The following is a 115,343-nucleotide window of genomic DNA, read 5'->3' on the forward strand; positions in this document are numbered from 1 at the left end:
GTCGACCTGGCGGTGCTGCGAGTGGGCGTCTACGAGCTGCTGTGGGCCGCCGACGTGCCGGACCCGGTCGCGATCGACGAGGCGGTCGGCCTGGCCAGGGAGCTGTCCACCGACGACTCGCCACGGTTCGTCAACGGCGTGCTGGGCCGGATCGGCACGATCGCCGACCGCATCCGGGCCGTGCTGTAGGAACTCGGCAGAAGAGCCCGGCGCGCGGAGATCGCGCCGGGCTTTTCGCTGGTCAGGGGCCTTCTCAGTCCTCCTTGGCGGGTCGCGCCTCGGGCGGCAGGACGCCCCAGTCGATGAGCTGCTCGGTCAGCTCGCCGGGGGTCATGTCGTAGATGATGGCCAGCGACCGCAGGTCCTCGGTGCGGATGGACAGCACCTTGCCGTTGTAGTCGCCGCGCTGGCTCTGGATGGTGGCGGCGTAGCGGGCGAGCGGTCCGACCTTCTCGGCCGGCAGCTGCTGGAGCCGCTCCAGGTTGATGACGATCTTGGTGGCGGGTTCGGCCCCGGACGGCACCCGGCCCTCGGGCAGCAGCTCGACCACCGGTACGCCGTAGAAGTCGGCCAGCTCGGCCAGCTTCTGGACCGTCACGGCGCGGTCGCCACGCTCGTAGGAACCGACCACGACGGCCTTCCAACGTCCGCCGGACTTCTGCTCGACCCCGTGCAGGGACAGACCCTGCTGCTGGCGGATCCCGCGGAGCTTCGCCCCGAGCGCCTTGGCGTAATCGCCCATCTGGTGGTTCTCCGTTTCCTCGCCCAGTCGGTCTCATGGGCCGCCGGGGGACTGCCGAGTTGAACACTCAGAGTAATGGTTACGCATTGTCGTCACCAGGTCAAGAACGGGATGCACCTGCCACCACCCGGATGGCTGAACGACACCGCCTGTTAGCATCGGGTGGATTTCCTCGGCAAGCAGGAGATCGACGTCCTTTAAGGACCCGTCCGGTGAGGCGGGGAAGGAGTCTGCTGTGGCGTCACGCCCTCGTGACGCGGCAGCACCAGGTGGCGAGCGCGAGTTGCTCTCCGCCGGTGATGTCGCGCGCACCATCGCCCGGATGGCCCATCAGGTCATCGAGAAGACCGCCCTCGGCGGCGGCCCGGGCGCACCTCCCGTTCTCCTGGGCATCCCGACCCGGGGCACCTCGCTGGCCACCCGTCTGGCCGAGCGGATCGCCGAGTTCGCCGGCGTCGAGCCCCCCACGGGAGCCCTGGACATCACCCTGTACCGCGACGACCTGCGGCGACGCCCGACGCGGCCGCTCGCGGACACCACCCTGCCGGAAGCCGGCATCGACGACCGCGTGGTGATCCTGGTCGACGACGTGCTGTTCTCCGGCCGGACCGTGCGCGCGGCGCTGGACGCCCTGCGCGACCACGGCCGGCCCCGCGCCGTGCAGCTGGCCGTCCTGGTCGACCGCGGGCACCGCGAGTTCCCGATCCGCGCCGACTACGTGGGCAAGAACATCCCGACCGCACGCGCCGAAGACGTCGCCGTCCTGCTGTCCGAAGTGGATGGGCGCGACGCGGTGCTGCTGCGCGAGGGGGAAGCGAAGGCATGAAGCACCTGCTGGCCACCGACGGCCTCGACCCCGACCTGGCGACCGCGGTGCTGGACACCGCCGACGGACTCAAGCGGACCCTGCTCGGCCGCGAGGTCCGCAAGCTGCCGACGCTGCGCGGCCGCACGGTCATCACGATGTTCTACGAGAACTCCACCCGCACCCGGGTCTCGTTCGAGATCGCCGGGAAGTGGATGAGCGCCGACGTGGTGAACGTCTCGGCGGGCGGCTCGTCCGTCGGCAAGGGTGAGTCGCTGCGGGACACCGCGCTGACCCTGTCCGCCGCGGGCGCCGACTGCGTCATCGTCCGGCACCCGGCCTCGGGCGCCGCCCAGCGCCTGGCCGGCTGGCTGGAGGGCACCGGCACCTCGGTCGTCAACGCCGGTGACGGCATGCACGAGCACCCCACGCAGGCGCTGCTCGACGCGGCCACCCTGCGGGAACGGCTCGGCGGCATCAAGGACCGCCGCATCGGCATCGTCGGCGACGTCCTGCACAGCCGGGTCGCGCGCTCCAACATCCACCTGCTGTCCGCGCTGGGCGCCGAGGTCGTGCTCGTCGCCCCGCCGACGTTGCTGCCCGCCGGGGTCGGCGCGCTGCCGGTGACCGTGTCACACGACCTGGACGCGGAGCTGCCCGCCCTGGACGCGGTGATGATGCTGCGGGTCCAGGCCGAACGCATGCACGGCGGGTTCTTCCCGTCGGCGCGCGAATACTCGATCGCCTACGGCCTCAACGAGGCGCGGCTGCGGCTGCTGCCCGAGCACGCGGTGGTGCTGCACCCGGGCCCGATGCTGCGCGGCATGGAAATCGCCTCCGCCGTCGCGGACGCGCCGTCCGCGGCGATCACCGAACAGGTCCGCAACGGGGTGCACGTGCGGATGGCCGTTCTCTACCACCTGCTCGCCGGAGAGGAAGACGCGAAGTGACCCAGGTTCTGATCAAGGGCGCCCGGCTCTACGGCGAAGGCGACCCGGTGGACGTCCTGGTCACCGGCGGCACCATCGCCGAAATCGGCGAACTCCAGGCACCCGGGGGCGCCGAGGTGATCGAGGCCGGCGGCCAGGTGCTGCTGCCCGGCTTCGTCGACCTGCACACCCACCTGCGGGAACCCGGACGCGAGGACACGGAGACCATCGAGACCGGCTCGGCCGCGGCGGCACTGGGCGGCTACACCGCGGTCTTCGCGATGGCCAACACCGAGCCGGTCGCCGACAACGCGGTGATCGTCGAGCACGTGTGGCGCCGCGGCCGCGAGGTCGGCCTGGTCGACGTGCACCCGGTCGGGGCCGTGACCGTCGGGCTGACGGGGGAGCGGCTCGCCGAGCTGGGCACGATGGCGAAGTCGGCCGCCGGCGTGCGGATGTTCTCCGACGACGGCCACTGCGTGCACGACCCGCTGATCATGCGCCGGGCGCTGGAGTACTCGACGGCCCTGGACGTGGTGATCGCTCAGCACGCCGAGGAGCCGCGGCTGACCGTCGGCGCCCAGGCCCACGAGGGCGAGCAGGCCGCGCGCCTGGGCTACGCGGGCTGGCCCGCCTCGGCCGAGGAGTCGATCGTCGCGCGGGACTGCCTGCTCGCCGAGCACGCCGGCGCCCGCATGCACGTGTGCCACGTGTCCACCTCCGGCACCGCCGACGTGCTGCGCTGGGCGAAGGACCGGGGGACCCGGGTGTCCGCCGAGGTCACCCCGCACCACCTGCTGCTCACCGACGAGCGCCTGGCCACCTACGACCCGGTGAACAAGGTCAACCCGCCGCTGCGGACCAACCGCGACGTCGACGCGCTGCGCGCGGCACTGGCCGAGGGTGTCATCGACTGCGTCGCCACCGACCACGCCCCGCACGCGCCGCAGGACAAGGACTGCGAGTGGTCCGCGGCCCGGCCCGGCATGCTCGGCCTGCAGACCGCGCTGTCCGTGGTCGCCGCCACCATGGTCGAGACCGGCCTGCTGGACTGGCGCGGCGTGGCGAAGGTCATGAGCGAGCGCCCCGCGGAGATCGCCGGCCTGCCTGACCAGGGACGACCGCTCGCCGTGGGCGAACCCGCCAACCTCGCGCTGGTCGACCCGGGCGCACAATGGACCGTGCGGGGGGCGGAGCTGGCCAGCCTCGCCGCCAACACCCCGTACGAGGGAATGCGGTTGCCGGCCGTGGTGACCGCGACGATGCTGCGCGGGCGCGTGACGGCCCGCGAAGGGAAGATCTGCTGATGGACCGGTTGCTGCTCACCCTGCTGGTGTTCGCGTTCTTCCTGCTCGCGCTGTGGGCCATGCGACGAAGCTGGCGGCGCCGCGCCCGGTCGCAGAGCGCCCAGCTGCCGCCGTTCCCGCAGACCCCGGACGACCCGGGGGAGGAGCTGCTGCCGGAGGCCAAGGGCCTCTACGTGAGCACCACCACCGCCGGCAACTGGCAGGACCGCATCGTCACCCGCGGGGTCGGGATGCGCGGGCGCGCGGTGCTGCGCCGGTACGCGGGCGGCGTGGAGATCGACCGCGCCGGCGCGCCCGGGTTCTTCATCCCCCGGGACTCCATTGTGGAGGTCAAGCGCGCGAGCGCCATCGCCGGGAAGGTGATGGGCACCGACAGCCTGATCGTCATCACCTGGCGCCTGGGCGAGCGGGAGCTGGACACCGGCTTCCGCGGCGACGACCTCGACGTCTATCCACAGTGGATCGAAAGTTTGTCCGAACGAGAGATCAAGGGAGGGGCCCAGTGACCGTGGGCACCAGGACACCGGCCGCATTGGTGCTGGAGGACGGGCGGGTGTTCCGCGGATCGGCCTACGGCGCCCAGGGCCGCACACTGGGCGAGGCCGTGTTCTGCACCGGCATGACCGGCTACCAGGAGACGCTGACCGATCCGTCCTACCACCGCCAGATCGTGGTGCAGACCGCGCCGCAGATCGGCAACACCGGCTGGAACGACGAGGACGACGAGTCCGCCCGCATCTGGGTGTCCGGCTACGTCGTGCGCGACCCGGCCCGCACCCCGTCGAACTGGCGGTCGCGCCGCACGCTGGACGACGAGCTGGCCCGCCAGGGCGTCGTCGGCATCAGCGGCGTCGACACCCGGACCCTGACCCGCCACCTGCGTGAGCAGGGCGCCATGCGCGCCGGGGTGTTCTCCGGCGACGCGCTGGACACCGAGGAGGCGATGGTCGCGCAGGTGCTCGCGAGCCCGCCGATGAAGGGCTCCGACCTGGCCGGTGAGGTCACCACGAAGGAGCCCTACGTCGTCGCGGCGGAGGGCGAGCGCCGCTTCCGCGTCGCCGCGCTGGACCTGGGCATCAAGTCCAACACCCCGCGCCAGATGAGCCGCCGCGGCATCGAGCTGCACGTGCTGCCCTCGACCAGCTCGCTGGAGGAGGTGCTGGCCGTCGAGCCGGACGGGGTGTTCCTGTCCAACGGCCCGGGCGACCCGGCCACCCAGGACCACGCGGTCGCGCTGACCGAAGAGGTCCTGCGCCGCGAGATCCCGCTGTTCGGCATCTGCTTCGGCAACCAGATCCTCGGCCGCGCGCTGGGGCTGGGCACCTACAAGATGCGCTACGGCCACCGGGGCATCAACATCCCGGTGATCGACGTGGAGACCGGGCGGGTGGCGATCACCGCGCAGAACCACGGCTTCGCCCTGGAGGGCGAGCCCGGGCAGCGGTTCGACTCGCCCTTCGGCGCCGCGCAGGTCAGCCACTACTGCCCGAACGACGACACGGTCGAGGGCGTGCGCTGCGCGGACGTGCCGGCCTTCTCGGTGCAGTACCACCCGGAGGCGGCCGCCGGCCCGCACGACGCCGCGCCGCTGTTCGACGAGTTCGTGACCCTGATGGAGAAGAAGAGCCGCTGATGCCGAAACGTACAGACATCGAGCACGTGCTCGTCATCGGATCCGGCCCGATCGTGATCGGCCAGGCCGCCGAGTTCGACTACTCGGGCACGCAGGCCTGCCGGGTGCTGCGCGAGGAGGGCCTGCGGGTCTCGCTCGTGAACTCCAACCCGGCCACGATCATGACCGACCCCGAGTTCGCCGACTCGACCTACATCGAGCCGGTGACCCCGGACTTCGTGGAGAAGGTCATCGCGGCCGAGCGCCCGGACGCCCTGCTCGCCACCCTGGGCGGGCAGACCGCGCTGAACACCGCCGTCGCCCTGCACGAGCGCGGCGTGCTGGAGAAGTACGGCGTCGAGCTGATCGGCGCCGACATCGACGCCATCCAGCGCGGCGAGGACCGGCAGAAGTTCAAGGACATCGTCCGCACCATCGGTGGCGACGTCCCCCGCAGCCGGGTCTGCCACTCCATGGAGGAGGTCCGCGAGACCGTCGCCGAGCTGGGCCTGCCGGTCGTCATCCGGCCCTCGTTCACGATGGGCGGTCTCGGCTCGGGTATGGCGCACACCGACGAGGAGCTGGAGCGGCTGGCCTCGATCGGGCTGGCCGAGTCGCCGGTCACCGAGGTGCTCATCGAGGAGAGCGTGCTCGGGTGGAAGGAGTACGAGCTCGAGCTGATGCGCGACCGCCACGACAACGTGGTGGTGATCTGCTCGATCGAGAACATCGACGCGATGGGCGTGCACACCGGTGACTCGGTCACCGTCGCCCCGGCGATGACCCTGACCGACCGCGAGTACCAGCACATGCGCGACGTGGGCATCGCGGTGCTGCGCGAGGTCGGCGTCGACACCGGTGGCTGCAACATCCAGTTCGCGATCAACCCGCGCGACGGCCGCATGGTCGTCATCGAGATGAACCCGCGCGTGTCCCGCTCCAGCGCGCTGGCGTCGAAGGCCACCGGCTTCCCGATCGCCAAGATCGCCGCGAAGCTCGCCATCGGCTACACGCTGGACGAGATCCGCAACGACATCACCGGCGAGACCCCGGCCTCGTTCGAGCCGGCCCTGGACTACGTCGTGGTCAAGGTGCCGCGGTTCGCGTTCGAGAAGTTCCCCGGCGCCGACCCGGCGCTGACCACCACGATGAAGAGCGTCGGCGAGGCGATGGCCCTGGGCCGCAGCTTCCCGGAGGCCCTGGGCAAGGCGCTGCGCTCGATCGACACCAAGGCGGCCGGGTTCTGGACCACGCCGGACCCCGAGGGCGCCACCCTGGAGAACACCCTCGAAGCGCTGCGCACGCCGCACGACGGCCGGCTCTACGCGGTCGAGCGGGCGCTGCGCCTGGGCGCCACCGTGCAGCAGGTGCACGAGGCCAGCGGCATCGACCCGTGGTTCATCGACCAGATCGCCCTGATCGGCGAGATCGGCGCCGAGGTGCGCGACGCCCCGGTGCTGGACGCGCCGCTTTTGCGCGAGGCCAAGCGCGTCGGCCTGTCCGACCAGCAGATCGCCGCGCTGCGGCCGGAGCTGGCCGGTGAGGACGGCGTGCGCGCGCTGCGCCACCGCCTCGGCGTGCGGCCGGTGTACAAGACGGTGGACACCTGCGCGGCCGAGTTCGCCGCCAAGACGCCGTACCACTACTCGGCCTACGAGTCCGACCCCGCGGCGGAATCCGAGGTCACCCCGCAGCCGGACAAGCCCAAGGTGCTCATCCTGGGCTCCGGGCCGAACCGCATCGGCCAGGGCATCGAGTTCGACTACTCGTGCGTGCACGCCGCGCTCGCGCTGCGCGAGGCCGGGTTCGAGGCCGTCATGGTCAACTGCAACCCGGAGACCGTGTCGACCGACTACGACACCTCCGACCGCCTCTACTTCGAGCCGCTGACCTTCGAGGACGTGCTCGAGGTCGTCTACGCCGAGCAGCGCTCGGGCACCGTGGCCGGCGTGATCGTCCAGCTCGGCGGCCAGACCCCGCTCAAGCTGGCGCAGCGCCTGGCCGACGCGGGCGTGCCGATCGTGGGCACCTCGCCCGAGGCGATCAACCTGGCCGAGGACCGCGGCGCGTTCGGCGATGTGCTGGCCGGCGCGGGCCTGCCCGCCCCGAAGTACGGCACCGCGACCTCGTTCGAGGGCGCCAAGCGGATCGCCGACGAGATCGGCTACCCGGTCCTGGTCCGGCCCTCCTACGTGCTGGGCGGCCGCGGCATGGAGATCGTCTACGACGAGGCCTCGCTGGCCGGCTACATCCAGCGCGCCACCGAGGTCACGCCGGAGCACCCGGTGCTGGTCGACCGGTTCCTCGACGACGCGATCGAGATCGACGTCGACGCCCTGTTCGACGGCGAGGAGCTGTACCTGGGCGGGGTCATGGAGCACATCGAGGAGGCCGGCATCCACTCCGGCGACTCCTCGTGCGCGCTGCCGCCGATCACGCTCGGCCGCCAGGACGTCGAGGCGGTGCGCGCCTCGACCGAGGCGATCGCCCGCGGCGTCGGCGTGCGCGGCCTGCTCAACGTGCAGTACGCGCTCAAGGACGACGTGCTCTACGTCCTGGAGGCCAACCCGCGCGCCAGCCGCACCGTGCCGTTCGTGTCCAAGGCGACCGGCGTGCAGCTGGCCAAGGCGGCGTCGCTGATCATGACCGGCTCCTCGGTCAAGGACCTGCGCACCCGCGGCATCCTGCCCGCCGAGGGCGACGGCGGGCACCTGCCGGTCGACGCGCCGGTCGCGGTCAAGGAGGCGGTCCTGCCCTTCCACCGCTTCCGCACCCCGGAGGGCAAGGGCGTGGACTCGCTGCTCGGGCCGGAGATGAAGTCCACCGGCGAGGTCATGGGCGTGGACACCTCCTTCGGTGAGGCGTTCGCGAAGTCCCAGGCCGGCGCCTACGGGTCGCTGCCCACCTCGGGCAAGGTGTTCGTCTCGGTCGCCAACCGCGACAAGCGGGCACTGGTGTTCCCGGTCAAGCGGCTGGCCGACCTCGGGTTCGAGATCCTCGCGACCTCCGGCACCGCCGAGGTGCTGCGCCGCAACGGCGTGCCCAGCACGGTCGTGCGCAAGTACTCCGAAGGGAGCACACCGGACGAGCCGAACGTGGTCGAGGTGATCACCTCGGGCGGGGTGGACATGGTGATCAACACCCCGTACGGCAACAGCGGCCCGCGCATCGACGGCTACGAGATCCGCACCGCGGCGGTGTCGCGGGACATCCCCTGCATCACCACCGTGCAGGGCGCCGCGGCGGCCGTGCACGGCATCGAGGCGCTCATCCGGGGCGACATCGGCGTCCGGTCGCTGCAGGACCTGCAGGCGGCGCTCAGGTCCAGGTCGTGAGGGGAGCGACGGCGTGACGGGCTTCGGTGCCCGGCTGGTGGAGGCGATCGCCGCGCGCGGGAACCTGTGCGCGGGGATCGACCCCCACCCCGGCCTGCTCGACGCGTGGGGGCTGGACCGTACTCCGGACGGCCTGGAGAAGTTCGCCCTGACGGCGGTTGACGTCCTGGCGCCGGAGGTTGCAGTCGTCAAGCCGCAGTCGGCGTTCTTCGAGGCGTTCGGGCCGCCCGGCGTGGCGGTCCTGGCCCGCGTGGTCGAGCACGCCCGCGACCGCGGCGCGCTGGTCCTGCTGGACGTCAAGCGGGGCGACATCGGGTCGACCATGGCCGCCTACACCGCGGCCTACCTGGGCGAGGCCGCCCCGATCCGGGCCGACGCGATCACCGTCTCGCCCTACCTCGGGTTCGGCTCGCTGGCGCCCGCCCAGGGCACCGGCGAGGGGCTGTTCGTGCTCGCCCGCACCTCCAACCCGGAGGCGACCGCGCTGCAGAACGCCTTGCTGGACAACGGGAAGACCGTCGCCCAGTCGATTGTGGACGAGGCGGCCCGGTGCAACGCCGGCGCCGGCACCCTCGGCGACGTCGGCGTGGTCGTGGGCGCTACCACCGGCGCGGGCGAGCTGGACCTGGCCGGGCTCAACGGCCCCGTCCTGGCGCCCGGTTTCGGGGCCCAGGGAGCCACCGTGGACGATCTTCGCCGCCTGTTCGGACCCGACCTGCCCGGGGTGCTGCCCGCGTCGTCCAGGGACGTTCTCAGGCACGGTCCGGACCCGCTCGCGCTGCGCGAGGCGGTGCGCCGCACCCAGGCGAGCCTGACCGGATAGCGCCAATATCAGGTCCCTGTCCTGGAACCGAGCGACCACCCCCCGCATTGTGGCCGGTGGCGCGGGGTGGGTACCGTCGCGTCACCCACCCAGAATTTTGAGTACTACGGAGGAAAACGTGGCACTTCCCCAGCTGACCGAGGAACAGCGCAAGGCGGCGCTGGAGAAGGCCGCTGCCGCTCGTCGTGCCCGTGCTGAGCTGAAGGAGCGCCTCAAGCGAGGTGGCACCACGCTCACCGACGTGCTGAAGCAGGCCGACGAGGACGAGGTCCTCGGCAAGATGAAGGTCTCCGCCCTGCTCGAAGCCCTTCCCGGCGTCGGCAAGGTGCGCGCTCAGCAGACCATGGAGCGCCTGGAGATCGCACCGAGCCGTCGACTGCGCGGCCTTGGTGACCGGCAGCGCAAGGCGCTGCTGGCCGAGTTCAGCGGCGAGTGAGCGACACCGGCAGCGACCGCGTCACCGGGGCCGGCGGGCATGCCGGCCCGGCGGCGCACCGTGAGCCGGCTCCGGACCAGGCACGACCGGGGTCCCGGAGCCGGCTCACGGTCGTCTCCGGCCCGTCCGGGGTCGGCAAGTCCAGCGTCGTCGGCGCCCTGCGCCGGCTGGACCCGGACATCTACTTCAGCGTCTCGGTGACCACCCGGGCGCCGCGTCCGGGCGAGGTCGACGGGGAGCACTACCACTTCATCGACCGGGCGATGTTCGACAAGATGGTCGCCGCGGGGGAGCTGCTCGAGCACGCCGAGTTCACCGGCAACTGCTACGGCACGCCGCGCGAGCCGGTCGAGCGGGCGCTGGCCGAGGGCAGGCCCGCGGTGCTGGAGATCGAGCTGCAGGGTGCGCGGCAGGTGCGCGCGGCCATGCCGGACGCCCGGCTGGTCATGCTCATGCCGCCGTCCTGGGAAGAGCTGGTCGGCCGTCTGACCGGTCGCGGCACCGAGGAGGAGGCCGCCGTGCGGGCCCGCCTCGCCGAGGCGGAGCGCGAACTGGCGGCCGCGGGTGAATTCGACGTGCGGTTGGTGAACGCCGACGTCGGGGAAGCCGCGCGGCAGTTGTTAGACTTGCTGCGGGGAGACCACCGACTTCACGAAGAGAACTCAGGAGCATAAGCGCGTGACCGCATCGCTCGGCATCTACGGCGAGGAACTCGAGGGCATCACCAACCCGCCGATCGACGACCTGCTCGCCAAGGTCAGCTCGAAGTACGCACTGGTGATCTACGCCGCGAAGCGCGCTCGTCAGATCAACGACTACTACGCCCAGCTCGGCGAGGGCCTGCTCGAGTACGTCGGCCCGCTCGTGGAGCCGGGCCCGCGCGAGAAGCCGCTGTCGATCGCGCTGCGCGAGATCCACGCCGGCCTGCTCGAGCACACCGAGGGTGAGTAAACCTCGCGTCGTGCTCGGTGTGGGCGGCGGTATCGCCGCCTACAAGGCCTGTGAGGTGCTGCGCGGGCTGACCGAGTCCGGTCACGACGTCCGCGTGGTGCCCACGGAGGCCGCGCTGAAGTTCGTCGGCGCGGCCACCTTCGAGGCGCTGTCCGGCCACCCGGTGCACACCGGCGTGTTCACCGAGGTGGACCAGGTGCAGCACGTCCGCATCGGCAAGGAAGCGGACCTCGTGCTGGTCGTCCCGGCGACGGCGGACCTGCTGGCCCGTGCGGCCCAGGGCCGCGCCGACGACCTGCTCACCGGCACACTGCTCACCGCGCGCTGCCCGGTCGTGTTCTTCCCGGCCATGCACACCGAGATGTGGGAGCACCCGGCCACCCGCGACAACGTGGCGCTGCTGCGCCACCGCGGAGCCGTGGTGACCGAACCCGCCGCGGGCCGGCTCACCGGCGCCGACACCGGCAAGGGGCGGCTGGCCGACCCGGCGGAGATCGTCGACCTGGCCCGGCTGCTGCTGGCCGCGCCCTCGGCGCTGCCGCGCGACCTCGAGGGCAAGCGCGTCGTCGTGTCCGCCGGTGGCACCCGCGAGGCGCTGGACCCCGTCCGCTACCTCGGCAACCGCTCGTCCGGCAAGCAGGGCTACGCGCTGGCCCGCGTGGCCGCGCAGCGCGGTGCGGAGGTCACGCTCGTGGCCGGCCACACCGTGGAGCTGCCCGAGCCCGCCGGTGCGGTGCTGCGCCGGGTGTCCAGCGCCGAGGAGATGCGCGACGCGGTGCGCGAGGCCGCGAAGGAGGCGGACATCGTCGTGATGGCCGCCGCGGTCGCTGATTTTCGTCCCGCGAGCCGGTCGGGTCACAAAATCAAGAAAACCGACGACGCGCCCGATCCGGTCATCACGCTTTCCCGAAATCCGGACATCCTCGCGGAACTGGTAACGAATCGATTGCCGGGACAGGTCATTGTCGGTTTCGCTGCGGAAACCGGCGACGAGCGCGGTAGCGTACTCGACCACGGCCGTGCCAAACTGCGGCGCAAGGGCTGTGACCTGCTGGTTTTGAACGCGGTCGGGGATGGCAGGGCGTTCGAGGTCGAGGAGAACGCGGGCTGGCTGCTGGCCGCCGACGGCACCGAGCGGCCTATCCCACTGGGCTCCAAAGCGCAACTGGCCGCCGCGGTCTGGGATGCCGTCGGGGAATTCATCAGGCACTGACCGGCCCGCCCTAGCCTGGCGGCCGGAGGGACAAAAGAGTTGATGGGATGTGAGCGTGGTGACCGCGTCTAATCGCAGGCTGTTCACTTCGGAGTCGGTGACCGAGGGGCACCCCGACAAGATCTGTGACGCCATCAGCGACTCGATCCTGGACGCCCTCCTGGCCAAGGACCCGCGCTCCCGCGTCGCGGTGGAGACGATGATCACCACCGGCCAGGTGCACGTCGCCGGTGAGGTGACCACCGAGGCCTACGCCGACATCCCGACGATCGTGCGCGAGCGGATCCTCGAGATCGGCTACGACTCCTCCGCCAAGGGCTTCGACGGCAACTCCTGCGGCGTGAACGTCGCCATCGGATCGCAGTCGCCGGACATCGCCCAGGGCGTGGACACCGCGTACGAGTCGCGCGTGGAGAACGCGATCGACGAGATCGACCGGCAGGGCGCCGGCGACCAGGGCCTGATGTTCGGCTACGCCTGCTCCGACACGCCCGAGCTGATGCCGCTGCCCATCGCGCTGGCCCACCGCCTGTCCCGCCGGCTGGCCCGCGTGCGCAAGGACGGCGTCCTGCCCTACCTGCGGCCGGACGGCAAGACCCAGGTCACCATCGAGTACGCCGGCGACCAGCCGGTGCGGCTGGACACCGTCGTGGTGTCCACCCAGCACGCCGACGGAATCGACCTGGACACGATGCTCGGCGTCGACGTGCGCGAGCAGGTCGTGATGCCCGAGGTGAACGAGCTCGACCTCGACCACACCGACGTGAAACTGCTGGTCAACCCGACCGGCCGGTTCGTCATCGGCGGCCCGATGGGCGACGCGGGCCTGACCGGCCGCAAGATCATCGTCGACACCTACGGCGGCATGGCCCGCCACGGCGGTGGCGCGTTCTCCGGCAAGGACCCGTCGAAGGTGGACCGCTCCGCCGCGTACGCGATGCGCTGGGTCGCCAAGAACGTCGTCGCCGCGGGCCTGGCCGGGCGGATCGAGGTGCAGGTCGCCTACGCGATCGGCAAGGCCTCGCCGGTCGGCCTGTTCGTGGAGACCTTCGGCACCGAGACCGTCGACCCGGCCAAGATCCAGGCCGCGATCACCGAGGTGTTCGACCTGCGCCCGGCCGCGATCATCCGCGACCTGGACCTGCTGCATCCGATCTACGCCGCGACCGCCGCGTACGGCCACTTCGGCCGCACCGACGTCAAGCTGCCCTGGGAGAACACCGACCGCGCCGACGCGCTGCGGTCCCTCGCCGGGGCCTGAGCCGTCCCGCGCGCGTCTGGTAGAGAAAGCAAGCGTGACCTCTTCCGACGCGCTCTGGGACCTGCCCGCCGCCGCGCCTCCCCGGCGCGCCGCGGCGAAGCGGCCCGTGTCCCGGAAGGGGCAGCAGAAGCCGGCCGAGCGCGACCCGATCGCGCGCATCGTCGTGGACGTGCCGCTGGCGCACCTGGACCGCACCTTCGACTACCAGGTGCCGGACAAGCTCGACGCCGACGCGGTGCCCGGCTGCCGGGTGCGGGTGCGGTTCGCCGGGCAGCTCGTCGACGGGTTCCTCGTCGAGCGCGCCGCCACCACCGAGCACAAGGGGCGCCTGGCGTTCCTGGAACGGGTCACCTCGCCCGAGCCGGTGCTGTCGCCGACCCTGCACGCGCTCGCCCGGCGCGTGGCCGACCACTACGGCGGCACGCTGATGGACGTGCTGCGGCTGGCGATCCCGCCGCGGCACGCGAAGGCCGAGTCCGAGCCGCCGCGCGATCCGGTGCGGGTGAGCCAGGCGCCGCCGGCGCAGGCGTGGCAGCGCTACCAGTTCGGCGGGTCGTTCACCGACGCGGTGCGGGCCGGGCGGCAGGCGCACGCCGTGTGGCAGGCGCTGCCGGGGGAGGACTGGCCGGCGCGGCTGGCCGAGCTGGCCGGGCTCGCGGCGGCGTCCGGCCGGGGTGCCCTGCTGGTGGTGCCGGACCACCGTGACCTGACTCGGCTGCACGACGCTTGCGCCCGGGTGGCGGGCGCCGACGCCGTGGTCGCGTTGTCCGCCGACACCGGGCCGGCCGAACGGTACCGGCGCTGGCTGGCGGTGTCACGCGGCTCGGTGCCGATCGTGGTCGGGACACGTGCGGCGATGTTCGCGCCGGTGGCCGACCCCGGGCTGTTCGTGGTGTGGGACGACGGCGACGACCTGCACGTCGACCCGCACATGCCCTACCCGCAGGTGCGGGACGTGCTGGCGTTGCGCGCGCACGCGCAGGGCGCGTCGTTCGTGGCCGGCGGTTTCGCCCGGTCGGCGGAGGCGCAGCTGCTGGTCGAGACGCGGTGGGCGCACCCGGTCACCGGGTCGCGGGACGAGCTGCGGAAGGCGGCGCCGCGGGTGACGCCGGTCGGCGAGGACTTCGACGTGGCGCGCGACGAGGCGGCGCGTGTGGCGCGGTTGCCGTCGGTGGCGTTCGAGGCCGCGCGGCAGTCCCTCGCGGCCGGGGCGCCGGTGCTGGTTCAGGTGCCGCGACGCGGTTACGTGCCCGCGCTGGCGTGTGCCCGGTGCCGGACCCCCGCCCACTGCCGCCGGTGCGCCGGGCCGCTGGGGTTGCCGGGCGGGGCGGGTGCCGACGTGGCCCATCCGCCGAGCTGCCGCTGGTGCGGGACGCCCGAGGCGCACTTCCGGTGCCCGGCCTGTGGTTCGGCGCGGCTGCGGGCGGTCGTCGTCGGCGCGAAGCGGACGGCGGAGGAGCTGGGCCGGGCCTTCCCGGGGACGCCGGTGCGCACCTCGGGCGCCCGCGAAGTGCTGGCGACCGTGCCCGGGCGGCCGGCGCTGGTCGTCTCGACACCGGGAGCCGAGCCGGTCGCCGAGGGCGGGTACGGCGCGGCGCTGCTGCTGGACGGCTGGGCGTTGCTGGGCAGGCAGGACCTGCGCGCGGCCGAGGAGACGCTGCGCCGGTGGATGACGGCGGCGGCGCTGGTGCGGCCCGCCTCGGCCGGCGGGCGGGTGATCGTGGGCGCGGAGGCTCCGCTGGCGCCGGTGCAGGCACTGGTCCGGTGGGACCCGGCCTGGCACGCCGAACGGGAGCTGTCCGAGCGGCGCGAGCTGGGGTTCCCGCCGGCGGTGCGGATGGCCAGCGTCGAAGGGTCGCCGGAGGCGGTGGCGGCGCTGCTGGAGGAGGCGGACCTGCCCGGGTCTGCGGAGGTCCTGGGCCCGGTGCCGCTGACCGAGCCCGACGAGGAGGGCCGGTCCGAACGGGAGCGGTCGCTGATCCGCGTGCCGCGCGGTGACGGCCGTGCCCTGGCCACCTGCCTCGCCGCCGCCCAGGCGACGCGGGCGGCGCGCAAGGAACAGGACGCCGTGCGGATCCAGCTGGACCCGCTGGCGTTGATCTGAGCTCAGCGGCGCAGCGTGTACAACGCCGCGGCGAACAGCGCGACCCCGGACAGCACGCCGGACACCAGACCGATCACCGCGGCGCCCGCGCCGGACGCCCGGAGCGCGAACCCCGCCACGCCGAGCGCGGTCTGCGTCCAGCCGAGCGTCCGGAACCGCCCGAGCCGGAACGCCCAGCCCATCGCCACGAAGTGCACGCCCACCACCACGGCGATCCACGCGACGCCGACCTCGCCGTGCCCGAGCACGCCGTTGATGACGTACAGCCCGGCGAACAGCGCCACCACCTCGGCGGCGACGATCACCCAGAACCGGTTGCGGTCGAAGAAGGTCGTACCCGCGCCGCCCTCGGGTTTCCCGCGTCGCAGCAGCAGCACGAGCAGCACCGCCGCCACCACCGCTCCGGCGATCCGCACCACGAGGGGCCACGGCGCGGCCAGGCCGCCGCTGTTGACGAAGACGAACACGAGCCCGAACACGATGGCGATGAGGGAGCCGATCGCCTCGCCAGCGCTGATCCTGGTCACGGTGATCATCCTGCCCGGTTCGGGTTGAGGGCGTGGGCGGAACGCGGAAGACTCCGGGAAATGCGGACTCTGCGTGGCGTTCCGGTTCTCCTGAGTGCTCTCCTGCTCGTCCCCGGCGTGGCGCAGGCGGACCAGGCACCGCCGAAACAGCCCGTCGCGACCGGGTTCGGCGGAGCGGTCGCCAGCATCGACGCCGACGCCACCGCGATCGGCACCCAGGTCCTGCGCGAGGGCGGCAACGCCGTCGACGCGGCCGTAGCCACCGCCGCGGCGCTCGGCGTCACCGACCCGTTCTCCGCGGGCATCGGCGGCGGCGGGTTCTTCGTCTACTTCGACGCCCGCACCGGCCGGGTCCACACCCTCGACGGCCGCGAGACCGCGCCCGCGTCGGCGGACGAAAACCTCTTCGTCGAGAACGGGCAGGCCCTCCCGTTCGACGAGGCCGTCACCAGCGGGCTGTCCGTCGGTGTCCCCGGCACGCCCGCGACGTGGCAGGACGCGCTGCGCGCGTGGGGCACCCGCTCGCTGAGCCAGATGCTGCGCCCCGCGGCGCGCCTGGCCCGGGACGGGTTCACGGTGGACCAGACCTTCGCCGACCAGATCACCGGCAACGCTGAGCGGTTCTCGGCGTTCCCCAGCACCCGGTCGCTGTACCTGCCCGGCGGCGCGCCGCCCGCGGTGGGCAGCACGTTCACCAACCCGGACCTGGCCGACACCTACGACACGCTCGCGAACCAGGGCGCCGGCGCGCTCTACCGCGGCCCGATCGCGGACGAGATCGCCGCCTACCGCACGATCGAGCGCGAACCCACGCACACCCGGCACCGCGGCCTGGACGTCTACGGCATGCCGGCGCCGTCCTCCGGCGGGCTCACCGTCGGCGAGGCGCTCAACATCCTGGAGGACTTCGACGTCTCGCACTTCAGCGAGGCCGACTACCTGCACCACTTCCTGGAGGCGAGCCGTCTCGCCTTCGCCGACCGCAACCGGTGGATCGGCGACCCGGCGTTCGTGGACGTGCCGTCGCGGGACCTGCTCAGCCGGCCCTTCGCCGACAGCCGCGCCTGCCTGATCGACCCGAACCGGGCCGCGACCGGGACCGTCGCCGCCGGCGACCCGCGCCACCCGCGGCCGTGCGCCGCGGGGCCCGCCGCGCCGACGCCGTACGAGGGCGAGAACACCACGCACCTGACCGTCGCCGACCGGTGGGGCAACGTCGTCGCCTACACGCTCACCATCGAGCAGGAGGGCGGCAGCGGCATGGTGGTGCCCGGGCGGGGCTTCCTGCTGAACAACGAGCTGACCGACTTCTCCTTCACGCCGGTCACCCCGGGGGTGCCCGACCCGAACCTGCCCGGCCCGGGCAAGCGGCCGCGGTCGTCGATGGCGCCGACGATCGTGCTCGAGCACGGCAAGCCGCTGCTGGCCGCGGGCTCGCCGGGCGGGGCGTCGATCATCACCACCGTGCTGCAGGTGCTGCTCGGCCGCCTCGACCGGGGTCTTTCGCTGGAAGAGGCCATCGCCGCGCCGCGGGCCTCCCAGCGCAACTCCGGCCCCGCGCAGGTCGAACCGGCCTTCCTCGCGCTGCGCGAGTCGTCCGACCTGCAGCGACGCGGGCAGCTCTTCTCGTCCACGCCGGCGGAGATCGGAGCCGCGACGGGGGTCGAGCACCTGCCGGACGGCCGGTGGCTGGCCGCGGCGGAGCCGGTGCGCCGCGGCGGGGGAGCGGCGCAGGTGGTGCACCCGGTGCCGTGATCCGCCCGGGGCGCTGGTCGGGGTGGTGCGCCTGCCGGACGTCGCTCGGGCGTCTGCCACATGGTGGTGCGCCTGCCGGACCGCGGTGCGCTGTCCGGGGAGGAGTGGCGTGGCGTGACGGGAGAGCGGGTGCAGGTGGCGCTCGTGGTGCCGTGATCCGCCCGGGCGGCGCGCCGTGGCCGGTCACTAGACTGGCTCCGATGCCCATCCAGTCCACACCCGCCGCCGAGGTGCGTTGATGCGTCTCGTGTTCGCCGGTACCCCCGAACCCGCCGTGCCCTCGCTGCAGGCGCTCCTCGACTCGCCGCGGCACGAGGTCGTCGCCGTCGTCACACGGCCCGACGCCCCCGCCGGCCGGGGGCGCAAGCTCCTGCGCTCGCCGGTCGGCGCGCTCGCCGACGAGCACGGCATCGAGGTGCTCACCCCGCCCAAGGCCGGCGACCCCGACTTCCTGGCCCGGCTGGCCGAACTCGCCCCCGACGCGTGCCCCGTCGTCGCCTACGGGGCGCTCCTGCCGCAGCGCGCCTTGGACATCCCGCCGCGGGGCTGGATCAACCTGCACTTCTCGCTGCTGCCCGCGTGGCGCGGCGCCGCCCCCGTGCAGGCCGCCATCCGCGCCGGCGACGAGATCACCGGCGCGTCCACCTTCCGCATCGTCAAGGAACTCGACGCCGGCCCGGTCTTCGGCGTCGTCACCGAAAAGATCGCCGACACCGACACCGCCGGCGCGCTCCTGGAACGCCTCTCGGTCTCCGGCGCCCGCCTCCTGGTGTCCACTTTGGACGGCATCGAGGACGGCGAGGTCCAGGCCGTGCCCCAGCCCGCCGACGGCGTCACCTACGCACCCAAGGTCACCGTCGACGACGCCCGCGTCACGTTCACCGACCCGGCCGCCGCCGTCGACCGGCTCGTCCGGTCGGTCACCCCAGAACCCGGCGCCTGGACGGAGTTCCGCGGCGAGCGCCTCAAGCTCGGCCCGGTCACCGTCGTCGACGAACCCGCGCTCGAGCCCGGCGAACTGCGCGTCGAGCGCAAGCGCGTCCTGGCCGGCACGGCGACGAAACCGGTGCGGCTGGGCGAGGTCCAGGCACAGGGCAAGAAACGCATGGCGGCCACGGACTGGGCCCGCGGCACCCGCATCGAGCAAGGAGAACGGCTGTCATGAACGAGCGCAGGCCCTCACGGCCCCAGCGCGGCCGCCCGGCGCCCCGCAAGCAGGGCCCCCGCCGGCCGCCGGCCGAGGACCCGGCGCGCCGCGTCGCGCTGGACGTGCTGCGCGCCGTCCGCCAGCGCGACGCCTACGCGAACCTGGTGCTGCCCGACATGCTGCGCCGTCGCCGCCTGTCCGGGCGGGACGCGGCGCTGGCCACCGAACTCGCCTACGGCGCCTCCCGCGCCCAGGGCATGCTCGACGCGATCATCGCGGCGTGCCTGGACCGCCCGCTCGACAAGGTCGACGGCCCGGTCCTGGACTGCCTGCGCCTGGGCGCCTACCAGCTGCTGCGCACCCGCATCCCCGAGCACGCCGCGGTCACCTCGACCGTCGACCTGGCGCGCGAGGACGCGGGCTCGCACGTCGCCGGGTTCGTCAACGCCGTCCTGCGCAAGATCTCCGAGCAGGACGAGGACGCCTGGATGGCGCAGCTGACGCCGGACCGCGACGCCGACCCGATCGGGCACCTGGCGATGCGCACCGCCCACCCGCGCTGGGTGGCGCGCGCGTTCGCCGAAGCCCTGGGCGACAAGGGTGACGACCTGCAGGCGGCACTCGAAGCCGACGACGCCCGCCCGGCCGTCCACCTGGCCGCCCGGCCCGGCGAGATCAGCGCCGACGAACTGGCCGCGATCACCGGCGGGGACGTCGCCCCGTACTCGCCCTACGGCGTGCACCTGCCCGCAGGCGCGGGCGACCCCGGTGACTCCGAGCCGATCCGCGAGCGCCTCGCCGTGGTGCAGGACGAGGGCAGCCAGCTGTGCGCCGTCGCGCTCACCCGCGTACCCCTGGACGGCCCCGACGAGCGCTGGCTCGACCTGTGCGCGGGACCCGGCGGCAAGGCCGGCCTGCTCGGCGCGCTCGCCGCCACGCAGGGCGCGCACGTCGATGCCGTCGAACAGGCCCCGCACCGGGCGAAGCTCGTCGAGCAGACGACCGGGGGCCTGCCGGTCACCGTGCACGTCGCCGACGGCCGCGAGTCCGGCCTCGAACCCGGCTTCGACCGGGTGCTGGTCGACGCGCCGTGCAGCGGCCTCGGCGCGCTGCGGCGGCGCCCGGAGGCGCGCTGGCGGCGCAAGCCCTCCGACGTGCCGGACCTGACCAAGCTGCAGGGCGAACTGCTCACCGCGGCGTTGGACCTCACCCGCTCCGGCGGCGTGGTCGCCTACGTGGTCTGCTCGCCGCACCTGGCCGAGACCGAGGGCGTGGTCGGCGAGATCGCCCGCCGCACCAAGGCCGCCGTGCTGGACGCGCGCGAGTTCTTCCCCGGTGTGCCGCAGCTGGGCGACGGGCCGTACGTGCAGCTGTGGCCGCACCGGCACGGCACGGACGCCATGTTCTGCGCCGTGCTGCGCAAGCCGTGACGGTCCTCGGGCTGATCGGCAGCTCGTGCGGGGGACTGGACATCCGGTTCCGCACCGAGCTCGCCGCGCCGGCCGCCGCCCGCGGCTGGCGCCTGGCGATCACGCTGACCCCGACCGCGTGGCACTGGCTGGACGCGGCCGGCGAACTCGGCGGGCTGGCCGCGCTGACCGACCTGCCCGTCCGGTCGGCGTCCCGGCTGCCCGCCGAACCGCGCCCGCACCCGGACCCGCCGGTGTTCCTGTTCGCCCCGGCCTCGGCGAACTCGGTCGCCAAGCTCGCGCTCGGCATCGCCGACAACCAGGCCCTCACCGTCCTCGGCGACGCCCTGGGCGACCCGGCGGTGACCATCGTCGTCGGCTACCAGGTGCAGGACAGCCGGTTCCGGCACCCGGCCTGGCGCCGGCACCTGGACACCCTGGCTGAGGCCGGCGTGCGGGTGCGGCGGCTGGAGTACGGCAAGCCCTGGTCGGACGTCCTGGACGTGCTGCCGGCGTCCACAGAGTGAGTGGCCCCCGGGCGGCGCGGACCCAGGATCTACACTCCGTAACCGTGGCCCACCGACCTCTCATCGCGCCCAGCATCCTGTCCGCCGACTTCGCCCGTCTGGGCGAGGAGATCCACGCCATCGCCGGCACCGGCGACGCCCGGGCCGACTGGGTCCACGTCGACGTCATGGACAACCACTTCGTGCCCAACCTGACGCTGGGCCTGCCGGTGGTGCAGTCGCTGCTCAAGGTCACCGACGTCCCGCTGGACTGCCACCTGATGATCGAGGACCCGGACCGGTGGGCCATCGGCTACGCCGAGGCGGGTGCCTACAACGTCACCGTGCACGTCGAGGCCGCGGCCGACCCGGTGATGCTGGCCAAGAACCTGCGCGCCGCGGGCGCCAGGGCCGGCCTGTCGATCAAGCCGGGCACCCCGCTCGAGGACCACCTCGAGACCCTCAAGCACTACGACACCCTGCTGGTGATGTCGGTCGAGCCGGGCTTCGGCGGCCAGTCGTTCATCCCGGACGTGCTGGAGAAGGTCCGCACCGCGCGCCGCCTGGTCGACACCGGGCACCTCAAGCTCGTCGTCGAGATCGACGGCGGCATCAACGCCGACACGATCGAGCAGGCGGCCGAGGCGGGCGTGGACTGCTTCGTCGCCGGCTCCGCCGTCTACGGCGCCGAAGACCCCGGCAAGGCCGTCGCGGCCCTGCGTGACCGCGCCGCCCGCGTCGGCGCGGCGCACTGACACCGACAAGGAGGCGCGCGCCAGTGTTCACCGGCATCGTGGAGGAACTCGGCGAGATCACGGCCGTCGAGCAGGTGCCCAACGCCGCGCGGCTCACCGTGCGGGGCCCCGTGGTCACCTCGGACGCCAAGCACGGCGACTCGATCGCCGTCAGCGGGGTGTGCCTGACCGTGGTCGACGTGTTCGGGTCCGAGTTCACCGTCGACGTGGTGCACGAGACGCTGCAGCGCTCGCGGCTGGCCAAGATCGCCGTCGGCGACCGGGTCAACCTGGAGCGGGCCACCGCCGTGGGCGACCGGCTCGGCGGGCACATCATGCAGGGCCACGTGGACGGCACCGGGGTGTTCCTGTCCCGCGACCAGGCCGGTCTCACCCGGTTCGCGCTGCCCGCGGGCCTGTCCCGCTACATCGTGGAAAAGGGCTCGATCGCGGTCGACGGCATCTCCCTCACCGTGACGAGTGTGACGAACGACGAGTTCACCGTGGCGCTGATTCCGACCACACTGGAACTGACCACCCTCGGCCGTGCCGAGCCGGGTGATCTGGTGAACCTCGAGGTCGACGTGCTCGCCAAGTACGTGGAGAAGCTCGCGTCGCCGCATCTCCCCGGCCGCACGGAGGACACTGGAACCGGGGCCGGCACGGAGGAGGACGCGTGAACGCAGGGACGCCGTGTGGCGCGGGGGTGTCCGTGGACACCGCCGGCATCGAGAAGGCGATCGCGGACATCGCGGCGGGGCGGCCGGTGGTCGTCGTCGACGACGAGGACCGCGAGAACGAGGGCGACCTGATCTTCGCGGCCGAGAAGGCCACACCGGAGCTGCTGGCCTTCATGGTGCGCTACACCTCCGGCTACGTGTGCGTGGCGCTCACCGAGGAGGACTGCGACCGCCTCGACCTGCCGCCGATGTACCACACCAACCAGGACCAGCGCGGCACCGCGTACACGGTCACCGTCGACGCGGCCGAGGGCATCACCACCGGCATCTCCGCGGCCGACCGCGCGCACACCACCCGCCTGCTGGCCGACCCGAAGTCGCAGGCCGGTGACTTCCGGCGGCCCGGTCACGTCGTACCGCTGCGCGCCAAGGAAGGCGGCGTGCTGCGCCGCCCCGGGCACACCGAGGCCTCGGTCGACCTGGCCCGCATGGCCGGGCTGCACCCGGCCGGTGTGCTGTGCGAGATCGTCTCCCAGAAGGACGAGGGGGACATGGCGCGCCGGGACGAGCTGGAGGTGTTCGCCTCCGACCACGACCTGCAGATCATCACCATCGCCGACCTGATCGCCTACCGGCGCCGCCACGAGAAGCAGGTGGAGCGGGTCGCCGAGGCGCGCATCCCGCTCGATGCGGGGGTGTTCCGCGCGGTCGGGTACGACAGCCTGCTCGACGGCATCGAGCACATCGCGTTCGTCTACGGCGACATCGGCGACGGCGAGGACATCCTGGTGCGGGTGCACTCGGAATGCCTCACCGGCGACGTGTTCGGCTCGCTGCGGTGCGACTGCGGCCCGCAGCTGGAGGCGGCGCTGCGGATCGTCGCCGACGAGGGCCGCGGGGTCGTGCTCTACATCCGCGGGCACGAGGGCCGGGGCATCGGCCTGCTGCACAAGTTGCAGGCGTACCAGCTGCAGGACCTGGGCGCGGACACCGTCGACGCGAACCTGGCGCTCGGGGTGCCGGCGGACGCGCGGGACTACGGCACCGGCGCGCAGATCCTGTGCGACCTGGGTGTCCGGTCGATGCGGCTGCTGACCAACAACCCGGCCAAGCGGATCGGGCTGGAGGGCTACGGGCTGCGGATCACCGGGCGCGTGCCGCTGCCGATCTCGCCGAACCCGGAGAACCTGCGCTACCTGCGCACGAAGCGGGACCGGATGGGGCACGACCTGTCCAACCTCGAGGAGTTCGACCAGGTCGGCGCCGACCTGGAGGCACGGAACGGCAATGGTGCGGCACAGTGAGCGAGGACGACCGCAGGGCGGAATCGCTCCGAGGGGACACAGCGCGTTTCCCGCTCAGGGGATCGGCGCTGACCGAGGCACGAGGGAGCGGTAACGGCCATGAGCGGTGAGGGGCGCCCGGACGTCGAGCTCGACCTGAGCGAGTGCGAGAACCTGCGGCTGGGGATCGTGGCGACCCGGTGGCACGCCAAGATCACCGACGCCCTGCTGGAGAACGCGCTGGCGGCCGTGCGGGAGGCGAAGCTGAACGAGGAGCCGACCGTGGTGCGCGTCGCCGGCGCCGTCGAGCTGCCGGTCGTGGCGCAGGCGCTGGCCCGCACGCACGACGCGGTGGTCGCGCTCGGCGTGGTGATCCGCGGCGGGACGCCGCACTTCGAGTACGTGTGCGACGCGGTGACGGCCGGCTTGACGCGGGTCGCGCTGGACGAGGGCACGCCGGTGGGCAACGGCGTGCTGACCTGCGACACCGAGCAGCAGGCGCTGGACCGGTCCGGCCTGCCGGGGTCGAAGGAGGACAAGGGCCGCGAGGCCACGCAGGCGGCGCTGGACGCGGCGCGCGTGCTGCGGTCGCTGCGGCAGCCGTGGACGGATCGGAAGTTCGTGTGAGCGCTGCCGTGGCGGAGACGACCGAGCCGGTGGTGTTCCGGCCGCACCGGGCGACGTGGATGTCGGCGATCCTGGCGGTCGCGCTGCTCGCCGTGTTCGTGGCCGTGGCGATCCTGCTGCGCGGCTCGAACACCGGTGTGATCTTCCAGCGGTCGGACCAGATCGCGATGGTGTTCATCGGACTGCTGCTGGCCGCCGCGACGATGCTGTTCGCGACACCGCGGGTGCGCGCGGACGCCGAGGGCGTGCAGGTGCGCAACGTCCTGGTGGGGCGGCGGTTCACCTGGCTGGAGGTGCTGTCGGTGAGCTTCCCGGACGGCGCCTCGTTCGCGCGGCTGGAGCTCCCGGAGGACGAGTACTACGCCATGCTCGCGATCCAGGCCGTGGACCGCGACCGCGCGGTCGAGGCGGTCCGCACCCTGCGGCGCCTGCACAAGGCGGCCTGGGCCGGGCAGGACTGACCGTTGTTCGCCGGCGGCTCGCGGGCCGGCCCGGCGTGGTGCGGCTGGCAGGGGCTGCGGACCCGCCGCCCGGCGTGACCAGGGGCGCGCGCCCTGAGTGCGGATCCCGGCGTCAGTGCCGATCCGCGGGCGCGCGAGGGGCGTGGTTCGCGCAGGACGACCGAGCGCCCGCGCGCGGCCCGTGGCTGGCCCGGCACGGCGCGGTGCGCCATACCGGCCGGGGCTGCGGACCTGCCGCCCGGGTGACCAACGGGGCGCACCCTGAGTGCGCATCCCGGCGTCAGTGCCGATCCGTTGGCGCACGAAGTGGCCCGGTCCGTGCAGGACCGGGCGGTCGCGCGCGGCCCGTGGCTGGCCCGGCGTAGCGCGGTGCGCCATACCGGCCGCCGGCCGCCGCCCGTCGCCCGGCGCCGTGAACCTCGCAGCCGGACGGACCCGCTCGCCGTGCGGGCGCGGCCAACCCGCCATCACACCGTCAGGTCGACCACCACGGGGGCGTGGTCCGACGTGCCCTTGCCTTTCCGCGCCTCGCGGTCGACGTAGGCGTCGCTCACGGCGCCGGTGAACTTCGCCGACCCGTACACCAGGTCGATGCGCATCCCGTTGTTCTTCGGGAACGCCAGCTGCCGGTAGTCCCAGTAGGTGTAGGGCGTGTCGTACTTCAACGCGCGCGGCAGGACCTCCTCCAGGCCCGCCTCGCGCAGCGCCGCCAGCGCCGCGCGCTCGGCCTCCGTCACGTGCGTCATGCCGTCGAACAGCGTGATGTCCCAGACGTCGTCATCGGTGGGGGCGATGTTGAAGTCCCCGAGCACGGCGAACGGCCGGTCCTCCACCGCCTCCGCGGCCACGGTGGCCCGCAGCGCCGACAGCCACCGCAGCTTGTACTCGTAGTGCGGGTGCGACACCTCACGCCCGTTCGGCACGTACACCGACCACACCCGCACCCCGCCGCACGTCGCGCCGATCGCGCGCGGCTCGGACGCGTCCTCGTAGGTCGGCTCGCCGTCCAGCCCGCGCCGCACGTCCGCCAGGCCCACCCGGGACAGGATCGCGACCCCGTTCCACCGGCCCGTGCCGTACGCCGCGACCTCGTACCCGGCCTCGGCGACCTCCGCCGGGAACGCCTCCGTCGCGCACTTCAGCTCCTGCAGGCACACCACGTCCGGCCGCGCCGAGTTCAGCCAGGCCAGCAGGCGCGGCAGCCGCGCGGTGACGGAGTTGACGTTCCAGGAGGCGATGCGCATGATCGGAAGAATCGCATACCCGCACGCCCCGGCCGCACCCGGCAGGAGGGGTGTCTCGGACCGTCGGAGGGGAGCCATAGGCTGGAGGCGTGGCTGACCCGTCCACCTACCGTCCCTCGCCGGGGAGCATCCCGGAGCAGCCCGGCGTGTACAAGTTCCGCGACGCGAACAAGCGGGTCATCTACGTCGGCAAGGCCAAGAGCCTGCGCAGCAGGCTGAACTCCTACTTCGCCGACCTGTCCGGGCTGCACCCGCGCACCCGGCAGATGGTGACCACCGCGGCCAGCGTCGAGTGGACCGTCGTCACCACCGAGGTCGAGGCGCTCCAGCTCGAGTACAACTGGATCAAGGAGTTCGACCCGCGGTTCAACGTCCGCTACCGCGACGACAAGTCCTACCCCGTGCTGGCGGTGACCCTGCACGAGGAGTTCCCGCGCCTGCACGTCTACCGCGGCCCCCGCAAGAAGGGCGTGCGCTACTTCGGCCCGTACGCCCACGCCTGGGCGATCCGCGAGACGCTCGACCTGCTGCTGCGCGTGTTCCCGGCGCGCACCTGCTCCAACGGCGTCTTCCGCCGTCACGGCCAGATCGGGCGCCCCTGCCTGCTCGGCTACATCGACAAGTGCTCCGCGCCGTGCGTGGGCCGGGTGAGCGCCGACGAGCACCGGCAGATCGTCGACGACTTCTGCGACTTCCTGTCCGGCAAGACCGACGCGATGGTCCGCCGCCTCGAGCAGGACATGGCCGAGGCCGCCGAGTCGCTGGAGTTCGAGAAGGCCGCCCGGCTGCGGGACGACATCGGCGCGCTGCGGCGGGCGATGGAGAAGCAGGCCGTGGTGCTCGGCGACGGCACCGACGCCGACCTCGTCGCGTTCGCGCACGACGAGCTCGAGGCCGCGGTCCAGGTCTTCCACGTGCGCGGCGGCCGGGTGCGCGGCCAGCGCGGCTGGGTGATCGACAAGGCCGACGAGATGGGCGTGCCCGACCTCGTCGAGCAGTTCCTCACCCAGTTCTACGGCGAGCAGGTCGAGCTCGCCGACCAGGGCACCGATCTGGGCACCCCGGTGCCGCGCGAGGTCCTGGTGCCGGAGCTGCCCGCCGACGCCGAGGCGATGACGGAGTGGCTGTCCGGGCTGCGCGGGTCGCGGGTGCAGCTGCGGGTGCCGCAGCGCGGCGACAAGCGCGCGCTGGCGGAAACGGTGCAGCGCAACGCCGAAGAGGCCTTCGCCCAGCACAAGCTGCGCCGGGCGGGCGATCTGACCGCCCGCTCCGCCGCGCTCGCCGAGCTGCAGGAGCACCTCGGGCTGGACAGCGCGCCGCTGCGCATCGAGTGCGTCGACATCAGCCACACGCAGGGCACCGACGTGGTCGCCTCGCTCGTGGTGTTCGAGGACGGCGTCGCGCGCAAGTCGGAGTACCGCCGGTTCGCGTTGCGGGAGGCCGCGACCGAGGGGGACGTCGCCTCCATCGCCGAGGTCGTGCGGCGGCGGTTCGCCCGCTACCAGACCGAAACGCAGGAGGGCCTGGCCGGCGACAAGCCGGGCATCGACCCGGAGACGGGACGGCCGCGGAAGTTCGCCTACCCGCCGAACCTGCTCGTGGTCGACGGTGCCGGCCCGCAGGCGACGGCGGCGGCGGACGTGCTCGCGGAGATGGGCATCACCGACATCGCCGTGGTGGGCCTGGCGAAGCGGCTGGAAGAGGTGTGGCTGCCCGGTGATCCCGACCCGGTGATCCTGCCGCGCACCTCCGAGGCCCTGTACCTGTTGCAGCGGGTGCGGGACGAGGCGCACCGGTTCGCCATCGCCTACCACCGCGCCAAGCGCGCCAAGCGCGTGCAGGTGTCCGCTTTGGACGGTGTGCCCGGGCTGGGGCAGGCGCGCCGGGCCGCGTTGATCAAGCACTTCGGGTCGGTGAAGCGGCTGAAGGAAGCAGGGGTGGACGAGATCGCGGAGGTGCCGGGCGTGGGCAAGCGCACCGCCGAAGCGATCTTCGCCGCGTTGGCATCGCAAGGGGAGTCGGACAAGAAGTGACGGGAGAGACGATGGCCGAGGACCGGGGCACCGGCATGGAGGTGGCCGTGGTCACCGGGCTGTCGGGTGCCGGCCGCAGCACCGCCGCGAAGTGCCTGGAGGATCTGGGCTGGTTCGTGGTGGACAACCTGCCGCCCGAGCTGATCGCCACGATGGTCGAGCTGGGGGCGCAGGCGCGCGGCGCGATCACGAAGGTGGCCGTGGTGATGGATGTGCGCTCGCGCGCGTTCACCGACGACCTGTCGTCGATCATCAAGGACCTCGACGCGCGCGGCTACAAGCCGCGGGTGCTGTTCCTGGAGGCCACCGACGCGGTGCTGGTGCGCCGGTTCGAGCAGGTGCGCCGCGGCCACCCGCTGCAGGGCGACGGGCGGCTCATCGACGGCATCACCGCCGAGCGGCAGATGCTCGCGCCGCTGCGCGAGGAGGCCGACCTGGTGCTGGAGACCTCCGCGCTGTCGGTGCACGACCTGCGCGCAAAGATCGAGGACGCCTTCGGCAGCGAGTCGGCCACGCAGACCCGCGTGACCGTGCTGTCGTTCGGCTACAAGTACGGTCTGCCGATGGACGCCGACCTCGTGATGGACGTGCGGTTCCTGCCCAACCCGTTCTGGATCCCGGAGCTGCGCGACCACACCGGCCTCGACGCCGAGGTGCGCAACTACGTCCTGTCCCAGGAGGGGGCCGAGGAGTTCCTGGACCGCTACCACCAGCTGCTGCGCCTGATCGGCGCCGGCTACCGGCGCGAGGGCAAGCGGTACCTGACGCTGGCCGTGGGCTGCACGGGCGGGAAGCACCGCAGTGTCGCCATCTCCGAGGAGCTGGCGCGGCTTTTGTCCAATGAGGACGGTATGGCGGTGAAGGTGATCCACCGGGACCTGGGACGCGAGTGACGGGGGCGTTGCGCGCCGTCGCGCTGGGGGGCGGGCACGGGCTGCACGCGACCCTCACGGCGTTGCGGCGGTTGACCACGGACGTGACCGCGGTGGTCACGGTGGCCGACGACGGTGGCTCGTCCGGGCGGTTGCGGCGCGAGCTGGGGTTGCTGCCGCCGGGGGACCTGCGGCAGGCGCTGGCCGCGCTCGCCGTCGCCGAGACGGGCGAATCGTTGTGGGCCGAGGTGTTCCAGCACCGCTTCGGCGGTAACGGCGCCCTGACCGGGCACGCGGTCGGCAACCTGGTGCTCGCCGGGCTGTTCGAGGTGCTGGGCGACCCGGTGCTCGCGCTGGACGAGGCCCGGCGCTTGCTGGGCGTGTCCGGGCGGGTGCTGCCGATGTCGCCGGAGCCGCTGGAGATCGAGGCGGAGGTGTCCGGCCTCGACGACGACGGCTCGTTGCGGCGCATCCGCGGCCAGGTCGCGGTGGCGAGCACGCCGGGCCGGGTCGAGCGGATCACGCTGCGCACGCCGCAGCGTCCGGGCGGGGAGCCGTCGGCGTGCGACGAGGCGGTGCAGGCCGTGCTGGACGCGGAGGTGGTGTTCCTCGGGCCCGGTTCGTGGTTCACGAGCGTCCTCCCGCACCTGCTGGTGCCCGGTTTGCACGACGCGTTGCTGCGCACCCGGGCCACGAAGATCGTGGTCCTGAACCTCGTCCCTCAGCCGGGTGAGACGGCGGGGTTCTCACCCGAACGGCACTTGGACGTACTCTTCCAGCACGCGCCCGGTCTGCGGGTGGACGCGGTGATCGCGGACCGGGACTCGGTGCCGGCGCCGGCCCGCCTGCGGGACGCGGCGGCGGGACTGGGGGCCAAGGCGCTTCTGGCGGACGTGGCGGACCCGGGTCGCGAGGGTGTGCACGATCCGGATGCGCTGGCCGGCTGTGTGCGGGAAGCTCTCGGTCTCAGCGGGACCGAGGGCCGGAAAGGGTAGGGAGGGGCCATGGCGATGACCGCCGCCGTGAAGGACGAGCTCAGCAGGCTGCAGATCACGAAGATCGGGCCGCGCCGGTCCGAAGTCGCGTCGATGCTGCGCTTCGCCGGTGGCCTGCACATCGTGGGGGGACGGGTGGTGGTGGAGGCCGAGCTCGACACCGGTTCGGTCGCGCGACGGCTGCGCAAGGAGATCCACGAGCTGTACGGGCACCATTCGGACGTGCACGTGCTGTCCGCGGGCGGGTTGCGCAAGACGACGCGGTACATCGTCCGGGTGGTTCACGACGGGGAAAGCCTGGCCCGTCAGACGGGGCTGATCGACCAGCGGGGGCGCCCGGTGCGGGGCCTGCCGGCCGCGGTGGTGTCCGGCGGGATCGCGGACGCCGAGGCCGCTTGGCGCGGGGCGTTCCTGGCGCATGGTTCGCTCACCGAGCCGGGGCGTTCGTCGTCGCTCGAGGTCACCTGCCCGGGGCCCGAGGCGGCGCTGGCTCTCGTCGGGGCGGCGCGGCGGATGGGCATCCAGGCCAAGTCCCGCGAGGTGCGGGGCGCGGACCGGGTGGTGGTGCGCGACGGCGACGCGATCGGTGCCCTGCTGACGCGCCTGGGCGCGCACGCGAGCGTCCTGCAGTGGGAAGAGCGCCGGATGCGCCGTGAGGTCCGGGCGACGGCCAACCGGCTGGCCAACTTCGACGACGCCAACCTGCGCCGTTCCGCCCGCGCGGCGGTCGCGGCGGCCGCTCGGGTGGAACGAGCGCTGGACATCCTGGCCGACACCGCGCCGGAGCACCTGCTGGCGGCGGGCCGGCTGAGGCTGGACAACCGGCAGGCGTCGCTGGAGGAGCTGGGCCAGCTGGCCGACCCGCCGATGACGAAGGACGCGGTCGCCGGGCGCATCCGCAGGCTCCTCGCCATGGCCGACAAGCGGGCCAAGGAGCTGAACATCCCGGACACCGAAAGCGCGGTGACGCCGGACATGCTGGAAGAAAGCGTGTAGCGCGGGGTGCGGTCCGGCAGCGCCCGGCCGGGGTGACGCGCCTGCCGGACGTACGACGAACACGCCCGGCACCGCCGAACTTCACCTCAGCAACGGTTCCACCGCCGCCGTCGCCTCGGTCACCTCGCGCATCGCGCTGGCCATCGCCGTGCCGCTCGGCCGGTGCGTCAGCACCACCACGACGTAGCGGTCGCCGGGCCCCACCAGCCCGCTCGTGTGCGCGTCCACGCCGCCGCGCCCGGCGGCCCACCCCTGCTTGATCGCCCAGCTGCGACCGGGCAGCCCGTCCGGGATCCCGAAGTGCTGGTTCGTGCCGTCCGCGGCCACCTGCGGCGCGTCGCGGAGGGGGTCGAGTATCAGCCGGCGCTGGGACGGCGGCAGCGACAGCACCGCCTGGTACACCTTCAGCACGTCGGCCGCCGACAGCAGCGTGTCGCCCCACCGGCCGGCGTCGGCGGGCGGTTCGGTGGCGGTCAGGCCCAGGGCGCTCGCCGTGCGGCGGACGATCTCCGGGCCGCCGCCGGAGGTCCACAGCTCGTCGGCGATCAGATCGTCGCTGTAGGCGAGCATCCGGGCGACCCTCGGGCTCGGCCGCTGCGGGGTCACGTGCCCGCGCTGCACCAGGTCGAGCGCGATGAGGAGTTTCACCAGCGACGCCGACCGGAACCGCGCGCCGGTGTTGTCGCCGCGCAGGACGTCGTCCGTGGTGCGGTCGTAGACGAGGACGCTCGTCGCGGAGGTTTCCGCCGCCACGGTGCCGCTGGAGGTCCCGCGCAACGCGAGCGCGCTGCCCAGGGCGACGACGACCGCGACGACCGCGACGGCGAGGATGATGATGGGGCCACGGCGGAGTGGCCGGGTTCGCACGGACATGCCGATCAGCGTCGGGCGGCGATGTCCGGGTCCCATCGTCGTCATGTCATGGTTTCGCAACAGAGTCGCCGCAGTTGGTGAACCACCGCCATAATCGGCCGCGTGCCGACTGTGCTGTTGATCGAGGACGACCCGGCTGTCCGGGAAGGACTGTGCCTGGGCCTGCGCCGGCACGGTCACGACGTCCAGCCGGCCCCCGACGGGGAACGCGGCTTGACCCTGCTCGCCGCGCGCCGCCCCGACCTCGTGCTGCTCGACCTGATGCTGCCGGGCATCGACGGGTTCGAGGTGTGCCGCCGCATCCGCGCCACCGGCCCGGTGCCGATCATCATGCTCACCGCCCGCGGCGACGACATCGACGTCGTCGGCGGTCTGGAGGCCGGCGCCGACGACTACGTGGTCAAACCGGTGCAGCCGCGCGTCCTGGACGCGCGGATCAAGGCGGTGCTGCGGCGCGGCGCCACCCAGGGCCACGACCGGGAGCGCCACGCCGACCTGGTCATCGACCGCGCCGCGTGCGAGGTCACCAAGAACGGCGAACCGGTGCGGTTGACGCCCACCGAACTGCGGCTCCTGCTCGAACTGTCCCGCGTGCCCGGCCGCGTGTTCAGCAGGCAGCAGCTGCTGGAACTGGTGTGGGAACACGACTACCTCGGTGACTCGCGGCTGGTCGACGCGTGCGTCCAGCGTCTGCGCGCGAAGCTGGAGGACGTGCCGGCCGCCCCGGTCTACGTGCGGACCGTGCGCGGCTTCGGCTACCGGTTCGGTCCACTGTGACCGCACGATTCCGGTTGCGGTGGCGGGGAATCCGCACCCGTCTGGTGCTGATCATCAGTCTCGTCGCGGTGGCGGCGATCGTCGGCGCCACCGGCGTCAACTACGTCGCCGCCCGGCGCACGGTGCTGACCGCCACCCAGGACCAGGTGATGAGCAGGCTGCGCGACGACGTGGACGCCGTGGCCCCCACCCTGCGGATGCCGCCCGACGTGGGGGCGCTCGACGAGTTGCTGCGGGCCGTCCCGGCGGCCGCCGTCGCCCGCTTCGGCGCACTGTCCTCCACCGCCCGCGGTTCGATGGAACGGGTGCCGCCCGAACTCGTCGCCCGGGTCGGCGCCGAGGGCCGGCTCGTGTTCCAGCGCGTCGACACCGGTGGCCCGGAGCTGGTGGTCGGCATGCCGGTGATGACCTTCGACACGAACTTCCGGGTCGTGCCCTCGGGGCTCGAGGTGTACGCCTGGTACTCGCTGTCCACCGAGCAGATCCAGATCACCGAGTTCGCGCTGAACGGATGGCGCACCGCGGCCGTCGCCGTGCCGCTGGCGGTGATCCTCGCGTGGCTGGCCGCGGGGGCGGTGCTGCGGCCCGTGCGGCGCCTGCGGGACGCCGCGCGGGGCCTCGCGCGCGGCGAACTGTCCACGCGGCTGCCCGAACGCGGCGCCGACGAGCTGGCGGAACTGGCCCGCACGTTCAACGAAACGGCCGCCAGCCTGGAGAAGACCGTGGGGGAGTTGCGCCGCATGGAGTCCGACGCGCGCCGCTTCGTCGCCGACGTCTCGCACGAACTGCGCACCCCGCTGGCCGCGATGACCGCGGTGACCGAGGTGCTCGACGAGGAGAGCGCGCACCTGCCCGGCGACACCGGCACGGCCAGCCGCCTCGTCAGCGCCGAGACCCGCAAGCTGGCCCGCCTCGTCGACGACCTCATCGAGATCTCGCGGTTCGACAACGGGCGGGCCCGCATGGACCGGCGCGAGGCGGACCTGGGCGAGCTGATCACCGCGAGCCTGCGGGCGAGGCAGTGGACCGGCCGGGTCGGAACCGACCTGCCGCACGGGATCGTCGCGGACGTGGACGCGCGGCGGTTCGACGTCATCGTCGCCAACCTCGTCGGCAACGCGTTGCGGCACGGCGCCGAGCCGGTGCGGGTGCGCCTGTGGGCCGACGGCCCGGAGGTCGTCGTCGAGGTCACCGACCACGGCCCGGGGTTGCCGGAGGACGTGCTGCCCCACGTGTTCGCCAGGTTCTACAAGGCCGACACGGCGCGGTCGCGGTCGGAGGGCAGTGGCCTGGGGTTGTCCATCGCGGAGAAGAACGCGGGCCTGCACGGCGGCACGATCGAAGCGGGCAACCGGCCCGGCGGCGGTGCCCGGTTCGTGCTGCGGCTGCCCCGGAGGGAGGTGCGGCGGTGAAGGCGCGGTGGATGCTGCTGCTCGCGGTGCTGGTGCTCGCCGGGTGCGGGGTGCGGCCGACCGAGCCGGTGGCGGCCGGGGAGGCGCCGGTGGGCGTGGCGAGCGGTCCCATGCTGTTCTTCGTGCGCGACGGGAAGGTGCGGCCGGTGATCCGCGAGACCGGGCGCCTGGGCACGGCGACCGGTGCGGTCGCCCTCCTCCTCGGGGGTCCCACGGCGGCGGAGTCCGGTGCCGGCTACACCACCGAGCTGCCGCCCGCGACGGTCGGCGCCTCGGTGAGCGTGATGCAGGAGGGGGTCGTGACCGTGTCGCTCGCCCCGTCCCCGGTGTACCTCAGCCGGACGGCGACCGAGCAGCTGGTGTGCACCGTGGTCGCGGTCGAAGCGCAGCTGGGGGCGAGTGCGTCCGGCGTCGGCGTGCGGATCGCGGGCGGCGGGCCGACCGTGAGCCTGCAGCAGACGGGCAATGCCATGCGGTGCCCGGTCATCCCCTGATCCCCGCCGGATGTGCGGAGCGTGTTACGGCGTCCCGCCACCGGGGTACGGAGTCGTAACCTGCCGGTTTCATCCGGGAGCGATCGGCGAAACCCGCCTGCCGGAACATCGGTCCTGCCGATGTCCGGTCCGGGGAAGGGGATGCGCATGCGTGGCTTCAGGGCGAGGAAGGCGGCGGAGCCGGAAGTGACCGCCGGCGTGAGCTCGTGGCTGCCCCGGCGCAGCAGCCGGGCGCGCGACTGGCCGGTGGCGGACCTGGTGGCCGCCAAGGCGGCCACGGCGGTCAGCGTGGTGATCCCGGCCAGGGACGAGGAGGCGACGGTCGGGGACATCGTGCGCACGATCCGGCGCGACCTCGTCGACCGGCACCAGCTGGTCGACGAGGTGGTGGTGGTCGATTCGCGGTCGCGCGACGCGACCGCGCGCGTGGCCGCCGAGGCGGGGGCGACGGTGGTGGCGCAGGACGCCGTCCTGCCCGCCCTGCCCGCGTTGCAGGGCAAGGGGGAGGCGCTGTGGAAGGGGCTCGCGGCCTCCCACGGCGACCTCGTCGTGTTCGTCGACGGCGATCTGTACGACTTCACCAGCGACTACGTGACCGGCCTGCTCGGGCCGCTGCTCACCGACGCCTCGGTCGCCTACGTCAAGGGCTTCTACCACCGCCCGCTGGTCGGGCCGGTGTCCACCGACGCCGACGGCGGCGGCCGGGTGACCGAACTCGTCGCGCGGCCGCTGCTGAACCTGTACTGGCCGGAGCTGGCCGGGTTCGTGCAGCCCCTGGCGGGGGAGTACGCCGGGCGGCGCGAGGTGCTGGAGCGCGTGCCGTTCGTGGCGAACTACGGGGTCGAGGTCGGGCACCTGATCGACATCCTGCAGTCCCACGGCCTGGACGCGCTCGCGCAGGTCGACCTCGGCAAGCGCACCCACCGGCACCAGGACACGCAGGCGCTGGGCCGCATGGCGGGGCAGATCATGCTGACCGTGTTCGACCGCCTGGAACGCTACGGGCGCCTGGTGTCGGCCGAGCCGCCGGCGACGCTGCTCGCGCAGTTCCGCCGCGGTGAGTCCGGGCACGGCGTCGACCGGGAACTCGTGGTGACCGACCTGGCGTGCGAGCAGCGCCCGCCCCTGGCGACGCTGCGCGCGGCCGACGGGCTGCGCGAGATCGCCTGACGCGTCAGGTGGCGTCGTGGAAGACGAGGCCCAGGGTGTGGCGGATGCCGGTGCGCAGGGTGCTCACGCCGTGCCGCACCGGCGCCGCCGACCAGCCGCGCGTGGACCGCACCGGGCGGTCGCGGGTGGTGAAGATCAGCCCGTGACCCTGCGGGAGCACGGTCACCGTGCCGCGCGACTGGGCCCGCGGTCGCTGCTCGACCAGCAGGAACTCGCCGCCGGTGTGGTCGGTGCCGGGCTTGTCGAGGCCGATCACGACCTGCAGCGGGAACACCAGGTCGCCGTAGAGGTCGCGGTGCAGCGCGTTCCAGTCACCGGCGCGGTAGCGCAGCAGGATCGGCGTGGGCCGCCGCTGACCGGCCCGGTGACACCGGTCGAGCCAGCTGTCCAGGTCGTCCGGCCACGGCGCGTCCCACCCGAGCTTCGCCGCCCAGTCCCGCGCGATCGGCAGCAGGCGCGGGTAGAACGCCGCCCGCAGCTGCGCGACCGGATCGGGCAGCGGGTAGTCGAAGTAGCGGTACTGGCCGGACCCGAACCGGAAGCGCGCCATGTCGATCGTGGACCGGAATCGGCCCACGTCGTCGTACAGCGCCGACAGTTCGCGGCACTCCGCGGCGCTGAGCAGGGGCGGGGTCAGGGCGCAGCCGGAGTCGTCCAGCTCCGCGGTGAGGGCGGGCCAGTCGAAGCCCGCGACATCCGAGATCACCCCGCCCAGTCTGCGCGCCCCCGGCGCCGGCGGCTGGCGGAAATCAGCCGGCGAGACCGCCGGATCCGACGACCTTCGTGATCCGTGCCCGGACCAGCGCCTGACCGGGCACCGTGTGGCGCCTGCCGACCTCCGCCGCCCGGTCACACCGCGTGGAGCGGGCGCCGAGCCGCCTCGGCGCCCGCCCTCGACCGACGTGCCGGGCGCGGCTCGCCTAGTCTCAAGCGCTGTGCGTGACTCGGACCTGATCAGCGGGGGGCTGGTGGACGAGGGCCTGGCCCGGCGGCTCAAGGCGCTCGCCTGCACCGCGCCCCTGCACGACCTCGACGCGCGCAAGGCCAAGCTGGACTGGGCCGACGCGACCGTCTACCAGATGGCCGAGATCGCGCTGCACACGATCGACCTGGTCACCATCGCGATGGACTTCGACACCGGCGCCGACCACGACGACGTCGTGCGCCGCCTGCAGCCGTTCATCGCCGCGCAGGCCCCGCGCCGCCCGGCCGAGGAGCACCTGCGCGTGGCCCGCTGGGTGCTGGACAACCTGATCAACGTCGGCACCACCGACCGCGGTTTCCGCCGGGTCTACGGCAGCGTCGACGCGCACGGCACCTACCGCCGCCGCGCGTTCGACTTCAAGCTGCTCGTCGAGCTGGCCGCCCCGGACGGCGAGGTGTACCTGCGGGCCAGCGACGAGGCGATCAACGTCCTGGTGGGCGCGCTGGACACCGACGTCGAGTCCGCGCAGATCGCGGCCGAGGTCAAGCTGGAGAACCTGATCAGCCGCGGCCGCCTCGCCGACGCCAAGCTCGCCGCCGAGCAGGCCCGCTACCGCACCGTGCAGTACGGCGAGACGCTGCGCGCCAAGCTCGACGCGACCCGCCGGGACGTGCGCGCCGTGGACTGGGACCGCGAGATGCCCGAACTGCTGGACTCCGCGCTGACCCACATCGAGTCCCGCTTCCGCGCCGAGAACGCGATCCTGCGCAACATCACCGCCGCCCGCGACGAGGCCGAAGACGTCGACCACAAGCGGCGCGCCGCCGAACTGGTCGACATCGTCAGCGACTGCATCAGCAGGCACACCCAGTTGCAGGCGCGGCTGCAGGCCGCGGGCGCGGTGTTCCGCGCCGAGCAGGACCGCCAGCAGTTCTCCGGGCCGCCGCAGCGCGCGACCGTGGACCTGTTCGGCCAGATCCTCATGCCCGCGCTGGAACTGCCGATCGCCGACGCGGTGTCGCCGCTGGAGTCCTACTTCCACGCCTCGGCCGGGCTGGTCGTGCCGACCGTGCCCGCGTTGCCGTCGCTGGTCTCGCTGCTGCTGCGCCCGGCCCCGGAACGCGACAAGCTGGTCGGCGAGGTGCCCGAGCCGGAGCTCGTCCCGCCGGAGAGCCTGGACCACTACAGTGACGAGCAGTGGCGGCGGGCCGACGAGCTGCTGGACCTGCCGGAGGTGCCGCGGCGGCTGTCCGGCGTGCTGGCCGAGGCCCGCGAGCTGGACCCGGAGCTGCCGCGTCTGGTGGCGCTGCGGGCGCTGCACTCCTACAGTCCCGAGGTGGGCGCCGCCGTCCGGCAGGGGGACGATCGCGCGCTGCTCGCCGTCGACGACGGCACGCTGCTGGACGACGCCGAGTTCGGCGGCGCCGACCTGCTGCTGAGCACGGCGCGGCTGGCACGCGACGAGGACGACGAAGAGGGGGCGGCATGAGGACTGCTGGCAGGTCCGAATCATTCAGCGGCATGCCTGCCGACGCGCTGCCGCGGCTTGCCGCGTCCGTTGAGGGGGCGGCATGACGCGTCCGGTCACCACCGGCGACGCCGAGAGCGCGGCACGGCTGATCTCGTTCGGCATGCGGCCCAAGCACCTGCCCTCGCGGGACGTCGTCTACGCGGACCTGGTGCGCCGCTACGGCGAGGACAGCGCGTTCAAGCAGCTGACCAACTCCGTCGCCGCGGGCCTGGGCCTGATGGTGCTCGACGTCAGCCACCAGGCCGGCGCGGTGCTGGCCGCCACCGACGAGTCGGTGTTCGAGGTCAAGATGGACGGCTACGCGCGGCAGAGCAAGATCCGCGAGCGCCGCGACACCGAGAAGGTGCTGCACGGCCTGGTGCACCTCGCGACCGCCGCGCTGGGCTACCCGCGCCCGGACGACCTGGCCAACGACACCTACATCGGCCGGGTGAGCGTCGATCAGGTGGACGGCGTGGTGCGGGAGGCGTGCCGCATCCTCGACGAGCGCGCCGCCAAGGCCGAGGCGAACAACGACCCGCTGTCCGACTCGCCGGAGCTGGAACAGGCCTGGCGCGCCTACGCCCGCCGTCCCGAGGCGGCGGCGACCAAGGACGGCCGCCTGGCCTCGGACACCACGCGGGGCATGGTGTCGCGCGCGTTGCGGTTCCTGGCCGATCAGGGGTTCCTGGTGCAGGTGAGCGGCGAGCAGGGCGGCACCTACCGGACCACGCCGCGCTACCAGGTGCAGGTGCGGGAACTGGCCGCGGACAGCGCGTTCGAGGAGCTGCTCGCGCTCGGCGTGGTCGCCGTCGGCGACGGCGGCGGCACGCTGCGCCCGTCCATTTCGGACACTCTGTAGGGGGAGACTGGTGTACGAGTTGTCCCGGGTGCGCCTGCACTCGGTCGGACCGGCGGGCGCGCGGTACCAGAACGTGGTGCTCGACTTCAGCGGCGTCGGCCCGCTGGTCAAGGCGCCCGCGCAGGACGCGCTCTTCACCGCGGGCATCCACACCGCCGACGGGAGCCTGCCGCGGCGGCCCTCGCCGGCGAGCGTGCTGTTCCTGGAGAACGGTGGCGGCAAGTCGGTGCTGATCAAGCTGATCTTCTCGGTCATGCTGCCCGGCCGGCGCCAGGTGGTCGGCACCACGAGCACCCGCGTCCTGGAGAAGTTCGTCGCCGCCAAGGACGTCGCGCACGTCGTGCTGGAGTGGCAGCACACCGAGACCGGGCAGCGGGTCATCACCGGGAAGGTGTCGGAATGGCGCGGGCACGTGGTGTCCAACGACCCGGCGAACCTGGTCGACTCGTGGTACTGCTTCCGGCCCACCGCGTCGCTGGGCCTGGAGTCGCTGCCGTTCACCGACGACGGCCGCCTGCTGACCATGTCCGGGTTCGCCGAGCAGCTGGAGCGGGCGCACAAGGCCGAGCCCGAGCTGGAGCTGTTCACCACCCGCCGCCACCACGAGTGGACCGAGCGGCTGGACGCCCTGGGCCTGGACACCGAGCTGTTCCGCTACCAGCGCGCGATGAACGCCGGCGAGGGTGAGGCGGCCGACGCGTTCGCCTTCACCTCGGACGAGGCGTTCGTCGAGTTCCTGCTGCGCGCGGTGATCCACGAGGACGATCCGCGGGACCTGGCGGAGGTCGTGCAGACCTACGCGCACAACCTCGGCCAGCGCGGCGAGCTGATGAGCGAGCGCGACTTCGTGGCCGGTGCGCTGGAGCTGCTGACGCCGCTCACCGAGGAGGAGTCGCTGGCCGCGGCGTCCCGCAAGCTGGCCGCGGCCGCCCGCGAGGAAGCCCGTGCCCTGGCCGGGTCGGTCCTCGCGCGGCACGACCTGGAGGCCGACCGGCTCGACGGGATCAAGTCCTATGTGGACGAGACGCGGGACGCGGAGAAACTGGCCGAGGGCGACCACCGGCGCCGCACCGCGGTGGTGACCGAGCTGCGCCGCCTGGTCGGCGAGCTGCGGCTGGCGGACGCGACCGCCGAGAAGAAGCGCCTGGACGAGGAGCTGCGGGAAGCCCGCGCGGCCGCGGCGGCGTGGCGGGAGACCGGCACCGTGCTGGCGCACGTCAACGCCGCGCAGAAGGCGGCCGGCATCCGCAAGCTGGTCGGCGATCGCGAGCAGAGCGCGAAACCCGCGCTGGAGGCCAAGAACGCGGCGGCCACCGCACTGGCGCGCGGGCTGCTGGCCCTGGCGCGGGAGGCCGAGGCGCAGGCGCGCGCCGCCGAGTCCCGCGCCGAGACCGCCCGGTCCGCCGCTGCGGCGGCGCAGGACCAGCGGGACGAGGCCACCGCCACCGCGGCCGGGCAGCGCGCGGAGCTCGGGCAGCTGACGCGCCGCATCGACGAGGTGCGCAGCCAGGTGCAGCAGGCCGTCCGCGAAGGGCTGCTCACCGACGGCACGCAGGTCGCCGCCGCGGCCCAGGAAGCGCGCACCCGCGGCGAGAACGCGGTCACCGAGCTGGCCGCGCGGGAGAGCGAGCTGGAGGCCGTGGCCGAGGACCACGCCCAGGCGCAGGCCGCCCTGCACACCGCGCAGCAGCGGGCCGCGACGGCGCGCTCCCGGTCCGAGCACGCGGCCGGGGAACTGGCCAAGGCGCACCGCCGATCGGACAGCCTCGCCGCGCACCCCCGGCTGCTGGAGCTGCTCGGCGGTGACTCGGTCCAGCTGGAGACCGACACGCCGGCCCTGCTGACGCGGCTGCGCGAGGCGCGGGCCGCCGCCGAGCGTGAGCAGACCGCGCTGCGCATGGAGGAGTCGGTCGACGAGCGCGCGCTGGCCGCGCTCGGCAACGGCGGCCTGCTGCCCGCGCTGCCCGAGGTCCAGTCCGCTTTGGACGTACTGGAAGCGGCCGGGATCACGGCGCGATCAGGGTGGCGCTACCTGTCCACGATGGACGCCGCCGGACGCGAGCGGGTGCTGCGGGACCTGCCGCACCTGCTCGGCGGGGTGCTGATCAACGACCCCGCGCAGCTGGACCGCGCGCGGCAGGCCCTCGCCACCGCGAAGCTGCTGCCCAGCGTGGTGCTGCCGGTCGGCACCACCGAGGCCGTGCGCGCCGAGGGCACCGCGCCGGGCGTGGAGTTCCTGGTCCCGCCGAACCCGGCGATGTACGACGAGGACGCCGCCGACACCGAGCGCCAGGCGATCGCGGCCCGGCACGCCCGGCGGCAGAAGCAGCTCGAGGCGCTGGCTTCGGCCATCAACGACGACGCCGCACTGGAGTGGAAGCTCACCACGTGGCGCGAGGACTACCCGGCCGGGGCGCTGGCCACGCTCGCCGAGGAGGCCGAGGCCGCGGCCACCGAGCTGTCCGAGGCCGAGGCCGCGGCCACCGCGCAGGAGCGGGCCGTGGCGGATCTGGCCGCGCGGCGGGCCCGGTTGCGCGAGACGATTCCGGCCCTGCGAGCCGAAGCCCGCGCCGGCGAGGAACGGGCCCGCAAACTCGGCGAGCTGGCGCAGCGCGTCGCGCTGATTCCCCAGTGGACCGAGTCCGCCGAGCGCGCGCAGGAGGCCGTCGCCCGCGCCGAGGCCGAGGCCGAGCAGGCGGCGACCCGTGCGGCGCGGCTGCGCGAGGAGGCGGCCGAGGAGCAGCGCACCGCCGACGGCCACCGCCGCACGGTGACGCACGCCAGGGCCGAGCTCGCCGAGGTGCCGGGCGGGGGATCGGTGTCCGAGGACGAACCGGTGCCCGCCGAACCGGTCGACGCGCTGCGCCGCACCTTCGCCGCGGCGAGCGACGCCTACGCCCGCGTCGAGGTCGGCAGCGACCTGCGGGCCGAGCTGGACCAGGCGGAGAGCGCGGAGTCGGCGGCGCGCGCGGCGCTGGAGGCACTCGACCCGGACGTGCGGGAGCGCGCGGCGCGCCTGCTGGAGACCCCGGACGGCTCGGACGCGGCGACGCGCGCCGCGGCACTGGCGCGGGCGGGACGCACGGTGTCGGCGCTGGAGGCCGAGCACACCGAGGCGATCGGTCTCGTCGCGACGTGCAAGGCCGAGCTGGACCAGCTGCCGAGGCAGAACGCGTCGCCGGAGGTCCGGCCGCGCGACGTCGAGCACGGCCGCGAGCTGATCGAGGAAGCGGCGGAGGAGGCGTCCGCGGCCGCCCGGGCCCTGGAGGAAGCCCAGGCGCGGCGGGCCGAGGCCGAACGCACGCTGGAGTCGGCGACCGCGTCCGCGGCCGGGTTCAAGATGCTCGCCGAGTCGCTGGCGCACCTGGCGCCCGAGGGCGAACCGGAGACGGTGTTCGACGGCGACATCGACGCCGCGCAAGCCCGCTACCGCAAGCTGAACACGACGCTGACCGACGCCGAGGCCGCGGTGGACAGCGCCGAGAAGCGGGTCCGCGCGGCGGCGGACGCCCTGGCCCAGTACGCGACCGACAAGCGGTTCGAGAAGCTGAGCAGCCCGGTGCGGCAGCAGATCGTGTCGGTGCGCCGGGACAGCCTGCCCGCGCACGCGCGGGAGTGGACGGCCGCGCTCAAGCCGCGGCTGCGCACGCTGACCGACGACCTGGCGCAGATCGACCGGCACCGGTCGGGGATCGTCGCGCGGTTGCAGGGCATGGTCGAGGGTGCGCTGCGGATGCTGCGGTCGGCGCAGCGGCTGTCCCGCCTGCCGGAGGGGCTGGGTGGCTGGTCGGGGCAGGAGTTCCTGCGCATCCGGTTCGGCGATCCGGAGGAGCCGCAGCTGTCCGAGGCGCTGGGACAGGTCGTGGACGAGGCGGCGGCCGGCAGGACCAGCGACGGTCGCGACGTGAAGCGGGACGGGATGTCGCTGGTGCTGCGCGGCGTGCGGGCGGCGGTGCCCAAGGGGTTCCGGGTGGACATCCTCAAACCGGACTCGGTGCTGCGGACCGAGCGGCAGCGGGTGTCGGAGATCCGGGACGTGTTCTCCGGCGGGCAGCAGCTCACCGCGGCGATCATCCTGTACTGCACCCTGGCGGCGCTGCGGGCGAACAACCGCGGCATGGTGCGCAACCGGCACTCCGGGGTCTTGTTCCTGGACAACCCGATCGGCCGCGCGTCCGCCGGGTACCTGCTGGAGTTGCAGCGGGTGGTCGCGGAGGCGCTCGGCGTGCAACTGATCTACACGACGGGCCTCTTCGACGCCGGCGCGCTGTCGGAGTTCCCGTTGATCGTCCGCCTGCGCAACGACGCGGACCTGCGCGCCGGCCGCAAGTACCTCTCGGTCGACGCCACGATCCGCAACCACCTGGATGACCTGGGCGAACCGGACGGCACGGCGCGCATCTCGGCCACCCGGCTGTTCACCAAGCCCGGCGAGCAGGCGGAGAGCGCCTGACGCCGGTCCCGGTTCCCCAGGCGGGTCAGCCGCGGACGGCCGCCTGGTACGCGGCCAGCTCGCCGGGGTCGTCGATGCTGCCGTGGTGGTGGAACTGCGCCCACCGGCCGTTCTCGTAGCGGAAGTACCGGCTGGTGCGGATCCGCAGCGGCACCTCACGGCCGTCGACCACGTACGAGCCGGTCTCCCGCCCGGCGAACAACGCGTGGCCCTCGCCGGCGTACTCCACGATGTCGCCGAACGTCACCGTCACCCTTGCCGGCCCGTGGAAGACCTTGTCGTACAGCGCGGTGATCTCCGGGCCGCCACGCAGGATGCCGCCCAGGGGGTTGTTGAGCTGGGCCAGCGCGTCGCCGGTCCAGACCTGCGCGAACACGTCCAGATCGCGCTGGTTGAAGGCGAAGTAGAAGGTTTCCAGCGCGGCCAGCGCGCCTTCGGCGCCGGGTGTGGCGGCCGCGTCCAGCCGGTTGCGCGAGTCCGGGCCGAAGGTGCTCTCGAGGCGTCGGGTCATGTCCGCTCCTGCCGTCTAGAATGTTCGATGGAGGTCGACCAGATGAGTGTACGACAATCATCGAACAGTGCGCGAGCGCGCGGGCTGACCCACGTCCACCCCAGGGACGTCTCGCTGCAGGACGCGCTCACCGCCGTCGCGGATCCGGTGCGCCGCGCGATCCTGCGCGAGCTGGCGGAACTGCCGGACTGGACCAAGGCGTGCGGCACCTTCGACCTGCCGGTCACCAAGGCCACGCGCAGCCACCACTTCGCCGTGCTGCGCGCGGCCGGCCTGATCGAGCAGCGCGACGAGGGGCCGCGCCGCCTCAACCGGCTGCGCCGCCCGGAGTTCGACGACGCCTTCCCCGGCCTGCTGGACCTGGTGCTGGCTAATCCTTCCGGCCGTTGAGCGCGAGGCCCGCGCCGAGGCCGATCATCACCAGCCCGCCGGTGCCGCCGATCAGTTCGAGCCGCCTCGGCGAGCGGGCGAACCAGGCGCGCGCGGTGCCGGCGACCAGCGCCCACGCGCTGTCGGAGAACACCGCGATCGCCGGCAGCGCGATGCCCAGCAGCATGATCTGCACCGGCACGCTCCCGGCCGCGTCGTCGACGAACTGCGGCAGCACCGCGGCCAGGAACACGATCGACTTCGGGTTGGCGAAGCCGACCACGAACCCGTCCCGCAGCACGGTGAGCGTGCGCCCGCGGGTGGCCGGCACCGCGCTCGCCAGCGCCTCGGACAGCTTGCGGCGGTGCCGGACGGCCTGGACACCCAGGTAGACCAGGTACGCGGCGCCGGCCAGCTTGATCACCGTGAACACCGTCGCCGACGTGCGCACGATCGCGCCCATCCCGAACGCCACCGCCACGACCTGCGCGTACACCCCCGCCGCGTTGCCGAGCACCGTGATCAGCGCGTCCCGCCGCCCGACGGTCAGCGCGCGGCTCACGGTGAACAGCACGCTCGGACCGGGGACGACCACCATCACGAACACCAGGGCGGCGAAGGCCGCGAAGTGGCTGGGCGACACCATCACCCGAGCGTATCGCTGCCGCCGGCCGGGTGACGAACGGTTTAACCGCAGGTCGAACGGGTTACCGTGAGAGGGATGAGTGGATACCCGCCCACCGAGACCACCGAGCCCGACTACCGCCGGTTGTGGGCCGGCGGGGTGGCGACGGCCGTCGTCGCCGCGCTGGTGGTCGTGGTCGGGTTGCTGATCGCGCGCGGCCTGTTCGGGGCCGAGGTCCTGGCGCCGAAGGGCAACGGCATCTGGGGCAACGCCAACACCGTCACCTACGCGCTGTGCGCCGCCGCCGCGGCGCTGCTGGCCACCGGCCTGATGCACCTGCTCAGCCTGGCCACGCCCGCCCCCGGCCAGTTCTTCGGCTGGATCATGGTGCTGATCACCGCGATCGCGATCGTGCTGCCGTTGACGCTGTCGGTGCGGCTGGAGGCCAAGATCGCCACGGCGCTGATCAACCTCGCCATCGGCGCGATGATCACCATGCTCATCAACACCATGGCGGGCGCGGCCCGGCGCCGCCGCCGCGGCCGCGACGCCACGCAGCCCACCGCCAGGTGGGACAACGGGCCGCCGTACTACTCCTGAAACCGTCGGTGCCCGGTGGTACAACCGCCGGGTGAGCAGGAAACTGGGGAACGACCAGCGCCGCGCCCGGATGGTCGCGCGGCACCACCTCGCCGGGCAGGCGGACGGCCCCGAACAGGTCGCCGCGAGCCTCGTCGCGCTGCACGCCACCGATCCGGCCACCGTCCACCTCGCGGTGCTCGCCCGTTCCGCCGCGGGCACCGACGACGTCGAGCGCGCCCTCTATGACGACCGGTCCCTGGTGCGGATGCTCGGCATGCGCCGGACCATGTTCGTCGTGCCCGCGGCGCTCGTGCCGGTCGTCCAGGCGGCCTGCGCCGACGACATCGCGCGACGGCAGCGCAAGCTCCTGCTCCAGCACCTGGGCACCGCCGGCCTCGAGGGCGACCTCGATGCCTGGCTCGCCGAGGTCGAGGAGGGCGCCTACGCCGCCCTCCGGGCCGGCGAACCCGCCTTCGCCCAGCAGATCGCCGACGGCGAACCGCGCCTGCGCACCGAGATCGTCATGGCGGAGGGCAAGCCGTACGAGGCGCGCGGCTACATCACCAACCGCGTGCTGTTCCTGCTCGCCGCGCAGGGGCGCATCGTGCGCGGCCGCCCCCGCGGCACCTGGCTGTCCACCCAGTACGCCTGGTCCACCGCCGAAACGTGGCTGCCCGGGCTCGAACCGCTCGACGCCGACACCGCCCGGGCCGAGCTGGCCAGGCGCTGGCTGTCCGCCTTCGGGCCGGCCCCGGTGGCCGACCTCAAGTGGTGGACCGGCTGGACCGCCGGCCAGGTGAAGAAGGCGCTCGCCGCGATCGGCCCGGCCGAGGTCGACCTGGACGGCGGCCCGGGCATCGCGCTGCCCGGCGACGACGAGCCGGTCCCCGAGCCGGAGCCGGCCGCCGCGCTGCTCCCGGCGCTCGACCCGACGCCGATGGGGTGGCAGGAGCGCGGCTGGTTCCTGGGCGAGCACCAGCCGCTGCTGTTCGACCGGACCGGCAACATCGGCCCGACCGTGTGGTGGGCGGGCCGCGTGGTCGGCGGGTGGGCGCAGCGCCCCGGCGGGGAGATCGCGATCCGTCTGCTCGAGGACATCGGCGCGGACGCCACCGCCGCGGTGGAGGCGGCCGCGGACCGGTTGCACGGCCGCCTCGGCGGGCTGACCGTCATACCGAAATTCCGGACGTCCGTCGAGCGAGATCTGTCATCTTGATCGTCCTCTTGATCGATTCCCCACGGTGGTGCACATCTCGTTAGGGTGTGCGAGTACACGCAGGCCAGCCCGGCTAGGGTTGGCCCTGAGCCCGAAGATGTGCCCGGTTCCCGCGGGAGCCGGGACGAACCCGAGGAGAGAGCAGCAGTGACGGTTCGCGTAGGTGTGAACGGCTTCGGTCGGATCGGCCGCAACTTCTTCCGCGCCGTGCAGGCCGCGGGTCACGACATCGAGGTGGTCGCGTTCAACGACCTCGGCGACGTCGCCACCATGGCGCAGCTGCTCAAGTACGACAGCGTCCTGGGCCGCTACCCCGAGGAGGTGACCGTCGGCGACGACGGCATCGTCGTGGGCGGCAAGACCATCAAGGCCCTCGCCGAGCGCGACCCGGCCAACCTGCCGTGGGGTGACCTGGGCGTGGACGTCGTGGTCGAGTCGACCGGCTTCTTCACCAACGCCGACGCCGCCAAGGCCCACATCGCCGGTGGCGCCAAGAAGGTCATCATCTCGGCCCCGGCCAAGGGCGAGGACCTGACCGTCGTGCTGGGCGTCAACGACCACCTCTACGACGGCTCGCAGACGATCATCTCCAACGCGTCCTGCACCACCAACTGCCTCGGCCCGCTCGCCAAGGTCCTGCACGAGGCCTTCGGCATCGAAAAGGGCCTGATGACCACCATCCACGCCTACACGCAGGACCAGAACCTGCAGGACGGCCCGCACAAGGACCCGCGCCGCGCCCGCGCCGCCGCGCTGAACGTCGTGCCGACCTCCACCGGCGCCGCCAAGGCCATCGGCCTGGTCCTGCCGGAGCTCAACGGCAAGCTGGACGGCTACTCGCTGCGCGTGCCGGTGCCCACCGGCTCGATCACCGACCTCACCGTCGACCTGGCCAAGAAGGCCTCGGTCGAGGAGATCAACGCCGCCTACCGGGCCGCCGCCGAGGGCCCGCTGGCCGGCATCCTGCGCTACAGCGAGGACCCGATCGTCTCCAGCGACATCGTCAACGACCCCGCCTCGTGCATCTTCGACGCGCCGCTGACCAAGGTGATCGACAACCAGGTCAAGGTGTTCGGCTGGTACGACAACGAGTGGGGCTACTCCAACCGGCTCGCGGACCTGGTCAAGCTCGTCGGCTCGAAGCTCTCCTGAGGCCATGGCAGTCAAGACTCTCGAAGACCTGCTGGCCGAGGGTGTCTCCGGGCGGCGCGTTCTGGTCCGGTCGGACCTGAACGTGCCGCTCGACGGCTCGGTCATCACCGATGACGGCCGGGTGCGGGCCGCGCTGCCGACCATCAAGCGCCTGGCCGACGCCGGCGCGAAGGTGGTCGTCGCGGCCCACCTCGGCCGCCCCAAGGGCACGCCCGAGGCCAAGTACTCGCTGCGGCCGGTCGCCGACCGGCTCGGCGAGCTGCTCGGCACGCCGGTCCGCCTGGCCGGCGACGTCGTCGGCGAGCAGGCCCGCGCGGTCGTCGCCGACCTGGCCGACGGTGCCGTCGCCCTGCTGGAGAACGTGCGGTTCGACCCGCGCGAGACGAGCAAGGTCGCCGACGAGCGGGCCGGGCTGGCCCGCGACCTCGCCGCACTGACCGGCGAGGGCGGCGCCTTCGTGTCGGACGGCTTCGGCGTGGTGCACCGCAAGCAGGCCTCGGTCTACGACGTGGCCCGCGTGCTGCCCGCCTACGCGGGCGGCCTGGTGCTCGCCGAGCTGGACGTGCTGAGCAGGCTGACCGGCGACCCGCAGCGGCCGTACGTGGTCGTGCTCGGCGGGTCGAAGGTGTCGGACAAGCTGGCGGTGATCGAGGCGCTGCTGCCGAAGGTCGACCGCCTGCTCATCGGCGGCGGCATGGCCTTCACGTTCCTGGCCGCGCAGGGCCACGGCGTCGGTGCCTCCCTGCTCGAGCAGGACTACGTGGAGACCGCGCGCAAGCTGCTGGCCGAGCACGCCGACAAGATCGTCGTGCCGACCGACGTCGTGGTGGCGGACTCCTTCGCCGCCGACGCGGCCACCGACACCGTCGCGGCCGAGGCGATCCCGGCCGGCTGGATGGGCCTGGACATCGGCCCGCGCACCACCGAGCACTTCGCGGCCGAGGTCGCCGCGGCGAAGACGGTGTTCTGGAACGGCCCGGCCGGCGTGTTCGAGATGGCCCCGTTCGCGGCCGGCACCAAGGGCGTCGCGCAGGCGATCGCCGATTCCGGCGCGTTCAGCGTGGTCGGCGGCGGCGACTCGGCGGCCGCGGTGCGCGTGCTGGGTCTGCCGGAGGAGAAGTTCTCGCACATCTCGACCGGTGGCGGCGCCTCCCTGGAGTACCTCGAGGGCAAGGAGCTGCCGGGCGTCGCGGTGCTGGAAGGTGGTGCCTGATGGCGCGCAAACCGTTGATCGCCGGCAACTGGAAGATGAACCTCAACCACCTCGAGGCCATCGCCCTGGTGCAGAAGATCGCCTTCTCGCTGCCGGAGAAGTACTACGCCAAGGTCGACGTCGCGGTGCTCCCGCCGTTCACCGACATCCGCAGCGTCCAGACCCTGGTCGACGGGGACAAGCTGCTGCTGACCTACGGCGCGCAGGACCTCTCGCCGCACGACTCCGGTGCCTACACCGGTGACGTGTCGGGGCCGATGCTCGCCAAGCTCGGGTGCTCCTACGTCACCGTCGGGCACTCCGAGCGGCGCGAATACCACCACGAGGACGACGAGCTGGTCAGCAAGAAGGTCCGCGCGGCGCTCAAGCACGGCATCAAGCCGATCCTCTGCGTGGGCGAGAAGCTCGAGGTGCGCGAGGCCGGCAACCACGTGGACCACTGCTTCGACCAGCTGATCGCGGGGCTGAAGGGCCTCAAGGCCGAGCAGGTCAAGGACGTCGTCGTGGCGTACGAGCCGGTGTGGGCCATCGGCACCGGCAAGGTCGCGACCGCGACCGACGCCGAGGAGGTCGGCAAGGCGCTGCGCGCGGCGCTGGCCGACAAGTACGGCGCCGAGGTCGCCGACGAGGTGCGGGTGCTCTACGGCGGGTCGGTCAAGTCGGGCAACATCGCCGAGCTCGTCGCGTGCGACAACATCGACGGCGCGCTGGTCGGCGGGGCGAGCCTGCAGGCCGACGAGTTCACCAAGCTCTGTGCGCTGGCTGCCGGTGGGCCGCTGCCGTAAGCGGGGGGTCGGCGGGTAGTCTGGCAACCTCAGACCGTCACACGATCAGGCAACCCCGAAGACCAGAGGATGAGATGAAGCTTTTCCTGCAGATCCTGCTGATCGCCTCCAGCCTGCTGCTGGTGATCGCCGTGCTGCTGCACCGTGGGCGCGGCGGCGGGTTGTCCTCGCTGTTCGGGGGTGGGATGCAGTCGAGCCTGTCCGGGTCGAGCGTGGCCGAGAAGAACCTCGACCGCATCACCCTGCTGCTCGGCGCCATCTGGCTGATCAGCATCGTGGGCCTGGGCCTGCTGCTGAAGGTGTGACGGACACTGAACGCACGGGCGTGCCTATGGGGGGTGCGCCGCCTGGAACACTGTGAGGATTCATGGTTGGCGGTAACGCAATCAGAGGCACCAGGGTCGGTGCCGGTCCGTCCGGCGAGTCGGAGCGCGGCGAGGCCGCTCCCCGCCGCCGGGTGTCGTACTGGTGTGCCAACGGGCACGAGTCCAAGCCGTCGTTCGCCGTGGACGCGGAGATCCCGGAGGAGTGGGACTGCCCCCGCTGCGGCCTCCCCGCCGGGCAGGACGAGAAGAACCCGCCGGCCGCACCACGGACCGAGCCGTACAAGACCCACCTGGCGTACGTGAAGGAACGACGCAGCGACGCCGACGGCGAGGCCATCCTCGCGGAGGCGCTCGAGCGCCTGCGTCAGCGTCGTCAGATCTGAGGAAGCGCTTTCCCGGAAAACCCGCTCCACCGGTGCGACCCGGTGGGGCGGGTTTTCGGCATGTCCGGGACCCGAACGCGCAGACGAGCCAGGGCGTGTCTGACAAACGTTTCGGCTGGTTGTTGGGACGCGGCTGGTCGTGTCGCGGTTTGGGCGCATCTGCACGCCACCAACATCACCCCCACAGGGGCTGGCTCGAACTACGCGGACCTTCGGAGCGAGCCGCCTGACCATGCGATCGGCCGTTCCCGGCCAGGCTGGGGACGCACCGATGTTCCCGCACCTCATGCGGCATCTGCACCTCGGTCGCCGCGGACGCGGCCGAGCCCGGACCCGGCCTGACCGGGTCCGCGGCGTCAAGGACCACTCATCACCTGGACCAAGGCATCGTCAGACACGCCCTAAACGGCCAAGGGGTAGCGGGCGCGGACCCGGAACCCGCCGTCCTCGGTCGGGCACGTCTCGAGGCTGCCGCCCAGCAGGCGGGCCCGTTCGGCGAGCCCGGTGAGCCCGTAGCCGCCCGAGGGCAGCTCCGTCGCCTCGTGGCGCGGGCGCTCGTTGCGCACCTCGACACTCAACGCGTCGCCCTCGCCGCGCACGTGCACCGTCGCGCTCGCCCCGGGGGCGTGCTTGCGGACGTTCGTCAGCGCCTCCTGCACCGTCCGGTACGCCGCCGCCGACACCTTCGGCGGCACGCGGTCGGGCACCTCGTCGATGCTCAGCCGGACCGGGACCGCGCAGTTGTGCACCAGGCGGCCGAGTTCGTCCAGCCCGGGTTGCGGGCCCTCGTCCCCGGTGCCGGAGCGCAGCACGCCCACCAGCGACCGCAACTCCTCCAGCGTGCGCGTGGACAGCTGCCGGATCACCTCGGCGGTCTGCCGCGCCGCGGGCGACTCCTGCGCGGTGAGCACCCCGGCCTGCATCGCGATCAGCGTGATGTCGTGCGACACCACGTCGTGCATCTCCCGGGCCAGGCGGGCCCGTTCCTCGGCGCGCACGGCGTCCGCGGTGAGCTTGCGTTCCCGGTCGCGGCTCGCGGCCAGCTCGCCCAGCTTCTGCGACAGCTGCGCGCGGGCGCCGATCAAGAGCCCGATCGCGATCGGCATGCCGGCCACCAGCACGCCGTAGATGCCGTCCAGGACGTGTTCGCGCCAGCTCAGCTGGGCGAAGTCGCTCAGCGGCCACTGGATGAACCGGCACGCCCACACCAGTCCCGCGCCCACCCACACCTGCCAGTGGGTCTGCTTGCGGGTGGCGAGCATGCCGAGCGCGATCATCGCGGCCAGCTGCGACCAGCCGGTGAGGAACCCGGGCACGGTCAGCAGGACCACGCCGAACGGCAGCCGCCGGCGCCCCGCCAGTGCGAGGCAGGCGAGCCCGGACAGGTAGATCGAGTACGGCGGCGCCTTCTCGGGGATGACGAGCCAGACGTCGAGCACGGCGATGAGGATGGCGGTCGCGTCGACGGCCAGCGGTGCCCACACCGCGCGGCGGGTCGAAGCCGCCCGGCGCGAGCCGCGGCGCGCCCGGTCGGCGGCCCCCGCGCCTGGGCCGCCGACCGAAATCCCGATGGAGAGTCCCTCGGTGCTCATGGTTTGGACCTCACTCGTCTTGTGGACTGACTATGAGAGTCCGCGGCCATCGGATCGGGACGCGGGTCGCCGCAACAATGTGCGGATGCTAACGGTGATGCGGGGGAGTGCGGTGAATTCCCGTCCGCCGGGGGAACACGCGAAAAGGCCCGCCGGGACGAGCCGGCGGGCCCTTTCACGGTCACCTCAGGCCGTGGGCGGCAGGTACACCTTCGACAGCTTGCCCGCCGCCGTCCGGTCGAGCAGCCACAGCGTGCGCCGGCGTCCGCGGGCGCCGGCCACCGGCACCTGCACCTCGCCGGCGCCGGACAGGGCCAGCGCCACCGCGTCGGCCTTGGCCTCGCCCGTGGTCATCAACCACACGTCGTGCGACTGACGGATCGCGGGCAGCGTCAGCGACACACGCGTCGGCGGGGGCTTCGGGCAGTTGCGCACCGCCACCACCGACCGCTCGGTCTCGTACACCGCGGGCGACTCCGGGAACACCGAAGCCGTGTGCCCCTCGCCGCCGAGACCCAGCAGGCAGATGTCGAACGACGGCACGTCGCCGTGGTCCTCGGGCCGCGCGTTGTCCGCCAGCACCCGCGCGTAGGCCGCCGCGGCCGCGTCCACGTCGTCGCCGAACTCGCCGTCCGACGCGGCCATCGCGTGCACCCGCTTCGGGTCGACGGGCACGTGGTCCAGCAGCGCCTCGCGGGCCTGCTTCTCGTTGCGCTCGTCGTCGTCCGCGGGCACGAACCGCTCGTCGCCCCAGTAGAGGTCCAGCCGCGACCAGTCGACCGCGTCACGGGCGGGGGAGCGGCGCAGCTGCTCCAGCACGGCGATCCCGGTGCCGCCGCCGGTCAGCACCAGCGACGCCGACCCCTTCGCGGTCTGCAGGTCCACCAGGCGGGTCACCAGCCGGGCCGCCGCGGCGGCCGCGAGCAGCTCGCCGTTGGCGTAGACGACGACCTCGGTGCCCGACATCAGGCGCTCGCCTTCGCCGACTTGGCCGGCTTCTTCGCGGCCGCCTTCTTCTTCGCCGCACCCGCCGACCCGGCGGCCAGCTTGTCCAGGCCCTGCAGCGCCGCCTCGAAGACCTCGTCCGGGTCGAGCCGGCGCAGCTCCTCGATCAGGCAGTCCTTGGTGTTGCGCCGGTGCAGCGCGATGCGGCGCGTCGGCTGGCCCGGCTGCATGAGCGTGCCCACCTTGCCGTCCGGCCGGTGCAGCGCGATCACCCCGGAGCGGCGCTCCAGCTCGACCGACACGATGCCCTGGGCGGTGGTCGTCTTGACCCGGCGCACCGGCACCTTCAGGTACTCGGCCAGCCAGCCGGCCAGCAGCTCGGTGGAGGGCGAGTCCGCCTCACCGGTCACCGTGGCCGCGGTGATCTTCTCGTACGGCGGCAGGTCCAGCGCGGCGACCAGCTGGGCGCGCCAGTTGGTCAGCCGCGTCCACGCCAGGTCGGTGTCACCCGGCACGTACGACTTCCGCCGCGCGGCCAGTGCCCTTATCGGGTTGCGCTCCGCCGCGGAGTCGGTGATGCGGCGCTGCGCCAGGTCCCCGATCGGGTCCTGCGCCGGCACCTTCGGGCCGGCACTGGGCCACCACGCCACGATGGGCGCGTCGGGCAGCAGCAGCGGGATCACCGCGCTCTGCCCCTGCGAGGCCAGCGGGCCGTACAGGCGCAGGATGATGACCTCGCTCGCGCCGGCGTCACCGCCGACGCGGATCTGCGCGTCGATCCGCGCCGCCGCGGTGCGCGACCCGCGGGCCAGCACGATCACCCGGCACGGGTGCTCGCGGCTGGCCTCGTTCGCGGCGTCGATGTGCGCCTCGAGGTGCTCGCCGTCGTCGTCGACGATCACCAGCGTCAGCACCCGGCCCAGCGCGACGGCCCCGCCGCGCTCGCGCAGCTCGACCATCTTGCGGTTGACCTGGGAGGTCGTGGTCGAAGGCAGGTCGATGATCACGGGCGCCTCCAGTTGCGGCCGCTGCGCTGCAGGACCTCGTCGGCCGAGTCGGGGCCCCAGGTGCCCGGGGCGTAGGGCTCCGGCGCGCCGTTCTTGGCCCAGAACTCCAGGATCGGGTCGAGGATCTCCCAGGACAGCTCGACCTCTTCGTTGACCGGGAACAGCGACGGCTCCCCGAGCAGCACGTCGAGGATCAGCCGTTCGTAGGCCTCCGGCGAGGACTCGGTGAACGCGTGCCCGTAGCCGAAGTCCATCGTGACGTCGCGGACCTCCATCGTGGTGCCCGGCACCTTCGACCCGAACCGCAGGGTCACGCCCTCGTCCGGCTGCACCCGGATCACCAGTGCGTTCTGCCCCAGCTCCTCGGTCGAGGTGTAGTCGAAGGGCAGGTGCGGCGCCCGCTTGAACACGATGGCGATCTCGGTGACGCGCCGGCCCAGCCGCTTGCCGGTGCGCAGGTAGAACGGCACCCCGGCCCAGCGCCGGTTCTGCACCTCCAGCGACACCGCGGCGTAGGTCTCGGTGGTCGAGTCCTTGGCGAACCCGGCCTCCTGAAGCAGGCCCGGCACCTTCTTGCCGCCCTGCCAGCCGCCGGTGTACTGGCCGCGCGCCGTCGTCTCGGCGAACGGCTGCATCGGCTTGATGGCCCGCAGCACCTTGATCTTCTCGGCCCGCAGCGCGCGCGGCTCGAACGACAGCGGCTCCTCCATCGCGGTGAACGCGAGCAGCTGGAGGAGGTGGTTCTGGATCACGTCCCGCGCCGCGCCGATGCCGTCGTAGTACCCGGCGCGGCCGCCCAGCCCGATGTCCTCGGCCATCGTGATCTGGACGTGGTCGACGTAGTTGGCGTTCCAGATCGGCTCGAACAGCTGGTTGGCGAAGCGCAGCGCGAGGATGTTCTGGACGGTCTCCTTGCCGAGGTAGTGGTCGATGCGGAACACCGACTCCTCGGGGAAGACGTCGTTGACGATCGCGTTGAGCTCCCTGGCGCTGGCCAGGTCGTGCCCGAACGGCTTCTCGATGACCACGCGCCGCCACGACTCGTCGTCGGACTGCGCGAGCCCGGACCGCGCCAGCTGCTTGGTCACCACCGGGAACGCGCCCGGCGGGATCGACAGGTAGAACGCGGTGTTGCCGCCGGTGCCGCGCTCGGTGTCCAGCTCGCGCACGGTCTGCGCGAGCCGGTCGAACGCGTCGTCGTCGTCGAACGTGCCCTGCACGAAGCGGATGCCCTCGGCGAGCCGGTTCCACACCGACTCGCGGAACGGGGTACGGGCGTGCTCGGCGACCGCGTCGTGCACGAGCTGCCCGAAGTCCTCGTTCTCCCAGTCCCGCCGGGCGAAACCGACCAGGGAGAACCCGGCCGGCAGCAGCCCGCGGTTGGCCAGGTCGTAGATCGCCGGCATCAGCTTCTTGCGGGACAGGTCACCCGTGACGCCGAAGATCACCAGGCTGGAGGGCCCGGCGATCCGCGGCAGACGTTTGTCCCGGGGGTCCCGCAGCGGATTCGTCCAGCTGGGACTCACTCGCCGACCTCCTGTACGGCGCGCATCAGTTCGGCCAGGCCCGCGGCCCGGTCGGTCAGGTGCAGCCGCAGCACCGGGCGGCCGCGCTCGGTGAGCACCTGGCCGTCGCCCAGTGCCTGCGCGTGCTGCAGCTGGCCCAGGGTGTAGGGCCGGTCCGGCACGTCCAGATCGGACTCCGCCGCACCGGTGATCTGCAGGAAGATGCCGTTCTGGTGACCGCCCTTGTGGTACTGGCCCGTCGAGTGCAGGAACCGCGGCCCCCACCCGAAGGTGGTCTGCAGCCCGGTGCGCTTGGCCAGTTCGGGGCGCAGCAGCGCGGCCGAGGCGTCGTCGAGCCGGTCCAGGTAGGCCTGCACCGCGAGGTAGCCGCCCTCGGGTGCGCTCGCGAGGAACTCCCGCAGCACGTCGGTCAGCGAGCCGTTCCCGCTCACCCCGGCGGGGGCGAAGATCTCCACCGCGTCGTCGGTCGCGGTCGGCGTCTCGCCGCCGGTCAGCTTCGACGGGTCGTCCAGCAGCGAGCGCGCGGCCTTCTTCGCGGCCTCGACGTCCGGCTGGTCGAACGGGTTGATCTTCAGCAGCCGTCCCGCGATCGCGGTGGCGAACTCCCAGAGCAGGAACTGCGCGCCCAGGGAACCGGTGGTGGCGACCTTGGCGGCGCCGGTGACCGGGCCGACGGCGACCGGGGTCGCGTCGGACCCGGCGTCGGCGAACCCGGGCGCGGCCGGGCCGTCCACGGCGACCGGCAGCAGGCCGGTGCCGTTCTTGCCGGTCGACTCCGCGATCAGCTGCTCGGCCCAGTCGGCGAACCCGGTGATGCCCGAACCGGTGTCGGCCAGCACCACCTTCTCCGCGCCGTCGGCGTGCGCCGCGCCCCAGGCGGCGGCGAGCTTGATCGCGGGGTTGTCCGCGTCGTCGGAACCCAGCACCTGCGCGGCGGCCGCGGCCTGGTCGAGCAGCCGGGCGATGTCCGCCCCGGCCAGCCCGGCCGGCACCAGCCCGAACGCGGTGAGCGCCGAGTAGCGCCCGCCCACGTGCGGGTCGGCGAGGAACACCTTGCGGTACCCCTCCTTCTCGGCCAGCTCCGCCAGCGGCGAGCCCGGGTCGGTGACCACGACGATGCGGCTCGCGGCGTCGATCCCGTTGTCGGCGAACGCCTTCGCGAAGATCCGGCGGTGGCTGTCGGTCTCCACCGTGCCGCCGGACTTCGAGGACACCACCAGCACCGTGCGCCGCAGGTCACCGGCGAGCGCGTCGGCGACCTGGCCCGGGTCGGTGGTGTCCAGCACGGTCAGCGCCACGTGCTCGGTCGCCGCGATGACCTCCGGCGCGAGCGAGGAGCCGCCCATGCCGGCGAGGACGATCCGGTCAACACCCTCGCCGCGCAACTCCTCGCGCAGTGCCTCGATCTCGCCGATCAGCGGACGCGACGACTTGTGCAGCGTGGTCCAGGACAGCCGGATCGCCGCCTCGGACTCGGCGTCCGGACCCCACAGGGTGGAGTCCTGCGCCGCGACCTTGGACGCGACGCGGTCGGCGACGAGCTCGCCGACCAGCGGAGCCGCCTTCGCGGCCAGCTCCTCGTCGCTGATCGTGACGGTCAGCTCTTCCCCCACCACGGCGTCAGTCCTTCGCCTTCTCGAGCTGGCCGGCGACGGTGTCGAGCAGTTCGGTCCAGGACTTGTCGAACTTCTCGACGCCCTCGTTCTCCAGGGTCAGGAACACGTCGGTGATGTCGATGCCGGCGGCGGCCAGCTTGTCGAACACCTCCTGCGCCTGCGCGCCGGTGCCGGTGACCTTGTCGCCTTCGATGTTGGCGTGGTCGGCGACGGCGTCGAGCGTCTTCTCCGGCATGGTGTTGACCGTGTCGGCGACGACGAGCTCGTCGACGTAGCGGGTGTCGGAGTAGGACGGGTCCTTCACGCCGGTGGAGGCCCACAGCGGGCGCTGCGGCCGGGCGCCGGCGGCGGCCAGGGCCTGCCAGCGGTCGGTGGCGAACAGCTCCTCGTAGGCGGCGTAGGCCAGCCGGGCGTTGGCGATGGCGGCCTGGCCGCGCAGCGCCTTGGCCTCGTCGGTGCCGATCTTGTCCAGCCGCTTGTCGACCTCGGTGTCCACCCGGGACACGAAGAACGAGGCGACCGACTCGATCGAGGCGAGGTCGTGGCCGTTGGCCTTGGCCTGCTCCAGGCCGGCGAAGAAGGCGTCGATCACCGCGCGGTAGCGCTCGACGGAGAAGATCAGCGTGACGTTGACGCTGATGCCCTCGGCCAGGGTCTTGGTGATCGCCGGCAGGCCCTCCTCGGTGGCCGGGATCTTGACCAGGATGTTGGGCCGGTCGACGGTCTTCCACAGGTCCTGCGCCTCGGCCACCGTCTTGTCGGTGTCGCGCGCCAGGCTCGGGTCGACCTCGATCGACACGCGCCCGTCCACCCCGCCGGTGCGGGTGTAGATGTCGCGGAACACGTCCGCGGCGTTGCGCACGTCGGTGGTGGTCAGCTCGCGGACGACGGCGTGGACGTCCGCGCCGCGCGCGGCGAGCTCGCGCACCTGGGCGTCGTAGGCCTCGCCCTTGGACAGGGCGTTGGCGAAGATCGTCGGGTTGGTGGTGACCCCGACCACGTGCTTGTCGCGGATGAGCCCGGCCAGGTTGCCGGAGTTCAGGCGTTCACGGGACAGGTCGTCGAGCCAGATGGACACGCCGGCCTGCGACAGCTGAGCAAGGTTGTCGCTCATGACTTCATCCCCTTTTCGATGTCAGGAGTTCTTGGTCTTGGCGAGCGAGCGGCGCGCGGCGTCGACCACGGCGTCGGCGGTGAACCCGAACTCGCGGAACAGGGTCTGGTAGTCGGCCGAGGCCCCGAAGTGCTCGATCGAGACGATCTCACCGGCGTCACCGACCCAGCGGTACCACGGCTGCGCGATGCCGGCCTCGACCGACACGCGGGCCTTCACCCCGCTGGGCAGGACCGACTCGCGGTAGGCCTCGTCCTGCGCCTCGAACCACTCGACGCACGGCACCGACACGACCCGGGTGGGCACGCCGTCGGCCTCGAGCGCCTTGCGCGCCTCGACCGCCAGCTGCACCTCCGACCCGGTGCCCATCAGCACGACCTCGGGCGTCCCGGAGGAGGCCTCGGCGAGCACGTAGGCACCCTTGGCGACCTTGTCCGCCGAGGTGCCCTCGAGCACCGGGACGTTCTGGCGGGTCAGCGCCAGGCCCGACGGGTGGCGCTTGTCCTCCAGCGCGGCCTTCCAGGCGCCGGCGGTCTCATTGGCGTCCGCGGGGCGGACGACGTTGAGGCCGGGGATGGCGCGCAGCGCGGCCAGGTGCTCGATCGGCTGGTGCGTCGGGCCGTCCTCGCCGAGGCCGATCGAGTCGTGCGTCCACACGTAGATGACCGGCGCGTGCATCAGCGCGGCCAGCCGCACCGGCGGGCGCATGTAGTCGCTGAAGACCAGGAAGGTGGCGCCGTAGGGCCGGGTGCCGCCGTGCAGCGCGATGCCGTTGAGGATCGAGCCCATCGCGTGCTCGCGGACACCGAAGTGCAGCGTGCGGCCGTAGGGATTGGCCTGCCACATGCCGGTGGAGGCCTTCTCCGGCCCGAACGAGTCGGCACCCTTCATCGTGGTGTTGTTGCTCTCGGCCAGGTCGGCCGAGCCGCCCCACAGCTCCGGCAGCACGTCGGCCAGGGCGTTGAGGACCTCACCGGAGGCCTTGCGGGTCGCGATGCCCTTGGCGTCGGGCTCCCAGCTCGGCAGCTTCTCGGCCCAGCCCTCCGGCAGGTCACGGGTGGACAGCCGGTCGGCGAGCTTCTTGCGCTCCGGGTTGGCCGCGGCCCACGCGTCGTAGCGCTCCTGCCAGGCGGCGCGTTCCCGCTTGCCGCGGTCGATCGCCTTGCGGGTGTGGGACAACACCTCGTCCTCGACCTGGAAGCTGCGCTCCGGATCGAAGCCCAGGATCTCCTTGACCGCGGCGACCTCGTCGGCGCCCAGCGCGGCGCCGTGCGCCTTGCCGGTGTTCATCTTCTTCGGCGCCGGATAGCCGATCACGGTGCGCAGCAGGATGAACGACGGGCGGGTGGTCTCCGCCTTGGCGGCCGCGATGGCCTCCTCGATGGCGACGACGTCCTCACCGCCCTCGACGACCTGGACGTGCCAGCCGTAGGCCTCGTACCGCTTCGCGGTGTCCTCGGACAGGGCGATGTTGGTGTCGTCCTCGATCGAGATCTTGTTGTCGTCGTAGATGACGACGAGGTTGCCCAGCTCCTGGCGGCCGGCGATGGAGGAGGCCTCCGAGGTCACACCCTCCTCGATGTCGCCGTCGGAGGCGATCACGAAGATGTGGTGGTCGAAGACGCTCTCGCCGGGCGCGGCGTCGGGGTCGAGCAGGCCGCGCTCGCGACGGGCCGCCATCGCCATGCCGACCGCGTTGGCCAGGCCCTGGCCCAGCGGGCCGGTGGTGGTCTCCACGCCCTTGGTGTGCTGGTACTCCGGGTGGCCCGGGGTCTTCGAGCCCCACTTGCGCAGCTGCTTGAGGTCCTCCAGCTCCAGGCCGTAGCCGGCGAGGAACAGCTGGATGTAGAGGGTCAGGCTGGAGTGCCCGGCGGACAGCACGAACCGGTCGCGCGCCGGCCACTCCGGGTCGCTCGGGTCGTGGCGCATGATCCGCTGGAAGAGCGAGTACGCCACGGGCGCCAGGCTCATCGCGGTGCCCGGGTGACCGCTGCCGCAGTTCTCGACCGCGTCGGCGGCGAGCACCCGGACGGTGTCCACCGCACGGGTGTCGAGGTCGGTCCAGTCGGCGGGCAGGTTCCGCCGCAGCAGTGGGTTGTTCTCGCTGATGGAGGCGATATCGGACACTGAACTCGAACTCCCCGTCGTTACTCGGTTTCTTCTTCTGTCGGTGGGGGTCTCGCGCGCGCAGGCTCCACTCATCTCAATCGATCCCGAAGAGACGATATTCCTGCTAGCGGGCGTGCGCACGACCACAAGCGCAACCCCGGGCGCCAGCCTAATGGGTCGGGTACCCGGCGCCTCCGGCACCGACACCCCCGCGGGTCGAGACCCCGGAGTGCGCGGGCCGCGGACCCGGTGATTACGATCGGTCGTGGTGCCGAGCTGTCTTGGTGCCACCCGAAATCTGACTCAGGGAGCGGAATTGTCGTTGGTGAACGCTGCGCACGGGCGCAGTGACAGCACCAGCGCTGTCGACCCCGGTGGTGAGCGCCCGCGCGGTCTGGCGCGCGCCCGCCGGATCGTCGGCGCCTACGTCGCCCTGACCAAGCCTCAGGTCATCGAACTGCTGCTGGTCACCACCATCCCGGCGATGTTCCTCGCCGCGCGCACGATCCCGTCGCCGTGGCTGATCCTGGCGACGCTGGTCGGCGGCACGATGGCGGCCGGCAGTGCGAACGCGCTGAACTGCGTGATCGACGCCGACATCGACAAGGTGATGAACCGGACCAAGCGCCGCCCGCTGGTCCGGGACTCGGTGCCCCGCCGCAACGCGCTGGTGTTCGCGCTGGCGCTGGGGCTCGGCTCGTTCGCGATGCTGTACTTCACGGTGAACCTGCTGGCCGCGGTGCTGGCGATCGCCACGATCCTGTTCTACATCTTCGTCTACACGCTGGTGCTCAAGCGGCGCACGGCGCAGAACGTGGTGTGGGGCGGTGCCGCCGGCTGCATGCCGGTGGTGATCGGCTGGGCGGCCGTCACCGGCACGGTCCAGTGGCCCGCGTTCGTGATGTTCGCCGTCATCTTCTTCTGGACGCCCCCGCACACCTGGGCGCTGGCGATGAAGTACCGCGACGACTACGAGCGCGCCGGCGTGCCGATGCTGCCGGTGGTCGCCACGGCCGAGCACGTGGCCCGGCAGATCCTGATCTACTCGTGGGTCATGGTCGGCTGGACGCTGCTCCTGCTGCCCGCGACGAGCTGGCTGTACGCGTCGTTCGCGGTGCTGGCCGGCTCGTGGTTCCTCTTCTACGCGCATCGCCTGTACGCGGGCGTCAAGCGTGGCGTGGAGACCAAGCCGATGGCCCTGTTCCACCGGTCGAACACCTACCTGATGATCCTGTTCTGCGCGCTCGCGGTCGACTCCGCGATCGGTCTGCCCACACTCGGCCTGCCCTTCTAGACGGCCCCCGGGAATTTCCCGGCCGCGACCTTCGTTGGTCACAGGCCGACCAATCACCCGAAAGCCGAAAGTGGGTTGCTCTTGTCCGTGGCTGGGGACCGCCAACCGGAGAACACCACCGACCTCCAGCACGAGCAGGACTACGTGTCCATGCTCTACCGCAGGCTCGACACCGAGCGGGCGACCGCCGAACAGCGCCTGGACCGGGCGCTGCGTTCACACGGGGAGACACCCCAGGAGGCCGCCGAGCGCGACGCGGCCAGCACCCTGCACCGCGAGCGGCTGGCGCAGCTCGGCTCGGTCGAGCAGGGCCTGTGCTTCGGCCGGCTCGACTTCCACGACTCGGCCGAGCCCGCCTACGTGGGGCGGCTCGGCCTGTTCGACGAGGACGGCGACTACGAGCCGCTGCTGCTCGACTGGCGCGCGCCCGCCGCGCGGCCGTTCTACCTGGCCACCGCGGCCTCCCCGGAGGGCGTGCGACGCCGGCGGCACATCCGCACCCTGAGCCGCCGGGTCGTCGGCCTCGACGACGAGATCCTGGACCTGCGCGAAGTCGACGGCAGCCAGGCCGACCTGGGGCTGGCCGGCGAGGCCGCCCTGCTGGCCGCGCTGGAGCGCCGCCGCACGGGTGAGATGAGCGACATCGTCGCGACCATCCAGGCCGAGCAGGACGACATCATCCGTGACGACCTCGGCGGCGTGGTCGTGGTGCAGGGCGGGCCGGGCACCGGCAAGACCGCCGTGGCGCTGCACCGGGCCGCCTACCTCCTCTACACCTACCGCCAGCAGCTGGCCGCGCGCGGTGTGCTCGTGGTGGGGCCGAACAACACCTTCCTGCGCTACATCGGCCAGGTCCTGCCCTCACTCGGCGAGACCGGGGTGCTGCTGTCCACGATCGGGCAGCTGTTCCCCGGCATCCGGGCGCGCGGCACGGACAGCCGGGAGGCGGCCGAGGTCAAGGGCCGGCCGGTGATGGCCGACGTGCTGGCGCGTGCGGTCGCCGACCGGCAGCGGGTGCCGGACGAGCGGTTCGAGGTCTCCTTCGACGACGACGTGCTGGTCCTGGACCGCGAGATCGTCGAACGGGCCCGCGAGAAGGCCCGCGGCACCCGCCGTCCGCACAACGTGGCCCGGCGCGTGTTCGTCGACCGGATGCTCGACGCGCTGACCGAGCGTGCCGCGGTGCGCATGGAGGTCGACCTGTTCGCCGGCGTCCCGGACATCCCGCTCGCCGCGGGCGAGACCGCCGACGCGCCGGTGCTGGACGCGGGGGACCGGGTGGAGATCCGCAAGGAGCTCGCCGAGTCCGAGGTCGTCGCGGCGGCGATCGACGACCTGTGGCCGAAGCTGACGCCGCAGCGCCTGCTCCGCGACCTGTTCGCCGACGCCGACCGCCTGCGCAGCGCCTCGGACGGGCTGCTGTCCGATGCCGACCGCGCGGTCCTGCGGCGCCCCTCCCGGTCGCCGTGGACGCCCGGTGACGTGCCGCTGCTGGACGAGCTGGCCGAGCTGCTCGGCGAGGACGACGAGGCCGAGCAGGCCGCGCGAGAGCGGCGCGAGCGTGAGGAACGCGCGTACGCCGAAGGTGTGCTCGACATCATGGACCAGGACGAGGAGATCCTGGACGAGGACCAGATCCGCATCGCCGACGTCCTGGACGCCGAGCTGTTCGCCGAGCGGCAGCAGCGCCGCAGCCTGCTCACCGCCGCCCAGCGCGCGGCCCGGGACCGCACCTGGACCTTCGGGCACGTCATCGTCGACGAGGCGCAGGAGCTGTCCGCGATGGACTGGCGCCTGCTGATGCGGCGGTGCCCGACCCGCTCGATGACCGTGGTCGGTGACGTCGCGCAGACCGGCGCTCCCGGCGGCGCGTCGTCGTGGCGGGACATGCTCGGCCGCTACGTCGGGGACCGCTGGCGGCTGCGCGAGCTGACGGTCAACTACCGCACCCCGGTGGAGATCATGGACCTCGCCGCGGAGGCGCTCGCCGAGGTCGACCCGCGGCTGCGCGTGCCGACCTCGGTGCGGGAGACCGGTGTCCGCCCGTGGCGCGCGCCGCTGGCGGAGCGGCCGCTGGCGTCCGTGGTGGACGAGGAAGTGGCCGTCGCCGACGGCGGGACGGTCGCGGTGCTGGTCCCGGCGTCCCGCCTCGGCGCGGTCCGGTCCGAACTGGACGGTCACGGCGAGGCGGTGTCCGTGCTGACGGTCGCCGAGGCCAAGGGCCTGGAGTTCGACGGCGTCGTGGTGCTCGCGCCGGAGGAGATCGTGGCGGAGTCGCCGCGCGGGTGGAACGACCTCTACGTGGCCTACACCCGCGCCACCCAGCGGCTCGGGATTCTTTGCGTGGAGCGGTAACCCCAGGAAACCGACTGGTCAGCGCCCGGTTAAGGTGTCGCCATGCGTAACGCTGGCAAGATCGTGCTCGCGGCGGCAGCCGCCCTCGTTCTCGGTGCCTGCTCACCCCACCAGGAACCGTCGTCCGTCCCGCCCGGTGGCGGCCCGACCTACCCGGCGCCCGAGCCGGCGGGCGCGTCCGCCAGCGCGTCGGCGGGCCCGGGTGCGGGCAGCGCCGCGCACGAGTGCACCGCGGACGACATCACCGTGACCGGTGACTTCGGCACCAAGCCGACGATCACGATCCCGGCCGACTGCGCCGCGCCGACCAAGCTGCTGACCAAGGACCTCAAGCCGGGCACCGGCGCCGCCGCCCATCCCGGCAGCACGCTGCAGATGGACTACGACCTGGTCACCTGGTCGGACAAGGTCGACCAGCAGAACTCCTTCGGCTCGGCGCCGTTCTCGCTCCAGCTCGGCGCGGGCACCGCGATCCCGGGCTGGGACCAGGGCCTGGAGGGCATCAAGCAGGGCGGCCGCCGCCTGCTGGTCATCCCGCCGAACCTGGGCTACGGCGCGCGGGGCAACGGCCCGATCAAGCCGAACGAGACGCTCGTCTTCGTCGTCGACGCCGTCCAGGTCGGCTGATTGGACGTCCGGGGTGCGGTCGTGCTGGTCACCGGTGCCTCCTCGGGCATCGGGGCCGCCGCCGCGCTCAAGCTGCACGAGGCCGGTGCTCGCCTCGTGCTGCACGGCCGTGACGGCGACCGCCTGAACGCGCTCGCCGAGCGCACCGGCGCGGTCGCCGTCCGCGCGGACTTCGCCGAGCCGGGCGCCGGGCAGGCGGTGGCCGAGGAGGTCATCGCCCGCGCCGGCGCGGTCGACGTGCTCGTCAACAACGCCGGCATGGGCTGGGCCGGGCCGGTGTCCGAAATGCCCGCCGCCGAGGTGCAGCGGCTGCTCTCCGTCAACCTCACCGCGCCCCTCCAGCTGACCCGCACGCTCCTGCCGGCACTGCTCGACCGTCCCCGCGCGGCGGTGGTCTTCGTCACCTCGATCGCCGGGCGGGCCGGGGTCGCGGGGGAGTCGGTGTACTCCGCGACGAAGGCCGGGGTGGACGTGTTCGCCGAGAGCCTGCGGCTGGAACTGGCCGCTACCGGAGTGCACGTCGGCGTCGTCGTGCCGGGCGTCGTGGACACCGCGTTCTTCGCCCGGCGTAACCGCCCCTACCTGCGCAGTAGTCCGAAACCGGTACCTGCGGAGCGGGTCGCGCAAGCGGTGCTGGAGGCGGTCACGGCGGAGCGGGCCGAGCAGTACGTCCCGCGGTGGATGAGGTGGCCAATTGCGGTGCGCGGGGCCGCGCCCTCGGTGTACCGTGCACTATCTGCCCGATTCGGGGGTTCAGGCTGAGTCTCCGGAATCTTTCCGCCACTGGAAGCGCTGACAAGTGACGTGTTAGTACCGGTCTTCCTCGGATTCGCCGCGGCTTTCCTGTTCGCGGCGTCAGCCGCGCTGCAACGCCGCGCGGTGATCGAGGTTGCCGACAGTGACGTCGACGGGCGCGCGGCCAGGCACCGGGTCCCGGTACTGTGGCTGATCCGCAAGCTGTTGCGCAAGAGGGTGTGGCTCGCGGGATGGGCCACGAACCTGTTGGGCTTTTTCAGCCAGGCCGCCGCACTGCACTTCGGATCGATCGCGCTCGTGCAGCCGCTGCTGGTCACCGAGCTGCTCTTCGCGCTGCCGATGGCCTCGGCCGCGATCCGCCGCTGGCCGCCGCTGCGGGACTGGCTGGCGGGCCTCGCCATCACGGGGGGCGTGGCGGTGTTCCTGGCCGTGGAGGGCGCCGCGCCGCTGGGCGGGTCGCCGGATCAGGGCCGGCTGCTCATCGCGGTGCTGATCGCCGCGGCCACTGTCGTCACCCTCGTGCAGATCGCCCAGCACCGCGGCCCGCTGATGCACAGCGCGCTCATCGCCGCGGCCGCCGGCATCTGCTACGCGATCAGCGCGGCCATGATGAAGGTGACCACCGACCTGCTCTTGAACGCGGGTGTCGGTCACACCGCACTGACCTGGCCGGGGTACGTCCTCGCGTTGTCGACCTTGTCCGGATTGCTGCTGGGGCAGCAGGCGTACGGGTCGGGCTCGCTGTCCGCGGCGATCGCGGTGATGTCCATCGTGAACCCCGCCGCCAGCTATTTCCTGGGAGTACTGGCGTTCAACGCGGCACTGGTGTCCGAGCCGGGCCCGCTCGCGGCGACGGCCGGCGCGGCCCTGCTGCTCGGCCTCGGCGTGTTCGGGCTGGCGCATTCGCCGAGCGTGCAGGCCGAAACCAGCCGGTCGGCCGAACACGGGGTTTATCCCGGAAGTGGTAGGTTCGCGGGAACCGTTCACGCCCAGGCTCGTACATCGGACTCCTTCGCTCAGGAATAATTCAGGTCCCCGGCGTAGGTTTCGGGCCCGGCGGGCGGTGGAACCTAAAGAGCCTGCTATCGAGTGCGCTGCCCCCGCGCACCTCAGGCAGACCCTTGGAGGCTGGAGCCTGTGCACCATCGAGCGTCGTCCGGCGAGCGCCATCTGGTGATCGAGATACCGCACCTGCGCAAGACCCTGAAGGACGCGGCGATCCTGTTGCTGGAGACCGTCGTCGTCCCGACCGTGCTGCTGGCGTTGCTGCTGCACTTCGTCGGGCTCGTGCCCGCGTTGTGCGCGGTGCTCGGCTGGAGCGCTTTCGTCATCGGCGCGCGCCGTCTCATGAAACGCGACCTGCCCCGCACGCTGCTGCTGTGCACGGCGATGCTGGTCGGGCGGGCGACGTTCGCGCTGATCACGTCCAGTGCGGTGGTGTACGTGCTGCAACCGGCGCTCGGGTCGGTGTTGATGTTCGTGATCTTCGTGGGCAGCGCGATGCTCGGGCGCCCCATCACGGCGCGCCTGGCCAAGGACTTCGTGCGGCTGCCCGCTGAGCTGTTCAAGCACCACACGGTCAACCGCGTGTTCGTCGAGGTTGCCCTCCTGTGGGGCGGCTCGCGCCTGATCGACGCGGCCATGACCATCGGGTTCCTGCACTGGGGCGTCGAGGCGGGCCTGATGTCGCGGGGCATCCTCAGCGGGCTGCTGACCGCGCTGACGGTCGCGGTCTGCGCCGGGCACGGCTGGCGCAAGCTCCGCCGCAGCGGCGTGACGCTCCGCCTGGCCGGGCGCCAGACCCCGGCCACGGCCGCGGCGTGACGCCGGCTGCCGCCCACCAGCACACCTGACGCACCGCACGTGCGTCACCACGCCACGTGAAGCCGCGGGCGCCCTCACGCTGCCCGCCATGACGCGCCGCTGCCGCGTTTTCCGCGAGCGCACCGGCCGCAAAGCGTGATATATGACGGTGTGCTCACCGTCGGTTCCACCTCACGGCCTCCGGTGACCCTGGACGGCCGCCCCGCGGCCGTCCGGCGGCCGAACTGGTGGGGTGAGCTGCTGCTCGGCCTCGCCCTGTTCGGGGTCTACCTGCTGGTCGAGACGTTCCCCCTGCCCGGCCGCGGGCCGCGCGCCCACGCCAACGGTGAGGCCCTCCTCGCGTTCGAGCGCTGGCTGCACCTGGACTTCGAACTCCCCGTGAACCGGTGGCTCGCCGGCCAGGGCTGGATCCGCGTCTTCGCCAACTACGAGTACGCGATCACCTACATCGCCAGCGCGATCATCCTGCTGATCTGGGTGCACGCGCGGCACCCGGTCCACTACCGGCCGGTGCGCAACTCCTTCGTCTGGCTCAACCTGTTCGCCCTGGCCTGTTTCTGGTTCTTCCCGGTCGCCCCGCCGCGGATGCTCGAGGGCGCCGGGTTCGTCGACACCGTCCGCCTCGGCCACACCTTCCTGTCCTGGGGCTCACCGGCACTGCAGGGCGCCAACCAGCTGGCCGCCATGCCGTCGCTGCACGTCGGCTGGGCACTGTGGGTTTCGGTGGTGCTCGCGCGCATCCGCGGCGGCTGGGCCGTGCAGAGCGTCAGCGCCGTGCACGTCCTCATCACGTTCGGAGTCATCATCGCCACCGGCAACCACTACTGGATCGACGCGGCCGCGGCCGTCGTGGTCATCGGCCTCGCCACGCGGATCGCGCGCCTCGCCCGTCCGGTCGAGCGCGTGCCCGCCTCGGACACCTTCTTCCTGCACGTCGAGACGCCCGGCTACCCCCAGCACGTCGGGGGGCTCATCATGCTCGACACGTCCAAGAACCCGTCCGGACCCACGAAGGACTGGGTGCGGTCCGCGCTCGAGGCGAAGCTGCCCGCGATGCCCCGCTACGCACAGCGTCTGTCGCCCTACTCGCGCTGGTGGCGCCAGTACTGGGTGCCGCACCCCGACATCGACTGGGACTGGCACGTCCCCGACTTCGACCTGACCCGTCCGGACGGCACCCCCGGCGGGATGGGGGAGCTGCACAAGCTGGTCGCCCGCTTCCAGAGCGAGCCGCTGCCGCGGGACCGGCCGCTGTGGCGCTTCGCCGTCGTCCGCGGCGTCGAGGAGAACACCGCCGCGGTCATCTCCCTGGTGCACCACGCCGTCGCCGACGGAATCGGCACCATCAGCCTGATGCTGGAGCTGTTCGACTCGCCGAGCCTGCTGGAGGGGCTCAACGAGGCGAAACGGCCCAACGCGCTGCAGAAGGTCGCCGCCGGTGCCGTGGGCCTGGCGCAGCTGGCGACCGACGGGCGGCCCCGCGCGCAGCTGCCGTCGGGCGACCCGCCGGACCGCCGCTACGCGACCCTGCAGATCCCGCTGGACGACGTCCGCGAACTGGCCCGCAAGCACCGGGTCCGGGTCACCGACCTGCTGCTCGGCGGAGTGGCCGGCGCGTTGCGGCGCGTGGCGGTCGCGCCGCTGCCGGAGTCGATGCTGACGTCGGTGACGCTGATGGCCGCCGAGCCGCGGCCCGGCGCGGAGGGCAACGTGACCGCCGCGGTGATGGTGGACATCCCGCTCGGCGACATGCCGGAGGCCGAACGGCTCGCCCGGATCGCCAGGGCCACCAAGCGGTTGCGCACCGGCACGCGGGTCGTCGCGTCGCGGTTCGTGCAGCACACGCTCGCGAACCTGCTGCCGGTGTTCTTCCACGCCTGGTTCGCCCGGACTGTCTACAATGAACGGTTCTTCAACGGAACGGTGTCCAACATGCCGGGTGCGGCGTGGCAGGTGGACTTCGGTGAACACCCGTTGCGCACGGCGTTCGCGATCATCCCGCTCGCGCCGGGAACACCGTTCACCGTCGGTGTGCTGGGCTGGCACGGCTCGTTCTCGATGAGCGCCACCGTGGACGCGACGCTGGTGGACAGCGTGGACGGATTCCTCGCCGAATTCCGGGCGGTACTGGCGGAACTGGACTGATCGGGTGTCAGAGGCCGCCGGGCTCCGAGCCGCCCCAGGCGAGCGCGAGCGTCAGGCGGCGGCGGTTGTCCGGGTCGTCCAGGCTCTCCCCGAACAACTCGCGCAGCTGGGTCATGCGGTAGCGGACGGTCTGCGGGTGGATGTGCAGTTCCTCGGCCATGGCGCGGCGGTCGCCCAGGTGCCGCAGCCAGCAGGCGAGCGTCTCGCACAGCCGTTTCCGCGTCACCGGGCCGAGGTGGGCCAGGGGCGCCAGGCACTGGTGGCGGAAGGCGTCGAACAGCTTCGCGTCGCGGCGGACGATGATCGAGTCCAGGTGCTCGTCCACGAACACCGGATCGTCCTCCAGCACCTGCGCCCGGCGCAGCTGGGCGGCGAGCTCGGCGACGTGCATGCTGGCGGGCAGCCGTTCCAGCGGCACCGCGTGCCCGACGACCGCGCCCGCGCCGCGCAGCGCGGAGGCCAGCCGTTCCCGTCGCTGCGGCCCGTCCGGGTCGGGCACGATGGCGCACACCAGCCGCTGCCGCCGGACGTGCAGCGACGAGTTCCCGAGCCGGCCCAGCAGCGCGCTGCCGACCGGGTTGTCCGGCTCCACCAGGACAACCGCGGCCTGGCGGGGGAGCGGCCAGTCCACGCGAGCCGCCGCGGCGCGGATCGCGGCGGAATCGGAACGGTCCGACAACAGCATGTCGGCGAGCTCGTCGCGCAGGCGTTCCCGGGTCGCCGCCGCCTCGGACTGCTCCAGCACGTACCCGCGCGCCGATGCCGAGGACAACTGGTCGACGAAGATGAACACCGCTTCGGCCAGTGAGGCGAACATGTCCGACGGGACACCGACCTCGAGCGCGACCTCCGCGACGTGGTGCCACGCCACCCGCGCGCCGATCTGGTAGGCCGACAGCAGGCTCGTCAGGTCGCGGCCCTGCTGCCACTGCGCGCGCCCGATCTCCTCGAACAGCGGCTGTTCCCCGAACCGGTCGCCCGCCTGGTCGGCGATGCCGGACAGTTCGGTGATGTCCCATTTGGCCATGCGCAGCAGGCGGCGCAGGAACATGTTGGCGGAGACCAGGACCTCGTCCCGTTCTGTGACGATGAACTCGGCGTAGTCGGGCCAGTGCTCGTTGAGCAGCCGGGCGACGTCGTCGAGCATGCGTGGCAGCCGTTGCGACGTCGCCGCCGCCAGCTGTGCCAGCTTCCCGTCGCTGGTCTCCGTCCGTCTGACCGTCATCTCGTGGACCCCCACTCGCCTGCCCGCGTGCCGTCCATCGTCCGGGTCAATACTGTCAGCTCGTGACAACCGGGGCTTCTTCATTTTTGTTTCCGGTGCGAAGAATTGGTCACCGTCACCGAGTGATTATGAGGTGATGGCTCCCGCACCCCCCGGTTCCCGCACCGACGCTGATCGCGCGCTGCGCGAAAAACAGCAGGCCGAGAACTTCCCGGTAGCACTGCGGATACTTCCGCGTGACCTGCGTCATGACCTGGGGGCGATCTACCGGGTGGCGCGGGTGATCGACGACCTGGGTGACGAGTCAGCCGGTTCCTCCGCGGACCGCACCGCCGGGTTATTGCGATTCCAGTCAGATCTGGAACGGACCTTTCGGGGGGATGAACCACACGAACGGGTATTGCGTGATCTTCTTCCCGCGATTCGGCGCCGCGATCTGGAAGCCGGCCCGTTCAATCGCCTCGTGCGGGCGAACCTCCAGGACCAGCGCGTCGGCCGGTACGCCACGCAGGCCGAGCTGGAGGAGTACTGCGTGCTCTCCGCCGACCCGGTGGGACGCCTCGTGCTCCGCGTCTTCGGCGTGCGCGACCGCGAAGCGGAACGGCTCTCCGACCGGGTCTGCACCGCGCTCCAGCTGATCGAGCACTGCCAGGACGTCGCCGAGGACCGCCGCAACGGGCGGATCTACCTGCCGCAGGCCGCCCTCGCCGCGTTCGGGGCCACCGAGGCCGACCTCGACGCGCCGACGGCGAACCGGGCCGTGCGGCTGACCGTCGCGGCGCAGACTGCCCGCGCGCTCGACCTGCTCACCACCGGCGCCGCGCTGCTGGACCGACTGCACGGCTGGGCCCGTCTCGCGGTCGCCGGGTACGTCGCCGGCGGCCTGGCCACGCTCGACGCGCTGCGCCGGGCCCGCTGGGACGTCCTGGCCGGCACCCCGCGACCCCGCAAGACCGACGTGCTGGCGCACCTGATCGCCCTGCTGGTGCGCCCGGCCGCCCATGTCCGCCGCATCCGGGAAGGTGGTCGGCTCCGATGACGACTCCGACGATCCAGCAGGCCTATGCGACCTGCGAGGACATCACCAGGACGGAGGCCCGCAACTTCTACTGGGGCATCCGCCTGCTCACCCGGCAACGCCGTTCGGCGCTGTGCGCGGTGTACGCGCTGGCGCGGCGCGTGGACGACATCGGCGACGGCGACCTGCCGATCGAGGAGAAGGCCACGCAGCTGGAGGCGGTCCGCAAGGAGCTCTCGGCACTGGACCGCAGCACCGACCCGGTGATGGTCGCCGTCGCCGACGCGGCGCGGCGTTACCCGGTGCCGCTGGAGGCGTTCGAGGAGCTGCTCGACGGCGTCTGGATGGACATCGAGGGCCGCCGCTACGGCACGTTCGACGAGCTGACCGGGTACTGCCGGTGCGTGGCCGGCTCGATCGGGCGGCTGTGCCTGGGTGTCTTCGGCCACAAACCGCACCCGCGGGCCGCGCACTACGCCGACGCGCTCGGGATCGCGCTGCAGCAGACCAACATCCTGCGCGACATCCGCGAGGACCTCCTCACCGGCCGCGTCTACCTGCCGAAGGAGGACCTGGACGCGTTCGGGGTCGAGCTGACCGTGGACTCCGGCGGGGCGCTGGCCGATCCCGACGGCGGCCTGGCGAACCTGATCCGGCACAGCGCCGCCCGTGCCCGTGAGTGGTACGCCGACGGGCTGCGCCTCGGTCCGCTGCTGGACCGCCGCAGCGGCGCGTGCTGCCTGGCGATGGCGGGCATCTACCGGCAGCTGCTGGAGCGGATCGCCGAGCAGCCCGCCGCCGTCTACGACAAGCGGTTGTCGCTGTCCGGCCGGGAGAAGCTGGGCGTGGCGGTGCGCGCGCTGGGCGGGCGGGCGGCATGACGCGGCGGGTCGCGGTCGTCGGTGGTGGCCTCGCCGGGATCACCGCGGCCCTGCGCTGCGCCGACGCCGGGCACGAGGTGACCCTGCTGGAGTCCCGCGGCCTGCTCGGCGGCCTGACCCACTCGTTCACCCGCGACGGCCTGCACGTCGACAACGGACAGCACGTGTTCCTGCGCTGCTGCACCGCGTACCTGGGCCTGCTCGAACGCCTCGGCGTGACGGACCGGGTCCACCTGCAGCCGCGCCTGGAGATCCCGGTCCACGCGCCCGGCTCGCGCCGCCCGGTGTGGCTGCGCCGCAACCCGCTGCCCGCGCCGCTGCACCTGGCGGACTCCGTGCTGCGCTACGGCCCGCTCGGCCTCGGCGACCGGATGCGCTTCGCCGGGGCCGCGCTCGCGCTCAAGTCCGTCGACCCGGCCGCCCCCAGCTCCGACCGGCGCACGTTCGGCGAGTGGCTGGCAGCGCACGGCCAGAGCCACGCGGCGATCACCAGGCTGTGGGACCTCGTCGGCATCGCCACGCTGAACGCCCGGGCGGAGCACGCCTCGCTCGGCCTGGCCGCGACCGTGTTCCAGATCGGCCTGCTCACCGACGCCGCCGCGGCCGACATCGGCTGGGCCACCGTGCCCCTGCGGCGGCTGCACGGCGAGCCGGCCCTGGCGCGGCTGACCGAGGCGGGCGTGCGGGTGCGGCTGAACACCAAGGTGACCGGGCTGTCCCGGGACGGGGGCGCCTGGCGGGTCGGCGCGGACGAGCCGGTCGAAGCCGATCAGGTCGTGCTCGCCGTGCCCCCGCCCGCCGCGGCCAAGCTGCTGCCGGAGGGCGCGGTCCGCCTGCCGCCCGACTTCGCCGAGCGGCTGGGCAGCTCGCCGATCGTCAACGTGCACGTCGTGTTCGACCGGCGGGTCACGTCCCAGCCGTTCTTCGCCGCGATCGACTCGCCCGTGCAGTGGGTGTTCGACCGCACCGCCTCCTCGGGCCTGGACCGGGGCCAGTACCTGGCGATCTCGATCTCGGCGGCCGAGGCGGAGATCGAGGAACCGGTGCGGGTCCTGCGCGAGCGGATGCTGCCCGCCCTGGGCGAGGTGCTGCCCGCCGCGCGCGGTGCGGAGGTCCTCGACTTCTTCGTGACGCGAGAGCGGCACGCCACGTTCCGTCCCGCGCCGGGCAGCGCGGGACTGCGCCCGCCCGCCCGCACCCGTGCCCCGGGGCTGGTGCTGGCCGGCGCGTGGACCGCCACCGGCTGGCCGGCGACCATGGAGGGCGCCGTGCGCAGCGGTGAGGCGGCCGCCCAAGCCGTACTCGGCACCCCCGCGGGGGTACCGGGCCGTTCGGAAGGGATACCCGCATGACCGCTGTTCTCGATTCCCTGCAGCAGGGCAGGCAGGCCGTCCTGCCCGCGATGCGGGCCGCCGTGGACCGGCTCGACCCGGCCAGCCGCGCGATCGCCTACTACCACCTCGGCTGGACCGACCTCGACGGCAACCCGACCTCCGGCGGCGGCAAGGCCGTGCGGCCCGCGCTGGCGCTGTTGTCGGCGGAGGCCGCGGGCGCGCCGCCGGCGACCGGGCTGCCCGGCGCAGTCGCCGTGGAACTGGTGCACAACTTCTCGCTGCTGCACGACGACCTGATGGACGGCGACACCGAGCGGCGGCACCGGCCGACGGTGTGGGCGGTGCGGGGTGCGGCCAGCGCGATCCTCACCGGCGACGCGATGCTCGCCCTGGCCAACGAGGTCCTGCTGGACTCCGAGGAGCCGGGCGCGGTCGCGGCGGCGCGGCTGCTGTCCGAGGCGGTCGGCGAACTGATCCGCGGCCAGGTGCTGGACGTGGCCTTCGAGCAGCGCGACGACGTCACCCTCGACGAGTGCCTGGACATGGCCGGCGGCAAGACCGGCGCGCTGCTGTCCGCCAGCGCGGCGATCGGGGCCGTGCTGGCCCGCGCGCCGCAGCGCACGGTGGCGGCGCTCGCCGAGTTCGGCGCCGACCTGGGCCTGGCGTTCCAGCTGGTCGACGACGTGCTCGGAATCTGGGGCGAGCCGTCGGTCACCGGCAAACCGGTGCACTCCGACCTGCGGGCCCGCAAGAAGAGCCTCCCGGTCACCTACGCCGTCACCCACGGTGGCGCGCCCGGCCGCGAGGTGGCCGCCTGGCTCGCCGACGGCGACGTCGCCGACGAGGCCGCGGTGCGCCGCGCCGCCGACCTGGTCGACCTGGCCGGCGGGCGGGCGTGGGCGCTGGAGGAAGCCCACCGCCGGATGGTGGCGGGACAACGCAAGCTCGAGGACGCCGAGGTCCCGGGACGGGTGCGCGAGGAGCTGCTGGCCCTCGCGCGGTTCATCGTGACCAGGGAGGCCTGATGACGCAGACCGCCGATCCTGCCACCAGATCCGGATCCGGTGCCGCCGCGGCGCTGGACCGCGCCGTGGCCCACCTCAAGGGCCTGCAGCGCGACGGTGGCTGGTGGAAGGGCGAGCTGCAGACCAACGTGACCATGGACGCCGAGGACCTGCTCATGCGGGAGTTCCTCGGCATCCGCCGGGCGACCGAGACCGAGGAGGCCGCTCGCTGGATCCGCTCGCAGCAGCGGGCGGACGGCACCTGGGCCACCTTCCACGGCGGGCCGGGCGACCTGTCGACCACCGTCGAGGCGTGGGTCGCACTCCGGCTGGCCGGCGACTCCCCGGACGAGCCGCACATGCGGGCGGCCGCCGAGTTCGTCCGGCGCGGCGGCGGGGTCGAGGCCAGCCGCGTGTTCACCCGGATCTGGCTGGCGCTGTTCGGGCTCTGGTCGTGGGACGACCTGCCGAACATGCCGCCCGAGCTGGTGCTGCTGCCGTCGTGGGTGCCGCTCAACGTCTACGACTGGGGGTGCTGGGCCCGGCAGACCGTGGTGCCGCTGACCGTCGTCAACACGCTGCGGCCGGTGCGGCCCCTGCCGTTCGGCATCGACGAGCTGCGCTCCGGCGTCCGGCGCGGCGGCGGCCTGGTCGCGCCGTGGACCTGGGCGGGCGCCTTCCACTACCTGGACAAGGCGCTGCACCTGTACGCGAAGGTGCCGGTCAAGCCGGTGCGCGAGTTCGCGATGCGGCAGGCCGCGGAGTGGATCCTGGCCCGGCAGGAGGCCGACGGCGGGTGGGGCGGGATCCAGCCGCCGTGGGTGTACTCGCTGCTCGCGCTGCACCTGCTCGGCTACTCGCTGGACCACCCCGCGATCCGGGCGGGCCTGGAGGGTCTGGAGGGGTTCCTGATCCGCGAGGAGACGCCCGAGGGGACCGTGCGGCGGCTGGAAGCCTGCCAGTCGCCGGTCTGGGACACCGCGCTGGCGATCACCGCCCTGCTCGACGCGGGCGCGCCGGGCGACGACCCGCACCTGCTCAAGGCCGTCGACTGGATGCTCGGCGAGGAGATCGCCGTGCGCGGCGACTGGGCCGTGCGGCGGCCGGACCTGGACCCCGGCGGGTGGGCCTTCGAGTTCGCCAACGACCTCTACCCGGACACCGACGACACCGCCGAGGTCGTGCTCGGCCTGCGCCGCGTCGAGCACCCGGACGCCGACCGCCTGTCCGCGGCCCTGGACCGCGCGGTGAAGTGGGTGACCGGCATGCAGTCGCGCGACGGCGGCTGGGGCGCCTTCGACGCCGACAACACCCGGGAACTGACCACCAAGCTGCCGTTCTGCGACTTCGGCGCGGTGATCGACCCGCCCTCGGCCGACGTCACGGCGCACGTCGTCGAGATGCTGGCCAAGGAAGGCCGGGCGGGCGGCCGCGAATGCCGTCGTGGCGTGCGGTGGCTGCTGGACCACCAGGAGGCCGACGGGTCGTGGTTCGGCCGGTGGGGCGCCAACTACGTCTACGGCACCGGGGCGGTCGTCCCCGCACTGGTGGAGGCCGGGGTACCGGCGTCGTCGACCGCGATCCGGCGGGCCGTGCGGTGGCTGGCCGAACACCAGAACGCCGACGGCGGCTGGGGGGAGGACCTGCGCTCCTACCGCGACCCGTCGTGGGCCGGGCGCGGCGACTCGACCGCGTCGCAGACCGCGTGGGCGCTGCTGGCGCTGATCGCGGCGGGGGAACGGGACTCCGCGGCCGCCGCGCGCGGGGTGCGGTGGCTCGCCGAGACCCAGCGCCCGGACGGCACCTGGGACGAGCCCCAGTTCACCGGCACCGGGTTCCCCGGCGACTTCTACATCAACTACCACCTGTACCGGCTGGTGTTCCCGGTGACCGCCCTGGGCCGGTACCTGGGACGGTCATGACCGGGGTCGTGGTCGCGCCGATGCGCGTCGAGGCGGCGGCACTGCGGGTGCCGGGCCTGGTGGTGCTGCGCGGCGGGATGGGTCCGCGCCGCGCCGCCGAGTCGGCGGCGCGGCTGGCCCGGGCGGGGCGGCCGGTGCTCGTCGCCGGGGTCGGCGGCGCGCTCGTCCCGCACGTGCAGCCGGGCGATCTCGTGGTGGCGACCGAGATCGACGGGCCCGCCGGGCGCGTGCCGTTGCCGTCCGCGCCGATGCTGGCCGCGGCACTGCGCCGGCTCGGGCTGACGGTCCACCTCGGACCGATCGCGTCGTCCCCGTCCGTCGTGGACGGTGCGGACCGGGCGCGGTTCGCGGGACGCGGTGCGCTGGCCGTCGACATGGAGTCCGCGGAGTTCGCCACGCTGCCCGGCCCGGTGGCGGTGGTGCGGGCCATTGTGGACACCCCGGAGCAGCCGTTGTGGCGGCCCGGCACGGTGTTGCGCGGCATCACCGGGTTGCGCTCGCTGCGGATGGCGGTGCCGGCGCTGCGGGAGTGGTGCGAGGCCGCCGGGGACGGCGACCTGCTGCTGGCCAGCCCGCGGTCGTTCTGCGCCGGGGTGGAGCGGGCGATCGAGATCGTCGAGCGAGCGCTGGCGCGGTACGGCGCGCCGGTGTACGTGCGGCGCCAGGTCGTCCACAACGCACACGTGGTGCGACGGCTGGAGGCGCTGGGCGCGGTGTTCGTGCAGGAGGTCGAGGAGGTGCCGCGCGGGGCGACGACCGTCCTGGCCGCACACGGTGTCGCGCCGTCGGTGCGGGCCGCCGCGCACGCGCGGGACCTGCGGGTGATCGACGCGACCTGCCCGCTGGTGATGAAGGTGCACACCGAGGTCAAGCGCTACACCGGGCGCGGTGACACGGTGTTCCTCATCGGGCACGCCGACCACGAGGAGGTCGAGGGCACGGTGGGGGAGTCGCCCGACCGGATCGTGGTGGTCGAGGACGCGGACGCGGCCGCGCACGTGCGGGCGCCCGCCGGACGGGTGGCCTACGCGATGCAGACCACCCTGGCGGTGGACGAGGCGGAGGAGATCGCCGCCGTGCTGCGGGACCGGTTCCCCGCGATCGAGGGCCCGCGGCGCGACGACATCTGTTACGCCACCACCAACCGCCAGCGCGCGGTGTCGGCGGTGGCGGAGGAGGCGGACCTCGTCCTCGTGGTCGGCTCGGCGAACTCGTCCAACTCGCAGCGCCTGGTCGAGGTCGCGCGACGGCGGGACACGCGAGCCAGGCTCGTCGACGACGTGTCCGAAGTGGACCTGCGCTGGCTGGCCGGGGCGAGGCGGATCGGGATCACCGCGGGTGCCTCGGCGCCGCCGGACCTGGTGGCCGAGCTGGTGCGGTGCCTTCGCGGACTCGGACGGTCGACGCTGACCGAGAGCGCGCAGGCCGAAGAAGACGTGGTGTTCACATTACCCCGGGAGGTGAGCTAGACCATGGCGATGCCGTTGCGCCAGTCGATCCGGCTGGGTGCGTTCCTGGCCAAGCAAAAGCTGCTTCGCAAGGACAAGTTTGCGATCCTGGTCGAGCTGGAACCGCTGTTCGCGTGCAACCTCAAGTGCGGTGGCTGCGGGAAGATCCAGCAGCCGGCGCACCTGCTGAAGCAGCGGATGCCGGTGCAGCAGGCCGTGGGTGCCGTGGAGGAGAGCGGCGCGCCGATGGTGTCCATCGCCGGTGGTGAGCCGTTGATGCACCCGCAGATCCACGAGATCACCCGGATCCTGCTGGAGCGCAACAAGATCGTGTTCCTGTGCACGAACGCGCTGCTGCTGCCCAAGCACATCCACAAGTTCAAGCCGCACCGCAACTTCACCTGGATGGTCCACATCGACGGGCTGGCGGAGAAGCACGACGCGTCGGTGCGCAAGGAGGGCGGTTTCCAGGCCGCGATCGACGCGATCGAGCTGGCGAAGTCCAAGGGCTTCAAGGTGATGACGAACACCACGTTCTTCAACACCGACACCCCGCAGGACGTCATCGATGTCCTGGACTACCTGAACGACGTCGTGAAGGTCGACAACATGCAGTTGTCGCCGGGCTACGCGTACGAGAAGGCGCCCGACCAGGAGCACTTCCTGGGGGTGCAGCAGACGCGCGAGCTGTTCAAGAAGGCGTTCGCGGACGGCCGCCGCAAGAAGTGGCGGCTGAACCACTCGCCGGTGTTCCTGGACTTCATCGAGGGCAAGCGCGACCTGGAGTGCACGCCGTGGGGGATCCCGTCGTATTCCTTGCTGGGCTGGCAGCGGCCGTGTTACCTGCTCGACGACGGGTACGCGAAGACGTGGCGTGAGCTGATCGAGGAGACGGACTGGGACGCCTTCGGCCGGGGCAAGGACCCCAGGTGCGCCAACTGCATGGCGCACTGCGGCTACGAACCGACGGCCGTCATCGCCACGACGAGCAGCCTGAAGGAGACGATCCGCGCCGCCGTGAGCATATGAGCGTGTCCCACGACGAACCGGGTGGTCATCCCGGCGCCTGAGGCCGTCAGCGGCCCCGATCAGGCGAGGGGTGACCACCCGGCGATCACCTGCGTTTGATCTTTTCGCCGCTTCGGCCAGGGCGCCTGCGGCGCTGGGTGGTCGCCTGGGGTGCCGACTCGGGGGCGGGGGAGGTCTAGCGGGGCGCGCTGGGGGTCTCCGGTGGTGACGAAACCGCCGAGCGCCGGCGCCGCTAGGGGATCAGCAGCAGCTTGCCCGTCGTCTTGCGGCCTTGCAGGTCCTGGTGCGCCTGGGCCACGTCGGCGAGCGGGTAGCGGCCCCCGATGCGCACCTTCAGCGCCCCCGAGGTCACCGCCTCGAACAGTTCTCCCGCTCGCCAGTCCAGTTCCTCCCGGGTGCGGACGTAGTGCGCCGACGTGGGCCGGGTCAGGTAGACCGACCCGGCCGCGTTCAGGCGCTGCGGGTCGACCGGGGGGACGGGTCCGCTCGCCGCTCCGAACAGGACCAGCATGCCCCGCACCCGCAGGCTCGCCAGGCTCCCGTCGAAAGTGGACTGGCCCACCCCGTCGTACACGGCGGCGACGCCCTCGCCGCCGGTCAGCTTCCGGACCTCCTCGGCGAAATCCACCTGGTCGTAGCGGATCACCTCGTCGGCACCGGCCTCCCGGGCCAGCGCCTCCTTCTCGGCCGTCGACACGGTCCCGATCACCCGCGCACCGCGGGCCTTCGCCAGCTGCACCAGCAGCAGCCCGACGCCGCCAGCGGCCGCGTGCAACAGGATCGTGTCGCCCTCCCGCACCTCGTACGTCGAGCGGACCAGGTAGTGCGCCGTGATCCCCTGCAGCATCGTGGCGGCGGCGACCTCCTCGGTCACGCCCTCGGGGACGCGCACCGCACTGCGGGCCGGGATCCGGGCCCGCTGCGCGTACGAGCCCAGCACGCCCTGCCACGCCACCCGGTCACCGACCTCGAACCCGGTCACGTCGGCCCCGACCGCGGCGACCGTTCCGGCGCCTTCCTGACCCAGCACCTGCGGCAGGTCCAGCTTGTAGATGCCGCTGCGCTGGTAGGTGTCGATGTAGTTGACCCCCGCGGCGGCCACGTCGACCAGCAGCTCCCCGGGACCCGGATCGCCGGTCTCGACGTCGGCCACCTCCAGCACCTCGGGGCCGCCGGTCTGCCGGATCTGCACTGCCGTGGGCATCTCGTGTCTCCTCCTGACGTGGTCGGGTTCACCCCGTACAAGCCGGTGGGGCCGCCCGATCTTCCCTAAGATGCCGACATGGCTGAAGAGACCGAGGCACCGGCGCCCACCGCCAAGCAGCTTACGACCGCCCGCCGCTTCGTCGCCGAACACGGCAAGCCGGCGAAGGCCGTCGTGGAGAACATCGGCCGGGCCGGGGCGCGGGTCGTGCTCGTCGGCCACGACGGCGCCCTCGGCGACATCATCGTCCCCGGCGTCGAGACCGGGCAGAAGCTCGTCGAGGCGATCGAGGACCTGGAACCGGCCGAGTGGGACGCCGAGACCGTCAACTCGACCAAGATCGGGCCCGGCCACCGCCGCCGGATGGCCGGGCACTCCCTGTAGGACCTAGGAGGCGGGCTCGAGGCGCTTCGCGGCGAGGCGCTCGGCGCGCGGCCACCGCACGTCGCGCGCCCAGCCCAGCTTCTCGAAGATCCAGATCAGCCGCGCCGACACGTCCACCTGCCCGCGCAGCACACCGTGCCGGGCGCACGTCGGATCGGCGTGGTGCGAGTTGTGCCACGACTCGCCCATCGACAGGATCGCCAGCGGCCAGAAGTTCGCCGCCTTGTCGCGGCTGGCGAACGGCCGGTCGCCGATCATGTGGCAGATCGAGTTCACCGACCACGTCACGTGGTGCAGGAACGCGATCCGCACCAGCCCCGCCCAGAAGAACGCGGTCACCGCACCCCACCACGACCAGCTCAGCAGCCCGCCGAGCAGCGTCGGCAGCCCCAGGCTCAGCACGATCCACAGCCAGAACAGCCGGTTGACCACGCGCAGGTCGTCGTCGGCCAGCAGGTCCGGCGCGAACCGCTCGTAGTTGGTCACCTCACGCTGGAACATCCACCCCATGTGCGCGTGCCAGAAGCCGCGCAGCAGCGCACCCGGGCTGGTGCCGAACAGCCACGGCGAGTGCGGGTCGCCCTCGCGGTCGGCGAACGCGTGGTGGCGCCGGTGGCTGGCCACCCAGAAGATGACCGACCCCTGCACGGCCATGCTGCCGGCGATCGCCATCGCCACCCGCAGCGGCCGCCCGGTCTTGAACGCGCCGTGCGTGAAGTAGCGGTGGTAGCCCACGGTCACCCCGAGCGTGGCGACGACGTAGAACACCACGGCCAGCCCCAGGTCCAGCCAGGTCAGGCCCCATCCCCAGGCGAGCGGGACGGCGGTGATCAGCGCCAGGAACGGGATCAGCAGGAACGCCTTCAACACGATCATCTGACCGGAGGACCGGCGATGCGAGATCAGCGGTTTCGTCATGGGTGGCAGTAACCTCTCTCTCCGGCCCCACCGTAGGGAACCGTTCTGGCGAATACCCCCCTCGGGCGTTACTACCGCATGACGGGCGACGGAACCCCGTTCACGCCGCTCTCCGGCGGCGCCGGCTCCCTCGTCGTGACCGCGCCGCGGTCCCGCGCGCCGCTCCACAGCGCCGCGGTCGCCACGATCACCAGCGCCGAACCCAGGACGTGCAGCGACACGAGCGCCTCCGGGATGCCCAGCGCGTACTGCACCGACCCCAGCACCCCCTGCGCGAGCGCCACCACCCAGACGATCGCGTACCGCCGCCACAGCGCGGCCGGGGTGCCGCCCCGCATCAGCACCAGGCCGAACGTGGCGAGCACGAGCAGGTAGAACACGAGCAGACCGCCGTGGACCCGGGCGAGCACCTCGATCGGCGCGTCCAGCCGGTGGGTCTCCGGGTCGCCGCCGTGCGGGCCGGCGCCGGTGACGGTGGTGCCGGCGATCAGGACCCCCCACAGCGCCACCACGAGCGTGACCAGCAGCTTCTTCGCCAGCGGCGGGACGAGCCAGCGCGCCGGCTCGTCGCCCTCGTTGAACGCCCGCAGCAGCAGCACGGCCAGCCAGATCAGCGGTGTCGAGGCGAGGAAGTGGATCGCGACGGTCCACCACTCCAGCTTCGCGAGCACCGTCATCCCGCCGACCACCGCCTGCAGCACGACACCGCCGGGCATCGTCCAGGCGAGCTTGACCAGCCGCCGCCGCTGCGGGTGGTCGACGAGCACCCGCCACGCGGCGAGCACGGCCAGCGCCGAGACGAGGATGACCACGCCGGTGAGCATCCGGTTGCTGAACTCGATCCACTGGTTGAGCGTGTCGAACTCGGGGTGGGCGACCGGGACCAGGCTGCCCGGGAAGCACTGCGGCCACGTCGGGCACCCGAGACCGGACCCGGTGACGCGGACGACCGAACCGGTGACCCCGATGCCGGCCTGGGCGACGATCGCGGCGACGCCGATGGCGCGCTGCACGCTGTGCGACGGGTACGGCAGGCGGGCGATCAGGGACTTCAGTGCCACGGGAACATCCTAGGGTTATGTCAGTTTTGTCGTCTTCGCGGCCACCGCGGCCGCCACGACGGTCCAGGCGGCGAGCACGGCGATCGGCCCCCCGGCGAACTGCCCGTCCACCAGCGCGGACCGCAGCCCCTCGGCCAGCGCGCCGGAGGGCAGCAGTTCGATGACCGTGGCGGCGCCCGACGGCAGCGTCGACGGGGCCAGCAGGATGCCGCCGGCCAGCAGCAGCACGAACCACACGATGTTGGCCAGCGCGAGCACGGCCTCCGCCCGCAGCGACCCGCCGAGCAGCACACCCAGCGCGCCGAAGCTCAGGGTGCCGAGCACGAGCAGGACGATCGCCGCGGCGATGCCCGCCGCCGACGGGGTCCAGCCGAGGAACGCGGCGACCACGCCGAGCGCCACGACCTGCAGCAGCACCACGACCAGGGCGGCGACGATCCGGCCCGCGACGAGCAGCCAGCGCGGGATGGCGGTGGCCGACAGCCGCTTGAGCACGCCGTAGCGGCGGTCGAACCCGAGCGCGATGGCCTGCCCGGTGAACGCCGAGGACATCACCGCCAGCGCGAAGATCCGCGGCGTCAGCCAGTCCACCTTGGACACGCCGCCGAGGTCGCCGGTGGGCAGGACGTCCAGCAGCGTCAGGCCGATCAGCAGGGCCAGCGGGATGAGCAGGGTGAGCAGGATCTGCTCGCCGTGCCGCAGCGTGAGGCTGGTCTCGACCTTCGCGTGGGTGAACAGCATCCGCGCGCGGCTGCCGGCGCCGGGTGCGGGGGTGAAGGTTCCGGCGGGGAACCGGGCCGGTGCGGTCACGATCGCAGCTCCCGTCCGGTCAGCTCGAGGAAGACCTCTTCCAGGTCGCGTTTGCCGACGTGCAGCTCCTCGGCCAGCACGCCCTGCTGGGCGCACCACGCGGTCACGGTGGACACCACCTGCGGGGTCACCTTGCCGGCGACCTGGTAGCTGCCCGGCGCGGACTCGCTCACGTGGTAGCCCTCGGGCAGGGCGGCGGTGAGCAGCTCGGTGTCCAGCGAGGCGCGGGCCTTGAACCGCAGCTGGGCGGTGTCGGTGTCGTCGGCGGTCAGTGCGCTCGGGGTGCCTTCGGCGATGACCTTGCCGTGGTCGACGATCACCACGTCGTCGGCCAGCGCCTCGGCCTCCTCCATGAGGTGCGTGGTGAGCAGGACGCTGACGCCGTCGGAGCGCAGCGCGCCGAGCAGCTCCCAGACCAGGCGGCGGGCCTGCGGGTCCATCCCTGCGGTCGGCTCGTCGAGGAACACCAGCTCGGGGCGCCCGACGAGGGCGCAGGCCAGTGACAGGCGCTGCTGCTGGCCACCGGACAGGCGCTTGAACGGGGTGCGGCGGGCGGGGGCCAGGCCGAGGACGTCGAGCAGCCACGCCGGGTCGAGCGGGTCGGCGGCGCAGGAGGCGACCAGGCCCAGCATCTCGCCCGCGCGGACGCCCGGGTAGGCGCCGCCGCCCTGCGGCATGACGCCGATGCGGGGGCGCAGGGCGGCGCCGTCGCGCGCCGGGTCGAGGCCCAGCACGCGCACCGTGCCGGAGTCGGCGCGGCGGAAGCCCTCGCAGATCTCGACGGTGGTGGTCTTGCCGGCGCCGTTGGGGCCCAGCAGCGCGAGCAGGCGGCCGCGGCCCATCTTCAGGTCCAGGCCGTCGACCGCGGTCTTCGAGCCGTAACGCTTCACCAGCCCGGTGATCTCGACGGCAGGTGTGCTCACGACTGTCAAGCGTACGACTTCCGTTCAGGCGACCGGCTGCGGATCCCTCTTCAGCAGAAGAGGTGCCCTGCGCCACACGACCAGCACCGCGACGGCGACGACGACCAGGGCCGCCAGGTAGGCCTGCGGCACGACGAAGGAGCGGCCGTCGAAGGTGCTGCCCGGCGGCGCGGCGAGGAACGCGAGCGCGACGCTGGCGACGGTGGCGGCGTGGCGGAAGCGGGAGGTGCCCGCGGCGGCGGCGAGCGGGATGACCGCCCACAGCAGCCACCACGGCTGCATCGCCACGTGCAGCATCATGAAGGCGCCGAGGGACACGCCGAGGCCGATGATGGGGCGGTAGCGCCAGCGGAAGCTGTCCCACAGGAACTTGACGGTGATGAGCCCGGCCAGCGCGGTGCCGGCCAGCTGCAGGATCGACACGAGCGCGTCGGTGTGGTTGCCCAGCCCGAGCGCGATGCCCAGCACGCCGCCGATGTTGGCCAGTTCCGCGGTGGGGGAGATCCAGCTGCGCACCAGGCCCGGGGTGCCCAGGGCGCCGACCCAGCCGAAGCCGAGGCCGGTGCCCAGGCACACGGCGACCATGACGACGGCGAACACGCCGGTGACGATGGCCGCGGCGCGCAGCAGGTCGCTGATGCGGCCGTGCCAGCGGCGGGCGACCATGACGCCGAAGAAGCCCAGCGCGATGATGGCGTTGATCTTCACGGCCGCGCCGAGCGTGATGACCGCCGCGCCGAGGACGATGAAGAGGAGCTCGCCGCGCGCCAGCGGCGGCACGGTGTCGCCGGCCACGCGGACCGGCAGCCGCCGGATGCCCAGTTCCAGGCCGGCGACCATGAGGCCGATGCCCAGTGCTTCGTTGTGCGCGCCGGCGACGAGGTGGAACAGGACGAGCGGGTTGGCGGCGCCCAGCCACAGCGCGGTGGCCGGTTCGACCCCGAAGCGCTGCGCGAGGCGCGGCAGGGCCCAGATGATCAGCGCGACGCCCGCCAGCGCGAGGGCCCGCTGCAGGAGCACGCCGGCGACGATGTTGTCGCCCGTGACCGCCGAGATCCAGCTGCCGAGCTTGAGGAAGAGCGGGCCGTAGGGGGCCGGGGTTTCGCGCCACATGTTGGAGACGCCGCTGGTGAGCGGGTCGGCCACGCCCAGTGCCTGCGCCGGGCCCAGTGAGTAGGGGTCCATGCCGCGGTGGACGATCTCGCTCTGCGCCAGGTAGCTGTAGACGTCGCGGCTGAACAGCGGCGGGATGAACATCAGCGGCACGAGCCACATGACGAGGGTGCGGGTCAGCTGGGCCCGCGTGGCGAGCCGCGCGCGGCCCGGCCGGGCGAACCGGCCGAGCAGCAGCCACCCGACGACGAGCATGCCCATCCCGGCGAAGCAGATGGCCAGGGAGACCGTCGGGATGCGGGCGAACAGGCGCAGCACGGGGATGTCCTGGACCGGGTTGAGCACGGGGGCGGCCCCGGCGCCCAGCGAGCCCAGCGCGAGGAGCAGCGCGCCGACCGTCCCCAGGCGGCGGATGACGTCGAGTGCGCGCAGTTCGCGCCGTTCCAGCGGCCCGGCCTGGGGAGGCCGCACCGGGGACAGCGGTACCGCCACCGCACCGCCACCGGTGCCCTGCTCGCCCAATGCCACACAGAGAGGGTATCGGCGCCGCAAAGGGGCCCGGAGCAGGGCGGCGGGGTGGTGCCCGGGCGGGATGAGGTGGCGGGTTCGGACCGTCCGTCCGGCGGTTCCCCGAACGGCCACCCGCGGGCCCGTCCCGGCCACCAGCGGCCGCCAGCACCACCCGCAGGTGAAGCCGCACCCGCCTGGCCGCCCCGACACGCCGTTCCGATCTCCGCTACCGCCACCACCGCAGGTCCCGCGGCGAAAAGCCGCTGCGGCCGTGACTCCGATCACCCAATCGCGCCCGGGTCTTTGCCACCCGGCCCGAAATACGACACACTTATGTTGTGAAAAACAGCGGAGCCACCCAGCACCAGGCCGGCGCGAGCCGTCCGGGCGCTGTGGCGTCCGTCCGGCCCGCCCCGGCCCAGGCCGCGCCGAGCGCACCAGCCCCGGTGCCCACCCAGGCCACCCCGGAAGGACGCACCCGCCACGAGGTCGCCCGCCTCCTGCTGGAGGACGGGCCCATGACGGCGGGCGTCGTCGCGGAGCGGCTGGGCATCAGCCCGACCGCGGTGCGGCGCCACCTGGACGCCCTGCTGGCCGACGGGGAGGCCGAGACCCGGGACGCGCCCCGGCGCGGTCCGCGCGGGCGGGGTCGCCCGGCCAAGCTCTTCCTGCTCACCGAGACGGGCCGGGCGCGGTTCGGGCACGCCTACGACGACCTGGCGGTCTCCGCGATCCGCTTCCTCGCCGAGCACGCGGGCGAGGACGCGGTGCGGGCGTTCGCGGAGCGGCGGGTGGCCGCCCTGGTCGAGCCGCACCGGGCCGCGGTCAACGCCGCGGACAGCCCCACCCACCGGGCGGAGGCCCTCGCGGCCGCCCTGACCAGGGAAGGCTACGCTGCGTCCACCCGCCAGGTGGGCGCTTCGGCCACCGGTGCCGGCGCGCAACTGTGCCAGCACCACTGCCCGGTCGCCCACGTCGCCGCTGAGTTCCCGCAGCTGTGCGAGGCGGAAACCGAGGCATTCGCCAGGTTGCTGGGCACCCACGTCCAGCGGCTGGCCACCATCGCGCGCGGTGACGCCGCGTGCACGACACACGTCCCTGCGGAGAATCCGCCGGGTCTGCAAGCGAAAGCTCCGGACGGAGGGAAACGCGAATGACTGCCGCTGCCGAGCAGCGCAATCCCACCACCACGCCGCTGTCCCAGGAAGAGACCATCGAGTCCCTGGGCAACTACGCGTTCGGGTGGGCCGACCCCGACGCCGCGGGGGCCAGCGCCCGCCGCGGGCTGAACGCCGAGGTCGTGGCTGACATCTCCGCGAAGAAGAGCGAGCCGGAGTGGATGCTCGAGGCGCGCCAGAAGGCGCTGAAGCTGTTCGAGCGCAAGCCCATGCCCAACTGGGGCGCGGACCTGTCGGGGATCGACTTCGACAACATCAAGTACTTCGTGCGCTCCACCGAGCAGCAGGCCGCCAGCTGGGACGAGCTGCCCGAGGACATCAAGAACACCTACGACAAGCTGGGCATCCCGGAGGCGGAGAAGCAGCGCCTGATCGCCGGCGTCGCGGCCCAGTACGAGTCGGAGGTCGTCTACCACAAGATCCGCGAGGACCTGGAGTCCCAGGGCGTCATCTTCCTGGACACCGACACCGGCCTCAAGGAGCACCCGGAGCTGTTCCAGGAGTACTTCGGCTCGGTCATCCCGGCCGGTGACAACAAGTTCTCCGCGCTGAACACGGCCGTGTGGTCCGGTGGGTCGTTCATCTACGTGCCGCCGGGCGTGCACGTCGACATCCCGCTGCAGGCCTACTTCCGGATCAACACCGAGAACATGGGCCAGTTCGAGCGGACCCTGATCATCGTCGACGAAGGTGCGTACGTCCATTACGTCGAAGGCTGCACCGCGCCGATCTACAAGTCCGACTCGCTGCACTCGGCCGTCGTCGAGATCATCGTGAAGAAGGGCGGCCGCTGCCGCTACACGACGATCCAGAACTGGTCGAACAACGTCTACAACCTGGTCACCAAGCGCGCCAAGTGCGAAGAGGGCGCGACCATGGAGTGGATCGACGGCAACATCGGCTCCAAGGTGACGATGAAGTACCCGTCGGTCTTCCTGATGGGTGAGCACGCCAAGGGCGAGGTCCTGTCGATCGCGTTCGCGGGCGAGGGCCAGCACCAGGACGCCGGCGCGAAGATGGAGCACCTGGCGCCGCACACCTCCTCGACCATCGTGTCGAAGTCGGTGGCGCGCGGCGGTGGCCGCACCTCCTACCGCGGGCTGGTGAAGGTGGCCAAGCGGGCGCACCACTCCGCCTCGACCGTGAAGTGCGACGCGCTGCTGGTCGACACCATCTCCCGCTCCGACACCTACCCCTACGTCGACATCCGCAACGACGAGGTGTCGATGGGCCACGAGGCCACGGTGTCGAAGGTCTCCGAGGACCAGCTGTTCTACCTGATGTCGCGCGGTCTCACCGAGGACGAGGCCATGGCCATGGTCGTGCGCGGGTTCGTCGAGCCCATCGCGCGCGAGCTGCCCATGGAGTACGCGCTCGAGCTGAACCGCCTGATCGAACTGCAGATGGAAGGAGCCGTCGGCTGACATGACGGTCGCTGAGAACACCGCTGCGGCCGCGGAGGCGGTCGTCCCGGCGGCCTCCCGCGCGGAGCGCTTCACCGGGTACGACGTCGAGGCCTTCGAGGTCCCCAGCGGCCGCGAGGAGAACTGGCGTTTCACCCCGATGAAGCGACTGCGCGGGCTGCACGACGGCACCGCCACGGCCTCCGGTGAGGTCAAGGTCGACGTCGACGCCGCCGCCGAGGTGCGCGTCGAGACCGTCGGCCGCGAGGACGAGCGCCTCGGCCAGGCCGGCGTGCCCAGCGACCGCATCGCGGCGCAGGCCTACACCTCGTTCGCCGCGGCGACCGTGGTCACCCTGCCGAAGGAGACCCGCGCGTCGAAGCCGACCGTGCTGCGGCTGACCGGTCCGGGCGAGGGCAACACCGCGTTCGGGCACGTGCAGGTGCGCGCCGAGGCCTACGCCGAGGGCGTGGTCGTGCTCGACCACCTCGGCTCCGGCACCTACGCCGACAACGTCGAGTTCGTCGTCGGCGAGGGCGCGAAGCTCACCGTGGTCAGCGTCCAGGACTGGGCCGACGACGCGGTGCACGTCTCCGAGCAGCACATCAAGCTGGGCAAGGACGCCACGATCAAGCACATCGTGGTCACCCTCGGCGGCGACCTGGTGCGCGTCTCGCCCACCGCGACCTTCGCGGACAAGGGCGGCGACGTGGAGATGCTGGGCCTGTACTTCGCCGACGCCGGCCAGCACCAGGAACACCGCCTGTTCGTCGACCACGCGGTCCCGAACTGCAAGTCCAACGTGATGTACAAGGGTGCGCTGCAGGGCGACGACGCGCACGCGGTGTGGATCGGTGACGTGCTGATCCGGGCCGCGGCCGAGGGCACCGAGACCTACGAGCTCAACCGCAACCTGGTGCTCACCACGGGTGCGCGCGCCGACTCGGTGCCGAACCTGGAGATCGAGACCGGTGAGATCACCGGTGCCGGCCACGCGAGCGCCACGGGAAGGTTCGACGACGAGCAGTTGTTCTACCTGCAGTCGCGCGGGATCGAGGAGGAGCAGGCGCGGCGCCTGGTCGTCCGGGGTTTCTTCCACGAGATCCTGATGAAGATCGACGTTCCCGAGGTCCGCGAGCGCCTGGCCGAGGCGATCGAGGCCGAGCTCGAAGCCGTCGCCGGCTGAGCCCCCTACTTCCACCACGAGAGACAGAGACGAACGAGGCCATGGCCACACTGGAAATCAAGGATCTGCACGCCGCCGTCACCACCGACGAGGGCGCGAAAGAGATCCTCAAGGGCGTCAACCTGACCATCCGCTCGGGCGAGACCCACGCCATCATGGGCCCGAACGGCTCGGGCAAGTCCACCCTGTCCTACGCGATCGCCGGTCACCCCAAGTACGAGGTGACCTCCGGCGAGGTGCTGCTGGACGGCGAGAACGTCCTCGAGATGTCGGTCGATGAGCGGGCGCGCGCCGGGCTGTTCCTGGCGATGCAGTACCCCGTCGAGGTGCCGGGCGTGTCCATGTCCAACTTCCTCCGGACCGCCGCCACCGCCGTGCGCGGCGAGGCGCCGAAGCTGCGCCACTGGGTCAAGGAGGTCAAGGACGAGATGGCCAAGCTGGAGATCTCGCCCGAGTTCGCCGAGCGCAGCGTCAACGAGGGCTTCTCCGGCGGTGAGAAGAAGCGCCACGAGATCCTGCAGCTGGCGCTGCTCAAGCCGAAGATCGCGATCCTCGACGAGACCGACTCCGGCCTGGACGTCGACGCGCTGCGGATCGTCTCCGAGGGCGTCAACGAGTACAAGGCCAACAACGAGGTCGGCGTCATGCTGATCACGCACTACACGCGGATCCTGCGGCACATCACGCCGGACTTCGTGCACGTCTTCGCCGACGGCCGGATCGTCGAGTCCGGCGGCAAGGCGCTGGCCGACGAGCTGGAGGAGAGCGGCTACGTCAAGTACACCGGCAGCAAGGAAGCGGCCGCGGTCTGACGTCCCCCGTTCCCGAACCGACACGCCGAGAGAGGAGTTGGCGCGCATGACCACCACAGCCGCGGCCAACCTGCCTTTGGACGTCGCTGCCCTGCGCGCCGACTTCCCCATCCTGTCGCGCACGGTGCGCGACGGGAAACCCTTGGTGTACCTGGACTCCGGCGCGACCTCGCAGCGGCCCACACAGGTGCTCGACGCCGAGCGCCGGTTCCTGGAGACCTCCAACGCGGCGGTGCACCGCGGCGCGCACCAGCTCGCCGAGGAGGCCACCGACGCCTACGAGTACGCCCGTGCCCGCACGGCCGAGTTCACCGGCGCGGACCCGGGCGAGCTGGTGTTCACCAAGAACGCCACCGAGGGCATCAACCTCGTCGCGTACGCGATGAGCAACGCGGCCACCGCCGGTCCCGAGGCCGACCGGTTCCGCGTCGGTCCCGGCGACGAGATCGTGATCACCGCGATGGAGCACCACGCGAACCTGGTGCCCTGGCAGCAGCTGTGCCAGCGCACCGGCGCGACGCTGCGGTGGTTCGACCTGACCGACACGTTCCGGCTGGACCTGTCCAACCTGGACGAGCTGGTCACCGAGCGCACGAAGATCGTCGCGTTCGCGCACCAGTCCAACGTGCTCGGCACGATCAACCCGGTCGCGCCGATCGTGCGGCGCGCGCGGGAGGTCGGCGCGCTGACGCTGCTCGACGCGTGCCAGTCGGTGCCGCACTTCCCGGTCGACTTCCACGCCCTCGGCGTGGACTTCGCGGTGTTCTCCGGGCACAAGATGCTGGCACCGTCCGGCATCGGCGTGCTCTACGGCCGCCGCGAGCTGCTCGAGGCGATGCCGCCGTTCCTCACCGGCGGGTCGATGATCGAGCTGGTCACGATGGAGCGCACCACGTTCGCGCCGCCGCCGCAGAAGTTCGAGGCCGGCGTGCCGATGACGTCGCAGGCCGTCGGGCTCGGTGCCGCCGTGGACTACCTGTCCGCGATCGGCATGGAACGCGTCGCCGCGCACGAGCACACGCTCGTCGAGGCCGCGCTGGCCGGCATCGCCGAGATCCCGGGTGTCCGGCTGATCGGACCGGGCGACACCGCCGACCGCGGCGCGACCGTCGCGTTCGTCGTCGACGGCGTGCACCCGCACGACGCCGGGCAGGTGCTGGACAGCCTGGGCATCGCCGTGCGCGTGGGACACCACTGCGCGTGGCCGCTGCACCGGGTGTGCCAGGTGCCCGCCACCGTGCGGGCGACGTTCTACCTGTACAACGATCTGTCCGAAGTGGACGCCCTGCTCACGGGTATCCGCGAGGCGCAGAAGTTCTTCGGGGTGGCGTAGGTGAACCTGGAGAGCATGTACCAGGAGATCATCCTGGACCACTACAAGAACCCGCACGGCCACGGCCTGCGGGAGCCCTTCGACGCGGAGTCGTTCCAGGTCAACCCGACCTGCGGCGACGAGATCACCCTGCGCCTGAAGGTGGAGGGCGACAAGGTCGCCGACGTCTCCTACGAGGGGCAGGGCTGCTCGATCAGCCAGGCGTCCGCCTCGGTGCTGACCGATCTGGTGACCGGTCACACCGTGTCGGAGGCGCTGTCCACGATGGACAGCTTCGTGGAGATGATGCAGAGCCGCGGCCAGATCGAGCCGGACGAGGACGTGCTCGAGGACGCGGTCGCCTTCGCCGGGGTGTCGAAGTACCCGGCGCGGGTGAAGTGCGCCCTGCTGGGCTGGATGGCGTTCAAGGATGCGCTGACCCGCACGAACGGAGCCGAGAAGTGACCGAGGAGCAGACGCGCGAGGGCCGCACCGCGGCGGACCTGCCCGAGCAGGCGCAGCCGCCGGCCGCGGACGTGGCCAAGATCGAGGACATCGAAGAGGCCATGCGGGACGTCGTGGACCCCGAGCTCGGCATCAACGTGGTCGACCTCGGGCTCGTCTACGACATCCGGGTGGAGCCGGACAACACGGCCACCCTGGACATGACGCTGACGTCGGCGGCCTGCCCGCTGACCGACGTGATCGAGGACCAGACGGCGTCGGTGCTGGTCGGCCAGGCCGGTGTGGTGAAGGACTTCCGGATCAACTGGGTCTGGATGCCGCCGTGGGGCCCGGAGAAGATCACCGACGACGGCCGGGAGCAACTCCGGGCGCTCGGGTTCACCGTCTAGATCCCCAGCTGTACCTGCGGAACACCGCCGCCGCACTCGGGCCCGTTCGGGTGGACGAGTCGCGCGGCGGTGTTCTGCGTTGTGCGGCCCAGTTCGGTGCCGCGCGCGTCGGTGAGCACGACGGTGATGTCGTACGGGCCTTCCCGCAGGTCCGCGACGTCGATGAAGCCGAACCAGCCGCCGGTGTGGCGGACGCGCGCCGAGCACGCGTCGTCCGGTGCGGTGCCGGTGCAGCCCTGGGGATCGGCCGCGGTCGCCGGGCGCAGCTCGGGGTGCCAGGTCCGGCATTCGCCGCCACGGCAGAGCGTCACCGCCGCGCCCGCCACGTCCTGGCCCGGGCGGGGAGCGATGTCCACGCGCACACCGGGCATCGCCCCGATGAGCGTGCAGGCGTGGTCGCCCGCCGCGCCCCCGGACGGGCCGCATCCCGCCAGGGTCACCAGCCCGAGCGCCACCACCGGCACGATTCGCACGCTCTCCAGACGGACCGCGACGCCCGCCGGTTGCCTGCGGATGACGACCTATACGGCGCGGCTGAGGCCGACCGGCCCCCGCGGCCGGTCCCGCTGCTCCGGTAACGCGTGCCGCGACCGGCCACGCAGCACCTCGATCCGCTCGGAGCCCGGGCGGCCCAGGACCCAGCTGGATCCGGGCACCGACTTGGCCTGCTTCTTCAGCGGCGCCAGCAGCCGGGACGCCTCGCGGTAGGACTCGATCGTCGCCGTCGCACAGACCAGCGTCGCCAGCGAGACCGTCACCGGCATGCCGTCGGCCGACCACGGGGTGTCCAGCAGCGCACCGGCGATCGTGCCGATCTCGTCGACGTCGCAGGCGATCAGGAAGTCGTCCCCGCCGACGTGGCTCACCACCATCTTCGGCAGGCGTGAGGCGAGGTCGGTCAGGGTGCGGCCGATGGCGCGGATCAGGTCGTCGCCCGCGGCGAACCCGGCGTTGTCGTTGACCGCCTTGAACGAGTCGACGTCGAGCCACGCGGCGACGAACCCCTCCCGGCTGCCGATGCGCCGGTCCACGTCCCGCGCCACGGTGTCGCTGCCGGGCAGGCGGGTCAGCGGGTTCAGCGACGCCGCCTCCTCGACCTTGGCCTCGGCCACGCCGCGCACCACCTCGGTCACCAGCACGACGCCGAGGCAGCGGCCGTCGTCGTCCACCACCACGACGTCGTCGCCGGTACGGCCCCAGTCCGCGTCGGTCACCAGCTCCAGGAGTTCCAGCGCCTGGGCGTCGGCGTGGATGGTGTGCGGGGTGTCGGCGAGCCGTTCGGCGCTGCGCTTGGCGTGCAGCGCGTGCCCGTACGGTCCGGTGACCGACACCAGGAACCGCGTCCGGTCGATCGACCACCGGGGGAAGCCGTCGGGGTCGACGCCGACGATGCCGCTCGGCGCGTCGCCCGCCGCGAGCGCGGTCCGCACGTCGTCGCAGGTCGCGTCGTGCGGCAGGGTGCTGGCCGGGCGGAGGAAGTCGCGCACCCGCGGCGTGCTGAGCGGGCCCGGCGTCAGCCGCTCCTGCGGGTCCGGGATGGCCGGGGTGAGCAGGTGGCCGAGGTTGACGCCGTCGCGGGCGGGGGCGAACAGGTTGCCCTGGGCGATGCGGACCCCCAGGCGCCGCGCCGCCGCCAGCTGCGCCTCGGTCTCGATCCCGGTGGCGACCACGCGCGCGTTCGTCCGGCCCGCGAAGTGCAGCAGGGACTCCACGACCGCGACCGAGCCCGCGTCGCCCGGCAGCCCGCGCAGCACGCTGCGGTCGAGTTTCAGCACGTCCACCGGCGCCGCCGCGAGCGTCGCGAACGGCAGGTCGCCGCGGCCGAGGCCGTCGAACGCGAGCCGGAAGCCGAGCTCGCCGAGCCGCGTCAGCCCGGCGAGCAGCTGCTCCGGCCACACCGAGCAGAACGGCGGGTTGACCTCGAGCACGACCTCGCGCGGGCGCCGTCCCACGCGGGCGAGGGTGTCGAGCAGGTGGTCCACGGCCGGCCCGACGGCTGCCGCCGTCGCCGCGGTGATGTTCAGGTGCAGCGGCAGCAGCGTCTGCTGCTGGGCTTCGGCGCGGGCGGCTTCACCGGCGAGCGCGATGTCCGTCTCGACCAGGCGCCGGTCGCGGCGGGCGGCGTCGAGCACCTCGTGCACGGACCCCTCGGCGGGCCGGGCCAGCGCTTCGAGCGCGACCATACCGCCGGTGTGCAGGCTGTAGAGCGGCTGGAAGACGAACCGGACTGGGTGCACGGACCGATCTTCGCTGGTGACGCACCTGTTGTGAAAGAGATGTTCGCTGATGTTCACCTCGGCGGCGCCCACCGTACTCCCACGCCCGTGCGGGCCGGACGGATACGGTGATGCGCATGGAACCCGACCCGCGGACGCTCCGCCGGCAGAACGCCAAGGAACCGGCCTGGTCCGACCTGGCCGACAACCCCTTCCGGGCCGACCGGGACCGGATCGTGGTGTCCCCGTTCTTCGCGCGGCTCGGCGGTGTGACGCAGGTGGTCAGCGCCGCCGGGTCCGGCCTGCTGCACAACCGGCTCACCCACAGCCTCAAGGTCGCCCAGGTCGCGCGGGCGATCTCGCAGCGGCTGCTGTCCTCGGTGGACTCGGCCGAGCTGATCGCCAAGCTCGGCGGGCTCGACCCGGACGTCGCCGAGGCCGCCGCGCTGGCCCACGACCTGGGCCACCCGCCGTTCGGGCACTTGGGGGAGCAGGTCCTGGACCGCATCGCGCGGCACCGGTTCTCGCTGCCCGACGGTTTCGAGGGCAACGCGCAGACGTTCCGGATCATCACCACGACCGACGTGCGCGGGCCCGCCGCCGTCGGGCTGGACCTGACCGCGGCCGTGCGCGCGGCGGTGCTGAAGTACCCGTGGGCGCGGCTGCACTGGCCCGACCCGCACCCGGCCGCGATGCGCATCCCGCCGCGGGGCGCGGCCGAGCCGGACGAAGCGCCCGGCACCGGGTCGAGCAAGTTCTCCGCCTACTGCACCGAGCTGGACGACGTCGTCGAGGCCCGCCGGTCGTTCTCCGGGCGGATCGAGCCGTGGCAGCAGACCGTCGAGGCGTCGGTGATGGACACCGCCGACGACCTGGCGTACGCGATCCACGACATCCAGGACTTCCACCGGATCGGGGTCCTGCAGCACGCGCCGGTGGCCGCCGAACTGGGCGAGTGGCTGGACCAGGCGCTCGAACTGGCCGCGCTCGACAACGCGACACTGGCCGCCCAGGACCGCCGGCCCGGCCGGTCGCTGGAGCAGCTACGCCGCCGCATGCACGCCAAGGACGCGTGGATCGTCGACGACGACGCCTTCGCCCACGCGGTGTCCCGCATCCGGAACGAGCTGGTCGACGGGCTGCTGGCGCACCCGTTCGACGGGTCGATCGAGGCCGAGCAGGCCACGGCGGCGTTCTCCGCGCGCTGGACGCACCGGCTCGTCGACGGCGTGATCGTGCTGCCGTCGCCGTCCACCCGGGCCGGGCACGTGTCGCTGCGGACCGCCCAGTGGCACGAGGTGCAGGTGCTGAAGTTCGTGCACCGGCGGTTCGTGCTGCTGCGCCCGGAGCTGGCCCTGCACCAGCGAGGGCAGGCCTCGCTGCTGACGACCCTGGTCGACGCGCTCGACGCGTGGCTGGGGGACCGCGACGAGGCCTCCCGCCTGCCGCGGCGACTGCACGACCTGGTGGAGCTGGCGCAGTCCGAGTTCGAAGACCTGGCCCGGACCGCGCCCGAGCTGCTGGTGGGCGCGACCGGTGAGCCGGTGGACGGCGCGGACGCGGTCCGCGGACTGGCCCGCGGCCGCGCGGTGATCGACTTCGTGTCGTCGTTGACGGACAAACAGGCGGTCAGCCTGCTGGACGCCCTGTCCGGGCGGTCGTCACAACCGTGGTCGGACTCGTTCGTGCTCTGACAGCGGCCTCACGCGTGAGTCCGGCCACCGACTGGAAAACCGTTGGACGCTGATCCGTACACTGGAGCCGTGGACGTCCAGTTGGAGTAGCTCCGGGCCCGCCTGACCCAGGCCCGTCGATGCCACCTGTCCACCCCGCTTCCGGGAGTCTCCCTTGATCACGGCCACCGGCCTTGAACTGCGCGCCGGCTCGCGCATTTTGCTGTCCGACACCACCCTGCGCATCCAGCCGGGCGACCGGATCGGCCTCGTCGGCCGCAACGGCGCCGGCAAGACGACCACCCTGAAGGTCCTCGCGGGCGAGGGCGAGCCCTACGCGGGTGAGGTCCGCCGCGGCAGCGAGCTCGGCTACCTGCCGCAGGACCCCCGCGAGGGTGACCTGTCCGTCACGGCCAAGGACCGGGTGCTGTCGGCCCGTGGCCTCGACGCGCTGCTGCGCGACATGGAGAAGGCGCAGACCGCCATGTCCGAGCTGGTCGACGACGCCGAGCGGGACCGGGCGATCCGCAGGTACGGCCGCCTCGAGGAGCGCTTCGCGTCCCTGGGCGGGTACGCGGCCGAGAGCGAAGCGGCCCGCATCTGCGCCAACCTCGGCCTGGCCGACCGCGTCCTCGGCCAGCCCCTGCGCACCCTCTCCGGCGGTCAGCGCCGCCGCGTCGAGCTCGCCCGGATCCTGTTCGCCGCCTCCGACGTGGGCGCCTCCGGCCGCTCGGACACCATCCTGCTGCTCGACGAGCCCACCAACCACCTCGACGCCGACTCGATCAACTGGCTGCGCGGCTTCCTCAAGGGCCACGAGGGCGGCCTGGTCGTGATCAGCCACGACGTCGACCTGCTGGCCGAGGTCGTCAACAAGGTGTGGTTCCTCGACGCCACCCGCGGCGAGCTCGACACGTACAACATGACCTGGAACCGCTACCTCGAGGCGCGCGCGACCGACGAGAAACGCCGCCGCCGCGAGCGGGCCAACGCCGAGAAGAAGGCCGCCGCCCTGCAGGCCCAGGCCGCGAAGCTCGGCGCGAAGGCCACCAAGGCCGTCGCGGCGAAGAACATGGCGCGCCGCGCCGAGCAGATGCTCGCCGGCCTCGACGAGCAGCGCCAGGCGGACAAGGTCGCGCACATCAAGTTCCCGGCGCCGGCGCCCTGCGGGCGCACCCCGCTCACCGCCGACGGACTGTCCAAATCGTACGGATCACTGGAGATCTTCACCGGCGTCGACCTCGCGATCGACCGCGGCACCAAGGTCGTCGTGCTCGGCCTCAACGGCGCGGGCAAGACGACGCTGCTGCGCCTGCTGTGCGGCATGGAAAAGCCGGACACCGGCACTGTCGAAGCCGGCCACGGTCTGCGCCTGGGCTACTACGCACAGGAACACGAGACGCTCGACCACGACGCGAGCGTGTGGGAGAACATCCGCCACCTCGCTCCGGACACCGGCGCGCAGGAACTGCGGAACCTGCTCGGCTCCTTCCTGTTCACCGGCGAACAACTCGACCAGCCCGCCGGCACGCTGTCCGGTGGCGAGAAGACGCGACTCGCGCTCGCGGGCCTGGTTTCCAGTGCCGCCAACGTGTTGCTGCTCGACGAACCGACCAACAACCTCGACCCGGCCAGCCGCGAGCAGGTGCTCAACGCGCTGCGCAGCTACACCGGCGCGGTCGTCCTGGTCACCCACGACCCCGGTGCGGTCGAGGCGCTCGAACCCGAGCGCGTGATCCTGCTGCCGGACGGCACGGAGGACCACTGGTCGGAGGATTACCTGGAACTCGTCCAGTTGGCATGACGTAAACAAAGGCCGGGTTTCCTTAGTTGGACTAGGCAACAACCTGAAATGGCGCAATTTTCCCGCCAATGGGCAGGTTTTTCGCCCGTCGTCTGGCAAATTCGCGGTTCGTGTTCGATCATTGCGTGACGAGGCCCACTGTGGCCTGCCGACGCGATCTGGTGGAAGGCGGAACGACGTGGCTGACCTGAAGAAGGGCGCGCGGATCACCGGCAGCACGCGTGACAAGCTGGCCGCTGACCTGAAGAAGAAATACGAGAAGGGGGCCAGTATTCGGGCTCTCGCGGAGTCGACCGGACGTTCGTACGGTTTCGTGCACCGCGTGCTTTCCGAATCCGGGGTGCAGTTGCGCGGGCGCGGCGGGGCGACGCGCGCTAAGAAGAAGTAGGCCGGGGGGCACCGGCCTCGGCACGACGGAAGCACAACATCGCACCGAGGAGCACGCACGGGTACACCAGGTACCCGAAGCGCGTCGCGGGCGTCAGGAGCGTGAACGCCCCCAGCCCGACAGCGATGCGCCACAACGCGTCCGATCCCGCCACGGGCGGACGCCGCAGCAACCACACCAGGATCGCGGCAGCGGCGCCGGCGAGCAGGACGAACGCGACCACCTTCCCGGCCGGTCCGGTACTGGCGATGAGGTAGCCCGGCAACGGGCTCGCCGCCGGTGAGGTCACCTGGCCCAGGCCGGCCGGGAACCGGATCACGTGCTCCACGAACGCGCGCGGGTCGACCAGCAGCACCGGGATGTTGAGCACCGCGCACGCGGCGACCGCGGTGGCGGCGAAGCGCGCCAGGGCCCGGCGGCCCAGGCGGGCGTACACGAGCACGGCCAGCACCACCGCGGCCGGTGCGACGATGAGCTTCGCGCTGATCACCAGTGCGAGGACGATGCCGCTCGCCACGGGCCGGTCCCGCGCCGCGAGCGCGGCGGCGACCAGCATCAGGCCGACGATCGCCAGGTCCGGACCGGCGACGGCCCAGGTCAGCGCGGTGAGCGGGCACGCCATCGCGAACTGGGCGGCGCGCACCGGAACCCGCGGCGAGCCGGCCAACCGGACCGTGATCCACGCGCAGACGCACGCGGTCAGGACGAACATCAGCCGCGCGTCGGTGAGGGCGTCGGCCACCGGGCTGCCGCCGAACAGGGCGCGCGGCAGCCCGAACACGGCCATCACCGGGCCGTACGGCGTGTAGTCGTTGACCTCGGGCGCCCGCGCCAGCGCCGTGACGTCGACGTACGGGGTGCCGTGGTGCAGCAGAAGGCTCGCCGAGCGCTCGATCACCCACACCTCGGGCTGCGCGCTCCAGGAGAACGGCGTGTCCAGCCAGTCGGTGCCGGTGAGGCGGCGGACCACGAGGATCGCCAGCGGCAGCAGCATCGACAGCGCGCCGATGGCGGCGAGGCCGATCCAGCGCGAGCGGAGCAGGCCGCCGGCCCGGCCCGTCGCCATGAGCCAGCCGGTGTGGGCGGTGGCGAAGCCGTAGCCGAACGCCGCGCAGGTGCCCCAGATGCGGAAGCCGTAGAACTCGTTGGTCAGCGCCAGGACGACGGCGTAGACGGTGCAGGCCAGGTAGAAGGCCAGGTCGACGGTGAGCGGATGGGACGCGAGCAGTGACCGCCACCGGTCCAGCGCGGTGGGGACGGGTGCGCGCACCGCGGTGCGCTCAGCGGTCACCGCGGGCCACCGGGTGGTCTCGCACCGGATTCGTCCCTCCCCATGGTCAAAGGTTACCGAGGACGGAATGGGCGGCAACGTCCGGGAAGCTTTTGGTGTCCCGCCGCGTTGGCCACCTCATCTGGGGCGTAAACCTCAAGTAATATCGAAATTTCTGGGGCGGCACGGAGGTCTACGTGGACAACACCTGGTCATTGATGAGTTCGGCGATGCGCGCGGCCGACGCGCCGAAGGGGCTGGCGCCGGGCACGGTGCGGCGGGTGGCGCGGTTCGCCCGGCCGTACTGGCGCAGCCTGCTGGTCTTCCTGGCGCTGACGGTCGTGTCGGCGGTGATCGCCGTGAGCACGCCGGTGCTGGCGGGCCGGGTGGTGGACACCATCGTCGGCGGCAAGGAGGCCGGGCTGGTCGTCCTGCTGGCGATCGTGGTCGCGGTGCTGGCGATCGCCGACGCCGGGTTCGGGCTCGTCGAGCGCTGGCTGTCCGCCCGCATCGGTGAGGGGCTGATCTACGACCTCCGGCGCGCGGTGTTCGAGCACGTGCAGCGCATGCCGATCGCGTTCTTCACCCGTACCCGCACCGGTGCCCTGGTCAGCCGGTTGAACAACGACGTCATCGGCGCGCAGCGGACCTTCACCGCGACCCTGTCCGGCCTGGTCACCAACGTGATCCAGCTGCTGCTCTCGCTCGCCGTGATGGTGACGCTGTCCTGGCAGGTGACGGTGCTGGCGCTGGTGCTGCTGCCGGTGTTCGTGCTCCCGGCCCGCCGGATGGGCCGCCGGATGGCCGACCTGCAGCGCGAGTCCGCCCAGCTCAACGCCGGGATGACCACGCAGATGACCGAACGGTTCTCCGCGCCGGGCGCGACGCTGGTCAAGCTGTTCGGCCGGCCGCGGCGGGAGGCCGAGGACTTCGGCGCCCGCGCCGGCCGGGTACGTGACATCGGCGTGCGCACGGCGATGCTGACCCGCTGGTTCATGACCAGCCTGACGCTGGTCTCGGCGCTGGCGCAGGCCCTGGTCTACGGCCTGGGCGGCTGGCTGGCGATCCGCGGGCAGCTCGCCCCGGGCACGGTCGTCGCGCTGGCACTGCTGCTGACCAGGCTCTACAGCCCGCTGACGGCGCTGGCCAACGTGCGGGTGGACGTGATGACCGCGCTGGTGTCGTTCGAGCGCGTCTTCGAGGTGCTCGACCTCGACCCGATGATCACCGAGAAGCCCGACCCCCGCACCGTGCCCGCCGGCGGGGTGTCGGTGGAGTTCGACGACGTCCGGTTCGCCTACCCGGCGGCCGACCGCTACTCCCTGGCCTCGCTGGAGGAGGTGTCCACACTGGACACCCGAGGCGGCGAGGAGGTGCTGCACGGGATCAGCTTCCGCGCCGAGCCGGGGCAGATGGTGGCGCTGGTCGGACCGTCCGGCGCGGGCAAGTCGACGATCGCCTCGCTGCTGCCGCGCCTCTACGACGTGGACTCCGGCGCCATCCGCCTGTCCGATGTGGACGTGCGGGAGCTGGGCTTCGCCTCGATCCGCGACACCGTCGGCGTGGTGACGCAGGACGGGCACCTGTTCCACGACACCATCCGGGCCAACCTCGCCTACGCCCGGCCCGGCGCCGGGGAGGACGAGATCTGGGACGCGCTCGAGCGCGCCCGGCTCGCGGAGCTGGTGCGCAGCCTGCCCGACGGGCTGGACACGGTGGTGGGGGAGCGCGGCTACCGGCTCTCCGGCGGCGAACGGCAGCGCCTGACCATCGCCCGGCTGCTGCTGGCCCACCCGCGGGTGATCGTGCTGGACGAGGCGACCGCGCACCTGGACTCCGAGTCCGAGGCCGCGGTCAGCGAGGCCCTGTCGCACGCGCTGGAGGGCCGCACCGCGCTGGTGATCGCCCACCGGTTGTCCACCGTGCGGGCGGCCGACCAGATCCTCGTGGTCGAAGCCGGGCGCATCGTCGAACGCGGCACGCACGAAGAACTGCTCGCCGCCGAGGGCCGCTACGCCGACCTCTACCACACGCAGTTCAGCGAGGAGCCCGCCGCGGCCTAACGCAGAGCGGGCACGCGGGGGCGGTAGTGGTCGAGCAGAGCGGCGTTGGCCGCGTCGCCGCCCTCGACGTTCGAGCTGCGCCACAGCGGCACCTCGACGCCCGCCTCCCGGGCGGCGCGGAAGACGTGCGCCAGGACCTCGTTCCAGAGGTAGACGTTGAGCAGCGACGACAGCGCCACCGTGCGCGGGTCGTCCTCGGGGAAGGCGGCGTCGCCGGGCCGGACGCCGGTGTCGAGCACGACGTCGGCGTGCTCGAGCAGGGTGCTGGGCGAGCGGCGCGGCGCCGCTTCGACGGAGGCCCGCGACGTCACTGCCACCACCGGCGCGCCCGCGGCCCGCGCGGCGGCGGCCAGCTCCACCGGGTAGGGGTTGACGCCCGAGTTGGAGAACACGAACAGCACGTCGTCCCGGCCCGGGGTGCGCGCCGCCAGCACCTCCCCGGCCAGGCCGGACCGGCGCTCGGCGGCCGTGCTGGCCGCGGCCCCGTGCAGCGGCAGCAGGTCCGGGTGGTAGAGCGGGTACACGCACGCCAGGCCGCCCGCGCGGTAGAACGTCTCGGCGACCGAGGCCAGCGAGTGGCCGGCGCCCCCGGTGAACACCAGCGCGTCGGACCGCACCGCGGCCAGCACCAGCCCGGCCACCTGCCGGATCTGCGCGGAGTTGCGCCGGCCCGCCCGCTCCAGGGCGCCGGCGACCAGATCGTTGATCACGACCCCGAGGTTAGGCACCGGACCACCCCGGGCGCGTGGTCGGCGGAAGATTCCTCCCGGGCGCGGCGTTGGCCCAGGTGTGGGTGATCCCGTGCTGACGACCTGGCGGGCCCGTGGACCGGTGCGGGCCGTGGTGCTCGTGCTGCACGGCGGCGCCGAGAACGGCCTGCACCTGGTGCGGCCCTGGGGGGCGGCATACCTGCGGATGGTGCCGCTGGCGCGGACGATGCTGCGTGCCGGTGGCCCGCACGGCGTCGAGGTGCGGCTGCTGCGCAACCGGGTCCGCGGCTGGAACGAGCCGGAGCTGCACCCGGTCGCGGACGCGCGGTGGGCCCTGGAGCGCATCCGCGCCGAGCGGCCGGGGGTGCCGGTGTTCCTCGCCGGCCACTCGATGGGCGGCCGGGTCGCGCTGCGGGTGGCCGACGACCCGCAGGTCAAGGCCGTGCTGGCGCTGGCGCCGTGGACACCGCCCGGCGAGCCGGTCGAGCCGGTGACCGGCCGGACCGTGGTCATCGCGCACGGCACCCGGGACCGCATCACCCCGCCCGGCGAGTCGTTCGCCTACGCGCGGCGCGCCCAGGCCGTCGCGGAGCGTGTGGTGCGCATCGAGGTCATGTCGGAGGGGCACGCGATGCTGTTCCGGCCGGCGGTGTGGAACCGGCTGGCGCGCGAGTTCGCCCTGGATGCGGCGGGTGTGGCGCCGCTCACGGCCTGGTCCGCCGCTCCTCACCAGCGGCTTCGCCTTCCCGGGTAGGTCTGCGCAACCCTTTCGGGGTGCTGCACGTCCTGAATCGAGAGGTTTGCGGTTCACTAGGGGCGTCCTAGGGCCGGTCGATCGGGGAACGGTGATGGCGTGACGAACCAGGGCGGCTACCCACCACGGGCCCCGCGCGGGCCACGACAGCATCAGGCCGCGCAGATGATGCCCGTGCCCGGCCGCGAGGGTGCCTACCGGCAGCCCCCGCCCCGCCGTCCCGGACCGCCGCCGACGCGGGCCATGCCCGCCCGCGGGGACATCCCGCCGTCGGCGCCGCCGCGCACGCGCCGCCGCCGGTTCGGGCCCGGCAAGATCCTGCTCACGCTGCTGTCGGTGGTCGTGCTGTTCCTCGCCGGCGTGTGGGTGTACCTCGAGTTCTCGATCAACCGCGTCGCCGCGCTGGAGGACTACGCGGGCCGCCCGGCCGCGGCGTCGGGCACGAACTGGCTCATCGTCGGCTCGGACAGCCGCGAGGGGCTCACCGCCGACGACGAGAAGCGGCTGGTCACCGGTGACGTCGAGGCCGCGGGTGGCGGCCAGCGCACCGACACCATGATGATCGCCCACCTGCCCGACAACGACACGAAGCCGACGCTGGTGAGCCTGCCGCGCGACTCCGAGGTGGCCATCCCCGGCCACGGCACCAACAAGATCAACGCCGCGTTCTCGATGGGCGGCGCGCCGCTGCTGGTCAAGACCGTCGAGCAGGCCACCGGGCTGCGCATCGACCACTACGCCGAGATCGGGTTCGGCGGGTTCGCCAACATCGTCGACGCGATCGGCGGCGTGGACATGTGTGTCGACAAGGAGATGCGCGACACGGTCACCGGCATCACGATCCCCGCCGGGTGCCAGGAGCTCGACGGTGCGCAGGCACTCGGGTTCGTCCGGATGCGGCACAGCGACGCCACCCCGCGCTCCGACCTGGACCGGGTGGAGAACCAGCGCAAGTTCATCGGCGCGCTGGTCAGCCAGATCGCCAGCGCCGGCACGCTGCTCAACCCGTTCCACGTGTTCCCGTTGCTGGGTGCCGCGCCGGACGCGCTGACCATCGACGAAGGCGACCACCTGCACAACCTGGTCGGCCTGGCGTGGGCGATGCGCGGGATCTCCTCCGACGGCGTGCTGTCCACGACCGTGCCGGTCACCTCCGCGTCGGCCGAGCACTGGGACAAGACGAAGTCGAAGCAGCTGTTCGAGGCGCTGCGCAACGACACGGCGGTGCCCGAGAGCGCGATCATGACGTAGGTGCGCGGAAACTCCCGTGCGGCGCCCGCCAGTGGCGGGGATGATCGGGGGATGCAGATCCCTGCGGAAAGCCTGTCGGACGGGGTGATCCTGCTTCGCCGGTGGTGGGCCGGCGACGCCGAGGCCTTGCACCGCCTCGTGAACGACTCGCTGGACCACCTCGCGCCGTGGATGCCGTGGGCGGTCGACGGCTACACCGAGCGGGACGCGCGCGAGTTCCTGATGCTGACGCGGGAGAGCTGGCTCGCCGCGGAGACCTTCGACTACGCCATCGTCGCGCCGGACGGGGCGATCGCCGGCAGTTGCGGTCTGATGGCGCGGATCGGCCGCGGCGGACTGGAGATCGGTTACTGGCTGGCCAAGCCCTACACCGGCCAGGGCTGGGCCACGCGCGCGGCGCGGCTGCTGGCCACCGAGGCGTTCCGGGTCGGCGCCAACCGCGTCGAGATCGTGCACGACATCGGCAACCACCGCAGCGGCGCGGTCCCGGCCCGGCTGGGCTTCACGCGGATCGACGAGCGCCCGACCCAGCTCCCGGGCGGCACCGCGGCCACCGGACGGGTCGCCGTGTGGCGGTTGACGGCGCCCTGAAACCGGCCCGGGCGACAACCACTCCGCGTGGTACCGCAGGCCACCGAAGCACCGTTCGGACGCGGCTGATCTGTTGACCGCGCCCGGACGCGGTAGCCGAAAAGATCACCAGCAGTGACGACATCTACACTGATCATCACACGTTCGGCCGGTAGACAGCGCTGACCGGGCGTGGTGGCGTGGCATGACTCCGGGACGGATCCGGCCCGGGGCGGGTCTGTCGGCTCCCGGACCGGGGCTGACCAGGCCCTTGTCGTTCTCCGGAAGAGGTGGAGCGTGTCGGAACCTGGTCCCGCACCAGGGTTGGCGGACGTGGCCCGGCAGTGGGCCGCGCGGTTGGCTGACACGGACGGAGTATCACTTACCCCGGACGAGCTCGAACGGGTCCTGCTCGACGTCGCCCGCGACGCCGTCGCCGAGGCCGACGCCGCCCGGGACGCGGCGATCCGCCGGTTCACCACGCTGTACGCGAGCGCGCCCATCGGCATCGCGATGGCCGGGCCCGACGGCAGGGTCGTCGAGGTCAACAAGCAGCTCGGCACGTTCCTCGGCCAGCGTCCGGACCGGCTGACCGGCCGCCGCCTCACCGAGCTGGGCTTCGCCGACCGCGACTGCGACAAGCTCGCCGCGGGTCTGGCCGAGCTCGCCGAGACCGACCTCGAGGAGTTCAAGGCCCGCGTCCAGCTCGCCCACGCCGACGACGCCGGCGTGTGGGCCGACATCGTCCTCGCGCGCCTGCCCGGCGACCGGCCCGGCGCGTTCTACCCGGTGCTGATGGCGGCCGACGCGAACGAGGTCCACACGCTGCAGGAAACCCTGCGCCACCAGAGCATCCACGACTCGCTCACCGGCCTGTCCAACGCCTCCCGCTTCCACACCCTGCTGGAGACGGCGCTGGGCCCGTCCGCCTCCGGGCAGGTCGCGCTCATCTACCTCGACCTGGACGGGTTCAAGGTCGTCAACGACGGCCTCGGCGCCGGAGCGGGCGACCAGGTGCTGCGCGGCGTCGCCCGCAAGCTCAAGGAGGCCTTCACCGACCACGACGCGCTCGTGGCGCGCCTGTCCGGTGACGGGTTCGCCGTCCTGCTGCGCGGCGAGTTCACCGCGTCCCAGGTGATCACGCTCGTCGAAGGGGCGATGGAGGACCTGGCCGAACCCATCTACATCGACGAGCACGGGGTCGGGGTGAGCGCCAGCGTCGGGATCGTGGTGCGCGACGTGCGCGACGGCAGCGTCGAGGACATCCAGCGGGCGGCCGAAATCGCCCTGCACCGCGCCAAGGAGTCCGGCAAGGCGCAGTGGATGCTGTTCGACCCGGAGCTCGACGCGCGCGACCGGGCCCGCTACCGGCTCGGCGCGGAGATCGCCGGTGCGCTGGAGAACGGCCAGTTCGAGCTGACCTACCAGCCCACGGTGAAGCTGGCCGAACCGGACGAGATCGCGGCCGTCAACGCCGGGTTGCGCTGGCGGCACCCCGAGTTCGGCGACCTGCCCGCCGACGAGTTCTACCCGCTGGCCGACACGACCGGGATGACGATCCCGCTCGGCAAGTGGCTGCCGACCGAGTCGCTGCGGGCGACGGCGCGCTGGCGGGACCGCTACGGCGAGGCCGCGCCGGACGTGTGCATCCGGTTGCCGAAGCGGCTCGCGATCGAGCCCGACCTGGTGGCGATGGTCAAGGAGGAGCTGGACCGCAACGAGCTGCCGGCGAAGGCGCTGCGGTTGTGCACGGACAGCTCGTCGCTGCTCGACCCGCGCGGCGAGGTGCTGGACTCGCTCACCGTGCTGGCCGACCTGGGGGCGAAGCTGGTCCTGACGGTGCAGGGGTCGGCCGATCTCGAGCTGATCCCGCAGCACCAGCTGGCGGTGCAGCACGTGATCCTGTCCGGCCCGGTGGTCGACGCCCTGGCCGACGGTGAGCCGGAGACCGCGGTGCGGCACCTCGAGCAGCTGGTGGCGCGGGCGCGTGAACTGAAGCTGCGGATCGGCGCCGAGGGTGTGCGCAGCGCCGAGCACGCCGCGCGGCTGCGGCGGCACGGTGTGATCGCCGCCCGGGGCGCCTTCGTGGCGGAGACCGCGACCGGCGACCAGGTGGACCAGCTGATCGAGCAGCACACCGGCGCGGAGGTGCCGCGGTGAAGGCGGGGGACCGGGCGCCCGGCTTCACCCTGCCCGACGAGCGTGGTGAACCGCGGTCGCTGTCGGAGTTCCTGACGTCGGGGCCGGTGGTGCTGTTCTTCTACCCGGCGGCGATGACGCCCGGCTGCACCGCGGAGAGCTGCCACTTCCGCGATCTGGCGAAGGAGTTCGCCGACGTCGGCGCGCAGCGGGTCGGGATCAGCCCGGACCCGGTGGCGCGGCAGCAGGAGTTCTCGGCGCGGCACGGGTTCGACTTCCCGCTGCTGTCGGATGCGGAGGGGACGGTCGCACGGTCGTTCGGCGTCCGCCGCTCGTTCGGCCCGCTGCTGACGAAACGCCAGACGTTCGTCATCGACACCGACGGCCGTGTGCTCGAGGTGATCAAGAGCGAGCTGCGGATGGCCGTGCACGCGGACAGGGCGCTGGCCGCGCTGCGGGCGCGCCGCCACTGACGCAGCGCCCGCTGGGCTCGGGGCGGCTCCGCGGGGAGCAGCGGCTCGCCTGTGCCGGAGGTGGACCGTCGGAGCGCGGGGCACTGCAGCGTGGCCGGCAGCGCCGCGAGCGTGGCTGGTGATGCTGCGGTGCGCGCTGCCACTGACGGACACCTCGCCGGGGCTCCGGCCGGCTCCCCCGGGCAGCAGCGGCCGGGCATGCGCGTGTCCCCGGGGCGTCACGTGTTGCCGCCGGCATGTCGGACGGCGGCAGTGCCGGGACCGCCCGCACGGAGGTGGAGTGTGCGCTGGCAGCGCCACGTGCCGTCGGTGCAGTGCCGGCGGGCCACTGACGCAGCGCCCGCTGGGGCTCGGGCTGGCAGGCCCGGCACCACCGTGGCGCGGCAGGTCAGGTGACCGCGCGCCCCGCCCCGTCACCGCAGCCGCTGCAGGCGGACCGGCAGGCCGTCCACCGGGACGGGCAGGGAGACGTAGTCCCACTTGATGCGGTACCCCTCGGGCACCGACCAGCGGTACGTGCGCAGCATTTCGTGCAGCAGGAGCTTCACTTCGTTGTTCCCGAAGTGCATCCCGATGCACTTGTGCGCCCCGCCGCCGAAGGGCATCCACGCGAACCGGTGCGACTTGTCCTCCCGGCGGCCCTCCGCGAAGCGCTCCGGGTCGAACGCGCGCGGGTTCGACCAGTGATCCGGCGAATAGTGGTTCGTGTTGGGGGAGACGCTGCACATCGTCCCGGCCGGGATGTAGTGCCCCAGCACCTCCGTGTCCTTCACCGTCATCCGCGGCAGCGACGGCACCGGCGCGGTCAGCCGCAGCGACTCCTTGATCACCAGGTCCAGTGTCGGCAACGACTCCAGCGCCTCGAGATCCGGCAGCTCCGCACCCAGGGCGAGCGATTCCGAGCGCGCCCGTTCCTGCCACTCGGGGTGCTTGGCCAGGTGGTAGGCGACCGCGGAACTGGTGATCGTCGCCGTGTCGTGCGCCGCCATCATCAGGAAGATCATGTGGTTGATCACGTCGTCGTCGGTGAACTCGGCCCCGTCGTCGCCCCGCGCGTGGCACAGCGCCGAGAACAGGTCGGCGCCCTCGCTGCGGCGCTTCGACGGCAGCTTCTCCGCGAAGTACCGCTCCAGCACCCGCCGCCCGTGCAGGCCCGCCGCCCAGCGGCCACCGGGCACCGGCATCCGCACCAGCGCCGTCGCCGCGCGCACGGTGCCCACGAACGCCCGGTTGACCGCCTCCGCGTCCTCGCCCGGCGGCATGTCCATGAACACCCGCGACGCGACGTCGAGCGTGAGCCGCTTCAGCAGCCAGTACAGCCGCGGCCGGTCACCGCCCCACGCCGCGACACCGTCCCGCAGCACCGGCGCCGCCTGCCGCATGTAGCCGGCGAGCTTGTCCCGCGTGAACGCCTCCTGCATGATCCGCCGGTGCAGGTGGTGCTCCTCGAAGTCGAGCAGCATCAGCCCGCGGTGGAAGAACCGCTCGATGAAGAACTTCCAGCCCTCCTGGGAGAACGCCTTGTCCTTGTTCACCAGCGCGGCCTGGGTGGCGTCCGGGCCGGCCAGCACCACGATCCGCTGCCCGAACGCCCCCATCCACGACACCGGCCCGTACTTGGCGAACCGGTGCAGCGCGAAGTCCAGCCCGAACCGCATCGACTCGATGGCGTGCCCGACCACGGGCGCACCCGCGTCGCCGATGACCGGCGCCAGCCCGCTGCCCGCGGGCGGTGCGGCGAGCTCCCGCACCGGCCACCGCTGGTCCAGCAGCCGCCGGTCGACGGCACGGGGGAGGGGGATGGCGGTCAGGGGTGGAACGCGTTCCCGGAACGCCCTGCCGACGGCACTGGTCACGATCGCGCCTCCTTGCGGACAAACGTGTGATCACCACCGTCCCGCACCACCCCCGCCCCCGGCAAGGGGATTCAGTCCCACTCCAGTGAGCCGCCGGTCTGGTACTCGGTCACCCGGGTCTCGAAGAAGTTCTTCTCCTTGCGCAGGTCGATCGCCTCCGACATCCACGGGAACGGGTTCTCGTTCTCGCCGAAGATCGGGGCCAGCCCGATCTGCTGGGCCCGCCGGTCGGTGATGAAGCGCAGGTACTGCTCGCACAGCGCCGCCGACAGCCCGAGCATCCCGCGCGGCAGGGTGTCGCGCGCGTAGGCGACCTCCAGCTCGCACGCCTCGGTGAGCATCGTGCGCACCTCGGCCTGGAACCGCGGCGACCACAGGTGCGGGTTCTCGATCTTGATCTGGTTGATGCAGTCGATGCCGAAGTTCAGGTGGATCGACTCGTCGCGCAGGATGTACTGGAACTGCTCGGCGATGCCGACCATCTTGTTGCGCCGCCCGAGCGACAGGATCTGCGCGAACCCGGTGTAGAACCACATCCCCTCGAACACCACGTAGAAGGCCACCAGGTCGCGCAGGAAGTCCTGGTCGGCCGACGCGGTGCCGGTGGCGAAGTCCGGGTTCTCCAGGTTGCGCGTGTAGCGCAACGCCCACGCGTCCTTGTCGGTGATCGACGGGACCTCGCGGTAGGCGTTGAACAGCTCACCCTCGTCCAGGCCCAGGCTCTCGCAGATGTACTGGAACGTGTGGGTGTGCACGGCCTCCTCGAACGCCTGGCGCAGCAGGTACTGGCGGCACTCCGGGTTGGTGATCTGCCGGTACACCGCGAGCACCAGGTTGTTGGCGACCAGCGACTCGGCGGTGGCGAAGAAGCCCAGGTTGCGCTTGACCATGCGGCGCTCGTCCTCGGTCAGCCCGTTCGGCGACTTCCACAGCGCGATGTCGGCCTGCATGGCGACCTCGGTCGGCATCCAGTGGTTGGTGCAGCCGGCCAGGTACTTCTCCCACGCCCAGTGGTACTTCAGCGGCAGCAGCTGGTTGACGTCGGCGCGGGCGTTGATCATCGCCTTGTCGTCGACGCTGACCCGGTCGGCGCCGCGGCTGATCGCGCCCAGCCCGGTCGCGTCGGTGTCGATGGTGCTCACTGGCAGGCCTCGCAATCGGGGTCGTCGATCCGGCAGGCGGCGAACTCCGGTTCGGGCACCGACGGCGCGGACGGGACCGAGGGCACCGCGTTGAGCTTGCCGTCGGTGCCGCGCAGCGTGCTCTTCTCGACGCTGGTCGCCGCCTGCGCGCGCAGGTAGTAGGTGGTCTTCAGGCCCTTGTGCCAGGCGTAGCGGTACAGCTCGTCCAGCTTGCGGCCGCTGGGCGCGGCGAGGTAGAGGTTGAGCGACTGGGCCTGGTCGATCCACTTCTGCCGCCGTGACGCGGCGTCGACCAGCCACTTGCTGTCGATCTCGAAAGCGGTGGCGTAGAGCCGCTTGAGGTCGGCGGGCACCCGGTCGATGTGCGCGAGGCTGCCGTCGAAGTACTTCAGGTCGGCCACCATGACCTCGTCCCACAACCCGCGCTCCTTCAGCGCCGCGACCAGGTGCGGGTTGACCACGGTGAAGTCGCCCGACATGTTCGACTTGACGTAGAGGTTCTGGAACAGCGGCTCGATCGACTGCCCGACACCGCAGATGTTGGAGATCGTCGCGGTCGGCGCGATCGCCATGACGTTGGAGTTGCGCATGCCGCCGCGCACCCGCTCGCGCAGCGCGCCCCAGTCCAGGGTGGACGAGTGGTCGACGTCGAGCGCGTCGCCCTGGCGCGCGTCGGCCAGCAGCTCCAGCGAGTCGATCGGCAGCACGCCCTGGCTCCACAGCGAGCCCGCGAACGACTCGTAGGCGCCCCGCTCCCGCGCCAGCTGAGCCGACGCGTCGATCGCGTAGTAGCTCAGGTGCTCCATGCTGCGGTCGGCGAACTCGACCGCCTCGGGGCTGTCGACCGGCAGGCCGAGGGTGAACAGGGCGTCCTGGTGACCCATCACGCCGAGCCCGACCGGCCGGTGCCGCAGGTTCGACCGGCGCGCCTCGGGGATCGTGTAGAAGTTGATGTCGACGACGTTGTCGAGCATCCGCACCGCGGTCCGCACGGTGCGCTCGAGCTTCGCCGTGTCCAGGCCGGCGGCGGTGACGTGCCGGGCCAGGTTCACCGAGCCGAGGTTGCACACGGCGACCTCGTCGGTGCTGGTGTTGAGCGTGATCTCGGTGCACAGGTTGGACGAGTGCACGACGCCGGCGTGCTGCTGCGGCGAGCGCAGGTTGCACGGGTCCTTGAACGTGATCCACGGGTGGCCGGTCTCGAACAGCATGGTCAGCATCCGCCGCCACAGCTCCACGGCGCGCACCCGGCGGAACACGCGGATCTCGCCGCGGTCGGCCGCGGCCTCGTACTCGCGGTAGCGCCGGGCGAACGCGGTGCCGTAGAGGTCGTGCAGGTCCGGGGTTTCGTCGGGGGAGAACAGCGTCCACTCGGCGTCGGCCTCGACGCGGCGCAGGAACTCGTCGGGCACCCAGTTGGCGGTGTTCATGTCGTGGGTGCGGCGCCGGTCGTCACCGGTGTTCTTGCGCAGGTCGAGGAACTCCTCGACGTCGATGTGCCAGGTCTCCAGGTAGGCGCACGCGGCGCCCTTGCGCTTGCCGCCCTGGTTCACCGCGACCGCGGTGTCGTTGGCGATCTTGAGGAACGGCACCACGCCCTGCGACTCGCCGTTGGTGCCCTTGATGTGGGCGCCGAGGCCGCGCACCGGCGTCCAGTCGTTGCCCAGGCCGCCCGAGTACTTCGCGAGCAGGGCGTTGTTCTTGTAGGACTGGAAGATCGCGTCGAGGCTGTCCTCGACCGTGGTCAGGAAGCACGACGACAGCTGCGCGCGGGTGGTGCCGGAGTTGAACAGCGTCGGCGTGGAGGCCATGAAGTCGAAGCTGGACAGCAGGTCGTAGAACTCCACAGCACGAGATTCCCTGTCGTCCTCGCGCAGGGCCAGTCCCATCGCCACGCGCAGGAAGAACGCCTGCGGCAGCTCGAACCGGGTGCCGCGCTCGTGCAGGAAGTACCGGTCGTAGAGGGTCTGCAGGCCGAGGAAGCCGAAGTCGAGGTCGCGTTCCGGGCGGATCGCGGCGGTGACCCGGTCGAGGTCGAACGTCGCCAGCTCGGGGTCGACCAGGTCGAGGTCGATGGCGCGGGCCAGGTAGTCGCGGAAGTAGCCGGAGTAGTCCAGCTCGGCCTGCGACGCCTGGCGCGGCTGACCGGCCAGGTGGCTCAGCGCCTCGGCGCGCAGCTTGTCCAGCAGCAGGCGGGCGGTGACCGCGGAGTAGTTCGGCTCGCGCTCGACGAGCGTGCGCGCGGCCATGATCAGGGCCAGGGCCAGTTCGCCGGCGCTCATCCCGTCGTAGAGGTTGCGCTCGGCCTCGGCGAGCACCGGCCCGGCCTCGACGTCCTCGATCCCGGCGACGGCCTCGCCGATCACGTGGGCGATGCGCTCCCGGTCGAGCGGGCGCAGTTCGCCGTCGGGGTGCCGGACGTGGATCGCCGCCGGTGGCGGGGCGGTTTCCCGGGCCTTGGCGTGTTCCTCGCGGTAGAGCACGTAGGCGCGCGCGACCTGGTGGTGACCGCCGCGCATCAGGGCCAGTTCCACGAGGTCCTGGATCTGCTCCAGGTGCACCGCGTCGCCGGTCGCGTGGCGCCGCAGCGAGGTCTCGACCTGCTCGGTCAGCTCGGCGACGACGTGGTGGACCCGCGAGGACGTGGCGGCCTCGTCACCCTCGACGGCGAGGAAGGCCTTGGTGAGCGCGACGGAGATCCGGCCGGCGTCGAAGGGCGACACCTCGCCGTCCCGGCGGATGACCCGCAGCGTGGCTGCCGGCGCCGGGGAGGTTTCCACAGACATGCATCACTCCGTTTTCGGGCGCGTTTCATCGGCACACCGGCCTGGGCGCCGGTGTGCTGGGTGGGCACGGCTTCGTACCGGACGGGCCCGCGCTCGCTTCCCCAGGCGCCGGGCCCTGCCGGTGATCGAAGACTACATCTTGGGGTCCGCCTGTCCAGTGACCCCAAGATGCGGGCGTGTCCGTGTCGTGTGTTAGCCACCCGGTCGAGCTACCGGGACCAAAACAATCAAGCGTGCTTGATTTTTCTGACCGGTGGTGCCAGGCTCGGCGCGAAGCGTGCGCGAGGAGGCGGATGGCGTGGCGGACCCCGGACCGATCCTGCGGGACCTGGCCGACGAGAGCCGGGAATTGGACGACCTGGTGACGGAGGCGAGGTGGTCGACCCCGACCCCCGCCGAGGGCTGGACGATCGCGCACCAGGTCGCGCACCTGGCCTGGACCGACGCCAAGGCGCTGATCGCGGTCCGCACCCCGGACGAGTTCCCGGACGAGGTGCAGCGCGCCCTGGCCGCGGGCGACGACTTCGTCGACCAGGGCGCGCGGGAACTGGCCCGCAAGCCACGGGAGGAGCTGCTCGCCCAATGGCGTGCCGGGCGCGAAGAGCTGGCCCGCGAGCTGGCCGCCGTGCCGCCGGGGCGGAAGCTGCCCTGGTACGGCCCGCCGATGAGCGCGGCGTCGATGGCCACGGCGCGCCTGATGGAGACCTGGGCCCACGCGCAGGACGTCTACGACGCGCTCGGGCTCCGCCGCGAACCGACGCGGCGGCTGTGGCAGATCGCGCGGTTCGGGGTGCGGACGCGGGACTTCGCGTTCGCCGTGCACGGACTCGCCGCGCCACCCGAGGAGTTCCGCGTCGAGCTGTCGGGTGTGGACGGTGCCGAGTGGACGTTCGGGCCGCCGGACGCCGCCCAGCGGGTCACCGGTTCCGCGCTCGGGTTCTGCCTGATCGTCACCCAGCGGCGACACCCGGCCGACACCGACGTCGTCGCCGCCGGGCCGGACGCCGAGAAGTGGCTGGAGATCGCGCAGGCCTTCGCCGGGCCGCCCGGGTCCGGCCGGAAGGCGGGGCAGTTCGCATGAGCGACGTGCTGCGCGTCGGCAACGCGTCCGGCTTCTACGGTGACCGGTTCTCCGCCGTGCGCGAGATGCTCACCGGCGGCCCGCTGGATGTGCTGACCGGCGACTACCTCGCCGAGCTGACCATGCTCATCCTCGGCCGCGACCGGCTCAAGGACCCCTGCCGCGGGTACGCCAAGACGTTCCTGCGCCAGATGGAGGAGAACCTGGCGCTGGCCAAGGACAAGGGCGTCAAGATCGTCACCAACGCAGGCGGCCTCAACCCGGCCGGGCTGGCCGACGCGATCCGGGAGCTGGCGAAGCGCC

Annotated in this window: 103 protein-coding genes (2 of these 103 cut by a window edge); 75 read left to right on the plus strand and 28 right to left on the minus strand. The window is 72.5% G+C overall.

The genetic code is table 11. The features are described from left to right. On the plus strand, positions 1-189 hold the 3' end of the coding sequence (gene nusB / locus FB470_RS23795; protein ID WP_306994959.1) for a transcription antitermination factor NusB. It extends 264 nt beyond the left edge of the window; only the last 189 of its 453 coding nucleotides appear in the window; its start codon lies off the left edge, out of view; its stop codon occupies positions 187-189. 64 nt (positions 190-253) lie between these two features. Here the strand turns inward: nusB and bldD are convergent, their stop codons facing one another. After that, positions 254-742 carry a transcriptional regulator BldD gene (bldD, locus tag FB470_RS23800; RefSeq protein ID WP_020422358.1) on the minus strand — a complete coding sequence of 163 codons (489 nt, stop codon included), beginning with the start codon at positions 740-742 and terminating at the stop codon, positions 254-256. 235 nt (positions 743-977) lie between these two features. On the opposite strand from bldD, the gene pyrR reads away from it, so the two are divergent. The 13 genes from pyrR to FB470_RS23865 all read left to right on the plus strand — a co-directional run bounded on the left by pyrR (position 978) and on the right by FB470_RS23865 (position 15,518). Then, positions 978-1,568 carry a bifunctional pyr operon transcriptional regulator/uracil phosphoribosyltransferase PyrR gene (pyrR, locus tag FB470_RS23805; RefSeq protein WP_306994970.1) on the plus strand — a complete coding sequence of 197 codons (591 nt, stop codon included), beginning with the start codon at positions 978-980 and terminating at the stop codon, positions 1,566-1,568. After that, on the plus strand, positions 1,565-2,497 hold the full coding sequence (locus FB470_RS23810) for an aspartate carbamoyltransferase catalytic subunit (RefSeq protein ID WP_306994971.1): 933 nt from the start codon (positions 1,565-1,567) through the stop codon (positions 2,495-2,497). Before pyrR ends, FB470_RS23810 begins: the two co-directional genes overlap by 4 nt. Further along, positions 2,494-3,783 carry a dihydroorotase gene (locus tag FB470_RS23815; protein ID WP_306994973.1) on the plus strand — a complete coding sequence of 430 codons (1,290 nt, stop codon included), beginning with the start codon at positions 2,494-2,496 and terminating at the stop codon, positions 3,781-3,783. The genes FB470_RS23810 and FB470_RS23815 overlap by 4 nt, the downstream gene beginning before the upstream one ends. After that, entirely contained in the window at positions 3,783-4,289 is a 507-nt protein-coding gene (locus FB470_RS23820; RefSeq protein ID WP_306994974.1) for a PH-like domain-containing protein, read from the plus strand. Before FB470_RS23815 ends, FB470_RS23820 begins: the two co-directional genes overlap by 1 nt. Next, a complete protein-coding gene (gene carA / locus FB470_RS23825; RefSeq protein ID WP_306994976.1) occupies positions 4,286-5,416 on the plus strand; it encodes a glutamine-hydrolyzing carbamoyl-phosphate synthase small subunit in 1,131 nt (376 codons plus the stop codon). Before FB470_RS23820 ends, carA begins: the two co-directional genes overlap by 4 nt. Continuing rightward, the gene (gene carB / locus FB470_RS23830; RefSeq protein WP_306994977.1) at positions 5,416-8,730 is read left to right on the plus strand and encodes a carbamoyl-phosphate synthase large subunit; all 3,315 of its coding nucleotides are present in this window, start codon (positions 5,416-5,418) and stop codon (positions 8,728-8,730) included. The genes carA and carB overlap by 1 nt, the downstream gene beginning before the upstream one ends. A 13-nt stretch (positions 8,731-8,743) precedes the next feature. After that, a complete protein-coding gene (pyrF, locus tag FB470_RS23835; protein WP_306994979.1) occupies positions 8,744-9,553 on the plus strand; it encodes an orotidine-5'-phosphate decarboxylase in 810 nt (269 codons plus the stop codon). Positions 9,554-9,671: 118 nt separating this feature from the next. Further along, entirely contained in the window at positions 9,672-9,989 is a 318-nt protein-coding gene (gene mihF / locus FB470_RS23840; protein WP_017983071.1) for an integration host factor, actinobacterial type, read from the plus strand. Beyond that, the gene (gene gmk, locus FB470_RS23845) at positions 9,986-10,663 is read left to right on the plus strand and encodes a guanylate kinase (protein ID WP_306994983.1); all 678 of its coding nucleotides are present in this window, start codon (positions 9,986-9,988) and stop codon (positions 10,661-10,663) included. The genes mihF and gmk overlap by 4 nt, the downstream gene beginning before the upstream one ends. A 4-nt stretch (positions 10,664-10,667) precedes the next feature. Then, positions 10,668-10,940 (plus strand): DNA-directed RNA polymerase subunit omega, encoded by a 273-nt coding sequence (gene rpoZ / locus FB470_RS23850; protein WP_017983069.1) that lies wholly within the window; start codon positions 10,668-10,670, stop codon positions 10,938-10,940. Further along, on the plus strand, positions 10,933-12,153 hold the full coding sequence (coaBC, locus tag FB470_RS23855; RefSeq protein WP_306994986.1) for a bifunctional phosphopantothenoylcysteine decarboxylase/phosphopantothenate--cysteine ligase CoaBC: 1,221 nt from the start codon (positions 10,933-10,935) through the stop codon (positions 12,151-12,153). The genes rpoZ and coaBC overlap by 8 nt, the downstream gene beginning before the upstream one ends. A gap of 58 nt (positions 12,154-12,211) precedes the next feature. Continuing rightward, a complete protein-coding gene (gene metK, locus FB470_RS23860; RefSeq protein WP_306999453.1) occupies positions 12,212-13,414 on the plus strand; it encodes a methionine adenosyltransferase in 1,203 nt (400 codons plus the stop codon). 34 nt (positions 13,415-13,448) lie between these two features. Then, complete coding sequence (locus FB470_RS23865) at positions 13,449-15,518, plus strand: primosomal protein N' (protein WP_306994988.1); 2,070 nt, start codon at positions 13,449-13,451, stop codon at positions 15,516-15,518. Positions 15,519-15,520: 2 nt separating this feature from the next. Here the strand turns inward: FB470_RS23865 and FB470_RS23870 are convergent, their stop codons facing one another. Further along, positions 15,521-16,054, minus strand: a complete 534-nt coding sequence (locus FB470_RS23870) for a hypothetical protein (RefSeq protein ID WP_306994990.1) — start codon at positions 16,052-16,054, stop codon at positions 15,521-15,523. Between the two features lie 51 nt (positions 16,055-16,105). Here FB470_RS23870 and ggt point away from each other — a divergent pair, with 51 nt between their 5' ends. The 9 genes from ggt to FB470_RS23915 all read left to right on the plus strand — a co-directional run bounded on the left by ggt (position 16,106) and on the right by FB470_RS23915 (position 24,647). Continuing rightward, positions 16,106-17,800, plus strand: a complete 1,695-nt coding sequence (gene ggt, locus FB470_RS23875) for a gamma-glutamyltransferase (RefSeq protein ID WP_306994991.1) — start codon at positions 16,106-16,108, stop codon at positions 17,798-17,800. Between the two features lie 238 nt (positions 17,801-18,038). Next, on the plus strand, positions 18,039-18,965 hold the full coding sequence (fmt, locus tag FB470_RS23880) for a methionyl-tRNA formyltransferase (protein WP_306994993.1): 927 nt from the start codon (positions 18,039-18,041) through the stop codon (positions 18,963-18,965). Continuing rightward, positions 18,962-20,377, plus strand: coding sequence for an RsmB/NOP family class I SAM-dependent RNA methyltransferase (locus FB470_RS23885; RefSeq protein WP_306994995.1), 1,416 nt, complete (start codon positions 18,962-18,964; stop codon positions 20,375-20,377). The genes fmt and FB470_RS23885 overlap by 4 nt, the downstream gene beginning before the upstream one ends. After that, positions 20,374-20,883, plus strand: a complete 510-nt coding sequence (locus FB470_RS23890) for a flavoprotein (protein ID WP_306994996.1) — start codon at positions 20,374-20,376, stop codon at positions 20,881-20,883. Before FB470_RS23885 ends, FB470_RS23890 begins: the two co-directional genes overlap by 4 nt. A gap of 44 nt (positions 20,884-20,927) precedes the next feature. Beyond that, positions 20,928-21,617 (plus strand): ribulose-phosphate 3-epimerase, encoded by a 690-nt coding sequence (rpe, locus tag FB470_RS23895; protein ID WP_306994997.1) that lies wholly within the window; start codon positions 20,928-20,930, stop codon positions 21,615-21,617. A gap of 23 nt (positions 21,618-21,640) precedes the next feature. After that, positions 21,641-22,276: a riboflavin synthase gene (locus FB470_RS23900; protein ID WP_306994999.1), complete on the plus strand. Its 636-nt coding sequence runs from the start codon at positions 21,641-21,643 to the stop codon at positions 22,274-22,276. Positions 22,277-22,302: 26 nt separating this feature from the next. After that, complete coding sequence (locus FB470_RS23905) at positions 22,303-23,580, plus strand: bifunctional 3,4-dihydroxy-2-butanone-4-phosphate synthase/GTP cyclohydrolase II (protein ID WP_306999455.1); 1,278 nt, start codon at positions 22,303-22,305, stop codon at positions 23,578-23,580. A 99-nt stretch (positions 23,581-23,679) separates the two neighbouring features. After that, positions 23,680-24,186 (plus strand): 6,7-dimethyl-8-ribityllumazine synthase, encoded by a 507-nt coding sequence (ribH, locus tag FB470_RS23910; protein WP_306995001.1) that lies wholly within the window; start codon positions 23,680-23,682, stop codon positions 24,184-24,186. Continuing rightward, positions 24,183-24,647, plus strand: a complete 465-nt coding sequence (locus FB470_RS23915) for a PH domain-containing protein (RefSeq protein ID WP_306995003.1) — start codon at positions 24,183-24,185, stop codon at positions 24,645-24,647. Before ribH ends, FB470_RS23915 begins: the two co-directional genes overlap by 4 nt. A 467-nt stretch (positions 24,648-25,114) precedes the next feature. Here the strand turns inward: FB470_RS23915 and FB470_RS23920 are convergent, their stop codons facing one another. Beyond that, positions 25,115-25,891: an exodeoxyribonuclease III gene (locus tag FB470_RS23920; RefSeq protein ID WP_306995005.1), complete on the minus strand. Its 777-nt coding sequence runs from the start codon at positions 25,889-25,891 to the stop codon at positions 25,115-25,117. Positions 25,892-25,980: 89 nt separating this feature from the next. Here FB470_RS23920 and uvrC point away from each other — a divergent pair, with 89 nt between their 5' ends. From uvrC to whiA, 4 genes are read left to right on the plus strand one after another with little or no spacing between them, the layout of a single operon-like run. Further along, a complete protein-coding gene (gene uvrC, locus FB470_RS23925; protein WP_306995006.1) occupies positions 25,981-27,924 on the plus strand; it encodes an excinuclease ABC subunit UvrC in 1,944 nt (647 codons plus the stop codon). A 35-nt stretch (positions 27,925-27,959) separates the two neighbouring features. Beyond that, positions 27,960-28,817 (plus strand): RNase adapter RapZ, encoded by an 858-nt coding sequence (gene rapZ, locus FB470_RS23930; protein WP_370876695.1) that lies wholly within the window; start codon positions 27,960-27,962, stop codon positions 28,815-28,817. An 8-nt stretch (positions 28,818-28,825) separates the two neighbouring features. Continuing rightward, positions 28,826-29,791: a gluconeogenesis factor YvcK family protein gene (locus tag FB470_RS23935; protein WP_306999458.1), complete on the plus strand. Its 966-nt coding sequence runs from the start codon at positions 28,826-28,828 to the stop codon at positions 29,789-29,791. Positions 29,792-29,800: 9 nt separating this feature from the next. After that, the gene (gene whiA / locus FB470_RS23940; protein ID WP_306995008.1) at positions 29,801-30,787 is read left to right on the plus strand and encodes a DNA-binding protein WhiA; all 987 of its coding nucleotides are present in this window, start codon (positions 29,801-29,803) and stop codon (positions 30,785-30,787) included. 81 nt (positions 30,788-30,868) lie between these two features. Here the strand turns inward: whiA and FB470_RS23945 are convergent, their stop codons facing one another. Next, the gene (locus FB470_RS23945) at positions 30,869-31,660 is read right to left on the minus strand and encodes a serine hydrolase (RefSeq protein ID WP_306995010.1); all 792 of its coding nucleotides are present in this window, start codon (positions 31,658-31,660) and stop codon (positions 30,869-30,871) included. A 102-nt stretch (positions 31,661-31,762) separates the two neighbouring features. Between FB470_RS23945 and FB470_RS23950 the strand changes: the two genes are divergently transcribed. The 4 genes from FB470_RS23950 to FB470_RS23965 all read left to right on the plus strand — a co-directional run bounded on the left by FB470_RS23950 (position 31,763) and on the right by FB470_RS23965 (position 35,513). Continuing rightward, the gene (locus tag FB470_RS23950; protein ID WP_306995012.1) at positions 31,763-32,437 is read left to right on the plus strand and encodes a response regulator transcription factor; all 675 of its coding nucleotides are present in this window, start codon (positions 31,763-31,765) and stop codon (positions 32,435-32,437) included. Further along, a complete protein-coding gene (locus FB470_RS23955) occupies positions 32,434-33,849 on the plus strand; it encodes a sensor histidine kinase (protein WP_306995014.1) in 1,416 nt (471 codons plus the stop codon). Before FB470_RS23950 ends, FB470_RS23955 begins: the two co-directional genes overlap by 4 nt. Continuing rightward, positions 33,846-34,343 (plus strand): GerMN domain-containing protein, encoded by a 498-nt coding sequence (locus FB470_RS23960; RefSeq protein WP_306995016.1) that lies wholly within the window; start codon positions 33,846-33,848, stop codon positions 34,341-34,343. Before FB470_RS23955 ends, FB470_RS23960 begins: the two co-directional genes overlap by 4 nt. 147 nt (positions 34,344-34,490) lie before the next feature. After that, positions 34,491-35,513, plus strand: coding sequence for a glucosyl-3-phosphoglycerate synthase (locus FB470_RS23965; protein WP_306995017.1), 1,023 nt, complete (start codon positions 34,491-34,493; stop codon positions 35,511-35,513). Between the two features lie 4 nt (positions 35,514-35,517). Here FB470_RS23965 and FB470_RS23970 read toward each other — a convergent pair whose 3' ends face one another. Then, a complete protein-coding gene (locus FB470_RS23970; RefSeq protein ID WP_306995018.1) occupies positions 35,518-36,219 on the minus strand; it encodes a 2OG-Fe(II) oxygenase in 702 nt (233 codons plus the stop codon). Between the two features lie 229 nt (positions 36,220-36,448). Between FB470_RS23970 and FB470_RS23975 the strand changes: the two genes are divergently transcribed. The 3 genes from FB470_RS23975 to FB470_RS23985 all read left to right on the plus strand — a co-directional run bounded on the left by FB470_RS23975 (position 36,449) and on the right by FB470_RS23985 (position 43,263). After that, positions 36,449-37,927, plus strand: coding sequence for a hypothetical protein (locus tag FB470_RS23975; RefSeq protein ID WP_306995020.1), 1,479 nt, complete (start codon positions 36,449-36,451; stop codon positions 37,925-37,927). An 82-nt stretch (positions 37,928-38,009) separates the two neighbouring features. Then, positions 38,010-38,810 (plus strand): hypothetical protein, encoded by an 801-nt coding sequence (locus FB470_RS23980; RefSeq protein WP_306995021.1) that lies wholly within the window; start codon positions 38,010-38,012, stop codon positions 38,808-38,810. A 10-nt stretch (positions 38,811-38,820) separates the two neighbouring features. Next, positions 38,821-43,263 carry a coiled-coil domain-containing protein gene (locus tag FB470_RS23985; RefSeq protein ID WP_306995023.1) on the plus strand — a complete coding sequence of 1,481 codons (4,443 nt, stop codon included), beginning with the start codon at positions 38,821-38,823 and terminating at the stop codon, positions 43,261-43,263. 25 nt (positions 43,264-43,288) lie between these two features. On the opposite strand, the gene FB470_RS23990 is transcribed toward FB470_RS23985, so the two are convergent. Continuing rightward, on the minus strand, positions 43,289-43,774 hold the full coding sequence (locus tag FB470_RS23990) for a YybH family protein (RefSeq protein ID WP_306995025.1): 486 nt from the start codon (positions 43,772-43,774) through the stop codon (positions 43,289-43,291). Positions 43,775-43,816: 42 nt separating this feature from the next. On the opposite strand from FB470_RS23990, the gene FB470_RS23995 reads away from it, so the two are divergent. Continuing rightward, positions 43,817-44,164 (plus strand): ArsR/SmtB family transcription factor, encoded by a 348-nt coding sequence (locus FB470_RS23995; protein WP_306995027.1) that lies wholly within the window; start codon positions 43,817-43,819, stop codon positions 44,162-44,164. Here FB470_RS23995 and FB470_RS24000 read toward each other — a convergent pair. Continuing rightward, positions 44,145-44,789 carry a LysE family translocator gene (locus tag FB470_RS24000; protein ID WP_306995028.1) on the minus strand — a complete coding sequence of 215 codons (645 nt, stop codon included), beginning with the start codon at positions 44,787-44,789 and terminating at the stop codon, positions 44,145-44,147. The two genes, FB470_RS23995 and FB470_RS24000, sit on opposite strands and share 20 nt — an antisense overlap. Positions 44,790-44,864: 75 nt before the next feature. On the opposite strand from FB470_RS24000, the gene FB470_RS24005 reads away from it, so the two are divergent. The 7 genes from FB470_RS24005 (at position 44,865) to FB470_RS24035 (ending at position 50,425) form a co-directional block, all read left to right on the plus strand. Further along, on the plus strand, positions 44,865-45,368 hold the full coding sequence (locus tag FB470_RS24005) for a DUF6069 family protein (RefSeq protein ID WP_306995030.1): 504 nt from the start codon (positions 44,865-44,867) through the stop codon (positions 45,366-45,368). Positions 45,369-45,399: 31 nt separating this feature from the next. Further along, positions 45,400-46,566, plus strand: coding sequence for a winged helix DNA-binding domain-containing protein (locus FB470_RS24010; protein WP_306995032.1), 1,167 nt, complete (start codon positions 45,400-45,402; stop codon positions 46,564-46,566). Positions 46,567-46,713: 147 nt separating this feature from the next. Further along, positions 46,714-47,718 carry a type I glyceraldehyde-3-phosphate dehydrogenase gene (gene gap, locus FB470_RS24015; protein ID WP_306995034.1) on the plus strand — a complete coding sequence of 335 codons (1,005 nt, stop codon included), beginning with the start codon at positions 46,714-46,716 and terminating at the stop codon, positions 47,716-47,718. Between the two features lie 4 nt (positions 47,719-47,722). Further along, positions 47,723-48,931, plus strand: a complete 1,209-nt coding sequence (locus tag FB470_RS24020) for a phosphoglycerate kinase (RefSeq protein WP_306995036.1) — start codon at positions 47,723-47,725, stop codon at positions 48,929-48,931. After that, entirely contained in the window at positions 48,931-49,716 is a 786-nt protein-coding gene (gene tpiA / locus FB470_RS24025; protein WP_306995038.1) for a triose-phosphate isomerase, read from the plus strand. Before FB470_RS24020 ends, tpiA begins: the two co-directional genes overlap by 1 nt. A gap of 74 nt (positions 49,717-49,790) precedes the next feature. Beyond that, positions 49,791-50,021, plus strand: coding sequence for a preprotein translocase subunit SecG (gene secG, locus FB470_RS24030; protein WP_306995040.1), 231 nt, complete (start codon positions 49,791-49,793; stop codon positions 50,019-50,021). Between the two features lie 62 nt (positions 50,022-50,083). Next, positions 50,084-50,425, plus strand: coding sequence for an RNA polymerase-binding protein RbpA (locus FB470_RS24035; RefSeq protein ID WP_306995042.1), 342 nt, complete (start codon positions 50,084-50,086; stop codon positions 50,423-50,425). A gap of 401 nt (positions 50,426-50,826) precedes the next feature. Here the strand turns inward: FB470_RS24035 and FB470_RS24040 are convergent, their stop codons facing one another. From FB470_RS24040 to tkt, 7 genes are all read right to left on the minus strand, one after another. Further along, positions 50,827-52,017 (minus strand): sensor histidine kinase, encoded by a 1,191-nt coding sequence (locus FB470_RS24040; RefSeq protein ID WP_306995045.1) that lies wholly within the window; start codon positions 52,015-52,017, stop codon positions 50,827-50,829. Between the two features lie 186 nt (positions 52,018-52,203). Next, positions 52,204-52,983: a 6-phosphogluconolactonase gene (pgl, locus tag FB470_RS24045; RefSeq protein WP_306995046.1), complete on the minus strand. Its 780-nt coding sequence runs from the start codon at positions 52,981-52,983 to the stop codon at positions 52,204-52,206. Next, positions 52,983-53,969: a glucose-6-phosphate dehydrogenase assembly protein OpcA gene (gene opcA / locus FB470_RS24050; protein WP_306995048.1), complete on the minus strand. Its 987-nt coding sequence runs from the start codon at positions 53,967-53,969 to the stop codon at positions 52,983-52,985. The genes pgl and opcA overlap by 1 nt, the downstream gene beginning before the upstream one ends. Further along, the gene (gene zwf / locus FB470_RS24055) at positions 53,966-55,495 is read right to left on the minus strand and encodes a glucose-6-phosphate dehydrogenase (RefSeq protein ID WP_306995049.1); all 1,530 of its coding nucleotides are present in this window, start codon (positions 55,493-55,495) and stop codon (positions 53,966-53,968) included. Before zwf ends, opcA begins: the two co-directional genes overlap by 4 nt. Next, positions 55,492-57,111, minus strand: a complete 1,620-nt coding sequence (locus FB470_RS24060) for a glucose-6-phosphate isomerase (RefSeq protein ID WP_306995051.1) — start codon at positions 57,109-57,111, stop codon at positions 55,492-55,494. Before FB470_RS24060 ends, zwf begins: the two co-directional genes overlap by 4 nt. Positions 57,112-57,115: 4 nt before the next feature. Then, positions 57,116-58,225, minus strand: coding sequence for a transaldolase (gene tal, locus FB470_RS24065; RefSeq protein WP_306995054.1), 1,110 nt, complete (start codon positions 58,223-58,225; stop codon positions 57,116-57,118). Between the two features lie 21 nt (positions 58,226-58,246). Beyond that, positions 58,247-60,352, minus strand: coding sequence for a transketolase (tkt, locus tag FB470_RS24070; RefSeq protein WP_306995055.1), 2,106 nt, complete (start codon positions 60,350-60,352; stop codon positions 58,247-58,249). A gap of 298 nt (positions 60,353-60,650) precedes the next feature. On the opposite strand from tkt, the gene FB470_RS24075 reads away from it, so the two are divergent. The 7 genes from FB470_RS24075 to FB470_RS24105 all read left to right on the plus strand — a co-directional run bounded on the left by FB470_RS24075 (position 60,651) and on the right by FB470_RS24105 (position 69,335). After that, positions 60,651-61,628 carry a heme o synthase gene (locus FB470_RS24075; RefSeq protein ID WP_306995057.1) on the plus strand — a complete coding sequence of 326 codons (978 nt, stop codon included), beginning with the start codon at positions 60,651-60,653 and terminating at the stop codon, positions 61,626-61,628. A gap of 87 nt (positions 61,629-61,715) precedes the next feature. Beyond that, positions 61,716-63,983 (plus strand): AAA family ATPase, encoded by a 2,268-nt coding sequence (locus tag FB470_RS24080; protein WP_306999460.1) that lies wholly within the window; start codon positions 61,716-61,718, stop codon positions 63,981-63,983. Positions 63,984-64,025: 42 nt separating this feature from the next. Beyond that, a complete protein-coding gene (locus FB470_RS24085; protein WP_306995060.1) occupies positions 64,026-64,610 on the plus strand; it encodes an FKBP-type peptidyl-prolyl cis-trans isomerase in 585 nt (194 codons plus the stop codon). After that, positions 64,611-65,372, plus strand: a complete 762-nt coding sequence (locus FB470_RS24090; protein WP_306995062.1) for an SDR family NAD(P)-dependent oxidoreductase — start codon at positions 64,611-64,613, stop codon at positions 65,370-65,372. A 42-nt stretch (positions 65,373-65,414) separates the two neighbouring features. Continuing rightward, positions 65,415-66,392: a DMT family transporter gene (locus FB470_RS24095; RefSeq protein ID WP_306995064.1), complete on the plus strand. Its 978-nt coding sequence runs from the start codon at positions 65,415-65,417 to the stop codon at positions 66,390-66,392. Positions 66,393-66,539: 147 nt separating this feature from the next. Beyond that, positions 66,540-67,190 (plus strand): DUF3159 domain-containing protein, encoded by a 651-nt coding sequence (locus FB470_RS24100; RefSeq protein ID WP_306995067.1) that lies wholly within the window; start codon positions 66,540-66,542, stop codon positions 67,188-67,190. Positions 67,191-67,373: 183 nt separating this feature from the next. Further along, complete coding sequence (locus FB470_RS24105; RefSeq protein WP_306995069.1) at positions 67,374-69,335, plus strand: bifunctional phosphatase PAP2/O-acyltransferase family protein; 1,962 nt, start codon at positions 67,374-67,376, stop codon at positions 69,333-69,335. 7 nt (positions 69,336-69,342) lie between these two features. Here the strand turns inward: FB470_RS24105 and FB470_RS24110 are convergent, their stop codons facing one another. Continuing rightward, positions 69,343-70,560 carry a PucR family transcriptional regulator gene (locus tag FB470_RS24110; RefSeq protein WP_306995070.1) on the minus strand — a complete coding sequence of 406 codons (1,218 nt, stop codon included), beginning with the start codon at positions 70,558-70,560 and terminating at the stop codon, positions 69,343-69,345. A 136-nt stretch (positions 70,561-70,696) separates the two neighbouring features. Between FB470_RS24110 and hpnC the strand changes: the two genes are divergently transcribed. Genes hpnC through hpnH form a run of 7 tightly spaced genes read left to right on the plus strand, consistent with a single transcriptional unit; the run spans position 70,697 to position 79,196 of the window. After that, on the plus strand, positions 70,697-71,599 hold the full coding sequence (hpnC, locus tag FB470_RS24115) for a squalene synthase HpnC (protein WP_306995072.1): 903 nt from the start codon (positions 70,697-70,699) through the stop codon (positions 71,597-71,599). Continuing rightward, a complete protein-coding gene (hpnD, locus tag FB470_RS24120; RefSeq protein ID WP_306995074.1) occupies positions 71,596-72,459 on the plus strand; it encodes a presqualene diphosphate synthase HpnD in 864 nt (287 codons plus the stop codon). The genes hpnC and hpnD overlap by 4 nt, the downstream gene beginning before the upstream one ends. Further along, complete coding sequence (gene hpnE / locus FB470_RS24125; protein ID WP_306995076.1) at positions 72,456-73,811, plus strand: hydroxysqualene dehydroxylase HpnE; 1,356 nt, start codon at positions 72,456-72,458, stop codon at positions 73,809-73,811. The genes hpnD and hpnE overlap by 4 nt, the downstream gene beginning before the upstream one ends. Further along, positions 73,808-74,818, plus strand: a complete 1,011-nt coding sequence (locus tag FB470_RS24130; RefSeq protein WP_306995078.1) for a polyprenyl synthetase family protein — start codon at positions 73,808-73,810, stop codon at positions 74,816-74,818. The genes hpnE and FB470_RS24130 overlap by 4 nt, the downstream gene beginning before the upstream one ends. Continuing rightward, the gene (shc, locus tag FB470_RS24135) at positions 74,818-76,719 is read left to right on the plus strand and encodes a squalene--hopene cyclase (RefSeq protein WP_306995080.1); all 1,902 of its coding nucleotides are present in this window, start codon (positions 74,818-74,820) and stop codon (positions 76,717-76,719) included. The genes FB470_RS24130 and shc overlap by 1 nt, the downstream gene beginning before the upstream one ends. Then, on the plus strand, positions 76,716-78,188 hold the full coding sequence (ispH, locus tag FB470_RS24140) for a 4-hydroxy-3-methylbut-2-enyl diphosphate reductase (protein ID WP_306995082.1): 1,473 nt from the start codon (positions 76,716-76,718) through the stop codon (positions 78,186-78,188). Before shc ends, ispH begins: the two co-directional genes overlap by 4 nt. A gap of 3 nt (positions 78,189-78,191) precedes the next feature. Next, on the plus strand, positions 78,192-79,196 hold the full coding sequence (hpnH, locus tag FB470_RS24145) for an adenosyl-hopene transferase HpnH (RefSeq protein WP_306995084.1): 1,005 nt from the start codon (positions 78,192-78,194) through the stop codon (positions 79,194-79,196). Between the two features lie 232 nt (positions 79,197-79,428). On the opposite strand, the gene FB470_RS24150 is transcribed toward hpnH, so the two are convergent. Next, complete coding sequence (locus FB470_RS24150) at positions 79,429-80,400, minus strand: quinone oxidoreductase family protein (protein ID WP_306995086.1); 972 nt, start codon at positions 80,398-80,400, stop codon at positions 79,429-79,431. A gap of 78 nt (positions 80,401-80,478) precedes the next feature. Here FB470_RS24150 and FB470_RS24155 point away from each other — a divergent pair, with 78 nt between their 5' ends. Then, positions 80,479-80,784 (plus strand): hypothetical protein, encoded by a 306-nt coding sequence (locus FB470_RS24155; protein WP_306995088.1) that lies wholly within the window; start codon positions 80,479-80,481, stop codon positions 80,782-80,784. Between the two features lie 3 nt (positions 80,785-80,787). On the opposite strand, the gene FB470_RS24160 is transcribed toward FB470_RS24155, so the two are convergent. From FB470_RS24160 to mptB, 5 genes are all read right to left on the minus strand, one after another. Next, entirely contained in the window at positions 80,788-81,702 is a 915-nt protein-coding gene (locus FB470_RS24160) for an acyl-CoA desaturase (protein WP_306995090.1), read from the minus strand. 71 nt (positions 81,703-81,773) lie between these two features. Further along, entirely contained in the window at positions 81,774-82,763 is a 990-nt protein-coding gene (locus tag FB470_RS24165; protein ID WP_306995092.1) for a COX15/CtaA family protein, read from the minus strand. 15 nt (positions 82,764-82,778) lie between these two features. Beyond that, positions 82,779-83,504, minus strand: coding sequence for an ABC transporter permease (locus tag FB470_RS24170; protein ID WP_306999462.1), 726 nt, complete (start codon positions 83,502-83,504; stop codon positions 82,779-82,781). Between the two features lie 65 nt (positions 83,505-83,569). After that, a complete protein-coding gene (locus FB470_RS24175) occupies positions 83,570-84,496 on the minus strand; it encodes an ABC transporter ATP-binding protein (protein WP_306995094.1) in 927 nt (308 codons plus the stop codon). A 24-nt stretch (positions 84,497-84,520) separates the two neighbouring features. Then, complete coding sequence (gene mptB / locus FB470_RS24180; RefSeq protein WP_306999464.1) at positions 84,521-86,131, minus strand: polyprenol phosphomannose-dependent alpha 1,6 mannosyltransferase MptB; 1,611 nt, start codon at positions 86,129-86,131, stop codon at positions 84,521-84,523. Between the two features lie 326 nt (positions 86,132-86,457). On the opposite strand from mptB, the gene FB470_RS24185 reads away from it, so the two are divergent. From FB470_RS24185 to FB470_RS24215, 7 genes are read left to right on the plus strand one after another with little or no spacing between them, the layout of a single operon-like run. Then, positions 86,458-87,276: a helix-turn-helix transcriptional regulator gene (locus tag FB470_RS24185; RefSeq protein ID WP_370876546.1), complete on the plus strand. Its 819-nt coding sequence runs from the start codon at positions 86,458-86,460 to the stop codon at positions 87,274-87,276. Next, positions 87,273-88,721, plus strand: coding sequence for a Fe-S cluster assembly protein SufB (sufB, locus tag FB470_RS24190; RefSeq protein ID WP_306995095.1), 1,449 nt, complete (start codon positions 87,273-87,275; stop codon positions 88,719-88,721). Before FB470_RS24185 ends, sufB begins: the two co-directional genes overlap by 4 nt. Before the next feature lies 1 nt (position 88,722). Next, positions 88,723-89,886, plus strand: coding sequence for a Fe-S cluster assembly protein SufD (gene sufD / locus FB470_RS24195; protein ID WP_306995097.1), 1,164 nt, complete (start codon positions 88,723-88,725; stop codon positions 89,884-89,886). A gap of 41 nt (positions 89,887-89,927) precedes the next feature. Continuing rightward, the gene (sufC, locus tag FB470_RS24200; RefSeq protein WP_306995099.1) at positions 89,928-90,698 is read left to right on the plus strand and encodes a Fe-S cluster assembly ATPase SufC; all 771 of its coding nucleotides are present in this window, start codon (positions 89,928-89,930) and stop codon (positions 90,696-90,698) included. 46 nt (positions 90,699-90,744) lie between these two features. Continuing rightward, positions 90,745-92,031, plus strand: a complete 1,287-nt coding sequence (locus FB470_RS24205; protein ID WP_306995101.1) for a cysteine desulfurase — start codon at positions 90,745-90,747, stop codon at positions 92,029-92,031. Continuing rightward, positions 92,032-92,475 carry a Fe-S cluster assembly sulfur transfer protein SufU gene (gene sufU, locus FB470_RS24210; RefSeq protein ID WP_306995103.1) on the plus strand — a complete coding sequence of 148 codons (444 nt, stop codon included), beginning with the start codon at positions 92,032-92,034 and terminating at the stop codon, positions 92,473-92,475. Continuing rightward, positions 92,472-92,864, plus strand: coding sequence for a metal-sulfur cluster assembly factor (locus tag FB470_RS24215; RefSeq protein ID WP_306995104.1), 393 nt, complete (start codon positions 92,472-92,474; stop codon positions 92,862-92,864). The genes sufU and FB470_RS24215 overlap by 4 nt, the downstream gene beginning before the upstream one ends. On the opposite strand, the gene FB470_RS24220 is transcribed toward FB470_RS24215, so the two are convergent. Together FB470_RS24220 and FB470_RS24225 are read right to left on the minus strand one after the other, a co-directional pair. After that, positions 92,861-93,337 (minus strand): hypothetical protein, encoded by a 477-nt coding sequence (locus FB470_RS24220; protein ID WP_306995106.1) that lies wholly within the window; start codon positions 93,335-93,337, stop codon positions 92,861-92,863. The two genes, FB470_RS24215 and FB470_RS24220, sit on opposite strands and share 4 nt — an antisense overlap. A 48-nt stretch (positions 93,338-93,385) precedes the next feature. Beyond that, a complete protein-coding gene (locus tag FB470_RS24225) occupies positions 93,386-95,101 on the minus strand; it encodes an EAL domain-containing protein (RefSeq protein ID WP_306995108.1) in 1,716 nt (571 codons plus the stop codon). A gap of 110 nt (positions 95,102-95,211) precedes the next feature. On the opposite strand from FB470_RS24225, the gene FB470_RS24230 reads away from it, so the two are divergent. From FB470_RS24230 to FB470_RS24240, 3 genes are all read left to right on the plus strand, one after another. Then, entirely contained in the window at positions 95,212-96,774 is a 1,563-nt protein-coding gene (locus FB470_RS24230) for a deoxyguanosinetriphosphate triphosphohydrolase family protein (RefSeq protein WP_370876549.1), read from the plus strand. Between the two features lie 154 nt (positions 96,775-96,928). After that, on the plus strand, positions 96,929-98,557 hold the full coding sequence (locus FB470_RS24235) for an ABC-F family ATP-binding cassette domain-containing protein (RefSeq protein ID WP_306995112.1): 1,629 nt from the start codon (positions 96,929-96,931) through the stop codon (positions 98,555-98,557). A gap of 178 nt (positions 98,558-98,735) precedes the next feature. Continuing rightward, positions 98,736-98,945: a helix-turn-helix domain-containing protein gene (locus FB470_RS24240; protein WP_017982988.1), complete on the plus strand. Its 210-nt coding sequence runs from the start codon at positions 98,736-98,738 to the stop codon at positions 98,943-98,945. Here the strand turns inward: FB470_RS24240 and FB470_RS24245 are convergent. Further along, on the minus strand, positions 98,932-100,191 hold the full coding sequence (locus FB470_RS24245; protein ID WP_306999469.1) for a glycosyltransferase 87 family protein: 1,260 nt from the start codon (positions 100,189-100,191) through the stop codon (positions 98,932-98,934). The genes FB470_RS24240 and FB470_RS24245 overlap by 14 nt on opposite strands. A 221-nt stretch (positions 100,192-100,412) precedes the next feature. Between FB470_RS24245 and FB470_RS24250 the strand changes: the two genes are divergently transcribed. Continuing rightward, positions 100,413-102,278 (plus strand): ABC transporter ATP-binding protein, encoded by a 1,866-nt coding sequence (locus tag FB470_RS24250; protein ID WP_306995114.1) that lies wholly within the window; start codon positions 100,413-100,415, stop codon positions 102,276-102,278. Here the strand turns inward: FB470_RS24250 and FB470_RS24255 are convergent. Continuing rightward, positions 102,275-102,988: a sugar isomerase domain-containing protein gene (locus FB470_RS24255; RefSeq protein ID WP_306995115.1), complete on the minus strand. Its 714-nt coding sequence runs from the start codon at positions 102,986-102,988 to the stop codon at positions 102,275-102,277. The genes FB470_RS24250 and FB470_RS24255 overlap by 4 nt on opposite strands. A 79-nt stretch (positions 102,989-103,067) precedes the next feature. Between FB470_RS24255 and FB470_RS24260 the strand changes: the two genes are divergently transcribed. The 5 genes from FB470_RS24260 to FB470_RS24280 all read left to right on the plus strand — a co-directional run bounded on the left by FB470_RS24260 (position 103,068) and on the right by FB470_RS24280 (position 108,175). Continuing rightward, positions 103,068-103,742, plus strand: coding sequence for an alpha/beta hydrolase (locus FB470_RS24260; RefSeq protein ID WP_306995117.1), 675 nt, complete (start codon positions 103,068-103,070; stop codon positions 103,740-103,742). Positions 103,743-103,907: 165 nt separating this feature from the next. Then, entirely contained in the window at positions 103,908-104,993 is a 1,086-nt protein-coding gene (locus FB470_RS24265) for an LCP family protein (protein ID WP_306995118.1), read from the plus strand. A gap of 51 nt (positions 104,994-105,044) precedes the next feature. Beyond that, positions 105,045-105,584: a GNAT family N-acetyltransferase gene (locus tag FB470_RS24270; RefSeq protein WP_306995120.1), complete on the plus strand. Its 540-nt coding sequence runs from the start codon at positions 105,045-105,047 to the stop codon at positions 105,582-105,584. Positions 105,585-105,887: 303 nt separating this feature from the next. Next, positions 105,888-107,723, plus strand: a complete 1,836-nt coding sequence (locus FB470_RS24275) for a diguanylate cyclase domain-containing protein (protein WP_370876696.1) — start codon at positions 105,888-105,890, stop codon at positions 107,721-107,723. Continuing rightward, the gene (locus FB470_RS24280) at positions 107,720-108,175 is read left to right on the plus strand and encodes a peroxiredoxin (RefSeq protein ID WP_306995123.1); all 456 of its coding nucleotides are present in this window, start codon (positions 107,720-107,722) and stop codon (positions 108,173-108,175) included. Before FB470_RS24275 ends, FB470_RS24280 begins: the two co-directional genes overlap by 4 nt. 413 nt (positions 108,176-108,588) lie before the next feature. On the opposite strand, the gene FB470_RS24285 is transcribed toward FB470_RS24280, so the two are convergent. The 3 genes from FB470_RS24285 to FB470_RS24295 form a co-directional block, all read right to left on the minus strand. After that, positions 108,589-110,031: a cytochrome P450 gene (locus tag FB470_RS24285; protein ID WP_306995125.1), complete on the minus strand. Its 1,443-nt coding sequence runs from the start codon at positions 110,029-110,031 to the stop codon at positions 108,589-108,591. Between the two features lie 71 nt (positions 110,032-110,102). Then, positions 110,103-111,173 carry a ribonucleotide-diphosphate reductase subunit beta gene (locus FB470_RS24290; RefSeq protein WP_306995127.1) on the minus strand — a complete coding sequence of 357 codons (1,071 nt, stop codon included), beginning with the start codon at positions 111,171-111,173 and terminating at the stop codon, positions 110,103-110,105. Next, positions 111,170-113,959 (minus strand): ribonucleoside-diphosphate reductase subunit alpha, encoded by a 2,790-nt coding sequence (locus tag FB470_RS24295; RefSeq protein WP_306995129.1) that lies wholly within the window; start codon positions 113,957-113,959, stop codon positions 111,170-111,172. Before FB470_RS24295 ends, FB470_RS24290 begins: the two co-directional genes overlap by 4 nt. Before the next feature lie 298 nt (positions 113,960-114,257). Between FB470_RS24295 and FB470_RS24300 the strand changes: the two genes are divergently transcribed. Together FB470_RS24300 and FB470_RS24305 are read left to right on the plus strand one after the other, a co-directional pair. Next, entirely contained in the window at positions 114,258-115,040 is a 783-nt protein-coding gene (locus tag FB470_RS24300) for a TIGR03084 family metal-binding protein (protein WP_306995131.1), read from the plus strand. Beyond that, on the plus strand, positions 115,037-115,343 hold the beginning of the coding sequence (locus FB470_RS24305; RefSeq protein WP_306995132.1) for an acyclic terpene utilization AtuA family protein. Its footprint extends 1,388 nt past the window's final position; 307 of the gene's 1,695 nt are visible here — the first part of the coding sequence; it begins with the start codon at positions 115,037-115,039; its stop codon lies off the right edge, out of view. The genes FB470_RS24300 and FB470_RS24305 overlap by 4 nt, the downstream gene beginning before the upstream one ends.

It is taken from the genome of Amycolatopsis thermophila, assembly GCF_030814215.1.
GTDB classification, from domain to species: Bacteria; Actinomycetota; Actinomycetes; order Mycobacteriales; family Pseudonocardiaceae; genus Amycolatopsis_E; species Amycolatopsis_E thermophila.

Excerpts from the sequence above, each read along its gene's own strand:
- bldD (WP_020422358.1), bottom strand. The coding sequence starts at position 742 with ATGGGCGATTACGCCAAGGCGCTCGGGGCGAAGCTCCGCGGGATCCGC.
- FB470_RS23810 (WP_306994971.1), top strand. The coding sequence starts at position 1,565 with ATGAAGCACCTGCTGGCCACCGACGGCCTCGACCCCGACCTGGCGACC.
- FB470_RS23820 (WP_306994974.1), top strand. The coding sequence starts at position 3,783 with ATGGACCGGTTGCTGCTCACCCTGCTGGTGTTCGCGTTCTTCCTGCTC.
- carB (WP_306994977.1), top strand. The coding sequence starts at position 5,416 with ATGCCGAAACGTACAGACATCGAGCACGTGCTCGTCATCGGATCCGGC.
- FB470_RS23870 (WP_306994990.1), bottom strand. The coding sequence starts at position 16,054 with ATGATCACCGTGACCAGGATCAGCGCTGGCGAGGCGATCGGCTCCCTC.
- ggt (WP_306994991.1), top strand. The coding sequence starts at position 16,106 with ATGCGGACTCTGCGTGGCGTTCCGGTTCTCCTGAGTGCTCTCCTGCTC.
- fmt (WP_306994993.1), top strand. The coding sequence starts at position 18,039 with ATGCGTCTCGTGTTCGCCGGTACCCCCGAACCCGCCGTGCCCTCGCTG.
- FB470_RS23885 (WP_306994995.1), top strand. The coding sequence starts at position 18,962 with ATGAACGAGCGCAGGCCCTCACGGCCCCAGCGCGGCCGCCCGGCGCCC.
- ribH (WP_306995001.1), top strand. The coding sequence starts at position 23,680 with ATGAGCGGTGAGGGGCGCCCGGACGTCGAGCTCGACCTGAGCGAGTGC.
- FB470_RS23920 (WP_306995005.1), bottom strand. The coding sequence starts at position 25,891 with ATGCGCATCGCCTCCTGGAACGTCAACTCCGTCACCGCGCGGCTGCCG.
- rapZ (WP_370876695.1), top strand. The coding sequence starts at position 27,960 with ATGGAGGTGGCCGTGGTCACCGGGCTGTCGGGTGCCGGCCGCAGCACC.
- whiA (WP_306995008.1), top strand. The coding sequence starts at position 29,801 with ATGGCGATGACCGCCGCCGTGAAGGACGAGCTCAGCAGGCTGCAGATC.
- FB470_RS23945 (WP_306995010.1), bottom strand. The coding sequence starts at position 31,660 with ATGTCCGTGCGAACCCGGCCACTCCGCCGTGGCCCCATCATCATCCTC.
- FB470_RS23965 (WP_306995017.1), top strand. The coding sequence starts at position 34,491 with ATGCGTGGCTTCAGGGCGAGGAAGGCGGCGGAGCCGGAAGTGACCGCC.
- FB470_RS23980 (WP_306995021.1), top strand. The coding sequence starts at position 38,010 with ATGACGCGTCCGGTCACCACCGGCGACGCCGAGAGCGCGGCACGGCTG.
- FB470_RS23990 (WP_306995025.1), bottom strand. The coding sequence starts at position 43,774 with ATGACCCGACGCCTCGAGAGCACCTTCGGCCCGGACTCGCGCAACCGG.
- FB470_RS23995 (WP_306995027.1), top strand. The coding sequence starts at position 43,817 with ATGAGTGTACGACAATCATCGAACAGTGCGCGAGCGCGCGGGCTGACC.
- FB470_RS24000 (WP_306995028.1), bottom strand. The coding sequence starts at position 44,789 with ATGGTGTCGCCCAGCCACTTCGCGGCCTTCGCCGCCCTGGTGTTCGTG.
- FB470_RS24005 (WP_306995030.1), top strand. The coding sequence starts at position 44,865 with ATGAGTGGATACCCGCCCACCGAGACCACCGAGCCCGACTACCGCCGG.
- FB470_RS24020 (WP_306995036.1), top strand. The coding sequence starts at position 47,723 with ATGGCAGTCAAGACTCTCGAAGACCTGCTGGCCGAGGGTGTCTCCGGG.
- tpiA (WP_306995038.1), top strand. The coding sequence starts at position 48,931 with ATGGCGCGCAAACCGTTGATCGCCGGCAACTGGAAGATGAACCTCAAC.
- secG (WP_306995040.1), top strand. The coding sequence starts at position 49,791 with ATGAAGCTTTTCCTGCAGATCCTGCTGATCGCCTCCAGCCTGCTGCTG.
- FB470_RS24035 (WP_306995042.1), top strand. The coding sequence starts at position 50,084 with ATGGTTGGCGGTAACGCAATCAGAGGCACCAGGGTCGGTGCCGGTCCG.
- FB470_RS24040 (WP_306995045.1), bottom strand. The coding sequence starts at position 52,017 with ATGAGCACCGAGGGACTCTCCATCGGGATTTCGGTCGGCGGCCCAGGC.
- pgl (WP_306995046.1), bottom strand. The coding sequence starts at position 52,983 with ATGTCGGGCACCGAGGTCGTCGTCTACGCCAACGGCGAGCTGCTCGCG.
- tal (WP_306995054.1), bottom strand. The coding sequence starts at position 58,225 with ATGAGCGACAACCTTGCTCAGCTGTCGCAGGCCGGCGTGTCCATCTGG.
- FB470_RS24085 (WP_306995060.1), top strand. The coding sequence starts at position 64,026 with ATGCGTAACGCTGGCAAGATCGTGCTCGCGGCGGCAGCCGCCCTCGTT.
- FB470_RS24110 (WP_306995070.1), bottom strand. The coding sequence starts at position 70,560 with ATGACGGTCAGACGGACGGAGACCAGCGACGGGAAGCTGGCACAGCTG.
- hpnC (WP_306995072.1), top strand. The coding sequence starts at position 70,697 with ATGGCTCCCGCACCCCCCGGTTCCCGCACCGACGCTGATCGCGCGCTG.
- hpnD (WP_306995074.1), top strand. The coding sequence starts at position 71,596 with ATGACGACTCCGACGATCCAGCAGGCCTATGCGACCTGCGAGGACATC.
- hpnE (WP_306995076.1), top strand. The coding sequence starts at position 72,456 with ATGACGCGGCGGGTCGCGGTCGTCGGTGGTGGCCTCGCCGGGATCACC.
- FB470_RS24130 (WP_306995078.1), top strand. The coding sequence starts at position 73,808 with ATGACCGCTGTTCTCGATTCCCTGCAGCAGGGCAGGCAGGCCGTCCTG.
- shc (WP_306995080.1), top strand. The coding sequence starts at position 74,818 with ATGACGCAGACCGCCGATCCTGCCACCAGATCCGGATCCGGTGCCGCC.
- ispH (WP_306995082.1), top strand. The coding sequence starts at position 76,716 with ATGACCGGGGTCGTGGTCGCGCCGATGCGCGTCGAGGCGGCGGCACTG.
- hpnH (WP_306995084.1), top strand. The coding sequence starts at position 78,192 with ATGGCGATGCCGTTGCGCCAGTCGATCCGGCTGGGTGCGTTCCTGGCC.
- FB470_RS24150 (WP_306995086.1), bottom strand. The coding sequence starts at position 80,400 with ATGCCCACGGCAGTGCAGATCCGGCAGACCGGCGGCCCCGAGGTGCTG.
- FB470_RS24155 (WP_306995088.1), top strand. The coding sequence starts at position 80,479 with ATGGCTGAAGAGACCGAGGCACCGGCGCCCACCGCCAAGCAGCTTACG.
- FB470_RS24160 (WP_306995090.1), bottom strand. The coding sequence starts at position 81,702 with ATGACGAAACCGCTGATCTCGCATCGCCGGTCCTCCGGTCAGATGATC.
- FB470_RS24170 (WP_306999462.1), bottom strand. The coding sequence starts at position 83,504 with ATGCTGTTCACCCACGCGAAGGTCGAGACCAGCCTCACGCTGCGGCAC.
- sufB (WP_306995095.1), top strand. The coding sequence starts at position 87,273 with ATGACTGCCGCTGCCGAGCAGCGCAATCCCACCACCACGCCGCTGTCC.
- sufD (WP_306995097.1), top strand. The coding sequence starts at position 88,723 with ATGACGGTCGCTGAGAACACCGCTGCGGCCGCGGAGGCGGTCGTCCCG.
- sufC (WP_306995099.1), top strand. The coding sequence starts at position 89,928 with ATGGCCACACTGGAAATCAAGGATCTGCACGCCGCCGTCACCACCGAC.
- FB470_RS24205 (WP_306995101.1), top strand. The coding sequence starts at position 90,745 with ATGACCACCACAGCCGCGGCCAACCTGCCTTTGGACGTCGCTGCCCTG.
- FB470_RS24230 (WP_370876549.1), top strand. The coding sequence starts at position 95,212 with ATGCGCATGGAACCCGACCCGCGGACGCTCCGCCGGCAGAACGCCAAG.
- FB470_RS24265 (WP_306995118.1), top strand. The coding sequence starts at position 103,908 with ATGATGCCCGTGCCCGGCCGCGAGGGTGCCTACCGGCAGCCCCCGCCC.
- FB470_RS24270 (WP_306995120.1), top strand. The coding sequence starts at position 105,045 with ATGCAGATCCCTGCGGAAAGCCTGTCGGACGGGGTGATCCTGCTTCGC.
- FB470_RS24295 (WP_306995129.1), bottom strand. The coding sequence starts at position 113,959 with ATGTCTGTGGAAACCTCCCCGGCGCCGGCAGCCACGCTGCGGGTCATC.